The 90,700-nt window shown below is 60.9% G+C and carries 85 protein-coding genes (1 of these 85 cut by a window edge); 33 read left to right on the top strand and 52 right to left on the bottom strand.

Features of this window, described 5'->3' with window-relative positions; genetic code table 11:
• Window positions 1-1,412, bottom strand: a 1,412-nt coding sequence (locus BLS57_RS12415; protein ID WP_093742749.1) for an ABC transporter substrate-binding protein, incomplete at its 3' end; no start/stop codon positions are given.
• A gap of 42 nt (window positions 1,413-1,454) precedes the next feature.
• Window positions 1,455-3,023 carry a phytoene desaturase family protein gene (locus BLS57_RS12410; protein ID WP_093742747.1) on the bottom strand — a complete coding sequence of 523 codons (1,569 nt, stop codon included), beginning with the start codon at window positions 3,021-3,023 and terminating at the stop codon, window positions 1,455-1,457.
• A gap of 103 nt (window positions 3,024-3,126) precedes the next feature.
• Here BLS57_RS12410 and BLS57_RS12405 point away from each other — a divergent pair, with 103 nt between their 5' ends.
• The 4 genes from BLS57_RS12405 to BLS57_RS12390 all read left to right on the top strand — a co-directional run bounded on the left by BLS57_RS12405 (window position 3,127) and on the right by BLS57_RS12390 (window position 6,328).
• A complete protein-coding gene (locus BLS57_RS12405; RefSeq protein ID WP_093742745.1) occupies window positions 3,127-4,686 on the top strand; it encodes a phytoene desaturase family protein in 1,560 nt (519 codons plus the stop codon).
• Between the two features lie 77 nt (window positions 4,687-4,763).
• On the top strand, window positions 4,764-5,735 hold the full coding sequence (locus BLS57_RS12400) for a threonine ammonia-lyase (RefSeq protein ID WP_167356425.1): 972 nt from the start codon (window positions 4,764-4,766) through the stop codon (window positions 5,733-5,735).
• Window positions 5,736-5,787: 52 nt separating this feature from the next.
• Entirely contained in the window at window positions 5,788-6,030 is a 243-nt protein-coding gene (locus BLS57_RS12395; protein WP_093742743.1) for a type II toxin-antitoxin system ParD family antitoxin, read from the top strand.
• Entirely contained in the window at window positions 6,020-6,328 is a 309-nt protein-coding gene (locus BLS57_RS12390; protein ID WP_244153678.1) for a type II toxin-antitoxin system RelE/ParE family toxin, read from the top strand. The genes BLS57_RS12395 and BLS57_RS12390 overlap by 11 nt, the downstream gene beginning before the upstream one ends.
• 27 nt (window positions 6,329-6,355) lie before the next feature.
• Here BLS57_RS12390 and BLS57_RS12385 read toward each other — a convergent pair whose 3' ends face one another.
• The 7 genes from BLS57_RS12385 to rfbC form a co-directional block, all read right to left on the bottom strand.
• Window positions 6,356-8,545, bottom strand: coding sequence for a xanthine dehydrogenase family protein molybdopterin-binding subunit (locus BLS57_RS12385; protein WP_093742741.1), 2,190 nt, complete (start codon window positions 8,543-8,545; stop codon window positions 6,356-6,358).
• A complete protein-coding gene (locus BLS57_RS12380; protein WP_093742739.1) occupies window positions 8,542-9,528 on the bottom strand; it encodes an FAD binding domain-containing protein in 987 nt (328 codons plus the stop codon). The genes BLS57_RS12385 and BLS57_RS12380 overlap by 4 nt, the downstream gene beginning before the upstream one ends.
• Window positions 9,525-10,031 (bottom strand): 2Fe-2S iron-sulfur cluster-binding protein, encoded by a 507-nt coding sequence (locus BLS57_RS12375; RefSeq protein WP_093742737.1) that lies wholly within the window; start codon window positions 10,029-10,031, stop codon window positions 9,525-9,527. Before BLS57_RS12375 ends, BLS57_RS12380 begins: the two co-directional genes overlap by 4 nt.
• A 147-nt stretch (window positions 10,032-10,178) precedes the next feature.
• Entirely contained in the window at window positions 10,179-11,051 is an 873-nt protein-coding gene (rfbA, locus tag BLS57_RS12370) for a glucose-1-phosphate thymidylyltransferase RfbA (protein WP_093742735.1), read from the bottom strand.
• Window positions 11,048-11,890: a dTDP-4-dehydrorhamnose reductase gene (gene rfbD, locus BLS57_RS12365; protein WP_093742733.1), complete on the bottom strand. Its 843-nt coding sequence runs from the start codon at window positions 11,888-11,890 to the stop codon at window positions 11,048-11,050. The genes rfbA and rfbD overlap by 4 nt, the downstream gene beginning before the upstream one ends.
• Window positions 11,887-12,924, bottom strand: a complete 1,038-nt coding sequence (gene rfbB, locus BLS57_RS12360; RefSeq protein ID WP_093742731.1) for a dTDP-glucose 4,6-dehydratase — start codon at window positions 12,922-12,924, stop codon at window positions 11,887-11,889. Before rfbB ends, rfbD begins: the two co-directional genes overlap by 4 nt.
• On the bottom strand, window positions 12,921-13,490 hold the full coding sequence (gene rfbC / locus BLS57_RS12355; RefSeq protein ID WP_093742729.1) for a dTDP-4-dehydrorhamnose 3,5-epimerase: 570 nt from the start codon (window positions 13,488-13,490) through the stop codon (window positions 12,921-12,923). Before rfbC ends, rfbB begins: the two co-directional genes overlap by 4 nt.
• A gap of 131 nt (window positions 13,491-13,621) precedes the next feature.
• Here rfbC and BLS57_RS12350 point away from each other — a divergent pair, with 131 nt between their 5' ends.
• Window positions 13,622-14,629, top strand: coding sequence for a glycosyltransferase (locus BLS57_RS12350; RefSeq protein WP_093742727.1), 1,008 nt, complete (start codon window positions 13,622-13,624; stop codon window positions 14,627-14,629).
• A gap of 77 nt (window positions 14,630-14,706) precedes the next feature.
• Here the strand turns inward: BLS57_RS12350 and BLS57_RS12345 are convergent, their stop codons facing one another.
• Window positions 14,707-15,285, bottom strand: coding sequence for an ASPIC/UnbV domain-containing protein (locus tag BLS57_RS12345; protein WP_093742725.1), 579 nt, complete (start codon window positions 15,283-15,285; stop codon window positions 14,707-14,709).
• 178 nt (window positions 15,286-15,463) lie between these two features.
• Here BLS57_RS12345 and BLS57_RS12340 point away from each other — a divergent pair, with 178 nt between their 5' ends.
• A complete protein-coding gene (locus tag BLS57_RS12340; protein ID WP_167356424.1) occupies window positions 15,464-16,537 on the top strand; it encodes a DUF2793 domain-containing protein in 1,074 nt (357 codons plus the stop codon).
• A 64-nt stretch (window positions 16,538-16,601) separates the two neighbouring features.
• On the opposite strand, the gene BLS57_RS12335 is transcribed toward BLS57_RS12340, so the two are convergent.
• The 11 genes from BLS57_RS12335 to BLS57_RS12285 form a co-directional block, all read right to left on the bottom strand.
• Window positions 16,602-17,669: a C45 family autoproteolytic acyltransferase/hydrolase gene (locus BLS57_RS12335; RefSeq protein WP_093742721.1), complete on the bottom strand. Its 1,068-nt coding sequence runs from the start codon at window positions 17,667-17,669 to the stop codon at window positions 16,602-16,604.
• Window positions 17,670-17,680: 11 nt separating this feature from the next.
• Complete coding sequence (locus BLS57_RS12330) at window positions 17,681-18,772, bottom strand: DmpA family aminopeptidase (RefSeq protein ID WP_093742719.1); 1,092 nt, start codon at window positions 18,770-18,772, stop codon at window positions 17,681-17,683.
• Window positions 18,769-19,698 (bottom strand): MurR/RpiR family transcriptional regulator, encoded by a 930-nt coding sequence (locus BLS57_RS12325; protein ID WP_093742717.1) that lies wholly within the window; start codon window positions 19,696-19,698, stop codon window positions 18,769-18,771. The genes BLS57_RS12330 and BLS57_RS12325 overlap by 4 nt, the downstream gene beginning before the upstream one ends.
• Complete coding sequence (locus BLS57_RS12320) at window positions 19,695-21,299, bottom strand: dipeptide ABC transporter ATP-binding protein (protein WP_093742715.1); 1,605 nt, start codon at window positions 21,297-21,299, stop codon at window positions 19,695-19,697. The genes BLS57_RS12325 and BLS57_RS12320 overlap by 4 nt, the downstream gene beginning before the upstream one ends.
• Window positions 21,296-22,099, bottom strand: coding sequence for an ABC transporter permease (locus tag BLS57_RS12315; protein ID WP_167356423.1), 804 nt, complete (start codon window positions 22,097-22,099; stop codon window positions 21,296-21,298). Before BLS57_RS12315 ends, BLS57_RS12320 begins: the two co-directional genes overlap by 4 nt.
• Window positions 22,096-23,034 (bottom strand): ABC transporter permease, encoded by a 939-nt coding sequence (locus tag BLS57_RS12310; protein WP_093742711.1) that lies wholly within the window; start codon window positions 23,032-23,034, stop codon window positions 22,096-22,098. The genes BLS57_RS12315 and BLS57_RS12310 overlap by 4 nt, the downstream gene beginning before the upstream one ends.
• Before the next feature lie 87 nt (window positions 23,035-23,121).
• Complete coding sequence (locus BLS57_RS12305) at window positions 23,122-24,624, bottom strand: ABC transporter substrate-binding protein (protein ID WP_093742709.1); 1,503 nt, start codon at window positions 24,622-24,624, stop codon at window positions 23,122-23,124.
• Window positions 24,625-24,925: 301 nt separating this feature from the next.
• The gene (locus BLS57_RS12300; RefSeq protein WP_093742706.1) at window positions 24,926-26,101 is read right to left on the bottom strand and encodes a nucleotide sugar dehydrogenase; all 1,176 of its coding nucleotides are present in this window, start codon (window positions 26,099-26,101) and stop codon (window positions 24,926-24,928) included.
• 223 nt (window positions 26,102-26,324) lie between these two features.
• Window positions 26,325-26,483 carry a peptidase M23 gene (locus BLS57_RS12295; protein ID WP_093742704.1) on the bottom strand — a complete coding sequence of 53 codons (159 nt, stop codon included), beginning with the start codon at window positions 26,481-26,483 and terminating at the stop codon, window positions 26,325-26,327.
• A 78-nt stretch (window positions 26,484-26,561) separates the two neighbouring features.
• Entirely contained in the window at window positions 26,562-27,392 is an 831-nt protein-coding gene (locus tag BLS57_RS12290) for a 3-oxoadipate:acetyl-CoA acetyltransferase (RefSeq protein WP_093742702.1), read from the bottom strand.
• 24 nt (window positions 27,393-27,416) lie between these two features.
• Window positions 27,417-28,286, bottom strand: coding sequence for a 3-hydroxyacyl-CoA dehydrogenase NAD-binding domain-containing protein (locus BLS57_RS12285; RefSeq protein ID WP_093742700.1), 870 nt, complete (start codon window positions 28,284-28,286; stop codon window positions 27,417-27,419).
• 119 nt (window positions 28,287-28,405) lie between these two features.
• Here BLS57_RS12285 and BLS57_RS12280 point away from each other — a divergent pair, with 119 nt between their 5' ends.
• Window positions 28,406-29,122 (top strand): SDR family NAD(P)-dependent oxidoreductase, encoded by a 717-nt coding sequence (locus BLS57_RS12280; protein ID WP_093742698.1) that lies wholly within the window; start codon window positions 28,406-28,408, stop codon window positions 29,120-29,122.
• Here BLS57_RS12280 and BLS57_RS12275 read toward each other — a convergent pair whose 3' ends face one another.
• The 4 genes from BLS57_RS12275 to BLS57_RS12260 all read right to left on the bottom strand — a co-directional run bounded on the left by BLS57_RS12275 (window position 29,123) and on the right by BLS57_RS12260 (window position 34,186).
• Entirely contained in the window at window positions 29,123-30,031 is a 909-nt protein-coding gene (locus BLS57_RS12275) for a LysR family transcriptional regulator (protein WP_093742696.1), read from the bottom strand.
• A gap of 82 nt (window positions 30,032-30,113) precedes the next feature.
• Window positions 30,114-31,313 (bottom strand): nickel pincer cofactor biosynthesis protein LarC, encoded by a 1,200-nt coding sequence (gene larC, locus BLS57_RS12270; protein ID WP_244153677.1) that lies wholly within the window; start codon window positions 31,311-31,313, stop codon window positions 30,114-30,116.
• The gene (locus BLS57_RS12265) at window positions 31,295-32,608 is read right to left on the bottom strand and encodes a nickel pincer cofactor-dependent isomerase, group 22 (protein WP_093742692.1); all 1,314 of its coding nucleotides are present in this window, start codon (window positions 32,606-32,608) and stop codon (window positions 31,295-31,297) included. Before BLS57_RS12265 ends, larC begins: the two co-directional genes overlap by 19 nt.
• A 30-nt stretch (window positions 32,609-32,638) precedes the next feature.
• Window positions 32,639-34,186 (bottom strand): UxaA family hydrolase, encoded by a 1,548-nt coding sequence (locus BLS57_RS12260; protein ID WP_244153676.1) that lies wholly within the window; start codon window positions 34,184-34,186, stop codon window positions 32,639-32,641.
• A gap of 89 nt (window positions 34,187-34,275) precedes the next feature.
• Here BLS57_RS12260 and BLS57_RS12255 point away from each other — a divergent pair, with 89 nt between their 5' ends.
• Window positions 34,276-35,052 carry a GntR family transcriptional regulator gene (locus BLS57_RS12255; RefSeq protein ID WP_208597567.1) on the top strand — a complete coding sequence of 259 codons (777 nt, stop codon included), beginning with the start codon at window positions 34,276-34,278 and terminating at the stop codon, window positions 35,050-35,052.
• A gap of 1 nt (window position 35,053) precedes the next feature.
• Here the strand turns inward: BLS57_RS12255 and BLS57_RS12250 are convergent, their stop codons facing one another.
• Genes BLS57_RS12250 through araD form a run of 3 tightly spaced genes read right to left on the bottom strand, consistent with a single transcriptional unit; the run spans window position 35,054 to window position 38,426 of the window.
• Window positions 35,054-35,764 carry a ribonuclease activity regulator RraA gene (locus BLS57_RS12250; protein WP_093742690.1) on the bottom strand — a complete coding sequence of 237 codons (711 nt, stop codon included), beginning with the start codon at window positions 35,762-35,764 and terminating at the stop codon, window positions 35,054-35,056.
• Window positions 35,761-36,672, bottom strand: coding sequence for a dihydrodipicolinate synthase family protein (locus BLS57_RS12245; RefSeq protein ID WP_093742688.1), 912 nt, complete (start codon window positions 36,670-36,672; stop codon window positions 35,761-35,763). The genes BLS57_RS12250 and BLS57_RS12245 overlap by 4 nt, the downstream gene beginning before the upstream one ends.
• Before the next feature lie 11 nt (window positions 36,673-36,683).
• A complete protein-coding gene (araD, locus tag BLS57_RS12240) occupies window positions 36,684-38,426 on the bottom strand; it encodes an L-arabinonate dehydratase (protein WP_093742686.1) in 1,743 nt (580 codons plus the stop codon).
• A 116-nt stretch (window positions 38,427-38,542) separates the two neighbouring features.
• On the opposite strand from araD, the gene BLS57_RS12235 reads away from it, so the two are divergent.
• From BLS57_RS12235 to BLS57_RS12225, 3 genes are read left to right on the top strand one after another with little or no spacing between them, the layout of a single operon-like run.
• Window positions 38,543-39,343 (top strand): HpcH/HpaI aldolase family protein, encoded by an 801-nt coding sequence (locus BLS57_RS12235; RefSeq protein WP_093742684.1) that lies wholly within the window; start codon window positions 38,543-38,545, stop codon window positions 39,341-39,343.
• A 2-nt stretch (window positions 39,344-39,345) separates the two neighbouring features.
• Window positions 39,346-40,887: an aldehyde dehydrogenase (NADP(+)) gene (locus BLS57_RS12230; protein ID WP_093742681.1), complete on the top strand. Its 1,542-nt coding sequence runs from the start codon at window positions 39,346-39,348 to the stop codon at window positions 40,885-40,887.
• Window positions 40,884-41,846 (top strand): 2-hydroxyacid dehydrogenase, encoded by a 963-nt coding sequence (locus tag BLS57_RS12225; RefSeq protein ID WP_093742677.1) that lies wholly within the window; start codon window positions 40,884-40,886, stop codon window positions 41,844-41,846. Before BLS57_RS12230 ends, BLS57_RS12225 begins: the two co-directional genes overlap by 4 nt.
• Window positions 41,847-41,885: 39 nt before the next feature.
• Here BLS57_RS12225 and BLS57_RS12220 read toward each other — a convergent pair whose 3' ends face one another.
• From BLS57_RS12220 to BLS57_RS12200, 5 genes are read right to left on the bottom strand one after another with little or no spacing between them, the layout of a single operon-like run.
• Window positions 41,886-42,200 (bottom strand): NIPSNAP family protein, encoded by a 315-nt coding sequence (locus tag BLS57_RS12220; protein ID WP_093742673.1) that lies wholly within the window; start codon window positions 42,198-42,200, stop codon window positions 41,886-41,888.
• Between the two features lie 24 nt (window positions 42,201-42,224).
• Window positions 42,225-42,941 (bottom strand): FadR/GntR family transcriptional regulator, encoded by a 717-nt coding sequence (locus tag BLS57_RS12215; protein WP_093742671.1) that lies wholly within the window; start codon window positions 42,939-42,941, stop codon window positions 42,225-42,227.
• A gap of 3 nt (window positions 42,942-42,944) precedes the next feature.
• Window positions 42,945-43,652 carry a nickel pincer cofactor biosynthesis protein LarB gene (gene larB / locus BLS57_RS12210; protein WP_244153675.1) on the bottom strand — a complete coding sequence of 236 codons (708 nt, stop codon included), beginning with the start codon at window positions 43,650-43,652 and terminating at the stop codon, window positions 42,945-42,947.
• Window positions 43,633-44,418 carry an ATP-dependent sacrificial sulfur transferase LarE gene (larE, locus tag BLS57_RS12205; protein ID WP_093742669.1) on the bottom strand — a complete coding sequence of 262 codons (786 nt, stop codon included), beginning with the start codon at window positions 44,416-44,418 and terminating at the stop codon, window positions 43,633-43,635. The genes larB and larE overlap by 20 nt, the downstream gene beginning before the upstream one ends.
• Window positions 44,415-45,170 (bottom strand): FadR/GntR family transcriptional regulator, encoded by a 756-nt coding sequence (locus tag BLS57_RS12200; RefSeq protein ID WP_093742668.1) that lies wholly within the window; start codon window positions 45,168-45,170, stop codon window positions 44,415-44,417. Before BLS57_RS12200 ends, larE begins: the two co-directional genes overlap by 4 nt.
• Before the next feature lie 254 nt (window positions 45,171-45,424).
• Here BLS57_RS12200 and BLS57_RS12195 point away from each other — a divergent pair, with 254 nt between their 5' ends.
• The 4 genes from BLS57_RS12195 to BLS57_RS12180 all read left to right on the top strand — a co-directional run bounded on the left by BLS57_RS12195 (window position 45,425) and on the right by BLS57_RS12180 (window position 51,601).
• Complete coding sequence (locus tag BLS57_RS12195) at window positions 45,425-46,384, top strand: TAXI family TRAP transporter solute-binding subunit (protein WP_244153674.1); 960 nt, start codon at window positions 45,425-45,427, stop codon at window positions 46,382-46,384.
• 129 nt (window positions 46,385-46,513) lie between these two features.
• A complete protein-coding gene (locus BLS57_RS12190; protein ID WP_093742665.1) occupies window positions 46,514-48,388 on the top strand; it encodes a TRAP transporter permease in 1,875 nt (624 codons plus the stop codon).
• 33 nt (window positions 48,389-48,421) lie between these two features.
• A complete protein-coding gene (locus BLS57_RS12185) occupies window positions 48,422-50,128 on the top strand; it encodes a thiamine pyrophosphate-binding protein (protein ID WP_093742663.1) in 1,707 nt (568 codons plus the stop codon).
• Window positions 50,129-50,152: 24 nt separating this feature from the next.
• Complete coding sequence (locus tag BLS57_RS12180) at window positions 50,153-51,601, top strand: FAD-binding oxidoreductase (protein ID WP_093742661.1); 1,449 nt, start codon at window positions 50,153-50,155, stop codon at window positions 51,599-51,601.
• A 4-nt stretch (window positions 51,602-51,605) separates the two neighbouring features.
• Here the strand turns inward: BLS57_RS12180 and BLS57_RS12175 are convergent, their stop codons facing one another.
• The gene (locus BLS57_RS12175) at window positions 51,606-52,352 is read right to left on the bottom strand and encodes an SDR family oxidoreductase (protein ID WP_093742659.1); all 747 of its coding nucleotides are present in this window, start codon (window positions 52,350-52,352) and stop codon (window positions 51,606-51,608) included.
• A 249-nt stretch (window positions 52,353-52,601) separates the two neighbouring features.
• On the opposite strand from BLS57_RS12175, the gene BLS57_RS12170 reads away from it, so the two are divergent.
• Both BLS57_RS12170 and BLS57_RS12165 read left to right on the top strand, forming a co-directional pair.
• Window positions 52,602-53,207, top strand: coding sequence for a TetR/AcrR family transcriptional regulator (locus BLS57_RS12170; protein ID WP_093742657.1), 606 nt, complete (start codon window positions 52,602-52,604; stop codon window positions 53,205-53,207).
• Between the two features lie 17 nt (window positions 53,208-53,224).
• Entirely contained in the window at window positions 53,225-54,205 is a 981-nt protein-coding gene (locus BLS57_RS12165) for a zinc-binding dehydrogenase (protein WP_093742655.1), read from the top strand.
• Between the two features lie 59 nt (window positions 54,206-54,264).
• On the opposite strand, the gene BLS57_RS12160 is transcribed toward BLS57_RS12165, so the two are convergent.
• The 4 genes from BLS57_RS12160 to BLS57_RS12145 all read right to left on the bottom strand — a co-directional run bounded on the left by BLS57_RS12160 (window position 54,265) and on the right by BLS57_RS12145 (window position 59,010).
• Window positions 54,265-55,911, bottom strand: coding sequence for a sulfatase-like hydrolase/transferase (locus tag BLS57_RS12160; RefSeq protein ID WP_093742653.1), 1,647 nt, complete (start codon window positions 55,909-55,911; stop codon window positions 54,265-54,267).
• A gap of 98 nt (window positions 55,912-56,009) precedes the next feature.
• Window positions 56,010-57,044 (bottom strand): P1 family peptidase, encoded by a 1,035-nt coding sequence (locus BLS57_RS12155; RefSeq protein ID WP_093742651.1) that lies wholly within the window; start codon window positions 57,042-57,044, stop codon window positions 56,010-56,012.
• 20 nt (window positions 57,045-57,064) lie between these two features.
• A complete protein-coding gene (locus tag BLS57_RS12150; RefSeq protein WP_093742649.1) occupies window positions 57,065-58,033 on the bottom strand; it encodes a threonine ammonia-lyase in 969 nt (322 codons plus the stop codon).
• A gap of 11 nt (window positions 58,034-58,044) precedes the next feature.
• Window positions 58,045-59,010 (bottom strand): Rossmann-fold NAD(P)-binding domain-containing protein, encoded by a 966-nt coding sequence (locus BLS57_RS12145; RefSeq protein ID WP_167356422.1) that lies wholly within the window; start codon window positions 59,008-59,010, stop codon window positions 58,045-58,047.
• 89 nt (window positions 59,011-59,099) lie between these two features.
• On the opposite strand from BLS57_RS12145, the gene BLS57_RS12140 reads away from it, so the two are divergent.
• Window positions 59,100-59,720: a helix-turn-helix transcriptional regulator gene (locus BLS57_RS12140; RefSeq protein ID WP_093742645.1), complete on the top strand. Its 621-nt coding sequence runs from the start codon at window positions 59,100-59,102 to the stop codon at window positions 59,718-59,720.
• On the top strand, window positions 59,717-60,868 hold the full coding sequence (argE, locus tag BLS57_RS12135) for an acetylornithine deacetylase (RefSeq protein ID WP_093742643.1): 1,152 nt from the start codon (window positions 59,717-59,719) through the stop codon (window positions 60,866-60,868). Before BLS57_RS12140 ends, argE begins: the two co-directional genes overlap by 4 nt.
• Here argE and BLS57_RS12130 read toward each other — a convergent pair.
• From BLS57_RS12130 to BLS57_RS12120, 3 genes are all read right to left on the bottom strand, one after another.
• Window positions 60,842-61,993: an aminotransferase gene (locus BLS57_RS12130; RefSeq protein ID WP_093742642.1), complete on the bottom strand. Its 1,152-nt coding sequence runs from the start codon at window positions 61,991-61,993 to the stop codon at window positions 60,842-60,844. The two genes, argE and BLS57_RS12130, sit on opposite strands and share 27 nt — an antisense overlap.
• A gap of 19 nt (window positions 61,994-62,012) precedes the next feature.
• The gene (locus BLS57_RS12125) at window positions 62,013-63,095 is read right to left on the bottom strand and encodes a serine hydrolase domain-containing protein (RefSeq protein WP_208597565.1); all 1,083 of its coding nucleotides are present in this window, start codon (window positions 63,093-63,095) and stop codon (window positions 62,013-62,015) included.
• A 67-nt stretch (window positions 63,096-63,162) separates the two neighbouring features.
• Window positions 63,163-63,642, bottom strand: a complete 480-nt coding sequence (locus BLS57_RS12120; protein ID WP_093742639.1) for an Lrp/AsnC family transcriptional regulator — start codon at window positions 63,640-63,642, stop codon at window positions 63,163-63,165.
• Window positions 63,643-63,737: 95 nt separating this feature from the next.
• Here BLS57_RS12120 and BLS57_RS12115 point away from each other — a divergent pair, with 95 nt between their 5' ends.
• The 3 genes from BLS57_RS12115 (at window position 63,738) to rraA (ending at window position 67,901) form a co-directional block, all read left to right on the top strand.
• Window positions 63,738-64,940: a methionine gamma-lyase gene (locus BLS57_RS12115; RefSeq protein WP_093742637.1), complete on the top strand. Its 1,203-nt coding sequence runs from the start codon at window positions 63,738-63,740 to the stop codon at window positions 64,938-64,940.
• Between the two features lie 67 nt (window positions 64,941-65,007).
• Complete coding sequence (locus BLS57_RS12110) at window positions 65,008-67,392, top strand: transketolase-like TK C-terminal-containing protein (RefSeq protein WP_093742779.1); 2,385 nt, start codon at window positions 65,008-65,010, stop codon at window positions 67,390-67,392.
• Window positions 67,392-67,901, top strand: coding sequence for a ribonuclease E activity regulator RraA (gene rraA / locus BLS57_RS12105; protein ID WP_093742634.1), 510 nt, complete (start codon window positions 67,392-67,394; stop codon window positions 67,899-67,901). Before BLS57_RS12110 ends, rraA begins: the two co-directional genes overlap by 1 nt.
• A gap of 16 nt (window positions 67,902-67,917) precedes the next feature.
• Here rraA and BLS57_RS12100 read toward each other — a convergent pair whose 3' ends face one another.
• The 6 genes from BLS57_RS12100 to BLS57_RS12075 form a co-directional block, all read right to left on the bottom strand.
• On the bottom strand, window positions 67,918-69,414 hold the full coding sequence (locus BLS57_RS12100) for a carboxypeptidase M32 (RefSeq protein ID WP_093742631.1): 1,497 nt from the start codon (window positions 69,412-69,414) through the stop codon (window positions 67,918-67,920).
• Window positions 69,411-70,436: an ABC transporter ATP-binding protein gene (locus tag BLS57_RS12095; RefSeq protein WP_093742628.1), complete on the bottom strand. Its 1,026-nt coding sequence runs from the start codon at window positions 70,434-70,436 to the stop codon at window positions 69,411-69,413. The genes BLS57_RS12100 and BLS57_RS12095 overlap by 4 nt, the downstream gene beginning before the upstream one ends.
• Window positions 70,433-71,398 carry an ABC transporter ATP-binding protein gene (locus BLS57_RS12090; protein ID WP_093742626.1) on the bottom strand — a complete coding sequence of 322 codons (966 nt, stop codon included), beginning with the start codon at window positions 71,396-71,398 and terminating at the stop codon, window positions 70,433-70,435. Before BLS57_RS12090 ends, BLS57_RS12095 begins: the two co-directional genes overlap by 4 nt.
• Window positions 71,395-72,330: an ABC transporter permease gene (locus BLS57_RS12085; RefSeq protein ID WP_208597564.1), complete on the bottom strand. Its 936-nt coding sequence runs from the start codon at window positions 72,328-72,330 to the stop codon at window positions 71,395-71,397. Before BLS57_RS12085 ends, BLS57_RS12090 begins: the two co-directional genes overlap by 4 nt.
• Window positions 72,327-73,301, bottom strand: coding sequence for an ABC transporter permease (locus tag BLS57_RS12080; protein WP_093742621.1), 975 nt, complete (start codon window positions 73,299-73,301; stop codon window positions 72,327-72,329). Before BLS57_RS12080 ends, BLS57_RS12085 begins: the two co-directional genes overlap by 4 nt.
• Window positions 73,302-73,375: 74 nt before the next feature.
• Window positions 73,376-74,947: an ABC transporter substrate-binding protein gene (locus BLS57_RS12075; RefSeq protein WP_093742619.1), complete on the bottom strand. Its 1,572-nt coding sequence runs from the start codon at window positions 74,945-74,947 to the stop codon at window positions 73,376-73,378.
• A 154-nt stretch (window positions 74,948-75,101) separates the two neighbouring features.
• Here BLS57_RS12075 and BLS57_RS12070 point away from each other — a divergent pair, with 154 nt between their 5' ends.
• From BLS57_RS12070 to BLS57_RS12035, 8 genes are all read left to right on the top strand, one after another.
• On the top strand, window positions 75,102-76,103 hold the full coding sequence (locus tag BLS57_RS12070) for a GntR family transcriptional regulator (RefSeq protein WP_093742616.1): 1,002 nt from the start codon (window positions 75,102-75,104) through the stop codon (window positions 76,101-76,103).
• On the top strand, window positions 76,100-76,801 hold the full coding sequence (locus BLS57_RS12065; RefSeq protein ID WP_093742614.1) for a creatininase family protein: 702 nt from the start codon (window positions 76,100-76,102) through the stop codon (window positions 76,799-76,801). Before BLS57_RS12070 ends, BLS57_RS12065 begins: the two co-directional genes overlap by 4 nt.
• The gene (locus BLS57_RS12060; protein ID WP_093742611.1) at window positions 76,798-77,811 is read left to right on the top strand and encodes a ketopantoate reductase family protein; all 1,014 of its coding nucleotides are present in this window, start codon (window positions 76,798-76,800) and stop codon (window positions 77,809-77,811) included. The genes BLS57_RS12065 and BLS57_RS12060 overlap by 4 nt, the downstream gene beginning before the upstream one ends.
• Window positions 77,808-78,560: an SDR family NAD(P)-dependent oxidoreductase gene (locus tag BLS57_RS12055; RefSeq protein WP_093742609.1), complete on the top strand. Its 753-nt coding sequence runs from the start codon at window positions 77,808-77,810 to the stop codon at window positions 78,558-78,560. The genes BLS57_RS12060 and BLS57_RS12055 overlap by 4 nt, the downstream gene beginning before the upstream one ends.
• The gene (locus tag BLS57_RS12050) at window positions 78,557-79,456 is read left to right on the top strand and encodes a polysaccharide deacetylase family protein (RefSeq protein ID WP_093742607.1); all 900 of its coding nucleotides are present in this window, start codon (window positions 78,557-78,559) and stop codon (window positions 79,454-79,456) included. The genes BLS57_RS12055 and BLS57_RS12050 overlap by 4 nt, the downstream gene beginning before the upstream one ends.
• A complete protein-coding gene (locus BLS57_RS12045) occupies window positions 79,453-80,373 on the top strand; it encodes an isoaspartyl peptidase/L-asparaginase family protein (protein WP_093742605.1) in 921 nt (306 codons plus the stop codon). The genes BLS57_RS12050 and BLS57_RS12045 overlap by 4 nt, the downstream gene beginning before the upstream one ends.
• 141 nt (window positions 80,374-80,514) lie before the next feature.
• Entirely contained in the window at window positions 80,515-81,093 is a 579-nt protein-coding gene (locus BLS57_RS12040; protein WP_093742602.1) for a TRAP transporter small permease subunit, read from the top strand.
• Entirely contained in the window at window positions 81,093-82,484 is a 1,392-nt protein-coding gene (locus BLS57_RS12035) for a TRAP transporter large permease (protein ID WP_093742600.1), read from the top strand. The genes BLS57_RS12040 and BLS57_RS12035 overlap by 1 nt, the downstream gene beginning before the upstream one ends.
• 247 nt (window positions 82,485-82,731) lie before the next feature.
• On the opposite strand, the gene BLS57_RS12030 is transcribed toward BLS57_RS12035, so the two are convergent.
• On the bottom strand, window positions 82,732-83,826 hold the full coding sequence (locus tag BLS57_RS12030) for a TRAP transporter substrate-binding protein (protein ID WP_093742777.1): 1,095 nt from the start codon (window positions 83,824-83,826) through the stop codon (window positions 82,732-82,734).
• Window positions 83,827-84,092: 266 nt separating this feature from the next.
• On the opposite strand from BLS57_RS12030, the gene BLS57_RS12025 reads away from it, so the two are divergent.
• The 3 genes from BLS57_RS12025 to dctP are packed head-to-tail and all read left to right on the top strand — an operon-like array spanning window position 84,093 to window position 86,990.
• Window positions 84,093-84,569, top strand: a complete 477-nt coding sequence (locus tag BLS57_RS12025) for a TRAP transporter small permease subunit (RefSeq protein WP_093742774.1) — start codon at window positions 84,093-84,095, stop codon at window positions 84,567-84,569.
• A 16-nt stretch (window positions 84,570-84,585) separates the two neighbouring features.
• The gene (locus BLS57_RS12020) at window positions 84,586-85,881 is read left to right on the top strand and encodes a TRAP transporter large permease (protein WP_093742771.1); all 1,296 of its coding nucleotides are present in this window, start codon (window positions 84,586-84,588) and stop codon (window positions 85,879-85,881) included.
• A gap of 20 nt (window positions 85,882-85,901) precedes the next feature.
• Entirely contained in the window at window positions 85,902-86,990 is a 1,089-nt protein-coding gene (dctP, locus tag BLS57_RS12015; RefSeq protein ID WP_093742597.1) for a TRAP transporter substrate-binding protein DctP, read from the top strand.
• Window positions 86,991-87,127: 137 nt separating this feature from the next.
• Here dctP and BLS57_RS12010 read toward each other — a convergent pair whose 3' ends face one another.
• The 4 genes from BLS57_RS12010 to BLS57_RS11995 all read right to left on the bottom strand — a co-directional run.
• Window positions 87,128-87,862: an amino acid ABC transporter ATP-binding protein gene (locus tag BLS57_RS12010; RefSeq protein ID WP_093742595.1), complete on the bottom strand. Its 735-nt coding sequence runs from the start codon at window positions 87,860-87,862 to the stop codon at window positions 87,128-87,130.
• Window positions 87,859-88,533 carry an amino acid ABC transporter permease gene (locus BLS57_RS12005; RefSeq protein WP_093742594.1) on the bottom strand — a complete coding sequence of 225 codons (675 nt, stop codon included), beginning with the start codon at window positions 88,531-88,533 and terminating at the stop codon, window positions 87,859-87,861. Before BLS57_RS12005 ends, BLS57_RS12010 begins: the two co-directional genes overlap by 4 nt.
• A 6-nt stretch (window positions 88,534-88,539) precedes the next feature.
• Entirely contained in the window at window positions 88,540-89,298 is a 759-nt protein-coding gene (locus BLS57_RS12000) for an amino acid ABC transporter substrate-binding protein (protein ID WP_093742591.1), read from the bottom strand.
• Between the two features lie 244 nt (window positions 89,299-89,542).
• On the bottom strand, window positions 89,543-90,700 hold the 3' portion of the coding sequence (locus BLS57_RS11995; RefSeq protein ID WP_093742589.1) for a sigma-54-dependent transcriptional regulator. 195 nt of this gene lie beyond the right edge of the window; only the last 1,158 of its 1,353 coding nucleotides appear in the window; its start codon lies off the right edge, out of view; it ends in the stop codon at window positions 89,543-89,545.

The following is a 90,700-nucleotide window of genomic DNA, read 5'->3' as shown; positions in this document are numbered from 1 at the left end:
TTCTCGGCGATGTGGCGGTCTACGGCCTTCCAGCCCTCGATGCGCTTGGCCTCGTCCTTCTCGCCCCAAAGCGGCAGGATCATGTTGAAGGTATCTTCGCCGTCCCAGACCGAATGCGGCGAGGGGCCGAACATGGCAAAGCCGGTCGAGGTTGTCGGATCGCCCACCGAGTTGCCCCAGTTGTAGAAGGCCGCAGGCGCCAGCGTGTCAGCCGCGCGCAGCTCATAGTGTTTGGCGATCTCATAGACCTCGATCTCGGCCTCGATCCCCACCTTGCGCCAGAGCCCGACAATGGCCTGCACCATCTCGTAATCCTTGGGCTTGAAACCCTTGGTGGTCTGAATCTTAAACTTCACCGGATTGTCCGTGCTAAAGCCGGACTCGGCCAGCAGTGCCTTGGCCTTCTCCATGTCATGGCCCACGGTGATCGTCTCATCATAGGCGGCGTAATCCGGCGTTTGCAGCGTGTCGATCGGCACGCCGTAGCCCGACAGCAGCCGGTCGATGATCAGCTTTTTGTCGATCGCCAGCGCGGCGGCCTTGCGGACGTTCGGGTCTGTCATCGCCTCAATGTCGTTGAGAAAGATCATGCCGATGTCCGAGATCGGCTCGGCCACACCTTCGATGCCGTCTTTGGCTTTCAGACGGTCGAACTCCTCATAGGGGACTTCGAGCGTGACATGGCTGTTGCCCGATTCAATCTCGGCCACACGACTGGCCGCGTCGGTCACGAATTTGATCGTCACGGATTTGAACGCCGGCGCGCCGCCCCAGTAGTTCTCGTTGGCTTTGAGCCGCACAAAAGCGTTGCGCTCGAATTTTTCAACCATGTAGGGGCCGGTGCCGATAGGCGCGGCCTCAAAGCCGTCTGCGCCGACTTCCTCGTAGTATTTCTTGGGCAAAACATAGCCGGTGAGGAAGGACATCCACTTAAAGAACGTCGGCTCGTATTCCTTGACGTCGGCGGTGACGCGGTTGCCCTCGGCTGTGATGTTCTCGACCTTGCCCCATATGAACTGGATCGGGTTGCCCGTTTCGGCATTGGCGGCGCGCTGCAGGGACCAAGCCACGTCTTCAGCCGTGAAAGGATCGCCGTTGTGCCATGTGACCCCGTCGCGGACCTCCATCCAGATTTGGGTCTCGTCCTCGTTCCAGCCGTAGTCGGTGATCAGGCCTTGGCCGAAAGACAGATCGGGGTTTTGGGGGATGTAGAGGTCAAAGACCGACTGGTAGAACCCTTGGATCGTCGGGTTCACCGCCGAGGGGCCAACGGTCGGGTCCCAGCTGGGCAGGTTGACGTTATAGGCGATGACCAATTCGTCGATCTCTTGGGCAAAGCTGGGCAGGGCCACGGTGGCAAAGGCGGCCGCCGCGGCGCTGGTCTTGAGTAGGCTGCGTCTGGATAGTTTCATTTGTTCTCTCCCTGAGACTTGTTGTTTTTTAGGTTCTTGTTTTTATTTTCCGACAAGTTTTCTGGCGAGCAGGGTGCCGGGCCCTGCGCCAGTACCCCCACCGGGCCAGACGGCGGCACCGGTGTGGTAAAGCCCTTTGATCGGCGTGCTGCCATCGGCATAGCCGCGTGCGGGGCGGTTCATGAAATGTTGGTGCAGATGGTGGCTGCCGCAGACCTGATCGCCGCCGACGAGGTTGGGGTTGTCGGCCTCCAGCATCGCGGGGGTGACCACATGGCGGTCAATGATCCGCGCGCTTGTGCCGGGGGCGTAGCGCTCTAGGATGTCGAGCGCACGTTCGGCCATGGGCGCGGCGGCGGCCTCCCAGTCAGTCGCGGCAATCTCGACCTTGGCATCGCCTTTGATCTGTCCCGGCACCATGCGCACCTGAAGCCAAAGCACATGTTTGCCCGCAGGCGCGCGGCTGGGGTCCACCACCGTGGGCTGGCCGCAAACGATCACCGGCTCATCCGGTAGCATCCCCGCCTTGGCCTGCGCATAGGTCTGCGCCATCTGGTCCATCGAGGGGGCCAAATGCACATAGGCAAAGCGTTTCAGTTCGGTGGCGGGCCAGTTTGGCAGGTCGTCCATCGCCAGATGGATCATCATCGTACCCGGCGCGTGCTGGAACGTCTTCATCGCCTTATCGTGCCGCGCATCCCCGCTGCCTCCGGTCAGGCGCAGCAAGGCAGAGGGCGCGACATTGGCAATGACGGCTTTGTCGGCGCCAATGAAACGCCCGTCCGCCAGCGTGATCCCGGTGGCGCGACCGCCTGCGTTTTCGATGCCCGTAACCTCTGCGTTGCAGGTGACAGAGCCGCCTCGCGCCTCGATCATCGCGACCATGGCACGGGTCATCGCATCCGCGCCTCCTTGGCCCAGCACCATGCCAAAGGCCTGCGCGGCCATGGCTTCGAGATAGGGGAACAGCGCGCCGCCTGCGATGTCGGGGGCGAAGTCCAGATGCATCCCCCAAGCGGCCAAGGTCGCTTTGACGCGGTCGTCTTCAAAGGTCTGATCCAGCCAAGCGCGGGGCGACATCATTAAGAACTGCGCCAGATCTAGGCTGCCGCCCTGCCCGCGTTTGCGCAGGGTGGACCAGCCGAGTTTGGCGAGTGAAGAGGCGCGCATCGGGCTGCCTAGTAGGGCAAAGATCGTTTCGGCCTCGCCCGGGAAATCATCACTCAGTCGGTCCCATGCCTCGGCATCGGTTTGGCTGAACCCCGCGATCCGCGCGCGGTTCAAAGCGCGGTCGTTTGAGATGCCAAGCCAACGCCCATCGGGGAACAGGCTGGCAAAGGGGTTCGACGTAGGCGCAAAGCCTAGCCCATGGCGCGCCAACTCTCCACCATGCTCCGCGTGAAAAGCGGAGCCTGCGAAAAGCGATAGGTTCATCGCCGCCCAGTCGTGGCGGAACCCCGGCTGCGTGTAGTCGCCAGACTTCACCGCCCCGCCCGGTTCAGCCGCTTGCTCGTAGACCGCCACGCTCCAGCCCCGCGCCGCCAAATGGCAAGCGCAAGCGAGGCTATTGTGCCCCGCGCCGATGATGACGGCATCAACATTAGATGTCATTGCCCTAGTCTCCCTGAGCAAGATAATTGCAAACGCATATTTTTTTGTCTAGCTTTGTTTCAAAATATTGAGACCTCTGGAAATAATTGCGGAAGGATTAAGCATGTCGGACGTTGATCATCTCATCATCGGGTCGGGCATAAATGCGCTGGTCGCCGCCGCAATGCTGGCCCGCAAGGGTGACAGCGTGCTGGTGGTCGAGCGCGAAGACCGCATTGGCGGCTGCATGATGACCGAGGAAATCACGCTACCCGGTTTTCATCACGATGTGATGGCTGCGACCTTCGTGTTGTTCCTGACCGGCCCGGCGCATGAAGCCTTGGGCGCGGACTTGGCCGAACATGGGTTAGAGTTCTGTCACAGCCCCCACCCGACTGCGACGCTGCGCCCCAACGGACAGGCGTTGCGGTTGGAGATGGACCGCGCCGCGAATGTCGCGGCTTTCAACAAACGCGCACCGGGGGACGGGGACCAGCACGCGGCTGATGTGGGGGCGATCGAAGCGGACGCTGAATTCCTTTTTGCGCTTTTGGGGCAGCCGCTTTGGTCACGGCAGTCGGCTTGGCTCTTGGCGAAACAGGCGTGGAAGCGCGGGCTCGGGCCGCTCAAGGCTTGGTTTGGCGAGGCATTGGAGCCGGGGCGGGCGTGGCTTGAAACACGTTATGAAAGCGAAGACGTTCAAGCCCTTTGGGCGCCTTGGGTGCTGCATGTTGGGCTGACCCCGGAGGCAAGCTATGGCGGGCAGATGAGCCGTGTCATTGCATTCGCGCTAGAGGCCGCGGGCGCGCCGGTGGTCAAGGGGGGTGCGGCGCAGATGGCCGCGGCGTTCGAGCGGCTGATTACAGCCAAAGGTGGCGAGATCCGCACCGGGGTCGAGGCGCAGCGCGTGCTTGTCGAGAATGGGACCGCGACGGGGATCGAGACTGCCACGGGTGAGACGATCCACGCCAAAAATATCATCGCCTCGGTAGCGCCCGGGCAGCTCTACGAAGGGTTGTTGAAAGAACAGCCACGCCCGCAGACGTCGCGTAAATTCCGGCACGGGCGCGGGAATTTTCAGCTGCATTATGCGCTTGATGCCGCCCCTGAATGGGTGGCCGACGGGTTGGACGACGTGGCGCTGATCCACCTCGCGGACGGGGTCGATGCGGTTTCCCGGTCCTGCAACGAGGCTGAGCGTGGTCTGTTGCCTGCCGTGCCCACCATCTGTGTCGGCCAGCCGCATCGGCTTGATCCCAGCCGTTGTCCCGAGGGTAAAGCTGTGCTCTGGCTGCAAATCCCTGATGCACCGCAGGTGATCAAAGGCGATGCGGCGGGTGAAATTGATACTACGGCCGACTGGACAGAGGCCACACGCGAGGCTTTTGCCGACCGGGTGGAAGACATTCTGCGCCAGAGCATTCGTAACTTTGACGCCATCAAACTTGCACGCCGCGCCTATTCGCCCGCCGATTTGGCGGGGCTGAACGTCAACCTCGTCGGCGGTGATCCCTATGGAGGGGCCTGCACCCTGGACCAGTTCTTCCTTTGGCGTCCCTTTGCAGATCAGAACAACTACGCCACGCCGATCAAAGGCCTGTACCATATCGGGGCCTCGACCCATCCCGGCCCGGGCTTGGGTGGTGGTTCTGGACTTAACCTCGCACGTCAGTTGGGCGGCTGAGGTAACTACCTAAAACTCCCCTTTCAGGTCAGATAGTTGACCGCTAGGTTGCGGACAAAGAACAGGCGGGGGCAGGGATGGCAGAGCTTACTACAGCAGATATTTCCGAGGCACGTGCGGCGATTAATGGCACGTTAATCGAGACACCGACGCTTTCAATGCAGTCCGACCGCTGGAGGGCCATTCTGCCCGATCTGGCCAGTGGGACGATCAAACTGGAGCTATTTCAGCAAGCAGGATCGTTCAAAGCGCGCGGGGCGTACTTGGGCATCAGCAGGCTTTCCGAAGCAGAGAAGACAAACGGCGTCGTCGCGGCGAGCGGCGGCAACCACGCGATGGCGGTGGCTTGGGCGGCGCAGAAGCTGGGCGTTTCGGCCAAGATCACTATACCCAAAGCCGCCGATCCGCTTCGGATCGAAGGTTGCCGGACGAGCGGGGCGGAAGTGGTGCTCTGCGAAGATATCGTCGAAGCTTTTGCAGTGATGGAAGACAGCGCCGCGCACGAGGGGCGTGTAATGATGCACCCGTTTGAGGGCCGTCATATGACACTCGGCAGCGCAACCTGCGGCGCTGAGTTCGTGGCTGCGCATCCTGAGGTCGACCTCTTTGTCGTTCCTGTGGGCGGGGGCGGGTTGATCAGTGGCATGGCCGCCGCAATCAAACTGGCGAAGCCGGACGCAACTGTGATCGGTGTGGAACCTTTCGGGGCGGATAGCATGTACCGCAGCCTCAAGGCTGGCGCTCCGGTGCGGCTGGAGACCATCTCGACCATCGCAGACAGCCTCGCTTCCCCGCTTGCGATGCCCTATTCCTTTGAAGTGGCGCAGCGCTATGTCGATGAGATTGTACGCGTCGAAGATGACGCCCTTCGCGCGGCGATGCGCAGCTATCAAGATATCCTGAGACTTACAGCCGAACCAGCCTGCGCTGCCGCGTTGGCGGCTCTTTGTGGCCCGTTGCGCACCCGCGCGGAGGGGCGTCATGTTGGGATTATCGCTTGCGGGTCCAACGTCAGTTTGGCGCGGTATCACGCATTGTTGGATGGCTAAGCTTGCCCTATGGCAAAGTTTGCCATAGATTATGAGGGATAAGGAGAACCCCATGGGCACCATGAACATTTCCCTCCCGGACCCGATGAAAAACTGGGTTGAGCAGCAATCCCGCACCGGCCGCTATGCGAATACCAGCGACTATATGCGAGACCTGATCCGGCGTGATCGCGCGCGGCAGGAAGCGATTGCCGAGATACAGGCCGCTGTAGATGTGAGTCTGGAAAGCGGTGAGGCCACGCCCGTCGATCCTGCTGCATTCAAGGCTCAGATGCGCGCGGGACATGGTGGCTGAAGCCGGTTGGCAACTTCGCCCCGCTGCCCAGTCTGACCTTGCTGATATTTGGCGCTACGGAGCGACCACTTGGGGCGCGGATCAGGCAGACCGATATGCCGACGGGCTGTTCGCCGTCTTCGACCTGCTTGCCACTTTCCCCGAAATGGCGCGGCTGCGAGACGTCTTTGATCCCCCGGTCCGAATACATGCGACGCGGGCGCATCTGGTGATCTACCGCGAGGCAGCATCGGGACTGGAAATCATCCGCATCCTGCATGCTGCACGGAACTTGACCGACTTCATCGCCGAGACTTAGGCGGCGATCTCCCGTAGGCACGCCTCCTTACATTCCGGCGATGACCTTATCCAAGGTCGCCGGATAGTCGCGCACCCGCACGCCTGTCGCGTTAAATATGGCATTGGTGATTGCTGCCGCCGCACCGCAGATGCCCAACTCGCCAATGCCTTTGGCCTGCATCGGGTTGGCCCAATCGTCGCGTTCCTCCAGCAGTTCCACCGTCAGCTGCGGCACGTCAGCATTCACCGCGATATGGTACTCGGCGAGGTTGTGGTTCGCCACATGCCCGTCGCGCGGATCAAAGGCCAGCTCTTCGGTCAAAGCCATGCCAATGCCAAAAGTCATCCCGCCGAGGCATTGCGACCGCGCTGTCTTGGCGTTCAGGATACGACCCGCGGCAAAGCTGCCGTGCATCCGCCGGACCCGTGTTTCACCAGACGCCGCATGAACCGCAACTTCGGCGAAATAAGCGCCAAAAGTGGCTTGTCGCACCGCGTCGGAGGTGTCGCCCGGTTGTAGATGGGCCAGTTTGACGATCTCATCGCCGTCAAGAATCTCGGCCAAAGGGCGCGTCTGATTGTCGAAGGTTGCGCTTCCGTCTTTGAGCGTCAGATCTGCTTCTTCGCCCCCTAACCGCTCGGCCAATTGTCGGCGGATCGCCTGACAGGCGACGTAAACTGATGTCCCGCTAGAAGACGCGCCCCAAGAGCCGCCGGAACCAGAGGCCGGGGGCAGGGCGGTGTCGCCCAAGACAACATCGACCGCATCGCGCGGCAGGCCCAGCATTTCGCCTGCGATTTGACCAAGGATCGCATAGGTGCCGGTGCCGATATCGGTCATGTCGGTCTCCACGCGAGCACGACCGTCGGGTAGGAGCGTGACGCGCGCTTGAGATTCCATCAGCACATTCACCCGCGCCGCCGAGGCCATGCCGTAGCCGATCAGCCATTCGCCCTCGCGCCGCTCTTTGACGCCCGGCCGGTCTGCCCAGCCGAACGCTTCTGCGCCGCTGTCCAATGCCTCGCGGAACCGACGGGACGAATAGTCTTTTCCGCTCTCGGGGTCTTTCTCGGGGATGTTGCGGCGGCGCAGTTCAACCGGGTCTATGCCGATCTCATGGGCCAGTTCGTCCATGGCGTTTTCCAAGGCAGTAACGCCCACCGCCTCTCCCGGCGCGCGTACAGAACCGGCACAAAGGCGGTGCACCCGCGCCAAATCCATCGACATCCGCCGGTTGGCGCCGGCGTAAAGGAAGTGAGACGCCTGCAAGATCGGCTCGGCGAAAGTTTCGCCCGGCAGGTTAGACACGAGCGCGTCATGGCCTAGCCCGGTCAGCCGCCCCTCGGCGTCAGCCGCCAGTCGAACCCGCTGCGAGGTCTCCGAGCGGCGCATCGTAGCTTCAAACACCTGTGGTCGCTGGAGGGCTACCGAGACCGGCCGACCAACCTGCTTGGCTGCGATTGAGGCGGCAACGGCCTCGGGCGCGAGGCCAAGTTTGGACCCAAAACCCCCGCCGACATAGGGCGATAAAATGCGCACCCGATCAGGGTGGATGCCGAGAGCGTCCGCCAATTCGTTACGGTTGTATTTTAGCATTTGGTAGCTGCCACGCAGGGTCAGGTCGTCACCTTCCCATGTAGCGATAGAGGCATGAGGCTCCATCGGTGTGCTGGAATGGGACGGTGTGGTGTAGATCGCGTCCACACTATGCGCAGCCGTTTCCATAGCGGCATCAAGATCGCCTTGATCAAGATTCTTGCTTTCCTGGGGCTCGACCGCCGCTGTTGTCGGATCAACCGGCATCAGCGTGCCACCCTCCAAGGTGACTTCCAAGCTCTGCGCCGCATGGCGGGCTTGTTCAAAACTTTCAGCGACGACAACAGCGATCAACTGGCCCATATAGGCGGCGTGATGCGGTCCTTGGATTGGTGCCTCGTTTGCCGTGCCCTGCGCCGGGTTTCGCAACAGACGGTCGTCATCGATCACGGCCAGAACACCATCCATCCTCGCCACCGCGTTGCGGTTCGCGAGCACGACACGACCACTATTGCCCGGTGCGCGGACCAAGACGCCATGGGCCAACCCATCGACTTGCCATTCGTCTGCGTAGGTTGCCGTGCCAGAGACCTTGAGCGGCCCTTCAGGTCGGTCGAGTGGCGCCCCAACCAAACCTTGAGCCATGTCATCGAGCCGCCGGTCCGTTGCGGGCGCGTCCATTTTGAAATGTTCGGTCATGCGCTTGCCTCCTGCGACAGTTCCCTGAGCACCGAAACGAGGGTGCGCCGGGCGAGGGGAATTTTGAAATCATTGGCGCCAAAGCCTTGGGCCTCGGCGAGGAGGAGATCAGCGGCTTTGCCAAAAAGCGCGTCAGAGGACGCTTCGCCCGTGAGCAAATCCTCTACCTCAGCGTTGCGCCACGGTTTTGGTGCGAGCCCGCCGAAAGCGAGATTAGCGCGGGTGATGCGGCCCTCACTGACGGCAACGATCCCGGCGACGGAAACCAGCGCAAAGGCATAGGAGGCGCGATCCCGGACTTTGCGGTAGATCTGGCGGCCTTCGACCGGCGCGGGCAGGGTGACTGCGGCGATCAGTTCGCCCTGTTCTAACACCGTTTCGCGATCAGGTCGGTCGCCGGGCAGGAGGTAGAGGTCTCCGAGCGGGATGCGCCGGGTCGACCCGTCCTGTTTCAGCGTTTCAACCTCAGCACCGAGCGCGCGCATGGCCACCGCCATGTCACTGGGGTGGGTGGCGATGCAATGCTCAGAGGTGCCAAGCACCGCCAGAATGCGATTGAACCCGTCACGCGCCGCACAGCCGCTGCCCGGATCGCGTTTGTTGCAGGCCGTGGCGCGGTCATAGAAATAAAGGCAGCGGGTCCGTTGCAGCAAGTTGCCGCCCGTTGTGGCTTTGTTGCGCAACTGCCCGCTGGCCCCTGCCAAGAGTGCGCGGCTAAGGACGGGCCAGTGCTTGCGCACCCGCGTGTCATTCGCCAGATCGCTGTTGGTCACCAAGGCGCCGATGCGCAGGCCGCCGTCGTCCGCCTCTTCAATCTGGTTAAGGTCTAGCCGGTTGATGTCGACCAATGCTGACGGCGCCATAACTTCGAGCTTCATAAGATCGAGTAGATTGGTGCCGCCGGCGATGAATGTTGCCCCTTCGGCGGCTTGCCGGGCGGCGTCTTCGGAAGTGGCGGCGCGGGCGTAGTCAAACGGTCTCATGCGCCACCTCCCGCTGCTTTGCGGATGGCCTCGACGATGTTGGGATAGGCCGAACAACGGCAAAGGTTGCCGCTCATCCGCTCAGAGATTTCCTCGGTTGTCAGTTCTGCTGAAGCGTCCAGTTCACCGGTCACATGGCTTGGCCAGCCGTTGGCGATCTCTTCCAGCATGGCGGTCGCCGAACAGATTTGGCCTGGGGTGCAGTAACCGCATTGAAAGCCATCTTCGCTGACAAAGGCCTGTTGCAGCGGGCTGAGGTTGTCGGGCTGGCCGATCCCTTCAATCGTTGTCACCTCATCGCCGTCGTGCATGCAGGCGAGAGTGAGGCAAGAATTGATGCGCCGTCCGTTCACCATGACAGTGCAGGCCCCGCACTGCCCGTGGTCACATCCCTTTTTGCTGCCGGTGAGGCCAAGATGGTGACGCAGGGCATCCAGAAGCGTGGTTCGCGGATCGAGGTCTAGTTTATGTTGCGTGCCATTGATGGTTAGTTGTGTTTCCACGGGAATCCCTCCGGCCAATGCGATGCAGGCAAGGTGGGGGTCGTCGCCCTGCGCACCTGCCGTTGTCGCAGCACGTAGGACGGGAAGAGGAGGGGGCAAGCTGATAAGGTGGTGCGGGACCGGAGGCAACCAGCCCACCAGCGGAGTCTATTTCAGAAGGCCGAGCAGATAGCTGCCGTAACTGTTCTTCGCAAACCCTTCGGCCCGCCCGCGCAATTCATCTGCGCTGATCCACCCTTTGCCAAAGGCGATTTCCTCGGGGCTACCGACCTGCAGCCCTTGGCGTTCAGATAGGGTGCGCACAAAATTTCCGGCATCAAGAAGACTGCCGTGGGTGCCCGTGTCGAGCCAGGCAAAGCCCCGCCCCATCTGCTGAACCGACAGCGCCTCATCCGCCAAATACATTTCCAGCAGCGAGGTGATTTCCAGCTCCCCACGATCTGAGGGGGTGACGGCGCGGGCCCGGCTTGGGGCGCTGCCGTCCAAGAAATAAAGGCCGGTCACCGCATAGTTCGAAGGCGGCACCGGGGGTTTTTCGACGATGGAACGGACTTTGCCGTCGCCGTCAAAATCGACGACACCGTAGCGTTCCGGGTCTGCCACACGGTAGCCGAAGACTGTGCCGCCATCTTGCTGGACGTCGGCGGCGGCAAGGGCTTCGGGCAGGCCATGACCAAAAAAGATATTGTCACCGAGCACCATCGCCGATGGCGCACCGTCGAGGAAATCTTCTGCCAACAGATAGGCCTGCGCCAAACCATCCGGGCTGGGCTGTTCGATATAGGTCAGGCTGAGCCCCCATTGCGCCCCATCACCCAAACTGCGTTTGAACTGCTCCGCGTCCTGCGGCGTGGTGATCACCGCGATCTCGCGGATACCTGCCAACATCAGAACCGACAGCGGGTAGTAGATCATTGGCTTATCGTAGATTGGCAGGAGCTGTTTAGAGATGCCCATGGTGATGGGATAGAGCCTTGTGCCCGATCCGCCAGCCAGCAGGATGCCCTTGCGTGTGGTCATGTCAGCTCCTTTACAACGTCGTCCAGCGCGGCGCGCCAATCCGGGGGGCGGATGCCAAAATCAGTCTCTAATGCGCTGCAATCGAGGCGAGAGTTCAGAGGCCTTTTCGCGGGCGTCGGATAGTCTTTGGTCGGGATGCCAGTCACCGAAACCTGTCGATCAGCGGCGACAAAAATCGCCTCTGCGAAACCTTTCCAGCTTGTCGCAGGCGCGCCTGCGAAGTGGTAAGTTCCCCCCCCTCGGCCCCGAACCATACTGCCGGCCATCTCTAGCAAGGCTTCGGCAATCGCAAGCGCCGGGGTCGGGCCTCCGATCTGATCCTCGACTATATTCAGGGCGTCACGGCTTTCGCTGAGGCGCAGCATCGTTGTGACAAAATTGCTGCCCGTTGCTGAGAAAACCCAAGAGGTCCGCAGGATGGCATGGCGTCCCCCTGCGGCGCGCACGGCGGCTTCCCCGGCGGCCTTGCTGCGGCCATAAGCGTTCACCGGCGCAGTTGGGTCTGTCGCAGACCAAGGGCGGTCACCGCTGCCGTCAAAGACGTAATCGGTCGAAATATGAAGGAAAGGAATGTCCAGTTCTGCACAAGCGCGCGCCATTTCGCCTGGGGCCTCGCCGTTGATGGTCTGTGCGAGGGCCTCATCTTCTTCGGCGCGGTCTACGGCGGTGTAGGCGGCGGCATTGATCACAACGGAGGGCCGCGCCTCAAGAATGGCTGCTGCGCAGGCCGAAGGGTTTGCTAAATCGGCAGCATCTCGACCTAAAAATCGGGCGCCCTGCGCGAGCTTTGCCAATGCGCTGCCCACTTGCCCGCTGCGGCCAAAAACCAACATGCTCATGCGCGACCAAGCCTTTGGCCCACACCGTCGCGGGCCTGCAATGCTTGCCACCACTTCGGATTGTCGAGATACCACACCACTGTCCGTCGCAACCCCTCGTCCAATGTAACCGATGGTTCCCAACCGAGTTCATCGCGAATACGGCTGGCATCAATGGCATAACGCGCATCATGTCCGGGGCGGTCTTCGACGAAGGTGATAAGTTCGGCATAGGGGCGCTCTGTCGGGCGCAATTCATCCAATAGCCCGCAGATCGTTCGGACCAAATCAATGTTGCGCGCCTCGGCATTGCCGCCGACGTTATAGCAACGACCAAGCGCTCCTTTTTGCAGCACGGTCAAAAGCGCCTTAGCATGGTCTTCTACATAGAGCCAGTCACGCACATTCTCGCCAGCGCCATAGACCGGGATAGGCTTGCCCGCCAAGGCGTTCAGGATCACCACAGGAATAAGTTTTTCCGGGAAGTGATAGGGGCCGTAGTTATTTGAGCAATTCGTCATTACCACCGGCAGGCCGTAGGTCTCACCCCATGCGCGAACCAAATGGTCGGAGGCGGCTTTCGAGGCTGAGTAAGGGCTGTTCGGCGCGTATGGGGTTTCTTCGGTGAAAAGCCCTGTCGGTCCGAGCGATCCGAAAACCTCATCGGTGGAAACATGGTGGAACCGAAAGCCGGCAAACCGCCCCCGGCTTTCCCAATAGTCCCGCGCTGCCTGAAGCAGCGTATAGGTGCCAGTGACGTTGGTCTCGATAAACGCGCCCGGGCCATCGATCGAACGGTCGACGTGGCTTTCTGCAGCTAGGTGCAACACTGCGTCAGGGGCGTGTTCGGTGAAAATCCTATGCAGCGCCGTGGCATCGCGAATATCTGCATGCTCAAACACATAGCCGGGCAGGTCTGTGACGTCTGCGACATTGTCGAGGCAGGCGGCATAGGTTAGCGCATCGAGGTTCACCACCGAATGTCCCTGCGCCATGGCGCGGCGCACGACAGCAGACCCGATAAATCCTGCGCCACCGGTCACGAGGATCTTCATGCCGGACCTTCCCAGCTGAAATGCGGCTGAATTTCCGCGAGCCGTGGGGCCTTGGCGTCCTTCTCTGACAGGATAGGCTCGCGACCTTCGAGCCCCCAGTCGATGCCGATGTCCGCGTCGTCCCACCGCACGGCTGCATCACAGTCCGGAGCGTATGTGTCGCTGCATTTGTAGACGATTTCGGTCATCGGCGCACGTGTGACAAACCCGTGGAGGAACCCTTCAGGGATCAAAAGCTGACGGCCGTTGTCAAAGGTCAGGTCTACGCCCACCCATTGCCCAAACGTGGGGGAGCCATGACGAATATCCACCGCGACATCGAAAAGAGCACCGCGGCCGCAGCGCACCAGTTTGGCTTGGGCATGGGGCGGGGTCTGGAAATGCAGCCCGCGCAAAGTGCCTGCGACTTCGGAAAGGGAGTGGTTGTCCTGCACGAAATTATAGTTCAGCCCCGCGTACGCCATGCGCTGCGCATTCCAGCTTTCGCTAAAAAAGCCGCGCGCATCACCGTGGCGCGCCGGGGTGAGAATGAGCACACCGGGTAGAGCCGTTTCTTCGATCTGCATAAATGCGCCTTAAATGTTGCAGTTGGCCCCTTCTGCCACAACGGAGTGCCCTGCGTCACCCAAGATTGCCTGCTTGGTTTGACAAGAGCGCCCTGTTGTGACCTTTGCGCCCCCAAGGGCAACGTATTGAGATGGCGCGAGTGGTTGACGGTTTGACAGAGCAGCAAAATGGGGCGGGCCGTTTGGTTGCCGTGGTCGTCACATATAACCGTCTAGCGCAACTGCAGGTGACTTTGCCGCGTTTGCTCGAAAGCCAGCCGGAACACTTGCAGGCTGTGATCGTTGTCGACAACGCGTCAACTGATGGCACTGGGCACTGGCTCGGCGAGCAATCTGATCCGCGGCTTGAAGTGTTGCGATGCGACGAGAACCTTGGTGGGGCAGGCGGGTTCGAAGCAGGAATGCGCATGGCTGTTGAGCAGTTCGAACCTGATTGGCTGCTGGTCATGGACGACGATGCGCGACCTGAAAGCGGAGCGCTCGAACTTTTCCATGCCCAGGAACGGGACCAAGCAGAGGCTTGGGCGGCGGCGGTTTACCACCCGGACGGTCGTATCTGCGACATGAACCGCCCGTCGGTCAATCCATTCTGGAACCTCGCCGTTCTGCGCCGCACCGTGACAGGCGGCGGGCGTAACGGGTTCCATATTGGTGCCGCTGAATATGCGGCCTCTGAAACGGCATCAATCGACGGCGCGTCTTTCGTCGGACTTTTTATCTCCCGCGCGGCCATTGCGCGGGTCGGATTTCCCGATGGGCGGTTGTTTATCTACGGCGACGACGTTCTCTACACTCTGGGATTACGACAAGCTGGCGGCGAAATCCGCTTTGATCCGACGCTGCGTTTTGAACATGACTTCAGCACGATCGCCGAAGGTTCCCCCCGTATCGCCCCGCTTTGGAAGGTTTATTATCACACGCGCAATCTGGTTATGGTCTACCGCCTTGCCGCAGGATGGCTGTTCTGGCCGATCTTGCCGCTGATTACGCTGAAATGGCTGCTGAAGGTGCGCTACTATGATGGCGAGCGTGGGCGCTACCTGATGCTACTAGCCCGCGCGCTCCGCGACGGGTTGCTGCGGCGGACGGGGGTCAGCCATCCGGAGGTGAAAGCTTGGGCCCGGGATAGTGGCAGATAGGTTATTTCTTGCTCGGGATCTCTCGGTGGTAACGGCCCATGAGTACGACTCCGAGGAATAAGGTGCCGGAGACAAAATTAGCGTCGGGTAACGCGGTAGCGCTGTCCGGCGGGTAGGGGGCCGGTGATGACGCTCTCTCCTCCGTCCGGCCAGAAAATCTGAAGCTTTGTCGCACTTGTCTGGTTGCCCAACCCGAAATGCACTTGAGGTGCATCAAAGGACATGAAGCCGCCGCCCAACTGAATTTCCCGGCTCTGCACTTCTCCGTTTGCATCGGTCAGCACCAGTCGCGCGCCAATTCCGTCGCGGTTGCCCAGATGATCCTCGAACTCGAAGAGGATAGAATAGCCGGTCTGTGAGCCGTTACGGAACAGTACCAGTGGGCCATTGACCGGGTGGGTCAGCAGATCAAGATCGCCGTCGCCATCCATGTCAAACACGGTGGCAGCGGCCGTCATCAGGTAATCTTCCAAGCCGAAGCTGGCGGACGCCTCAGAAAAGCTGCCTTCTCCATCATTGTGAAAAAACAGGTTGGAGGGAGACACCTCGTTCGGAACCCAGGTGCCATTGACGATATAGACGTCCTGAGCGCCGTCATTGTCAAAGTCTGCGATCTTCGTATCCCAAGACCAGCCTCCAACCTCTAGCCCCCGCATACTGGCGGAACCAGTAAGTCCTGCGAGTGGCGAGAATGCCGATAGTAATGATTATGTAATTTAGAAGCTGACCCCGATACGGTTTTGGAACGGTTAACGTAGGCAGTACGGTGCATATCGGAATTGATAACAAATCCCCCGGAACATGAGCATCGATTGCAATTCCCGGAGATTCCCTATGCCTGACGTCTCAACACGGCTGTCCCTGCCTTATCTGATGCCCTCGCAAGCGCAGAAACATGTTACGCACAACGAAGCCCTACAGAAACTTGACGCGCTGGTGCAGTTGGCCGTTGAAGCTTTCGATAGCAATACCCCTCCGGAATTACCGAGCGGTGGCTCCATTTACGCCCTCGGGGACAACCCAGTGGAAGAATGGGCGGGGCATCCGAATGAATTGGCCGCTTGGATTGACGAAAGCTGGCTGTTCATCCTGCCGCAAGAAGGCTGGTTCGCACTTAACAAAGTCACCGGCGGCCTTATGCGCCGTTTGGGCGCGCAGTGGTTGGAGGTAAGCCCGCCGGATCTTAGCGAACTGGATGGGTTGGGCGTTAATGCGAACTACGACAGCACAAACCGATTGTCAGTTTCGGCCCCCGCGACGTTGCTTAACCACGAGGGTGCCGGGCACCAACTAAAGCTTAACAAAGCCGCAACAACCGATACGGCTAGCCTGCTGTTCCAAACGGGTTTCTCAGGACGCGCTGAGATGGGGACGGCGGGCGAGGACAACTTTGCCATTAAGGTCAGCCCTGACGGCAGCACCTGGGTCGACGCGCTGGTGGTCGATAACGCCAACGGGAATATCGGCGTCCAGAACGCAAACCCAGAGTTTCCCTTGGATGTTGACACCTTGGGTCGTGTCTCACGCACCGGCGGAGGCTGCGCCTTTATCGTCGATCGGAGCGATGGCAGCCTATCGGCTTTACACGCGGGAAAGAACGAGTCGTCATTTCTCTTTTCCGATACGGCGCCAAATGGCTTTCAGATCCGCGCACAGAGCCGGGATAACATTCTGCTTGGGACCGCAGCGGGGTCGACTGAAGTTTTCCGGATCACTGCTGCCGGCGCCCTGACAGTGACAGGGCCTGTCGGCCAGGGTGGTGTGGTATGGACTTCGGGTTCAGGATCACCAGAGGGGGTCGTTATTGCCCCGGTCGGTTCGCTCTATTCCCGAACGGACGGTGCTGCAGGGACTAGCTTATACGTTAAGGAGAGCGGTAGCGGCAACACGGGCTGGGCGGCGAAATAGGGGCTTAGAACGTCGTCTGGAAGCAGGGTGCGCTGCCCTGCCTTTCAGGTTTTGCAGCAACGGGTCAGCTAAACCCGAATTCGGACCAGGCATTCAACCCGGCGACCCCGGCCCGCATCTTTACCGTTAAGGTATCGCCCAACTCATAAAGCACCGAAGCGAAGGTGCTTGATCCGCCGTTGGTCTCCGGGCGCATACAAAGTGGTGCGGCGGTGTCGTCGAAGAGGGCCTGCACATCGGCTCGGCTCTTCAGTTCGGTGCAATGCCGATCCAGCCATGCGAGGCGAAGTTCTGAGCTTTTGGTAAACCCACCATTGCCGAGACGCTTCAATGCGCAAGGATCAATATCGGGGCTGGCAAGCGGGTGGTTGGTGTGTCGAAGCTGCGCTGCGTCTTCCAGCGGAACAATTGTCGTTGATCGCGCCGAACATTCGACTGACAGGATCTGATCGGAACTAACCATTGCATAATGCTGTCCGCTGGCATGGTTCATACTGCTCAAACGCTTCATTGCATCTGCCGGGTTCGAGGCGGCCAAGGCATGGCGCAGAGCAAAAGCCACCGGCAGACCGCTTGCGCTGTGCTGGAGCATCAGCAGTGTGTTCACACCGACCGCCAGCCCGTCCGCATTGGCGCCGGTAAGTCCGAGCAACCCGGCTGCGCTCAATACGATGGTTTCGGGGATATCATCGCCGCCGAGTCTGAGGGCGATCTGCGAGCCATCCATATGGCCGGGCAGGTCCATATTCTGAGCCAGCACATGCCCGCCTGACACTTTTTGCGCGACCAGACTACAGCCCGGCGGGGGCGCCTTGAGGTCAGCGTCGCGCCACCATTGTTCGTCCATAAGATTGTAGACCGCCATACGGGCGAATGGCTGTTTTGCGCCTTCTGCAATGCCGTATAGTTCCGTCACAAGGCCGGGGGTGAGCGCTTGCGCTTGTTGCAGCAGCTTAGTGTCCGACAGAAACTCTTCACAATATTGATCGATGCTGCGCGGTGCCTTTGCGCCGAGGCCGGCCATTGTGGCTGCTTCCCAGCGGTCCAGCGCGTCGCGGATACGGTCTCGCAGGGTTTCGCCATGGATCTCGCCGCGGGCGCTCGGGGTGCCGATGCAATCTATGATCTCCATTATGGGCCCTTTCAGAGTCTGCCAGCGGCGGCCATGACGGCGCAGAGCCGGTCATGATCAATGGCGCAGACGAGCTTGCCCGCAGGTTTAACAGCCACGCGGTCTTGAGCGGCAATCATTGCGTTTAGCACAGCCTCTTCCGTGGCTTGCACCGCGGCGGTGTAGAAATAGTCGAGATGGCTGTCCTTGAGTGCCGAGAGCGTCATCACATCCGGCGTGTGCCAAGGATTGCTCTGCGGATTGGCGGTGCTGAAAGCGAGGAAAATGTCGCCTGAGTTATGTCCACCCGTGGTGCCGTTGCGCCCGATGCCGATGCCGCCCCGTCGCGCCAGACGGTTTAGCTGGTGCGGCAGCAGTGGCGCATCGGTGGCGATTACCACGATGATCGAGCCCATTTCTGAGGGGAATACGAGGTCATCGGTCATCTCGCGACCCACCGGCACCCCGGCGACCTCAAAGGCTGCGCGGGTGCCGTGGTTGGCCTGCACCATCACACCTAGCGTATAGTCTTGCCCCGCCACCGTGATCTGCCGCGACGCCGTACCGGTGCCGCCTTTGAACTCATAGGCGATCATCCCAGCCCCGCCCCCGACGTTCCCTTCAGTCACCGGTCCCGAGGTGGCGCTGTTCAGTGCTTCAAGCGCATGGGCCTCTGTCACGCCGCGGGCGTTGATGTCATTCAGGACGCCGTCGTAGGTTTCACCCACCACCGGCAAGCACCACATATGATCGCGCTCGAAGACTTCGGAGTAGCGTTCGATCATCCAGCCAACCGTGGCATGGCTCACCATCCCGACCGAATGGCTGTTGGTCAGCATCACCGGTCCCATGAACCAGCCTAGATCGGCAATATGATGGCCGCCGGTTAGCTCGCCATTGCCGTTAAAGGAGTGAACCCCGGCCCAAACCGGCTCTATCGCACCGCTGACGCCGCGCGGAATGATGGCGCTGACCCCGGTACAAAGACCCCTATGCTGCCCGGGGACGGCATCTTGGATGACGGTAGAAAACCCGACGGTAACACCGGGCACATCCGTGATCGCGTTATAGGGGCCGGGGGTGCCGTTGAATGGCAGGCCAAGATCGCGTGCGCGGATTGTCATTGGCTTTCCTCTTTGCGGTCGCTGGGCAGGATCGGGCGCATTTGGCTGCCCGGCTCATAGGAGAACGGATCGAAATGCGCCGCGAGTTCACGCATCTGGCGCAAACGGTCCTGCGCAGGAGCACCGACCCGTGCGGTGATGCCGCTCAGAAACAGACCCAGAAGCGCTGCGATCCCCGCCGTACTGTCGAGAAAAGCACGGGTTGATGTAGCGACCGAGAGCACATAGGGCGTGTATTTGCGCGGCCATGCGCTGTATTGATCGGTGATCATAATCAGCGGAATATCCCGGCGCAGACACATATCGGCGACCTTAACCGCCTCATGTGCGTAGGGCACAACTTCGACCATGATGACGCAGGAGGTTTCCGGCTCCTCGATGAAAAGCTCGGACCAATTGCCTGTTCGCCCATCGGCAAATCGCACTCCGGGGCGGGCATATTTGAGACGGGTCGCGAAATCCATCGCAGCACCTTTGACACCCTGAAAACCGGTCACATTCACGTGCCGCACCTCTTGCACCACGTCGAGCGCGGCGGCCCACTGAGGCGTTTGTGCCATGCGGTAGACTTCGACAATGGCGTCGAGTTCCAATTGCAATTGGGCGTCTAGTTCTGACCCCGTCCCTTCCGGGATCGCGATACGGCGCAGTTGCAGGCTGCCGTTGTCATTATCATTCTTGCGGAACTCGGCGTTCACCGCGGCTTTGAAAGCTTTGAAATTCGCGTAGCCCAAGCGCCGCACAAAACGGCTGACGGTCATCTCGCTGACGCCCGCGCCGATAGCCAGATCGGCGGCGGTCTCAAACGGCAGGTTGTCGAAATTGCGCTCGACCCAAAGGGCCACTTCGCTCTCGGCTTTGGAGAGGTTGCGCGCATTGGTGACACGTTCGCGGGCCGGGCCTGTTGGGGTTTTGGATTTCGTCATGCCGCCCCCGCGTGGAGATGAGGGATCGCGTCGATCAATTGGCGGGTATAGGCCTCACGCGGATTGTCGAACACTGCGCCCGTCGGGCCGCTTTCCACGATCTGCCCCTGACGCATCACGATCACCGAATTACACAGCCGCCGGATCACCCCGAGGTCGTGACTGATAAAGATCATCGTGAGGCCCCGATCTTTTTGCAGCTTCAGCAGCAAGTCCATCACCTGAGCTTGCAAGGTGACGTCCAGCGCAGAGGTCACCTCATCAGCAATCAGCACTTTGGGATCAAAGGCCAATGCACGCGCAATGGCGACACGCTGGCATTCCCCGCCCGAAAGCTGCCCCGGATAGCGGTCGGCGAGTTTGGTGGGGATGCCAACCTGTTCCATCAGATCGGCGACCTTGTCCTTGACCTCACGCGGTGGGCAGAGCCGGTGCCGGCGCAGCGGCTCGGCAATGGCACGCGCCACGGTCATACGGGGGCTGAGCGCTTCATAGGGGTGTTGGTAGATCAGCTGCACCTCGCGCAGATAGGCCACCCGACCCTTTCCCGTCGGATCGGCAGGCGTGCCATCAAAGCAGACGGTGCCCCGCTGCGGTTTGACCAAGCCCACCAGCGACCGCGCGAGGGTCGATTTGCCGGAACCGCTCTCACCAACGATACCCACTGTTTCGCCGGGCCGCACCGCTAAGTCGGCATTCTGAACGGCCACAAAACCGCCCTCACGTCCAGCAATGAGATCGGCAAGGCTGCGCCCGCCGTAGCGAATACGCAGCCCCTGCCCCTCGATCAGCGGTGCGCCGGTGCTGGCTTCGGCCACCGGGCGCAGGGTCAGCCTGTCTGGGTGTGAGGCGATGAGCTTGCGGGTGTAATCATGCTGTGGCGCGTCGATAACGCGCGAGACGGGGCCGCTCTCCATCAGTTTTGAGCGGCGCATCACCAGCAGATCGTCACAGACCCGCGCCACAGCGCCGAGGTCGTGGCTGACAAAGATCATCGACAGGTTCTGCTCCCGCCTGAGCTGCGCGAGTAGGTCCAGCACGCTTTTCTGCACGGTCGCATCCAGCGCCGTGGTTGGCTCATCCGCCAAAAGCAGATCGGGCTGGCACGCCAAAGCGCCCGCAATCATCGCCCGTTGTTTCATCCCGCCCGAAAGCTGATGCGGATAGGCCCGCGCCCATCGCGCCGGATCGGGGATGCGCACCACGTCAAGCAGGCGCAGCACCTCGTCGCGAATCTCCTGACCCCGCATCTGCGTATGTTTGCGCAGGGTTTCAGCCACCTGATCGCCAATCCGCATCAGGGGATCGAGATGTGAAGCCGGGCTTTGGAAAATCATCGCGATACGCTTGCCGCGGATTTGGTTCAACTGAGGCAGAGGCATCTGCAACAGATCCGCCCCATCATAGAGCGCACTCCCGCTGATCTTGGCCGCGGGCGGCAGTAGCCGCATCAGCGCCCGACAGGTCACCGACTTGCCCGACCCGCTTTCGCCCACAATTCCGAGCGAGGCGCCCTTTTCAAGATCAAAGGAAATGCCATCGACTGCCGTCGTTTGGCCAAAGCGCACCGAAAGGTCGCGGACTTCTAGCAAAGTACTCATCGTTCGATCCTCAACATCCGGGCCAGCCCGTCCCCGATCAGCGCAAAGCCGACGCCAATCAGCACCATGGCGAGACCGGGGAAAAAGCTGATCCACCAAGCGGTAGAGATATAGGTCTGCCCCTCGGCGATCATCACGCCCCATTCGGCTGCGGGCGGTGACACACCCATGCCGAGAAAGCCGAGCGCCGCCCCAAAGAGGATCACGAGCGTCACATCCGTCATCAAATACACTACGATAGGCGAGAGCGAATTTGGCAGCACATGCCGCAGCAGGATATAGCCGTGGCTGAACCCCATCGTGCGCGCCGCCAGTACGAACTCTGACTGACGCAACACCAGTGCCTCGGCCCGCGCGAGCCGCGCATATCCGACCCAACCGACCAGCGCCAAGGCGATGAAGTAGTTCTCAATCCCGGGCCCCAGCACCGCCACGATCGACAAGACCAGCACGAAGAAGGGGAAAGGCACAGTGATGTCCACCAGCCGCATCGCGACAGTGTCGACCCAACCGCCGAAATAGCCGGCGACCAACCCGATGGTCATCCCGATCACCAAGGGTGCGACCACCCCGAGCAGACCGATATAAAGCGCCAGTCGCGCGCCATAGACCACCCGGCTGTAGGTATCGCGCCCCACATTGTCGGTGCCGAACCAATGCTCCGCGCCGGGCGCTTTCAGGATCGCGGCAAAGTCGATCGCGTAAGGGTCATGGGTGGCCAGCAAGGGAGCCGCAGCAGCAATCAGGCCCCAGATCAAGACCAGCGCAACGCCGATCACAAACATCGGTGAAAGTCTCATGGCGCCACCCGCGGATCGATCAGGGCCGAGAGCAGGTCAACGGCCAGCATCACGAGGATTGTCGTTAGGGCGAAAACCAGTGTCGCGCCCTGCACCACGAAATAGTCCCGCGCCAAGATGCTATCGACCATGAGCTTGCCCATGCCCGGAACGGCATAGACTGTCTCAACGATGACAGAACCGCCAAGCAGATAGGCCACGATCACGGCGAAAAGGTTCAGCGTCGGGAGTACGGAATTGGGGAAGACATGGGTGCGGAAAATCTGCCGCTCGCCCAAGCCTTTGGAATGGCCGGTAAGCACATAGTCGCGGTTCATCTCGTCCAGCAGCGCTGAGCGCAAGGTCCGCACAAGGATCGGCACCACCCATATGGCGGTCGACAGCGCGGGCAGGAAAAGATGCATAAAGTGGTCAGGCACTGTCTCGCCAAAGCCGCTGACCGGGAACCAGCCGAGCGTCACGCCAAAGAACCGCGCGAAGAGCAGGGCCAACCAGAACACCGGCACGGCCAAGCCGAGCACTCCCAGCATCCGGATCACCTGATCCGCGGGGCCGTTCTGACGTTTCGCGGACCAAACCGCCAAGAAAACCACCGGCGGCAGGGTCAGCACGATGGTATAAATCACCAAGAACAAAGTCACCGGATAGTGCTGTGCGATCAGTTGCGACACCGGCACCCTGTAGCGCAGCGACGCCCCCAGATCCCCGACGATCAGGTTTTTCACATAGGTGAAATACTGAAAAAGGATCGGATCATCCAAACCATAGCGGTCGCGGACCAGAGCGATCGTCTCCGGGCTGGCGCGGTCCCCGACCAGCAAGCGCACCGGATCGCCGGGCGTCGCGGCCATTAAGATAAAGGTGATGATACTGACGCCCAGCAGAACGGGGATCGCCTGTAGCAGCCTGAAGGCTATGAAGCGCAGAGTGTTCACGGAACATCCTAAGTGAGAGAGTTGGGGCGCGTTGAAAACACGGCGGCTCAGGCGGCCCGCAATTCGCAGGCCGCCTAGGTGTGCTGCTTACTCAGCAGTCAGTTCCGCGTCTTCCAAAGTCCATTGCAGCGCGGGAGTTAGGGTCAGCCCCTTCACGCGGTCAGCATAGGCGATGGAGAAAGGCGCATAGTACAGCGGGATCTGGGCCAACTCGTCCAGCGTGATCTGCTGGATTTTGCTGTAAAGCTCCGCCCGTTTGGCCTCGTCGCGCTCGCGCAGCGCCTCATCGGTCAACTTGTTCACTTCTTCGTTGTGATAGTTGGTGTAGTAGGACTGGCTGCCGCAAGTGTCGCAAAGCGCCCAACGCACCGCCAGATCAGGGTCCTCGGTCTCGTTGTAGTACCAGTTCACGGTGACCTGATATTCGCCCTTCGCCATGTTCGACCACCACAGCCCGGCATCGACCCGCTCTACGGTAGTTTTAAAACCTACGGCATCCCATTGGGCCTTCAGCAAGGTTGCAAGCTGTTCGAAAGTGGGGGTGATCATCATTGTGATCTCGGTCCCGACCAGCCCCTCATCCTCGAGCAACTTACGCGCTGCAGCAGGATCATAGGCGGGCGGTTGCAAGTTTGCGTCGTGGAAATTCAGCGCGTTAGAGAAGGTGCTATTGGCCACTTCCGCCTTGCCAAGGGTCACCGCGTTGGTGATGGCTTCGCGGTCCAGCGCCATAGCCGCCGCCTTGCGCACGGTCAGGTTATCGAAAGGTGCCTTGTCGTGATTGGGCAGCACCAGATAGAGCATGGTGGAGGGCTCAAGCGCTACAGAAACCCCGTCAGTGTTGTTGACCTCTTCCACCTGCGCCCAAGGCACATAGCGGTTCACATCGATCTCGCCCGCCATTGCCATAGTGGCCCGCGCATTGTCGTCGCTGACTTCGATCAACTCGACGTTCTGGATCTTCGGCAGACCTTCGCGCCAGTAATGCGGGTTTGCAGTCAGTGTGATGCGGTCGTTAGGCTTCCACTCTTTGACCATATAGGGGCCAGAGGTCACCGGATCAGAAGCAAATGCGCCCTCTTCGCCACGCTCGTCCACATCGGCTTTGCTGACGATCCCAGCGTTAAAGATTTCGAGGTTTGACAGCATCGGCGCGCTGGCATGTTCCAAGGTGATCTGCACCGTGTCTTCGTCGACAGCGGAAACTTCCTTGATCGGTGCAAACCCTGCCGGATACGCAGATTTTTCGTCTTTGCTGACGCGCGTGAGGCTAAACGCGGCATCTTCTGCCGTGATCGCGCTGCCATCCGAGAATTTAGCGTCGCGCAGCTCAAACGTATATGTCAGCCCGTCCTCCGACACCTCCCAGCTCTCCGCGAGCCCCGGCTGCAAAGCGCCATCCGGCCCCTTGCGCAGCAGGCGGGCATAAAGCTGGCCATAGGCTTCGATGTTACCGCCAGCGGCGGAGACAATTGGATCAAGCACGGTGACCTTGTTTGGCGATGCAATTCGGATCGTGTCCTGAGCAGACAGGACCGTAGCCGAAAGCATCAACGCCATGGCGGCGGGGATGATCTTATCGGTGGTCATTTGTTCTCTCCTGTTGGATTCCCTGCAGCGTTGGTAGCAAACTATCATAACTGTTGAATAGTGTTATTTTGCTAGCGGTCGCGAAAAGTTTTCGCTGGGAGGGATCGATCCGCAGCGGCATGAGCTGGCTAGACGGTTGAAAATAAATGAAAAGCGCCATCTTTTGGGTTAGCCCGGCAGCAGCCAAACACCAATACAGTCCCGCCAAGCAATCAGCGATCGCCCAAAAATACGGCAGAGCTGCGTTGAGCCGCCCTAATACAACAAGCCAACAAAATGCAGAAATGCGTTGACTTCTTAGTTAGTCAGCGCCGAATAAATCACGGGTAAAGACCTTCTCAGCGACGTCTTCAAGATCGGGGTGGCTGCGGTTCGCCACGATAACGTCAGCCTCGTCTTTGAACCGCTGCAGGTCGCGAACGACCTCTGAGCCAAAGAAGCTGTCTTCTTCCATCACCGGCTCGTAAACGGTGACTTCAATCCCCTTGGCCTTGATCCGCTTCATGATGCCCTGCACCGAACTCTGTCGAAAATTATCGGACCCGGCCTTCATCACCAATCGGTAGATGCCAACCCGGCGCGGAGCCAGAGCGAGGATCTGCTCCGAGACAAAATCTTTGCGGGTGCGGTTGGCCTCAACGATCGCATTGATCAGGTTCTGCGGCACTTCGGAATAATTCGCGAGCAGCTGTTTGGAATCCTTTGGCAAGCAGTAGCCGCCGTAGCCGAAAGACGGGTTATTATACTGATCGCCAATGCGCGGGTCTAAGCAGACGCCGTCAATGATCTGGCGGGTGTCGAGCCCGTTGGTCAGCGCGTAGCTGTCCATCTCGTTGAAATAGGCGACACGCATAGCCAAGAACGTATTGGCGAAAAGCTTGACCGCTTCCGCCTCCGAAGACCCGGTGAAGAGCATCGGGATGTCCCGATCCACCGCCCCTTCGGCGAGCAGGGAAGCAAACCGGCGGGCGCGTGGGCTATCTTCGCCGACGACGATGCGCGAAGGATGCAGGTTGTCATAAAGGGCGCGCCCCTCGCGCAGAAACTCGGGGCTGAAGATCAATTGGTCGGTCTCCAACCGCGCAGCCAAGGCAGCAGTATATCCGACCGGAACAGTGGACTTGATTATGATCGTCGCCGTGGTGGTCAGCGACATGACCTCTTGGACCACTGCCTCGACGCTGGACGTGTCAAAGACGTTGGTGCGCGGATCGTAGTTCGTAGGCGTGGCAATCAGCACATACTCAGCATCACGGTAGGCTTCTGCCGCCTCAGAGGTGGCATGCAGATGAAGATCCTTCTCCGCCAGAAAGCGTTCGATCTCAGGGTCAACGATTGGCGCGCGCTTCGCATTGACCTGCGCCACCCGTTCCGGATTGAGATCGACAGCCGTAACGTCGTTGTGTTGGGCGAGCAGGACGGCATTGGACAGGCCCACATAGCCGATACCAGCTACGGCGATCTTGGTTCGAGACATTACAGGCGCCCTTTTTGCGTTACTCACTATCGTGATAGAGCGCCCCTGCCCCGTTGGAAAGCCACAGTTCGCTGGCCCTAGTCGAATAGGAAATTCTTACAGTCGCAGTCCCTGAGCCGCTGCCCGGCTACCGCTTTACCACGCTAAACATTGATGCCTCGGAGAGACCACAAAGCGAACGCATCGCGACTTAAGTTAAACGTAAAGCCCCAACAAGCGAACGTTACTTCCGCCGCAAGATCATGGCCCCGACGACCACAGCCGCCACAAGAAGAGCCGCGATCGACCAGAAAGGGTCATCGCCATGTGGATGGATATGCGCGCCGGGATCGGCGGCGAGTGGGGCTGCCAGAAGGGTGCATGCGCCAATCAGCTTTTTCATGTCAATTTCCTCAAAATATGTCTGAAGTTAGTTTAGGGGTAAGTCGGTTTGCAGGGCCAGATGCTTACGCAAATAAAATCATGACAGCCTCAAGATCTGTCGCGCTTGTTGTGGGGTCGCAATGGGGCGGCCGGCGGCTTTGCAGATCTCAACTGCGCGGGTCACAAGCGCTGCATTTGACGAGGCGAGGGTGTATCTGTCCATCCGGATGTTATCTTCTAAACCTGTGCGCAGGTGGCCGCCCGCAGCGGCGCACCATTCGTTCAACTCTGCCTGATGCCGCCCGATCCCGGCTGCACACCACGGCAAGTCGTCGCCGAACAGTCGTTTGACTGTTTGGATATAGAAATCAAACACTGCGCGGTCTGCGGGCATGGCGTTTTTCACGCCCATAACAAACTGGATATAGGGCCGCGCCGGGATCTCTCCCGCGTCCGCCATCGCCTTGGCCTTCAGGATGTGGCTCAGGTCAAATACCTCGATCTCGGGCAGAACCTGGTAAGTCTTCATTTCGGATGCAAGCCAATCCACAAGGTCTGGCGGGTTCTCATACACACGGTTCGGAAAATTGTTCGAGCCGACCGATAGTGACGCCATGTCCGGGCGCAGGGGCAGCATGCCGCCGCGGCTCTTTCCGGCCCCCGACCGTCCGCCGGTAGAGAATTGAATGATCATCTCCGGACAATGTTTGCGAAGCCCCTCCTGCAAGCGGGCAAAGCGGTCTGGGTCGGCGGTTGGCGAGCCATCTGCGGTGCGGACATGGGCATGACAGATGGTGGCCCCAGCCTCGAACGCAGCTTGTGTGCTTTCAATCTGCTCGGATACATCAATCGGGACCGAGGGATTGTCTGCTTTGGTCGGGAGCGAACCTGTAATGGCGACACAGATGATTGCGGGTTTTTCGGTCATGGGAATCCTCTGGTATTAGCAGGGTCAGTCGGCTGTGCCCTTGGCGATAGAGATGACCCGACGCAGGCTTTCATCGACAGGCGCAGCCGCTGCTTCGGGGGCGCTTGGCCAATCGTAAAACCCCTTGCCGCTGCGTTTGCCCAAATGACCCTGTGCCACCAGATTGGCCAATGTGGGAGAAGGCGTGTGGCGGTCGGCGAGATCGGGGTAGAGGTATTCGGCGATGCTCAGATGTGTGCCAAGCCCGTTCAGGTCGCGCTGCCGGAAGGGGCCGGACAGCGCCATGCGTACCCCGATGGACCATTGCACGATTTCGTCGATCGCAGCCGGATCGGCCACACCTTCGTCCACGAGATGCAGGCACTCGCGCATGATGGCATGTTGGATGCGGTTGGCCACAAATCCGGGGGGCGCGTGGTCGAGCCTAACGGGGCGTCTGTCGAGGCGGCGCAGCAATGTCATGACCTTGTCGCATAGGCCGGCAGGGGCATTCTTTGCAGCCACTACTTCGACCGCGGGGATGACGTCGCCGGGGTTGAAGAAATGGGTGATAATGGCGCGCTCTGGTCGAGTCATCCGCTCGGACATCTCTTCGAGCGTGAGACCAGAGGTGTTGGACAGGATCGCCGCCCCTTGCGGAACCGTGTCTTCCAGAGCGGCAAGCGTCTCTTGCTTCAAAGCCAGATCTTCCGGCACGCACTCCAACGCTATATCCGCCTGCCCTGCCTCAGCAAGTGTGGCGCTTACTGTCGCGTTAGGCACTGCCGATGAAAACGTAACGCGTGCGGCCTTCGTCGGGTCCACGGCGTGGACCTGCCAGTCATGTGCGGCAAAAAGGCGGCCAATTGATTGACCCATCGTGCCGGCGCCGACGATAATGATACGTTCTGCCATGGCTCCCCTCCAATAACTTATTTACTTATCACTATGCCACAGTGATAAGTAAATAGCGGTTTGATGAAAGGATGCCTGATGACGCGATTTGGCCCACTGTCTTTTAGTGTAACTCTCCAATGAGCAGGCTCGGGAACGCAGTTGTCACTGGGGGCGCGCGTAACATCGGGCTAGGGATCGCGCGGCGGTTGGCGGCGGACGGATGGCGGGTCTTTGTGCTCGACATCGCTGAGCCAGAAGGCGAAGCCTTGCGTCCCGATGCTCAACAGGTCGATCTGTCTGACCCTGAAGCTACAACTGCCGCGCTAGAGTATATCCTCGCGCAAGGGCCGGTCACCTGTCTGGTCAACAACGTCGGCATCGTGAAGCCTGCCCCTTTCGACGCGGTGGATATTGATGACTTGGACAGCATCATGCACCTCAACCTGCGGCCGAGCATCCTTGCGGCCAAGCTTCTGGTGCCCGGCATGCGTCAGGCGGGTGGAGGGCGCATTGTGATGAACACCAGCCGCGTCACGAAGGGCAAGATCGACCGGACGCTCTATTCCGCCAGCAAGGGTGCTATCCAGTCGATGGCGCGAACTTGGGCGCTGGAGTTGGCGACCGACGGGATTACCGTGAACTGCGTCGCCCCCGGCCCTATCGCAACCAGCGCTTTTTGGGAGAACAACCCCAAGGAGGCGCCCGAGACCCGCGCCATTGTCGATGCGGTGCCCATAGGCCGCATGGGAACGCCCGAGGATGTTGCGCAGGCGGTGTCCTTTTTCGCAGACGCGCGCAGCGGGTTTATAACGGGACAAACCGTGTTCGTCTGTGGTGGCACGGCGGTTGGCTAGTCAGCCTTCGGGCGTTGCGGCAGCGAGCAGCCGGCGCAGGGCGGGGTTGCTTGGGTCTTTCAGATAGGCCAATCCAATGCGGCTTTGCACTGACGGGTTGCGGATCGGCAAAAACACGACGCCTGCGTCTTTCATTCGCGCCGCCGAGGCTGGGACGAATGCCACGCCCAATCCGGCGGATACAAAGCTGACAATTGCGGTGAACTGCGGCGCGCGGTGCTCAATGCGCGGGGCGAAACCGGCGTCCGCGCAGAGCTTATACGCGCAGGCAGCGAACCCCATATCAGGGCCGAGGTGGGTAAAGATAAATCCCTCATCGCGCAGTTCGGATATTGTGACCGCATCAGCCTCCGCCAAGCGATGATCCGGCGGCACGGCGAGCATGATGTCTTCACTATGCACAGTCAAAGTTTCCAACACATCAGGGACGCCCGACAGGGGGAGGCGCACAAATCCCGCATCGAGCCTGCCCGCGACGATCTCATTGATCTGAAGGTCCATATTCATCTCGCGCAAAATGAGGTCGACATCTTCCGCGCCCGCGCGAAAGTCACGTAAAAGCCGCCCCAACACCCCGCCGTAGGAGGCGGAGCCGACATAGGCGAGCTCGATCCGCCCGCGCTTTCCGTCGCGGGCCGCTTGGGCTATCGCCTCGACCCGGCGCGCCTGCTGCAACAGCGCACGCGCCTCGGGCAAAAGCGCCGCGCCAAAATCTGTCAACATCACCCGGCGGCGATTACGATCGAACAGAAGCTCACCGCCAAAGGCGTTTTCCAGATGTTTTAGCTGCTGGGTCAATGCGGGTTGCGCCACGCCGAGGTTCGCCGCCGCCTGACCAAAATGCAGCGTGTCAGCGATAGCGACAAAAACCTCGTATTGCCGCAGCGAGGCGGTCAGTTGCTTATCCATGCGGCCCCCAGAAACGACTTTAGGGGTTTTCACACGCGCCTGAGTGATAAGCAAGATAGATCACCCAGGCGCCCGCCTACGCTTAAGTCTCCGCGGCCCGCGCCCGCAAACGCCGTTCGTGCAGCGTTTCGGCGTCGGCCAGATCGTCACTCTCGACCTTGATCGTTTCTTGCCCGCCGGGCCGCGCCGCACGCTTGCGCCGGGGTGCGTTAGAACTGTCGCTTTCGCGGGGCAGGATCATCCGATCCACCGTGGAGCGACGCAGGCCAAGCGTGGATGTCAGATCGAAAACCTGAGCAGCAACTGTGTCCGCGCTATCCGGACGAACCAACAACTCCAGCCGTGTGACGGGGCGGGATTTCTTGCCTTGTCCCACCATCAAAATCAGATCGACCACACCGGGTAGGGCGCGCAGTTTATCAGTGGCAAAGCCAAGTTCTTCGCCCGTCATATCGTCGATGTCGCTGGCCAGTTGGATCAGGCTGTCCTGCTCGATACCCCCTTTGGCCGTATCGAAAACGCTGACCCGCAGGATGTTCGGCAGCCCTTTCATCACGCGCGTACCGGCCCCCGAACCTGTGCAGCGCAGCCTCCCCGGAGGCCGCGTTGCGGTGGGGGTGCCACTGGTCACATGCGCCAAGATTGCGGCCCCGGTGGGGGTTACCCGCTCCCCCGGCACGCCGTCATCATGCCAGTCGTATCCTTTGAGGATCAGCGCCGTGGCAGGCGCCGGCACAGGCAGTTTGCCATGCGCCGTCTCAACCAGCCCCCCGCCGAGCGGCAGAGGAGATAGAGAGAATTGTGCGCCAGTCAGCGCTGCGCAGATGCTCCCCGCGGCGGTAACGTCCATCAATGCATCCCAATCGGCGATCTCGTGAAAATGCACCCGGTCGATGGGAATGCCATGCACCTGCGCTTCGGCCTCGGCAATGCGGTGGAGTATTGCGCAGGCGGCCGCCGCGGTGCCCTCCGACAGCGGCGCCTTTTCCAACAGCTCTCGCATGGCACGGTAAGTCGTCTCGGCCCCATGCCGCGCGCCAGCGCCCTCGGTGGCCGGCACCAGTTCAAACCGTCGCGCCGTGATGCCAGAGGCGACATGTTCGGACAGTTTCGCGTGGCCCACCTCTGCTGGCAGCACCGCTGCAACATCAGCCAGGACGCGCTCTGCCAGATCGGGGAACGCATGCAGCATCGCCGCGATGAACATGTCCCCCGCAGCACCGCCCACCGGGTCTAAGTGCAGATGCAGCCCCTGCCCGCCCATCAGTGCACCTCCGGCCACGGGTTGCGCAAAAAGCCAGCGTCGAACTGCATCTCTTGCAGATCACAAACAACTTCCAGCCCCAGACGTTCGCGCAGTTCCGGCAGCATCGCCTCGGAGGCATAGAGGTATTCCAGCTTGAGCGTATTAGGGATGCGCAGCATCCGCACCCTGGTGATATCCTCCGCCCCGCAGGTCTTGATCGCCGTCTGGATCGCCGTGCGATCACAGGGCATCACCATCGGGATTTTCGCCTGTTTCACCACCTGCGAGGTGATGGCGTTGGCATAGACCGCCTCGCGGTCAAAGTCCTTCTCAAGCCGTTCGGTAATGACATCCGCACGCGCAGCGCCGTTGCCGTTGCCATTGCTCCGAGGCGACAGACCAAGCGCCACCAGCCGCGCGATGTGCAGATGCACCTGCATCTTATCGCTGGTAAACCGATGGGTGATATTCGGGTCCATCCCGGTGCCGGAGAACTCTTTGCCGATCTCATCGACCACCAGCACATCCAGATCGCCCGAAGCCATCGGCGCGTCCTGTGGGCCAAGCGGCAGACGCGGCATATTGCGCATGGCGTCTTGCAGATAGGGCGCTTCGGCCTCCAACATGCCTTCGCTGTCCAGCGCGACGACTTCGGCCAGCCCGTCGTAAGCGTTTTCAATCGTGCCGATACCAAAAAGCACCTTGCAGCGCGCCAGCTTCATCCGGGCCATTTCCGCGACAAATATCCCGACGTTGTCGATCCCGCGGGAATGACACATCTCGGCGCCCGATTGTTTGCCCAGCCCTATCGACAGCATCTTGGCCAAGCCGCTCTCGTTCGGCGCGCGGAAAGAGGTATGTGGCTTGATCCGGTTAAACAAGATGATCCCGTCTGCGGCATTTGCATGACGGTCCATCCGCACGGACATGCCGTTGTCGAGCACGCCGATCTCGTCCGTTTCCATCGAAGAGCGGATCTCGCAGCCAAGGCTCTCTTCGGTCACCCCGAGCTTCGCCAAAAGCGCCGTCTGCCCCTCCGCCGTCGCCCCGCCGTGGCTACCCATGGCCGGCACCACAAAAGGATGCGCCCCGCGGGCCCGCACCTCTGCGACGATGGCCGCGAGCAGTTCTGGCAGATTGGCGAGCCCCCGGCTCCCGGCGGTGATGGCGATGGACATGCCGGGCTGCACCTTGCTGACGCAGGCTGCTTTCATCGCCTCGGCCACAGCGGCGGTCGGATCATCGATCTGGGTGGCGGCAAAGGTCTGACGACACAATGCCATGCGGGGCAGCGGCGTGTTTTCGACCAGTTTCACATAGTTAGGTTTCATCTGCGCTGTCCTCCCAGACGCGTTAACACTTTAGCCCGTAACCCCGATGGGCCAGGGGGCAAATTCCTCTTCACCGACGCCAAGCGCCTCGGATTTGCTTTGCTCGCCGGAAGCGATGGCAAGGATGCGGTCAAAGATCACCTGCCCCAGTTCCTCGAGGGTCGCTTCGCCGTCGATCACGGTGCCACAGTTGATGTCCATGTCGTCCCGCATTTGGGTGAACATCGGCGTATTTGAGGCGAGTTTGATGGTGGGCGATGGGTAAGAGCCAAAGCACGAGCCGCGTCCGGTGGTGAAGCATATCAGGTTCGCACCGCCCGCAATCTGCCCGGTGGCCGAAACGGGATCAAAGCCGGGCGTGTCCATGAAGACCAACCCCTTTTGGGTCACAGGCTCGGCGTAGCGGTAGACTTCCATCAAGCCGGTGCTGCCGCTCTTCTTGGCCCCGCCGAGGGACTTTTCCAACACATTCGCCAAACCACCCGCCTGATTGCCGGGGCTGACAACGCCATTGATCTGGGTGTCACGACCGCGGGTATAGTCCAGCCACCAATCCATCCGTTCCACCAGTTTCCGACCCACAGCTTCGCTACGCGCGCGCCGGGTCAGCAGATGTTCAACACCAAAGATTTCAGGTGTCTCGGACAGGATCGCCGTACCGCCGTTGCGCACAAGGATATCCGCTGCCGCCCCAAGACCCGGGTTGGCCGAGAGGCCCGACAGCCCGTCCGACCCGCCACATTGCATGCCGATGGTGATATGCTCCGCCGAACAGGGCTCGCGCCGCACCGCGTTTGCCTGATCCAACATCTCGCGCACCGCGTCCTTGCCTTCCGCAATCGCGCGGGCCGTGCCCCCGACATGCTGCATGGTGATCGTACGCAGCATTTTGCCCTCGGCCAGTCCTTCTTCTTCGAAGAACTGCGCCAGATTGTTGCGCTCGCAGCCAAGCGACAGAACGATCGCCCCGGCCAAGTTGGGATGCCGGATGTAGCCCGACAGCGTCCGGCGCAGGAGGTCCATCGGCTCCCCCGTCAGTTCCATCCCGCAGCCGGACTCGTGGATAAAGGGGATCACCCCGTCGACGTTTTCCCATGCCTCCATCCGCTCTTCGTCGAAATAGTTGGCGATCTTGCGGGCGACCGTTGCCGAGCAATTTACAGTAACGAAAAGCCCGATGTAATTGCGCGTGGCCACCCGGCCATTCCCGCGCCGGATGCCCATGAACTGCGCGCGCTCTTTGGGGGGCAGCAGCTCAGTCGGGGTGTAGTCGCGGGCGAACGCATAGTCTTTGTCGACCGCGTCGAACTTGATATTGTGGCTGTGCAGCCAATCGCCTGCCGCGATATCTTCGGCGGCATAGCCAATAACCGTGTCGAATTTCAGGATCGGCGCACCTTGTTGGATGGGGCGCACCGCGATCTTGTGACCCTGCGGCGTGTCGTGGTTGGCGCGAATTTCTTGAGCGAGCAATCGCGCTCCCTTCGCTACAGGGCTCGTCGCCACAACGACGTTGTCAGTCGGTGACAACAGCATCACTCTTGCATTCTTGGCCTCTTGCATGGTTTGGCTGTCCATCGGATGCTTCCTGTCGGGGGTCAAAAAAACCGCTTCGGTAAGATGTGATTAACTGATATATTAGATTGAACAGCTATGGAAGAGCCTGCATGATGTCATCGAACAAGCCTGCTGCACCGCGCGCGCAGTCCCTCGCCAAGAGCATTCTAGGCGGCGGCGCTGATCTGGGGCTGTTCGAAGGCGGCCCGACAGGGCGTGGCGTCTATGCCACCCTGCGCGACCAGATCGTAAAGCTGGACCTGCCACCCGGCACGCCCCTCTTGCGCTCGGAACTGGCCGAGACCCACGGCGTCAGCCTGACACCGCTGCGCGATGCGCTGCAGCAGCTCGCCAAGGAAGGGCTGGTCAAAATCTACCCGCAGTCACGCACTCTGGTTACGCCCATCGACATGTCGGCGATCCGCGAAGCACAGTTCATGCGGATCGCGCTGGAGACGGAAGTCGTGCGCCGCCTGGCGAAAGAGATTGCGCCCGAAGCGCTTGCCCGCCTGCGCAGCATCGTCGCCCTGCAGGGCAGTGTCTCTGACCAACCCTCTGACGTGCCAACCTTTCAGGAACTCGATGAAGTGTTCCACCAAACTCTCTTTGTCGCTGCGGGCCATGTGCAAAGCCAACGTATCATGCGCAGCCATGCGGGCCACCTTGAGCGTCTGCGTCGCCTGCATCTGGACGACATTGACGAGGCAGGGCGCATCCTGAACAACAAAGACGTCATCGAAGGCCACAGCCGTATTCTTGACGGAATCGAGGCGGGCGATGCTCCTGCGGCTATGGATGCACTGCGACAGCACCTTCAGCGCACTGTCGACCGTATGACCGATAAGCGGGCAGCTTTCCCGGAGTATTTCACCCAGGAAAAGCCTTAACTCAACGGTTGTTGGCCTTGCGCCACGCCGCGAACTTATCGAGGCTCTCTTGCTTGGTGCCCGGGTACAGGCCGATGATCCCTGCTCCGCCCTTCACCTGCTCGACCACGAAGTCTTCGTAAGCCGTCATCTCGACAGCCTCATCGGCGACCTCTTCTGCGATGTCCGACGGCACGATGATCACACAGTCATCGTCGCCCACGACAATGTCGCCAGGAAAGACCGGCGCATCGCCACAGCCCACCGGGCAGTTGATCTCAATCGCCTCATGCAGCGTCAGGTTTGTCGGGCTCGAAGGGCGCGCATGATAGGCGGGGATATCCAACGCCCCGATGGTTGCGGCGTCACGCAGGCCGCCGTCCGTCACCACCCCTGCCGCGCCGCGCATCATCAGCCGTGTGATCAGGATGTCCCCGGCGCTGGCGGCACGCGCGTCTTTGCGGCTGTCCATGACCAAGACATGACCCTCGGGGCAGGTCTCAATCGCGACCCGCTGCGGATGCTCGGGATTGCGGAACTCGACCAACTGGTTGCGGTCCTCCCGCGCTGGCATGTAGCGCAGGGTAAAGGCCGGTCCGACCATATTCTGCCCTTTAGCGGCCACTGGCCCAACGCCCTGCACCACCTGATTGCGCAGCCCGCGCTTGTAAAGCGCCGTGGCCAATGTCGCGACCGAGACCGCCTTGAATTTCTCACGTAGGTCGGGGTTCATGCCGTCTCTCCCTTAAGTCGGTTCTCTGAAATAAACTGGTCGAGCACCTTCTGCTGATGCTCTGTCAGTGGCCATGCAGAGGGCGGGCGCGTGGCGCCGCAATCCTGTCCGATCGCCATCAGGGCCGCTTTGACCCCGGTGACATTGGTGCCGTTGTGCTCTTCCGCGCGGATGTCTTCGAAGGCGCGCATTCCGGCGATCAGCCGGTTCGCCTCTTCATAGTTACTCGCATAAAGGGCCGCGTGAATTGCGACCGACCGTTCCGGCCAGACGTTGATCAGGCCCGAGGTGAAGCCGCGAGCCCCCACTGCATAGAGCGGGGGGGCCCAGACCTCGGCCAAGCCGCCGACCCAGACGATATCATCGGGTGCGGCCTCAATCGCGCGGGCGAGGTTCAGGGGGTTCGGCGTTGCCCATTTGACGCCCTTGACCCCTTCAATCTCACACAACCGCGCGATGCCTTCCGGCCCCATTGCGTCATTGCGCAGGTAGAGCATCACCGGCAGACCGCCCGAGGCGTCGCGCACCGCACGCACATAGTCGACCGTGCCGCGTGGCGAGACAAATGGGTCTGGCGGCTGGTGGATCATCAGCGCATCGGCTCCCGCCGCAGCACTGGCCTTCGCCAGCGCGCAGGCGTCCCGAATGCCGCGTCCCACTCCCGCCAGCAGCGGCGCGCGCTCGTCGACCATCTGCGCCACTTCGCGCACCATGGTGCAGGCTTCGTCATTGGTCAGCGCGTAATATTCGCCGGTGTTGCCGTTCACTACTGGGATATGCACCCCGGCCCCAAGCGCGCGGTCGATGATCGGGGCCAGCTTACGCGGCGCGATTTCCCCGTCGGCATCGTAGGGCGTCACAAGGATTCCCGAGATACCGGTCAGCGCTTTCGTCAGATCATGTGTCATAGGAAAACCTCTTAGAAAATGTCTGGCTCACCTGCCGCTTGGCCAAAGCCTGCAGTCAGGTAATCAAAGTCACAGCCCTGATCGGCCTGCCCTACATGGCGCTGGAACATATAACCCCAGCCTCGTTCGAACCGGGGTTCCGGCGCCTTCCAAGCAGCACGGCGGGCGGCGAGTTCGTCCTCCTCCACCAGCATGTCAAGGGTCCGCGCTTCAAGGTCCATACGCACGATGTCTCCGGTCTTGAGCAGGGCCAACGGCCCGCCCACGAACGATTCCGGCGCGACATGCAAAATGCAGGCGCCGTAAGACGTGCCCGACATCCGCGCGTCCGAAATCCGCAACATGTCTCGATGGCCCTGCTTCAGCAGCGCCTTTGGCATCGGCAACATGCCCCATTCCGGCATCCCCGGTCCGCCCTGCGGCCCCGCATTGCGCAGCACCAGCACATGATCGGGCGTCACGTCGAGGTTCTCATCGTCAATCGCCGCCTTCATCTCGGGATAGCTGTCAAAGACCAGCGCCGGACCTTCGTGGCGGTGGAACTTCGGATCACAGGCCGCCGGTTTGATCACCGCGCCATTGGGGCAAAGATTGCCCTTCAGCACCGCCAGCGAGCCTTCCTTATAGACCGGGTTCGACAAGGGCCGGATTACATCGCCATTATAGACAGGCGCACCTGCGATCCCTTCTTCAAGCGGCTTGCCGGTGCAGGTAATGGCCGAGCGGTCCAGCTTATCGCCCAACTGGTCCATCAGCGCCCGCAGCCCACCCGCAAAATAGAAATCCTCCATCAGGTATTCGCTGCTGCCAAGCGGGCGAATATTTGCAATCAGCGGGGTGATCCGACCCAGAGCATCAAGATCGTTGAGCTCCAGCGCCACACCCGCACGGCGCGCCATGGCCAAGAGATGCACCACCGCGTTGGTCGAACAACCCGTCGCCATCGCCACCGTCGCCGCGTTCTGCACGGCGGCAGGGGTGATGATCTTATCTGGCGTGAGGTCCTCCCAAACCATGTCCACAATCCGCCGCCCACAAGACGCACTCATCCGCTTGTGCCCCGCGTCTGCTGCCGGGATCGATGTAGCGCCCGGCAAGGTCAGCCCCATGGCCTCGGCAATCGCGGTCATGGTGGAGGCCGTGCCCATGGTCATGCAATGGCCATAAGACCGCGCGATACCACCTTCGACGCCAACCCATTCCTCTGCCGAAATCGTGCCCGCACGGCGCTCGTCCCAGAACTTCCACGCATCCGAGCCCGAGCCAAGCGCACGCCCTGCGTAGTTTCCGCGCAGCATTGGACCAGCGGGCAGGAAAATAAATGGCACCCCCGCGCTGATTGCTCCCATCGTAAGGCCGGGGGTGGATTTATCACATCCGCCCATGAGCACTACACCGTCCAAGGGATGCGAGCGGATCGTCTCCTCTGTCTCCATCGCGATCATATTGCGGTAGAGCATCGACGTCGGCTTAGTGAAGCTCTCGTCAATCGAGATCGTAGGAATCTCCAACCCCAAACCGCCCGCCTGCGCGATGCCCTTTTTCACGTCCTCCGCACGGTCCCGGAAATGCAAATGGCAGGGGTTCATCTCTGACCAGGTGTTCAGGATGCCAATCACCGGACGGCCTTCCCAATCCTCCGGCCCCAATCCCATCTGCATCATCCGAGACCGATGGCCAAAGCTGCGCAGATCGTCGGGGGTAAACCAGCGCGCGCTGCGCAATTGGTCGGCGGTCTTTCGGGTATTGGTCATAGGATCCTCGCCAGCTGAAACTCGATTCCGAAATGGGCAAAATCCCATCTTGCTCCAACTGATATATTACCGTATCACCCTGATTGTCGATACCATTTGAAGGGCGGATTGCGAAAATGTCGGGGAAAACGCTGAAACAATCGCTTTGCCGCGGCAGCCGTCTCTCTGGCTTCTGGCTCTCGCTTTGCGCGCCCATAGCAACGGAAATCGCGGCCGGCAGTGGCATTGATTGGCTCCTGCTCGACATGGAGCATGCGCCCAATGACCTTAGCCAGATCACCGACCATCTGCGTGCGGCAGCTTCGGCCTCGACTACCACTCCCGTCATCGTGCGCATGCCCACCTCTGACCAGACAATGACCAAACGCTTGCTGGATATCGGGGTGCAAAACCTGATGTTCCCGATGATCCAAAATGCCGAAGAGGCAAGGCGCGCGGTATCCTGGACCCGCTATCCCCCAGAGGGGCTGCGCGGCATTTCCGCCACCATCCGCGCGAACAACTATGGCCGTGATACTGGCTACCTTAGCAGCTACGCGGCATCACAATGCGTTATCGTTCAGGTCGAAACGCCGGAGGCGGTCGATAATATTCCGGCCATTTCCGAGGTGCCCGGTGTCGACGCGATCTTCATTGGGCCGGGCGATCTGTCCGCCGCTATGGGCCATGCAGGCAACCCGATGCACCCTGACGTACAAGCCAAGATCCGCGCAGCCGTTTCCGAGATCCACAGAGCAGGACTGCCTGCGGGCATCCTCGGCTACGGCGCTGAACCGGCACAACGCTACTTTGACGACGGGATCGAATTCGTCGCCATCGCGGGCGATGCCTGGCTGCTGGCCCGACAGATGGACGCGTTAGTCCAGACCATGGGCCAGTCGACGACAACATCGAAACACCAAACCGACAAGGATTGATCATGACCTCCGACAGCAAGACATTTCACCCCCACGGCAAGCATCTCATCGCTGGCGAATGGGTCGGCGGCGGAGAGACCTTTGCCAATTCGCCCGCTGCTGGCGAGAGTGACCAGTTCCAACTCGGCACGCCCGCGCATGTGGATGCCGCCTGTGAAGCTGCAGAAGACGCCTTTTGGTCCTACGCCTATTTTAGCCGTGACAGCCGCGCGGATTTCCTCGACGCCATCGCGGATGAAATGGAGGCGCGTGCCGAGATCATCACCGAAGTTGGCGCCCGCGAAAGCGGCTTGCCCACAGCGCGCCTGCAAGGCGAACGCGGTCGCACGATGGGACAACTCCGGCTCTTCGCCGATCACATCCGAAAGGGCGCGCATCTGGACCGTCGCGTCGATGTCGCCTTGCCCGACCGCCAGCCAATGCCGCGGCCTGACATCCGCATGGTGCAACGCCCCATCGGTCCGGTGGCCGTCTTTGGCGCCTCGAACTTCCCGCTCGCCTTCTCAACCGCCGGCGGCGACACCGCAGCCGCACTGGCCGCGGGTTGCCCGGTCGTTGTGAAGGGCCACTCCGCCCACCCCGGCACAGGCGAAATCGTCGCCGAAGCAATCCACGCGGCGATCCAGAAATGCGGCGTTCATCCCGGTGTCTTCTCCCTTATCCACGCCAACAGCCGCGATGTGGGTCAGGCACTGGTCCAGCATCCGTTGATTAAAGCCGTGGGCTTCACCGGCTCACTCGCTGGGGGCCGCGCGCTCTTTGACCTTTGCGCTCAGCGGCCCGAGCCGATCCCGTTCTTTGGCGAACTGGGTTCCGTCAATCCGATGTTCCTGCTTGAAGAGGCAGCCAAGAACCGCGCCGCCGAAGTGGGCGAAGGCTGGGCCGGATCGCTCACCATGGGCGCCGGGCAGTTCTGCACCAACCCCGGCATCGCTGTGGTGCGCAAGGGCGCGGAAGGTGATGCCTTTGTCGCCGCCGCCAAAGAAGCGCTGGAACAGGTCGGTCCACAAGTGATGCTGACAGACGGCATCGCGCAAGCCTACCGTGACGGCAAAGAACGTTTCACCGGGCGCAACGCTGTTCGCGCGCTGGTAAGCAACGAGAGCGAAGGCCGCAGCGCACAGCCAAACCTTTTTGAGACAGATGCGGACACCTACCTCCAAGATCACGCGCTTGGCGAAGAGGTCTTTGGCCCGCTCGGCCTCGTCCTGCGGGTCTCTTCGAGAGAGCAAATGCACGAACTCGCCAAAGGCTTTGAAGGCCAACTCACAGCGACGATCCACATGGACGACGGCGATACCGAAGCCGCGCAGGCACTGATGCCGATCCTTGAACGCAAAGCGGGCCGGGTGCTGGTCAACGGCTTCCCCACCGGGGTCGAAGTCTGCGACGCGATGGTTCACGGCGGCCCCTACCCTGCATCGACCAACTTCGGCGCGACCTCTGTGGGCACATTGGCGATCCGCCGCTTCCTGCGGCCCGTGTCCTACCAGAACCTGCCCGACGCATTGCTGCCCGAAGACCTGCGCGAGGCCACCGCATGAGCGCCGAGCTGATCGGCCCCGTTGCCGTCCTCGACGCCATGCCGCAGGACATGCAGGACAAGGTGCGCGGTTATGCCCAAGGGCTCGACCTGAGGTTCGCAGAGTCGTTTGCGGAAGAGGACTTTGCGAAAGTTGCGAAAGGCGCACCCTATATCGTGCCGCGCGGCCGGGGCCTGCCTGCGCAGGTTTTGCGCAACGCGGATACCGTCAAACTAGTGCATCAATGGGGCACCGGATACGACAAAATCCCGCTCGACATCGCGCGGGAGAAAGGCGTGACCGTGGCGCGCAGCCCAGGTGTCAACGCACCGACAATTGCAGACCTCACCATCGGCATGATGATCGCCGCCCTGCGCCGCATTCCCCTGCACTACAACAACACCCGCGCGGGCAAATGGATCGTGCCCGACATCGTTCCCGGCGCGCGAGACCTCAGCAGCCAGAAGGTCGGCCTGCTGGGCTTTGGCGCGATCGGCCAGTTGGTGGCCAAACGGCTGACCGGCTTTGACTGTGAGGTGCTCTACTACCGCCGCTCAGGAGAAGTTGAAGACACCAGCGCCCGCTATGCAGACCGCGACGAGATCCTGTCCACCTGCGATATCGTAAGCCTGCACATGCCCCTGACAGAGGCTTCGCGCCGCACCATCGGCGCGGCGGAGCTAGATCAGATGAAAGACGAGGCTCTTCTGGTCAACACGGGTCGGGGCGGCTTGATCGACGAAGCCGCATTGATCGACGCGCTGACCCACCGTCGCATTGCAGGGGCCGCGCTGGATGTCTTCACCGAAGAGCCGATCAAGCCGGACAACCCGCTGCTGCGCCTCGATAACGTGCTACCGCTTCCACATATCGGCGGCCATAGCGAGGACAATCTCAAGCGGATGGTCAACCATTGGGCCAGCAACATCCGCGCCTTCCACGAAGGCCGCGGGATTGACGAAAGCTGCATCGTCGCCTGAACAAAGCCCCGGACTGCGCTGACGGTCCGGGGCTATCCTTCAGCCTTCTAGATCCACCGGCATCAAGATTTCGTTGGTTTGGCTGATCAGATACCCTGCCTCAGCGCTTTTCTTCAAATAAGCCTGCCAATCTGGGTCCGCCGCCATTTCAGCACGTCGTGCAGCACGATCTGCAGCGTCTTCATAGGCCCAGATATGCACGAACGAATTCACGTCCCCTGTCTCTACCTGCGCATAGATCACCGGTGCGCCTAGAATGCGTTTCTGTGCGGGGAACCCATATTCGGCATAAAGCGCGAGGTGCTTTTTGATCGTGCCAGGACGGCAACAATAGGTGCGGTGGTCGTAAATCATTAGAAGCCTTTCGGGTGAGTGGTGTCAGGCGATGCCAGCGTGGTCGGTGATCCGCGTCCGCGCTTGCAACAGGTGATAGGCCATAGACACGCCCGCGACCTCAGCGTCGCCCGCGCGGATCGCTTCCAAAATTTGCCGATGCTCGCTGATCACAACATCAATCCGGTTTTGCGTACCTTCGCGCGTGAGCTTCTGCGCGACATCGATACCCTGTTCGATGGCATCCCGCGCGCAGTCCAACATCTGAATAAAGACTTCATTGCCCGAGGCCTCGGCAATGGCCCGGTGAAACTGGTAATCAGCATCGAACGACGGTGTCCGCGCCTGCATCGATTCCTCAAGCACCTGCAATGCCGTCTCGATCCGGGCGATATCCTTCGGGTTGGCACGCAACGCGGCCATGCGGGCCGTCGCCTTCTCCACCGTGATCCGCGCCTCCATCGCGCGCATGAGGCCCGCAACAGAGCCTGCCGTGGTATATTCGATCAGCTTTTCCGAAGGCCGCCGGCGCACAAAGGTGCCGACACCGCGTCGCGCTTCGACAAGTCCGTCCTCCTGCAACTTGCGCAACGCCTCTCGCACAACCGGGCGCGAGACGCCGAAGGCAGTTGCAATCTGGTGTTCAGAGGGCAGCTTTTCCCCCTGTGCCAGCTTGTTGGATACGATTTGCTCAAGCACCTGCCCGTAGAGTTGGTCGGCCAGCGTTTGCCGTTTTTTAATTTTCAGTTTCGGCGCAGTCACCGGTTACTCCCCCGCCGCCGCGCGACGCATCATATTGGCCAGTCGCAACGCCGAAGTCGCCGCGCCATAGCCGTTATCGATATTCACCACTGTCACCCCCGGCGCACAGCTGGCCAAAATCGAATCGAGCGCGACCCTCCCGCCGCGGGCGACACCATAGCCGACAGATGTAGGCACACCAATCACAACGCCCGGCACCAATCCGGCCACAACCGACGGAAGCGCTGCGTCCATTCCGGCAAAGACGATCACCACATCCATCTCGCGCAGCAATTCCTCGCGCGCCAACAGGCGCCAGAGACCAGCCACCCCAACGTCAGAGACTTCGGTGGCATCCATCCCGCCATAGGCCAGCGTACGCTTTGCCTCAGCCATTGGGGCATAATCAGAAGTGCCGGCGCTGACCAAACCAATGCGCGGGGTATCCGACAGCGGGCCGATCTCTCCTAGAACGGCAGTGCGCGATGCGCTGCAATAGTCCACAGCATTGCGAAGTTCGTCGGGTAGCGCATCGAACTGTGCCGCCGTCAATCGGGTCAAAAGCATCCGCCGCTCTTCGGCCACGGCATCGGTCAAAATCCCCGCAATTTGCTCCACGGATTTATGCTCGCAAAGCACGGCTTCTTCGATCCCGATCCGGCGCCCGCGCCCCCGATCAAAGGTCACGTCGGGATGCCCGTCCGGGCCTGATTCATTGATGGACAAAAGCACTTCCTCTCGAATAGGCGCGCAGATTGACGGGCCGGTCATCGCGCGTGATGCGCTCTACCTCCGACCCGATCTCGGCACGCTGTTGCGCCGACAGCGCCGCATATACGGGCGGGTCAATTTCAATCACCCAACCGCCCCGCAACAACCGGCAGCGCAGGGTCACTTGGCCCAGCATCTCCTTCAGCATTACTTCGACCCGATCGATCACCGCCAGATCCGCAGGCTCCACCCGCAGGCCGGTTTCGATCCGGCTCGCCAAACAGGGCGCAGCCGGCAGTTCCGCGAGGTCTCCAAGCCCTAACGTCCGGGCCAACGCCCGCACATCCGCCTTCGACATTTGCGCGGTAACGAAAGGATGCAGCACCCCATGCTCTTTTGCGGCCTGCAGACCGGGGCGGTAATCCGACAGGTCGTCAGTATTGGTTCCTGCTGCAACAAGCGGGCCCATTCGGGCGAGCGTGCCATAGAGGTTGGACTTACAGAAATAGCAGCGGTTCACCGGGTTGGCGCGATAAGCCGGGTCCGCGAACTCTCCCGCGTCCACGAGTTTCAACTGCAAGCCCTGCGCGGCCGCGAATTCCTTAACCCGCGCGGTGGCGGCTGCGGGTACGGCGGCGGATACCGCATGGCAAAGGGTCACACGATCCGCGCCGCGCACCTCGGCTGCTGCGGCGGAAAGGGTCAGACTGTCGATCCCGCCGCTTAGGGCAATGGTCAACGAATGGGGCGCTTCGAGCGCTGAATAGAGAGCAGCAGGTAGGGTCATTCGCCCGAGTCTTCCTCGGTCTTCAACTGCGCTAAGAGACGCGCGCTGGACATCTGCAAATGGTCTCGCATCCGCTGTCGGGCGCATTCGGCGTCGCCTTCGGCAATCGAAGCCGCAATGTCGTAATGCTCCTGCACGGCATCACGGCTTTCGCCCCCGCGCTTGAGCGCCTGCAGCCGCCCCGCCAGCATGGTCTCGCGCAAGCTGGCCACAAGATAGTTAAACAGGCCGAGGTAGTAGTCATTCCCCGTGGCGACGCAAACGGCACGGTGAAACTCCAGATCGGCGCTCACCCCGGTCGCCACGGCTGGTCCGTCGCTCTGGTTGGTTTGGTCATAGGCTTCTGCCGTGCGCTGGATTTCCAACCGCGCCTCCGGCGTCGCGCGCAAGGCAGCAATCGCCGCGGCCTCAATTTCCAACCCCATGCGCAGCTCCAGAATCTGCGCCAGTTTGCGTTGGCTTTCCATATCACATTCGGGGATGGCGAAACCCTGTCGCGGTCGGTTGCTCGCCACAAAGGCCCCCCGCCCCTGTCTGCTGGACAACATGCCTTCCGCCTTCAGGCGCGAGACCGCTTCACGAATGACGGTGCGGCTGACATCGAAATCACTTGCGAGAGCTGTTTCGGACGGCAACAGATCACCCACGCCCCAGACACCGTTTACGACATTGTGCCGCAACACCTCTGTCACCTGGTCGCTCAACGTGGCCCCATCAACGAGTAGCGCTGTCGCCTGAAGATTTCCTGTCATGTTTTCAACATCCTTTTGCTAATTGGTACACCTGTATGACAAGTTGTCAATGTACAGGAGTTAGCGCCCACCCCGCTATTGCAAGCGGGATACAACATGACAACTCCGCCTAAATTTCGGGCAATTTGTATTTTTAATTGACAGGCTAGGGAATTCGCCGCAGTCTGCAAAAACACGGCACCGGGGTGTCAGGGGGGAGCCCAGAACCCGATTATTTACTGCCGGTACACAGTCAAAACTCGGGAGGAGTTTCAATGTCACTGATTTCTAAAACGATTCGCCAGACAACGGCGGCCACCATCCTTTTTGCCGTGACAGGTGTCGCAGCACATGCTGAAAGCTTTGTCATGGCGACAGGCCAGCAGGGCGGCTCATGGTACCCGGTCGGCGGCGCAATCAAAGCGATTGTCGAGCGCGAAAACCCAGATATGGACATCACCGTGACCCCGGGCGCCGGTGTGTCCAATGTGGTGGGCGTTGACGCGGGCCGTTTCGGTATCGCTTTCGCAAACTCGATTTCCACCGTGGACAGCCTCTCGGGCAAAGAGCCTTTCCGTAAGGCCACGACAAATGTCTGCAACCTCGGCATTCTCTACCCGCAGTATTTCCAGATTGTGGCGCTGGAAGATTCCGGCATCAAGACCATCGCCGACATGAAGGGCAAGCGCCTGACGACACAGCAGCTTGGCAACACCGGTGAATTCCTGACCCGCGAATTGCTGTCGACTGCTAACATGACATTCGACGACCTCGATAGCGTGGCGAACACCTCCTACTCGGACTCGGCGTCGCAGATGAAAGACGGTCAAGCTGACTTCTTCACACTGGGTTCCTCCCTGCCTACTGGCTCGGTGATGGATCTCGCCTCCTCGCGCAAAATCCGTCTGGTCGATGTGGATGAAGAAACGTTCAAGTACTTCAAGGACAAGAACGCCGCCTTCCAACGCCGCGAAGTCAAAGCTGGCGCCTATCCGGGCTTCGACGAGACCGTCCACGCGATCAGCTATGACACGCATATGGTTGCCCCCTGCGACTACGACGGTGAAATCGTCAAATCCGTTCTCTCTGCCATTGCGGACAACAACGAAAGCTTTGCCGCGATCAGCAAATCCATGGCGAACCTGACGGTTGAGGAAATGGCCACCGATATCGGCGTGCCCTTCCACCCTGCGGCCAAAGAGTTCTACGCCGAGCGCGGCGTCTCGGGGATGTAATTCCTCCCGCTTAGAAGTCGGGCTGGACGGGGCACATCGCTCCGCCCGGCCCCCACTCACACTTGCCAGAGGCCCGCGCGACTGCGCTGCCGTGCCGATGGCCGCCCCCACATTAGACGCGAGAACCCCATGCAACTGTCGATCCTTCTGGACAAGATGCCCCTGATTACCCGTATAGCAAGGCTGATCCTGGTCGGCATGGCTGCTTGGCATCTCTACGTCGCCTTTGTTGGCCCGCCCAACCCCTACATCATGCGCGGCGTCCACGTCGCATTGGCGCTGCTGCTGATCTTTCTGACCGTGAACCGCAAAGGTCTGCGCAATGATGTACCGAGTTGGTATGATGTTGCGCTCGGCCTCGTGGCCATGAGCGCGGCGCTCTACCCCTCGCTCAACCTTAACTACATCACCCAGCGTTTCCTCTATGTTGATCCGCTGATGCCGATGGACATCGTCGTGGGCATCACCCTCGTCTTACTGTTGCTGGAAGCGACACGCCGGATGCTGGGGCCAATGCTGCCGATCACCGCGATCCTCTTCATGGCCTATGGGCTCGCGTTCACGTCGACCCTTCCCTCGGTCATCCTTGAACAACTCTTTATGACGCCCGAAGGCATCTTCGGCATCCCGATCGCCGTGTCGGCGACCTATATGGTTCTCTTCATCCTCTTTGGCTCGCTGGTCGAGCGGATGGGCGTGGGGCAACTCTTCATGGATTTCGCGGTGGCGTTGACAGGTCGTCAGGTTGGCGGCCCGGCAAAAGTGGCTTGCGTGACCTCTGGCCTTTTCGGTTCCGTTTCCGGCTCGGCCGTGGCCAATGTGATGACCACCGGCACATTCTCCATCCCTTTGATGAAACGCATGGGGTTCAAACCGGCCTTCTCCGGCGCGGTTGAGGCGGTGGCTTCCACCGGCGGCCAGATCATGCCCCCGGTCATGGGCGCTGCGGCCTTTGTCATGGCCGAATACCTCGGCGTCGGCTATCTGACCGTCGCGAAATACGCGCTGGCACCTGCCATTCTCTTCTACGTCGCCCTCTTCGCTGCGGTGCATTTTGAGGCCAAGCGTAAGGGCATCGGCTCGGTCCCTAAAGAGGACCAAGTGCCACTGAAAACCGTATTGATCGACCGTGGCCATCTGTTCCTGCCTCTGGCGATCATCGTCGGCGTGCTGATGATGGGCTATTCGGCTCCTTATGCGGCGCTGTGCGGTATCGTCTCGGTAGTGCCTGTCGCGGCACTTCGTAAGACAACCCGCCATTACGTCACCGTAGACAACATTCTCGAAGCCCTGGAAGGCGGCGCGCGTAACGTGTTGGCGATTGCTGCGGCCTGTGCCTGTGCGGGCATCGTGGTTGGCGTAATCGACATTACCGGGCTTGGCCTCACCTTCTCGAACTTCGTAATCGAAGCGGCACAGGACACGCTGGTTATCGCGCTCTTCCTGTCGATGATTGCAGGCATCATCCTTGGTATGGGGATGCCGACGACACCGGCCTATATCGTGCAGGTTGCTCTGCTGGTGCCGGCGCTGGTAAAGCTCGGCGTACAGGTCGAAGCGGCGCACCTCTTTGTGTTCTACTTCGCGATCCTGTCGGCCATCACCCCACCTGTCGCCATGGCGGTCTATGCGGCCAACACCCTGTCGCATGCCAAAATCGTCGAGGCGAGCTGGGCTGCGGTGAAACTTGGCGCTACGGGCTTCATCGTGCCCTTCATGTTCGTCTATGAACCGGCGATCCTGATGCAAGGCTCGGCAGTACAAGTGACCCTCGTCCTGCTGCAAGCGACCATTGGCGTTATCCTTCTGGCCGCGGCCCTGCAGCGCTACTACTTTGGCAGACTGTCAAACCTGCTGTCGGTGGTTCTCTTTGGCGCGTCGCTGCTGCTGATCTATCCCGATTTGAGGCTCACCGCCTCGGGGCTGGTCATCGCAGGCATTATCCTGGCCATCCAAAAGGCCAGGACGCCAGACCCGCAGAGCCAGCCTGCCACCCACAGCTAATTATCTGAACGAACGAAACGGAGCACATTTCACATGCTGCAAAAAACATCCCTCAAGGCGCGGACCGGCGGACAGGTTCTCGTGGACCAATTGCTGATCCACGGCGCCGACACCGCCTATTGCGTCCCCGGCGAAAGCTACCTTGAGGTGCTCGATGCGCTGCATGACGTGCAAAACAAGTTCACCCTCGTGAACGCACGTCACGAGGCCGGAGCCGCGAATATGGCCGAGACCTATGGCAAACTGACGGGCAAGCCGGGCATCTGCATGGTCACCCGTGGTCCCGGTGCCTGTCATGCCGCCATCGGCGTGCATATCGCGCAGCAAGACAGCACGCCGATGATCCTGCTCGTCGGCCAAATCGCCCGCGACACCACCGACCGCGAAGCCTTTCAGGAAATCGACTACCGCGCCATGTTCGGCCCGATCGCGAAATGGGCCACGCAGATCGATGACCCGGCGCGCGTGCCGGAATATATGGCCCGCGCCTTCCGGGTGGCGACCTCGGGCCGCCCCGGTCCGGTCGTTGTTTCCCTGCCCGAAGACATGCTGACCGAAGTCGTCTCGGTGGCTGATGCACGACCCTATACCGCCACCCATGCGGCGCTTTCCGCCGAACAGCTCGACATGCTCAAAGCCGAGCTCTCGCAGGCCGAACGCCCGCTGATGCTGCTTGGCGGCTCGGGTTGGTCAGACGAAAGTGCTGCTGCGATCACGCGCTTTGCCGAAGCCAACAAGATCCCCGTCACGACCTCCTTCCGCAGGCAGGATATCGTCGACAACCTCTCGCCCGTTTTTGCCGGGGACTTCGGCACGTCCACCGCGCCGAGCCTTTATGCACATCAGCGCGAGGCAGACCTTTTGGTGGTCATCGGCGCGCGTTTGGGCGAAATGACGACCAAGACCTACACCACGATGCAGTCGCCCAACCCCGACACCCGGCTGGTGCACCTTTATCCCGATACGGATGAGATCGGGCGAGTCTATTCGCCTGACCTCGGGATTGCCGCAGCACCGGTCTCCGTTGCGGCTGCTTTGGATGGCCTCGATCTGGGCCGTGCAGAGGCTTGGGGCGCGTGGTGCGAGAAACTCCATTCTGATTACCTGACCGATACCGAAGCCCCGAACGGCGGCGATTGGGACCTCGACATGGGGGTTGCTCTGGCCCAAATCCGTGATGAGCTGCCTGACGATGTGGTCGTGACACTCGACGCCGGCAACCACACCGGCTGGGCGCAACGGTTCCTGCGTTTTGGCCGTCCGGGCCGGATCGTAGGCTCGACCTGCGGCGCAATGGGCTATTCGGTGCCCGCCGCCGTCGCGGCCTCAATCGCCGAGCCAGAACGGCTCACCCTCTCATTCGTCGGTGATGGCGGTTTCATGATGAGCGGCAACGAGTTGGCCACTGCCGCGCAATACGGCGGCTGCCCCATCGTGCTGCTGTTCAACAACGGCATCTACGGCACGATCCGCATGCACCAAGAGCGGGACCACCCCGAGCGCATTTCCGGCACCACCCTCCAGAACCAGGATTTCGTCAAAATGGCGGAGGGTCTTGGCGCCCATGCGGAACGGGTTACCAAAACCGAAGATTTTGCCAGCGCTTTCGCCCGCGCGCGTGAAAGCGGCCGCCCGGCGTTGATCGAATTAGTAACGGACCCTGAGCAAATCTCCACCCGCACCACCATCAGTAAGCTCCGCGATGCCGCTCGCAAAAAGGTTGGCGCGGATCAGCGCTAAAGGCCTGTGTAAAGGATAACCGAGATGACCACCCTCACTGCAGAACGCGGCGCGTCCGGAACGGACAGCCGCGATCACGTCCCCCTGCTCGACGCCCTGCGCGACGCCATCGGTGCGGCCTATGTGCTGACTGATGCGCAGGATCTAGCCACCCGCCTTGTCGAAGACCGCGGCCTGCGCAGCGGCACGGCAATCGCCCTGCTGCGTCCCGGCTCCACCGAAGAGGTCGCCACCTGTCTGCGGCTGTGCCAAACCGCCAAAGTGCCGGTCACCCCGCAGGGCGGCAACACCGGTCTTGCAGGCGGTGGCGTACCGGACGGCGGTATCATCCTGACCACCGACAGACTGAACCGTATCCGCCAGGTCGATCCGACCAATGCCACCATGACCGTCGAAGCAGGCTGCATTCTGGCGAATATCCAGGCCGCCGCTGATGAAGTCGATGCGCTCTTTCCCCTGTCGCTGGCCTCCGAAGGCTCCTGCCAAATCGGCGGCAACCTGTCGACAAACGCGGGCGGCACGGCGGTGCTGCGCTATGGCAATACCCGCGATCTCGTGCTCGGGGTGGAGGTCGTCTTGCCCGATGGCCGCGTATTGAATGACCTCAACGGCTTGCGCAAAAACAACACCGGCTACGACCTTAAAAACCTCTTTATCGGGGCCGAGGGCACGCTGGGGATTATCACTGCTGCCGTCATCAAACTCTTCCCCAAACCCACCGCACGTGCCACAGCACTGGTTGCCTGCACGGGTCCGGACCCGGCCCTCGCGCTCTACGCGCGCATGCGCAGTCAGACCGCCGACACCCTCTCGACCTTCGAGTATATTGACCGGCTCGGCCTGCAGATGGTGGTCGATCACGCCCCCGGCTGTAGTGATCCCATGGTCGAGGTGCACCCGGCCTATTGCCTGATCGAACTCACCGGTAACGGCGCGCAGGCCGATCTCGACGCGCGGCTCGAAGGGGCGCTTGAAGCGGCATTTGAAGCTGAAGAGATCATCGACGCGGTGATCGGGGCATCTGAAGCGCAGAAGGATGCGCTCTGGGCACTGCGGGAGAACTTATCTGAAGCGCAGAAACCCGAAGGCGCCTCGATCAAGCATGACGTCTCGGTCCCCGTTTCCCGCGTGGCGGATTTCATCAAAGTCGCGACCCAAGCCTGTATGGATCACATGCCCGGCCTGCGCCCCTGCCCCTTTGGACATTTTGGGGACGGAAACCTGCACTTTAACCTATCCCGCCCTGTCGACATGGCGGATGCTGACTTCCTCGCCGAATACGGCGCTTTTAACCGGATCGTGCATGATATCGTGCATGAGATGGGTGGTTCATTTTCGGCGGAACACGGCATCGGTACCTTCAAACGCGCGGAACTCCGACGCTACAAAGACCCCGTCGCGCTGGAACTGATGGAACAGCTGAAAGCAGTGCTCGACCCGGGCCAGATGCTGAACCCGGGCAAAGTACTCTGAGCGGCTACCCGCGTCCGGCATAGGGCATTTTGGTCGCCATAACAGTCACGAACATGGCGTTAGAACTGAGCGGCAACCGCGCCATATACGACAGGGTTTCAGCCACGTCGCCCACATCCATCCGCGGTTCCGGCGCGCGGCTGCCATCGGGCTGCAGGACACCGTCCTTCATCCTCTCGGTCATCTCGCTCGCCGCATTGCCGATGTCGATCTGCCCGCAAGCGATGTCATGTTTGCGCCCGTCCAATGACAGGGATCGCGTAAGTCCAGTGATCGCATGTTTGGTGGCGGTATAGGGCGTGGAAAGCGGGCGCGGCACATGCGCGCTGATAGAGCCGTTATTGATGATACGCCCCCCCTTGGGGTCCTGCCGTTTCATCAGGGCAAAGGCGGCGCGGGCGCAGAGGAACGATCCCGTCAGATTGGTTGCAACGATGTCATTCCAGTCGGTAACACTCAGGTCGTCAATCTCTACCGCAGGGCCGTTGCGTCCGGCGTTGTTGAACAACAGATCAAGCCGACCGAACTTTGCTTCGATGCGTCCAAACAGGGCATCCACATCCGCCTCGCTTCCCACATCAGCGGCGAGAGCTAAATGCCCCTGCCCGTCCAAAGTGGCGCAGGCGTCATCTAGGGCTTCCTGGCGCCGACCGGTGAGGACAAGCGTAAACCCATCCCGCGCCAACCGCTGCGCGCAGGCTAGGCCGACACCGCTCCCCCCGCCTGTAATAAGAGCAATCTTGTTGTCCATGGTCGCACCTCAACTGGATCCAAACGTTAAACCCAGACTAATATATCAACCTTTGCAATGATATGATTTTGCGGGACTTTCGGATTACTGATCACAGAAGACCGCTGATCGGCCCCCAACCGCTCTCCCTCTAGTAGCCAGCCTGCGAGATGGCCAAGTTCGCACGCAAGCCGTACGCCCCAAAAGCACCCAACTCACAAAAACGCGAGTGCACTAGACGACCGGTCTAATAATACGTATCTCCCCGGTATGACAGACGCAAAGAAATCAGATCAAACGCGGCAGCGCATTCTCGACAGCGGGCGTGCGCTTGTATTGCAGCACGGGTTTTCGGGCGTAGGTCTTGCGCGCATATTGGCAGAGAGCGGCGTTCCCAAAGGTTCGTTCTACTACTACTTCGCCTCGAAAGAGGCGTTCGGCACAGCGATGCTCGCAGATTACGTCGAAGGCTATCTGAACCGGGTCGACGCATTGATTGCCGGGCCGGGCGATGCAGGTGCAAAGCTTGAGAACTTCTGGGACGCTTGGCTCAGTCACTCTACAGCCCCCGGCATTGCAAGCGCCTGTCTTGTGGTCAAACTCGGCTCAGAAATCGCGGACCTGTCGGACCCGATGCGCGAGACACTTGACCGCGGCGTTGACGCGCTTGTCACGCGTCTTGCGAGCCTGCTGCGCGAAGGGGCAAAGGAGGGTTCAGTTCGTCCCTTCATCGATCCTGATGCCACCGCCCGAATGCTCTATGCAAAATGGCTGGGCGCCGCGGTGCTGGCAAAGCTGGCGCAAAGCGATGCGCCTCTGCGCATGGCCCGCGCTGAAACCACCTCCCAACTTTCCCCGACTGGGGATCAATTCTAAAACTGAAAGGAAACAGCATGTTTGCTGCAATCCACGACACATTTGGCGAACCCGCCGATGTTATCACGACACGCGAAGTCCCCACTCCCGCCCCTGCCGCGGGCGAAGCTTTGGTGCGCATGGTCCTGTCGCCCATCCACAACCACGATCTTTGGACGGTCCGCGGCAATTATGGCTACAAGCCTGAGCTGCCCGGAGCGATCGGCGGTACCGAAGCGCTCGGCATTGTCGAGAGTGTCGGCGAAGGTGTGGACGAAGCGCTGATCGGCACGCGGGTCACTGCAGCAGGTTTCCATGGCGCTTGGGCCGAGTATTTTACCGCCCCCGCCGCTGGTCTCTTGCCCCTGCCCGATGTCATTACCGATGAGGCTGGCGCGCAATTGATCGCCATGCCTTTCAGCGCCCTGTCGCTTTTGGAAACGCTGAAGGTGCAGAAAGGCGACTGGCTGATCCAGACCGCCGCGAATGGTGCAGTTGGCAAAATCATGGTGGGCCTGGCCAAGGCCCGCGGCATCAACCTGCTGAACCTCGTGCGTCGTGAAGAAGCAGCAGATGAACTGCGCGAGGTGGGCGTTGAGAATGTCCTCTCCACGGCAGACGCAGACTGGCAGACAAAGGCTCGCGACCTGATCGGCAAAGGCGGCGCGGTTTCGGCCATCGACTCAGTAGGCGGCGAATTGGGCGGTCAATTGGTCGAACTGCTCGGCAAAGATGGCGAGTTGATCGTCTTCGGCACCGCGACCGGCGCGCCGCTGTCGATGTCCTCGGGCGAACTCATCATGAAGCACATCACCGTTAAAGGTTTCTGGGGCTCGCGTGTCAGCAGCGAAATGGCGCCAGAAACGCGGGGACGGCTGATCGGCGAATTGGTGCAGCTGGCTGCCAAGGGCGAATTGCCCCTCGACACCGGCGGCACCTACGCTTTGGCAGACGCAGCTGAAGCGATGAAAGCGGCATTGTCTACTGGCCGCGGTGGCAAGGTCATGCTGCGCCCGTAAGTGTTGGCAAACTAAGGTTGCAGCGGCTTAAGACACGGGCCGCTGCAGCATTCCTCAGGCTATTTCTCCGGCTTCGTATAGTCGCCTTGAACCTGACCCCGGTATTTCTCAGTAAGTTCAGCAGGCACTTCGCTGCCGTCCTTCAGAAAGGGCAAAATGCCCTTGCGTCCTGACTTGCCGCGCATCTCGTGAATGTCATCGTCAGACCGCGTTACCCGTTGGGACATCCGACGGCTCCACTGGCCCAGCAGCCCATAGAGATGGTCTATTTCGGCCGCATGCGCAGACCCTTTCGCAAGGTCCCGAAACTCCTCGGGATCTGTCTTCAGGTCGAAAAGTATAGGTCGAAACCCGCCTTCAAAGTGGATCAGCTTGAACCGACCATCAAAGACCATGAACATGCGTGCATCGCGCGTCGCAAGCCCCAGTTTTTCGCAAATCGGCGTCGCCGAATAGTCGTATTCGCTGACGACAAATTCACGTGTCTCCTCCGCCGTGCCATGCAAATGCGGGATCAGGCTGCGGCCTTCGAGGATGTGATCCGCAATCTTACCCCCCGCCACCTCGACAAAGGTCGGGGCGAGGTCAATTGCTTCCACCAAGGCGTCGCAGGTGGTGCCGCGGGTTGCATCCGCTTCGACACGCGGATCGAAAACGATCATCGGTACTTTGACCGAAGGATCATGAAACATGTCCTTCTCCCCCAGCCAATGATCGCCCAGATAATCACCGTGATCCGAGGTGAGCACGATCATCGTATCGTCCATCCGACCGCTGCTTTCGAGGTAGTCTAACAGCCGACCCAGTTGGTCATCACACTGTTTGATCAACCCCATATAGGCTGGGATCACCTTGGCCCGCACCTCGGGATCGTCAAAGGCCTGCGCGATCTTATTGCCCATATAGGCGGCATAGACTGGATGGGGATCTTCGCGTTCACCCGCGTCGCGGGTGGGCGGGGCGACATGCTGCGGGCCATACATGTCGTGATAGGGCGCGGGCACAATGTAAGGCCAATGCGGTTTGATATAGCTCACATGGGCGCACCACGGCTCTTTCGCCTGCTCGATGAACCGGATGGTTTCCGAGGTAAGCCATGGCGTTTCGCTGTCTTCCTCCCGGATATTGGCAGGCAGATCGGCGTTCTGGAACATCCAGCCCGACGCGATCTCTCCATCCACAACGCCGGCATTGGCGTGGCTGGCCCAGGGGTTGGAGGCACTATACCCGCGAGACTTCAGATACTCATTATAGGGGGAGCGTTTTTCGTCATAAAACCCGTCCGGCCCCTCACCCCAAAGCCCGTCATCTCGGACCCATACGTCAAAGCCGCATTCGGCTTGCCGCGCCCCGATAACACTTTCTTCGGTCAAGCCGAGCCGCGCCATGCCTTTGGCGTCCACCTTCATATGGGTCTTGCCGATCAGCCAGCAGTCCATCCCTGCCTCGCGCAGATGGTCGCCCATCGTTACCTCACCGACCCGCAAGGGGAAGCCGTTCCACTGAGCGCCATGGCTGGAAGCGTAGCGGCCCGTGTAATAGCACATCCGGCTCGCGCCACAGATCGGCGACTGCACATAGGCATTTGTAAAGCGCACGCCGCGTGCGGCCAGACGGTCAAAATGAGGCGTCTTCAGATGCGGATGGCCAGCGCAGCTTAGGTAGTCAAAGCGCAATTGGTCATACATGACGAACAGAATATTCAAGCCGATTCCTCCATTCCCGAAGTTAGCCACAGGCTGCGCCTGAAAGACCAGCAACGGTTTGCGCCGGACTGGTGTGAGATGTCATAGAGCATTCCCGTCTATTGCGCGAAATACGCAGCAACCCGTTCCCGGAACGAAGGTAAGATCGACCCATCATAGCCACGCTGCGGCACCGCATGCCAAAGCGCGTTCAGAACGGCTTCCTCGACAGCTTCGACCGCAGCGACAAAAAACGTATCCATGCGGCTTTCATTCAGGCGTGTCGCGGCAAAAGTGTCACCGCTGTCACGCGGCACACTATTGGCGGTGGAAAAGGCCAAAGCGATGTCGCCGCTTTGGTGGCCGATATGGCTGCCCAACCGCCCAAGGGCAGCAGCGCTGCGGCGGGCTACGCGCGTCAGCTGCCGCGCGCAGAGCGGTGCATCGGTCGCGAGAAGGATGATAATCGATCCTTTGTCCGGATCGCCGCCGCCCGCACCCTGCGGAGGCGGTATCTGCTGTCCCAAGACCCGAAGCGCCGCTTGCTGGCCGAAGTTCGACAGCACCAAAGCCCCCAGTCCAAAACCCGCACCACCCGGGAGGTCAACCCGGCGAGAGGACGACCCGATCCCGCCCGCATAGCCGAAGGTTTTCATTCCACTGCCCGCGCCGACCGTCCCTTGATCGAACCGCGACGCGGCAGCAGCGATGGCGGCATTTGCGTGGTCTTCCGTCACAGCAAGCGCTTGGATGTCGTTCACCGTCCCGTCGTTACATTCCAGAACCACCGGATTGACCGTGCATTTGCGGCGTCCGATTTCGGGATCAGCGGCAATCGCCCGCCGGATCAGCGCGGTAGAACAGGTGCCGACAGCGAAGGTATTGGTCAAAAGGATGGGTGTCTCGATTTCGCCGAGTTCCTCAACCTGCATTAAGCCCGCGCTTTTGCCGAAACCGTTGAGCACCGCAATACCAGCAGGCACAGGGCGCGCAAAGAGGTCATCTTGATGTGGCAGAACCGCAGTCACACCGCTGCATTCGCCCTCCCCGCGCAGGCTTTCATTGCCAACAGTGATACCGGCAATATCGCAGATCGTATTGGTGGGCCCCGTCGGCAGCGTCCACCATGCGCTACAGTTCAGCAGGTCTCTCATCTAGCACCACTCCGCCCCGGTTACGCCGAGATCACCCTGCGCAACTGCGCCACCTCGTAGTTCCCGCCGCAGAGCAACACGGCAGAGGTCTGGCCTGCATAGGCGTCTTGGTTCGCCAGATAGGCCGCGAGCGCGAGACCCGCGGCGCCTTCGACCAGCATGTTTTCTTCCCAAGCCAGCACCTTCAGGGCAGCGGCAATCTGCTCTTCGTCGCAATGCACGATCTGATCAATGACCTCGCTGGCCATGGGCAGCGTCAGGGAATCCGAGTCCACCCCGCCTGCGACGCCATCGGCGAGCGTATCGAGGTGTTCGGTTTCCACGATCTGCCCCGCCTCGATCGACGCCGCCAGTGCGCAACTGTTGCTGGCACTCACGCCGATCACGCGGGTCTGGGGCGAAAACTCTTTGATCACCGAACCCATGCCAGAGATCAGACCGCCGCCGCCCATAGAGACGAACACGTTGTCGACCTTGCCGATCTGGTCCAGCAGTTCCAGCGCCGCGGTCCCCTGCCCCGCGATTACCTCTGCGTCGTTATAGGGCGAGATATAGGTATAGCCTTCCGCCTCAGCCAACTGCTGCGCGTGCAGTTCCGACAGCGACGCATCCGCGCCGTGGATTACGACCTTGGTGCCGAAGGACTCGATCGTCTGACGCTTTTTGGCGACGACGGTTTCCGGCAGCACCACGATCAACTCATGCCCGGTGGTCTGGGCCGCGAGCGAACAGGCAATGCCGTGGTTGCCGGACGAAGCGGTAATGACAGGCCGGTCAAGCGGCACGGTGGTCAACTTGGCGCTCGCCCCGCGCAGTTTAAAAGAGCCGGTGTGCTGGAAGTTCTCAGCCTTGTAGAGCAATTGCGTTCCTTCCGGCAGCGCCAGGCGCGACGCGATAACCGGGGTGCGGCTGATGGCGCCTGCAATCTTGCGATGCACGGCACAGGAACGGGCGGCGGATTGAGAGATGAGGTCGGAGACAGGAGACATAGTGTTTTCCATCAGTTGGATGAGTGTTCGGTATTTCTGGCCTCGAGCACCGCGAGAGAAATCGCAGCATCTTGAACCGCAAGCCCGGTAAGGTCGGCAATGGTGATCTGCTTGTTATCAGCGCGGCCCGGATGGGCGCCCGAAAGGATGTGACCCAAGGCAATCACCTCGTCGGCACGGCGCCCCTCGGCCTCGGCACGTGCAAATTCACCGTGGTGCAGCGACTGTGCGGCCAAATCGCAGACCAACAGATCGGCGGCGGCGACAAGATCGGTCGCCAGTTCCTGCTTGCCGGGGCTATCGGCACCAACCGCGGTGATATGCGTCCCCGGTGTAACCCATTCGCGCTGGATCAGGGGCATTTTTGCGGGCGTTGTGGTGATGACAACCTGCGCCGCGCGGGTGGCGGCCTCAAGGTCAGTCGCCGTGTTGGCGGAGAGTCCGTCACCTTGCAGTTCCGCGCAGGCCGTTTCCGCCTTAGCCGCATCCCGGCCGCATATGGTAAAGGATAGCTTTCGCTCCGGGATCAGCGCCTGCAAACAGCGCGCTTGAAAACGGCATTGCAGCCCGGTGCCAACAATCAGCACCCCCTTAAACCCGTCGACCCCAAGCGCGCGGCTCGCAATCGCGCCGCCCAATCCGGTGCGCATATCGGTGAGCCAGCCTTCATCCCGCAGGATCGCCAGCGGCGCGCCGGTAGTGGCCGAGAACATCAGGTTTAGGCCGTTCGAACTGGGAAGCCCTTTGGCCGGATTGTCGTAAAAGCCCGTGGCAACTTTGATGACAAAACCTTCCGTGCCCTGCACATGGCCGGTCTTCACATGGCAATCACCATTGGCGTCTTCAAAACCCAGATAGGTCACTGGCGGCGCCTGCACGCGGCCTTCGGCAGAGGCGATGTAGGCGTTTTCGATTGCCCGCGCTGCTGTTTGTAGGTCAAAACAGTCCTGAATTTGACTTTTGTTCAGATCAATCACTTGGCGCCCCCTATCCGGTCGGTTGACCCGATTTCTGGATTGAATTATCTAATTTAAAATTTTGTGTCAATCGACAGGCTGGCCTTTGAATGTCTGATCTCCTCTTCGACAATGCCTGTGCCACGGCGGATGCCATCGCTTGCCTCTTTGGTTCGCGGGTGGAGGTCGTCGTCCATGACCTCGCCGCCGAGCGCATCGCCCATATTGCCAACCCGATGTCACAGCGTAGCGTCGGCGATGCGTCCAATATGCACGAGATCGAGCTCGGCGATGCCCCGGTGATTGGCCCCTATGAGAAGGTGAATTGGGACGGCGCCACCCTGCGCTCGATCAGCATCCAGCAGCGCCGCGCGGACGGGACAGCGGCCTATGTCATCTGCATTAACCACGATCAGGCCGATCTGTTGGCCCTGCGCCGCGTGGCACAAGCGCTTGGTCCGGCCCCACTGGAGACGGAAAAGCCGCAGGAGCTTTTGCGCAATGACTGGCATGACCGTCTGAACAGCTATGCCAGCGCTTGGTGCCGTGACCGGGGGCTCAGGATCGACGCGCTCGGCCGCGACGATAGGCGCGCGCTGGTGGGTGACCTTTCAGCATCCGGCGCTTTGGCCGAACGACACGCCGCTGCCTATGTGGCGCGAATGGTCGGGGTCAGCAGGGCGACGATCTACAACGATCTAAAGGCGCGCAGTGAGGGAGAGGCCGAATGAGCGATATCAGTAACGCGGCAAGACTGCTTGAAACGTTAGTCGCCTTCCCCACCGTATCGCACCAGTCGAACCGCGTGCTGGTCGCCTTCGTGTCGGACTACCTGAGCGAGCTTGGGGTAGAGCATCACATCTTTCCGGATGAAAGCGGAGCAAAGGAAGGGCTGATTGCCCATATCGGGCCGAAAACCGAAGGCGGCGTGATCCTCTCGGGCCATACCGATGTGGTGCCGACCGAGGGGCAATCTTGGCGGCATAATCCTTGGGCACTGACGCTGGAAGACGGGCGCTACTACGGGCGCGGCACCTGCGACATGAAGGGGTTTGTGGCGCTTGTATTGGCAGCAGTCCCGCAGATGTTGGCGCAACCTCTGGCGCGCCCGATACAACTGGCGTTTTCCTATGATGAGGAGCCCGGCTGCCTCGGCACCCTGCCCCTTATCGACGTACTTGCGCAGCATTACCCCCGCGCAGAAAGCGTGATCGTGGGGGAGCCCACGCAGATGAAAGTGGTGACCGGCCATAAGGGCGGGATCGGCATCAAGACCACCCTACGAGGCTTGGCGGCGCATAGCTCGAACCCCGGGCGCGGGGTTTCGGCGATCGCTTACGCTTTGCCGCTGATCGAATGGCATGAACAGCAGATGGCGCTGCAGAAAGCCACGGCATCACACAGTGGTTTCGACCCCGCCTTTACGACGCTTCAGGTTGGAACCATTACCGGAGGCACGGCGCTCAATACCGTGCCGGACGAATGCATCTTTGAAAGCGACATCCGGTATGTCCCGCCCCAGACCGCCGAAGACTGGGTTGCCGCCTACCGCGCCGAGGCTGCTAAAGTTGAAGCCGCAATGCGGGAGAGTCACCCCGAGGCCAGTGTAACGCTTAGCGATATCGACATTGCCCCGGCACTCGCACCCGAACCCGGCAACGCTGCTGAGGAATTGGCGCGTCGGCTGACGGGCGATAACTCCGACAATCTCGTGGCCTATCAAACAGAGGCCGGACATTTCCAAACTGCCGGCTATGCCACGGTGGTCTGTGGCCCCGGCAACATCGCGCAGGCCCATCAGGCGGATGAATATATCACCGCTGATGAGCTGCACCGTGGCGCCGCATTTCTATCAAAGCTGATCGACAGTCTCCACTGACTTCGCATTCTGGCGGGCGAGGAAGGCCGAGACGCGCTTCAGCCCGGCGCGTAAATCTTCGGTCGGATTAGCATATCCGATCCGCAGCCAGCCCTCCATGTCCATCGCACTGCCGGGGGTGAAGAGCACGCCCTCTTCCTCAAGCAACTGCGTACAAAAATCCCGCGATGGCAACGGCAGGTCGTATTTCACCAACGCGGTGGTCCCCGCCTTCGGTTTCACCCAAGAGATCAGTGACTCGCCCTCGACCCACTCCGCCAGAATGGCAAGGTTCTCTCGCGTGATGGCATGTGCGCGGGCGAGGATCTTGTCACGGTTTTCGAGCGCTATGGCAGAGAAATATTCGTCGATCCGGCCCACCGAAATCGTGTTGTAGTCGCGATGGACCATGATCCGCTCCAGCAAGTCGCGCGGCCCGACGACCCAACCGACCCGCAAACCCGCGAGCGAATAGGCTTTTGACATCCCCGCGGTGCTGATGCCCTTGTCGTAAAGATCGCAGATCGAAACTGTATAGCCGTCCCCCGCCTGATCCGTCCCGCGGTAAACCTCGTCGCAAAGCACCCAGGCATCGCTGCCCTTCGCGATCTCGGCGATTTCAGCCAGCATGTCGCGGCCCATCAGTGCGCCGGTGGGGTTGTTGGGGTTGTTGGTCGCGATCATCCGCGTGTCGGGGCGCATCATGGCGCGCAACTCGTCCAGGTCGGGTAGAAAACCGTTCTCCGCCCGCAGGTGCAGCAGCTCTACCTCTGCTCCAATGCTCTCGGGGATGGAGTAGTGCTGCTGATAGGTTGGCACGATTGCGATAACATGGTCACCGCGGCTGATAAGCGTTTGATGGACCAGCGCGTTGGCCCCGATGGTGCCATGTGTCGTCAACACGTTCTCGCGCGTCTGCGCTTCGTAAAGCCCGGCCACCGCGTCGCGCAGCCGGTCCGAGCCTTCAATCGCACCATAGCCCATCCGCATTTCGCGCAGTTCGCCCAGCACGCTGTTGTCGACGCCAGCCATGTCGATCAACTCACCCAAAGTGATCGAATCCACGCAGGTCTCGGCAAGATTGTAGCGGCAGTGGTTCTCGAACTCGTTCATCCACATTTCGACGCCGAAGGTTTTAATATCCATTCTGTGATCCCCTTGATGGTCAGTTGCGGGTGGGACTGTTCAAGGCCGCCACGAGCAATTCCAAAAACTTCGGCGTATGCGGCGGCGCGAGCCAGCGCATCACCGCGACAATCTCCTGATCCGGCGCAATCCAGATCGAATGCCCGCCCGCACCCTGCGCGCTAAAGGCGGTAGCGGGCAGATTTGGGTTCGCGTCCTGCCCCCGGTTCAGCCACCAAAGAAAACCGTATTTATCAAGGGTAGGGGTTGGGGTGCGCGACTGCTGCATCCAATCTTCGGGAAGGATTTGCTCCCCGTTCCACTGGCCATTCTGCAAGATGAACTGACCAAACTTGGCATGGTCATCCGCTCCAATAAACAGCCCGCCGCCCCAGTGTCCGCCGCCTGTGACCGACTGCATAGGCTTGCCGCCCAGTTCAACCCAAGAGGTCGAGTAGCCCTCCCATCGCCAGTCGCCGGACGCGCCAATCGGGTCCATGATCCGCTCCCGCAGCACCTCTGGCAAAGGACGACCAAAACGGCACAGCAGCGCATAGGCCAGCGCATTCACCCGCACGTCGTTGTATTCGTAATAGCTGCCCGGTGCGCCGACTTCGCGCAACTGGCCCTTGCGGCTGTTGTCCGCGCCTACGCCGATCTGGCGGTAGTGGTCGACCTGATCGTCCTTGCCAAAGATCTCGCCCCGCCATTCGCTGTTCATCTGCAGCATATGCCGCCAGGTGATGCGCCCGTTGTGATCGCCTGAAAAATGCTGCCCCGGCACGCTGTCGCCCACCTGCGCGTCGAGGTCCGCGATCAGCCCGTCTTTCACCGCCAGCCCCGCCAGCACCGACAGATAGCTCTTGGCGATGGAGAATGTCATGTCGGGCCGCGTCGTATCGCCCCAACTGGCCACGCGCTCGCCGCGCTGCAAGATCACCCCCGCCGGTCCGCCGCGCGGTTTGACGGGCCCCACGATCTCGGTCCAAGGCCCGCTCTCGTTCCACTCGCGGTTGCCGACATAGCTGCCGTCGGGGTGGTACATGGACCGGGGCCATTCGGTCTCATGGGCAAGCGCGTGGTCGACAACGGATTGCAGCGCGGGCGTGGCGGCAAAGCTCATGGGCATCTCCTGAATTTCAAGGCGAACTCTCCACAGGCTACCCCGGTTGTAAACCGCAAAAGGTGGTTTAGCCGCTAATGTCGGGATAGACCTGACTGCGTTTGACCACGCCGTAGACAAAGCTCGTGTCGATTGAGCCGATACCGCCAATGGGATGCAACCGCGCCCGCACAAAGCGTTCGTAATCTTCCAGATCACCCACAACGACACGCAGCAGATAGTCCGACAATCCCGACATCACAAAGCACTCCAGAACCTCGGGGATCGCTTTGATCTGGCTTTCAAACCGTTGCACCGTCGCCTCATCGTGGCCATCAAGCGAGACCCGCACCATCACCGTGACCGGCAGGCCGTAAGCCTTGGCGTCCACCTCTACGCTATAGCCCTTGATAGCGCCGTTCTTTTCTAAAGCGCGCAGGCGTCGCAGACAGGGTGACGGCGAGAGGTTTACCTCTTGCGCCAAGTCGAGGTTGGTCATCCGACCATTGCGTTGCAGAGCGCGAATGATCTTGCGATCCGTTGCGTCTAATTGGGGTGTTTGGGGCATGATATGCCAAATCCTCGTTAGCTAGCGCATATATTAGCAACCAAATGCCCCCAAGACCATCCGATCATGCCCATAAAATCAGATAGGGGCATGCCATGACCGAGAACCAGAAATCCTTTGCCACACGTGCGATCCACCACGGCTATAACGCCCAAGACGAACAGGGCGCGCTGAACCCGCCGATCTACATGAGCTCGACTTTCACCTTCGAGACCGCCGAGGCCGGGGGTGACATGTTCGCGGGCGAGCGCGAGGGGCATTTCTACACCCGGATCAGCAACCCGACGCTCGACCATCTGGAAAAGCGCATCGCCAATCTTGAGGGCGCCGAAGCGGGCCTTGCGACGGCTTCGGGCATGGGGGCGATCACCTCGACGCTCTGGACCTTCTTGGAGGCGGGCGACGAGATCATCATCGACAAGACGCTTTATGGCTGCACCTTCGCCTTTATGACCCACGGGTTGCCGCGCTTTGGCGTCAAGGTGACGCTGGTCGACATGACCGAGCCTGAAAACCTTGCCGAGGCGATTAGCGATCAGACCAAAGTGGTCTATTTCGAGAGCCCCGCGAACCCCAACAACCGTCTTGTCGACATCGCCGCGATCTCGAAGATCGCCCATGGCGCGGGCGCCAAGGTGGTTGTCGACAACACCTATGCCACGCCGGTGCTGACGCGGCCCATCGAGCATGGCGCCGACATCGTGCTGCATTCGGCGACCAAGTTCCTCTCCGGTCACGGTGACGTGGTGGCGGGCCTGATCGTCGGCAGCGCCGAGGACATGATGCAGGTGCGCCTCGTGGGTCTGAAGGACATGACCGGCGCCGTGATGTCGCCCCTGACCGCCATGCTGCTCTTGCGCGGCATCAAGACGCTGGAACTGCGGATGGAGCGCCACTGCGCCACCGCGCGCAAAGTGGCCGAGGCGTTGGAGCAGCATCCGGCGGTGCTGCATGTCGCCTATCCCGGTCTCGAAAGCTTCCCGCAGGCCGACCTCGCGCGGCGACAAATGGGCGACTTCGGCGGCATGATCCCCTTTGAGGTCAAGGGTGGTAAGGCGGGCGGCATCGCCTTTATGAACCGGCTGAACCTGATCCAGCGCGCGGTGAGCCTTGGCGACGCGGAAAGCCTGATCCAGCACCCCGCCAGCATGACCCATTCGACCTATTCGCCCGAGGAACGCGCCGAGCACGGCATCGCCGAGGGGCTGGTGCGGCTCTCGGTGGGCCTCGAATCTGCAGAAGACATCATTGATGACCTTTACGCCGCGCTTGGGGCGCATAACATGCAGGCGGCCTGATCCGGGCCGCTTTACCGGGCGCGCCCTGTCGCGCGCCCGCGATGCCTTTAATTTTGAAAGACCTGCCATGACCGCTCTCGCACCCGCCCAGCTTAAGACCATCGAACAGCGGTTACTTTGGCTGTCGCATTGGATGATCCACAACGCCAACCACATCCGGCCCAAGGTAGACGGCATCAAAGTGGGCGGGCATCAGGCCTCCTCGGCCTCCATGGTCTCGATCATGACGGCGCTCTATTTCAGCGCCCTGCGGCCCGAGGACCGGGTGGCGGTCAAACCCCATGCCTCGCCGATCTTCCACGCGATGCAATACCTCATGGGCCATCAGACCCGGGAGAAGATGGAGAACTTCCGCGGTTTTCACGGCGTGCAAAGCTACCCGAGCCGCACGAAGGACATCGACGATGTCGATTTCTCCACCGGGTCCGTGGGCCTTGGCGTGGCGGTCACTTCCTTTGCGTCGCTGGTGCAGGACTACATCACCGCGAAATCATGGGGCGCGGAGGTCGATCTGGGCCGCATGGTTGCGCTGGTGGGCGATGCGGAACTGGACGAGGGCAACATCTACGAAGCCCTGCAAGAAGGCTGGAAGAACGATCTGCGCAACACATGGTGGATCATCGATTACAACCGCCAGTCGCTCGATGGCGTGGTGCGCGAGGGCCTGTTCAAACGCATCGAGCAGATTTTCGACGCCTTCGGCTGGGATGTGGTCAAGGTGAAATACGGCGCCCTGCAACGCGCCGCCTTTGACGAGCCGGGTGGTGACAAGCTGCGCGACTGGATCGACAACTGCCCGAACCAGCTTTACTCGGCGCTGACCTTTATGGGCGGCGCGGTCTGGCGCGAGCGTCTGATGGAGGCGCTTGGCGATCAGGGCGATATCACGGCCCTGATCGACGCGCGCAGCGATGAAGAGTTGGCCGAACTGATGGAAAACCTCGGCGGCAACTGCGTGCAGACCATGGCCGAAACCTTCGACGCGATCGACCATGACCGCCCGGTTTGCTTCCTCGCCTATACGATCAAAGGCTGGGGCACGCCGATTGCGGGCCACAAGGACAACCACGGCGGGCTGATGAACAAAAGCCAGATGGCCGAGTGGCAAAAGCACATGGGCGTGGCCGAGGGCGAAGAATGGGAAAAATTCGCCACCGTTGAAGACCCCGACACGCTGCAAGCCGCGCTCGACCGCGTGCCCTTCTTCGCCAAAGGCCGCCGTCGCTATGGTGACGCAGCCTTGCCGGTGCCGCAGATTGATCTCTCCAGCGACCGCGAGATTTCCACGCAGATGGCCTTTGGCAAAATCCTCGACGACCTGTCAAAAGGCGACAGCGATCTGGCCGCGCGCATCGTGACCATGTCCCCGGATGTGACTGGCACCACCAACCTTGGCCCTTGGGTGAACCGCCGCAAGCTGTTCGCGCGCAAGGAACAGGCCGATACTTTCATCAACGAAAAAATCCCCTCGACCGCGAAATGGGAGTTCACGCCCAAAGGCCAGCATATCGAGCTGGGCATCGCCGAGATGAACCTCTTCCTGCTCTTGGGCGCGGCGGGCCTGTCGCATTCGCTCTTTGGCAAACGGGTCATTCCCATCGGCACGGTTTACGATCCCTTCGTCGCGCGGGGCTTGGACGCACTGAACTACGCTTGTTATCAAGACGCGCGGTTTATGATCGTCGGCACCCCCTCGGGTGTGACGCTGGCCCCCGAAGGCGGCGCGCATCAGTCCATCGGCACGCCGCTTATCGGGATGAGCCAGGACGGGCTGGCGAGTTTCGAGCCCGCCTTTGCCGATGAGCTTGCGGTGATCATGCAGTGGGCCTTTGACTATCTGCAACGCGACGGCGAAGGCGATCCGGACGAGCGCACATGGCTGCGCGATGAGACCGGCGGTTCGGTCTATCTGCGGCTCACCACCAACCCCATCGAACAGCCCGGCAAACGCGTCGACGAGGACTTCCGCCAAGGCGCCATCGACGGGGCCTATTGGCTGCGCAAGCCGGGGCCGAACTGCGATGTGGTGATCGCCTATCAAGGCGCCGTGGCGCCCGAGGCGATCAAGGCGGCGGGCAGAATCGCCGAGGGCCGCCGCGACGTGGGCGTGCTGGCGGTGACCTCTGCCGACCGGCTGAACGCGGGCTGGACCGCCGCGCAACGCGCCCGCGCCCGGGGCAATGCGGCGGCGGAAAGCCATATCGAGGCGCTGCTCTCGGAGCTGCCGCGCGACTGCAAACTGGTCACGGTGATTGACGGCCATCCGGCGACGCTGTCGTGGCTCGGGTCGGTTGTGGGGCATCAGACGGTGCCTCTGGGGGTCGAGCATTTTGGCCAGACCGGGACCATCGCGGACCTGTACAAACACTACGGCATCGACGCGCGGTCGATTGTGGAAAAAGTGCAGGCGCTGACGCCGGGACGGCGGATGTTGCACCGGGTGGCCAGTTGATGGCGGCGGCGGCTCCGCAGCCCGCCATCGTCACCGCCGATCTGTTTAACCTGCACCCCGATGTAGTGCAGGTCTGCGATTTGCCGCTGCACCAATTTGGAAAGCCGCTGAGTTGTTTCGGCCCCTGCGAGACCCTCTCTGTCTTTGAAGATCACCGCCCGGTGCTGCGCGTGTTGCAACAGCCCGGCGCAGGTCGGCTGTTGGTGGTTGACGGTGGTGGCGCGCTGCGCGTGGGTGTTCTGGGCGATCGGCTGGCGGCGATTGCGCTGAAGAACGGCTGGCGCGGCGTGGTGATCATTGGCGCGATCCGCGACAGCCGCGGTATTGATGCGTTGGAAATCGGGGTACATGCGCTTGGCACCACGGCGCGGCGGGGCAATCGCGAGACCGAGGGGCGCGCGGGCCTTCCGCTGCGCTTTGGCGGGGTCACCTTCACCCCCGGCGACTGGGTCTATGCCGACGCCGATTGCGTGATCACCGCGCCGCGGGAATTGGCCCTGCCGGACTGACCGGCAGGGCGCAGATTTAGCCCGCGAATTTGCCCTGAAGATAGGCCAGATAAGCCGTCGGGTCATAGGCTTCGGCGCCGATGCTCGCCGAGGTCTCGGCCCGGCTGCGCGAGCGCCCGTGCTGCCAGACCAGGTCCCCAAGCGCACCGTGTAGCGCGCTGTAATCGCCCGCCGCCACACCTGCGCGTACCGCAGGCTGGGTGGTATCCAGATGCGCCATGATCTGCGCGGCGGTGGAATTGCCCACCGTATAGGTCGGAAACGAGCCGATATAGCCATGCGACCAATGCACGTCCTGCAAGCAACCGGCGCCATTGTCCGGCACCTCCAACCCCAGATCGTCGCGCATCGCGGCGTTCCAAGCCTCGGGCACATCCGCCGCTTTCAGCGAGCCATCCATCAGTGCCATCTCAATCTTAACCCGCAGCATGACATGCAGATCATAAGTGAGCTCATCCGCCTCGACGCGGGTCAGGCCCGGCGAGACGCGGTTGATGGCGGCCACGAATTCCGCTTCGCTGACGTCGCCCAACTGCTCGGGGAACGTGTCACGCAGCTTGCCGTAATGCACCGCCCAGAAAGCGGGCGAGCGGCCGATGTGGTTTTCCAGCAACCGCGACTGGCTTTCGTGCATGCCGAAACTGGTGCCCGCCACGGCATAAAGCCCGATCATATCCGTCGCATGCGCGCCGCGCGTCAGTGAGGGGTCAGCCCCCATCTCGTAAAGCGCATGGCCCGCCTCGTGGATCGTGCCAAAGATCGACATGGGCAGGTAATTCGGGTTCCAGCGCGAGGTGATCCGCACGTCATAGCGGGTCATGGAAATCTCAAAAGGATGCACCGCGGTGTCGAGCCGCCCGCGGGTCATGTCATAGCCAAGCGCCTCGGCAATATAGGCGCAGAAGGCTTGCTGGCCCTCGATCGGATAATCGCGGAACAGGAAATCGCTGCGCGGCGCAGGGCGCGCGAGGGCGGCATCCAGAATGGGGCGAATACCGTCGCGCAACTGATCGAAGAAACTGGTGAGTTTCGCCGCCGTCGCACCCGGTTCAAATACATCGGCCATCGGGTCATAGGGATGCCCGTCATAGCCAAGCGCCTGCGCCTTTTCGCGGGCCAGATCGACGATGCTTTGCAGATGCGACTGGAACAGGGTGAAGTCACCTGTCCGGCGCGCTTCGGTCCAAGCGGCACCCGCGGTGATCGACTGTTCGGCCTGTCGGCGCAGCAGCGCGGCGGGGATGCGGGCGTGGTGGGTCCGGGCCTCTTGCACCGCCAGTGCTGCGCGGCGGTCGAGGTCGGGCGCATCGCTCGCCAGCACAGCCTCGGCGGCCTCCCCCATCGCGGGGTCCAAGATCATCTCGCGGGCGATGCCCATGAGCGTGGCGATCTGATGGCCGCGGGTCTCGGCGCCGCCTGCGGGCATCATCACCCGCGCGTCCCAGTTGAGCAGGTTCACCGAGACCAGCACATCGTTCAGACGGGCCACGCGGTCGTTTAGGGAAAGGCTCATGCGGCGGCTCCAGTCTGGGCGCCGGTGCCACCGTCTTGCAGGTGGCAGGCGACGCTGCGGTTGTCGGATGGGGTCACAAGGCGCGGCACTTCGACCTTGCAGCGCGGTCCGGCCAGCGGACAGCGCGGGTGAAAGGCACAGCCCTTGGGCGGGTTGATCGGCGAAGGGATCTCGCCCTTGATCGGATGAAAGCGCGCGCGCCCGGTGCCCAGCGTCGGGACCGAGCCAAACAGCGCCTCGGTATAGGGGTGCAGCGGTTTGGCGTAGAGTTCATCCGCCGGGGCGGTTTCCACCACCCGGCCCAGATACATGATCGCCACCCGGTCACAGACATGGCGCACGACCGAGAGGTCATGGCTGATGAAAAGCGCCGTGAGGTTCAACTCGCGCCGCAGCTTCATAAAGAGGTTCAGCACCTGTGCTTGGATCGAGACGTCGAGCGAAGCCACCGCCTCGTCCAAGACCAGCAGTTCCGGCTGCATCGCCAAGGCCCGCGCAATGGCGACCCGCTGGCGCTGCCCGCCCGAGAACTGATGCGGCAGACGGTTGGCATAGGCGCCTTCCAGCCCCACTTGCTCCAACAAGCTACGCACCCGTTCTTGGACCTCGCGCGCCGGGATCAGCCCATGCACGCGCGGGCCTTCGGCGATGATCTCGCCCACCTTCATGCGCGGGTTGAGGCTGGCAAAGGGGTCTTGGTGGATCATCTGCACGCGGGTCGTGAGCTTGTCGACATTGCCGCGATGGTCGCGCGCCACCGGCTTGCCTTCGAGCGTTACCGTGCCCTCGCTCGGCGCATAAATGCCCGACACGACGCGGCCCAAGGTGGACTTGCCGCAGCCGGATTCCCCAACGATGCCCAGCACTTCGCCACGCGGCACGCTCAAGGTCACATCATTGACCGCATGCACGGTCTGGGTGGAATTGCGGCCCGTGAGCTTGTCCAGCCCGCTGACGATCAGCCCCGGCTTGCGGGTGAACCGCTTGGATACGCCGTCGATTTTCAAAATGGGATCGGTCATGTGGCCTCAAGCGGATGGTGGCACAGAACAGCATGTGCCTCGGTTCCAGTGTTAGGTGGGATCGTGGCGCAGATGTCAGTCGCCCGCGGACAGCGCGGGCGGAACGGGCAGCCCGAGGGCAGGTTCGCGAGCTGTGGGGTCGAGCCGGGGATCTGCGGCAGGTCTTGGCCCGGTTCATGCAGGCCGGGCACCGAGTCGATCAACCCGCGCGTATAGGGATGGCGGGGGTTGGCGATGACCTCCGCCGCCGTGCCGCTTTCGACGATCCGGCCCGCGTACATCACCGCGATGTCATCGGCGAGCGAGGAGACCACGGCGAGATCATGGGTCACCCAGACAATCGCGGTGCCGGTCTCATCGGCCAGACGCCGGACCTCAGCAAGGATTTGACCTTGGATCGAGACATCAAGCGCGGTGGTCGGCTCATCGGCGATGATCACCGCAGGCCGATGCAGCAGCGCCGTGGCAATCGCCACCCGCTGGCGCATACCGCCCGAGAGTTGGTGCGGATAGGCCTGCAGCCGTTCAACCGCCGCCGGAATACCAACGATCTCAAGCGCTTCGCGGGCGCGGTCCCAAGCGGCGGCTTTGCTGACCTTGTCATGCACGCGCACCGCCATGGCCATCTGATCGCCGACGCGCAGCACCGGGTTCAGGGTCATCATCGGGTCCTGAAACACCATCGAGACGGCGCGGCCGCGCATCTTGCGCTGCTCCTCGAGGCTCATCCCGCGCATGTCGGTGCCCTGCACCATGACCTGCCCGGCGGTGATCTTGCCGGGTTCGTCAATCAGCCCCATGATCGAAAAGCCTGTGACGCTTTTGCCCGAGCCGCTTTCGCCGACCAGCCCGAGGATCCGCCCCGGCTGGACCAAAAAGCTTACGTCGTTCACGGCGGTCACCGCGCCCTTGCGGGTGCTGAATTGCGTGGTCAGGCCCCTGACCTCCAGTGCGGCGCTCATCGGCTGTTCCTCGGGTCGAGCACCTTGCGGACCTGATCGCCCACGAGGTTGATTGCAACTACGGTCAACATCAGCGCCAATCCGGGATAGATCGACAGCCAGTAGCGGTCCGAATGGATGTATTTGAAACCGTTGGAGATCAGCGACCCCAGCGACGGCTCGGTCAGTGGCAGGCCGACACCGAGGAAGGACAGCGTCGCCTCCAGCGCGATGGCGCTGGCGACCTGCACGGTGGCCACAACGATCAGCGGCGGCAGCACATTGGGCAGCAAGTGTTTGAACAAGACGCGATGCGTCGGTAGCGGGGTGGAGCGCGCGGCCTCGATATAGTCCTTGCCGCGCTCGACCTTGGCCGCGCCATGGGTGGTGCGGGCGAAATAGGCGTATTGCGCAACCACCAGCGCGAGGATGATCTGCACGATCCCCTGGCCCAGCATCGCCACCAGCACCAGCGCCAGCAGGATCGCGGGCATCGAGAGTTGCAGATCAACGATCCGCATCAAAAGCGCTTCGATCCGGCCGCCGAAGTAAGCCGCCGTCAGGCCCACCGCGATGCCGACCAAAAGCGCCAGCGCCCCGGCGGAGAGGCCGATCACAAAGCTGGTGCGCAGCCCATAAAAGATGGCCGAGAGCATGTCGCGGCCCGCGTTGTCAGTGCCCAGCAGATGGACATAGCCGCCTGAGCCTTCGGTGCCGGGGCGCAGAAAGGCGTCGAGCCAGTCGAGCATCGCCATGTCGTAGGGGTCTTGCGGCGAGACCAGCGGCGCGCCGAAGGACAGAAACAGCAGGACGCCGATGACGATAAGCGCGCCCACGGCCACCCAAGACTCGCGAAAGTCGGACCAGAAGTTGCGCAGCCGCTCGGCGCGCGTCTCGACCGGCGGGGCCGAGGGCACGGCGGCGATGTTTTCAGCGATGATCTCGGGCATCATGCGCCTCCTTTCAAACGGACGCGCGGGTCCAGACGGGCATAGACCAGATCAACCACGAGGTTGATGAGGACAAAGAGGATCACGACCATGATGAGGTAGGATACCATCACCGGGCGGTCGAGTTGCAGGATCGAGTCGATGATCAGCTTGCCGACGCCGGGCCAGTTGAACACGCTTTCGGTCACCACCGCAAAGGCCAGCGTCGAGCCAAGCTCAAGCCCCAGCACCGTCACGATCGGGATCGAGATATTTCGCAGGATGTGGCTGAAAACGATCTGCCGGTCCGGCAGCCCCTGGGCACGGGCGAATTTGACGTAATCGGTGCCCATGGCCTCAACCATGCCCGCGCGGGTCAGGCGGATCATCAGACCCATTTTAAAGAGCGACAGGTTAATCGCGGGCATGATGACATGGCTCCATCCATCGGGGGTAAAGAGTGAGGAGGACACGCCAAGGAAAGTCGCCTCATCGCCGCGCCCGCCCGAGGGCAGCCAGCCGAGTTCTACCGCAAAGCCCATGATCAGCAACATGCCGATCCAGAAGGTCGGGACCGAAAAGCCCAGCACCGAGAGCGCCATGACCAGCTTCGCGCCAATGCTGTCGGGGCGGTAGCCGGCCCAGAGACCGGCAGGAATGCCCACGCCCACGGCGATCAGCACCGAGACGGCGACAAGCTCAAGCGTCGCAGGAAAGCGCGAGAAGACCAGATCGACAACCGGGATGTTATAGACCATCGAGGTGCCCAGATCGCCCGCAAAGACATTGCGCAGGAACGTCCAATATTGCACGACCAAGGGCTGATCGAGGCCATATTGCGCGATCAGCTTTTCGCGGATCGCCTGCGTGGCACCGGGGTCGATCATCACATCGATCGGATTGCCGATGGCAAAGACCCCGACAAAGACAATGACCGACATGGCAAAAACCACGACGATGGCCTGTGCAATTCGGGTGATAAAGTAGCTGAGCATTCGACCTCGCCCATGGGAGCAAAAAGGAAGGCGCCCGCCAGCAAAGCAGCGGGCGCCCGGGTTGGTATCAGGTCTTATTCGACCGGCGTGATCGCGTAGGTACGGGTTTCCTGATCAACACGCGGTGTCATGTCGATCTTGTCCGCATTCGCGGCCCAAACGGTCTGCAAGATCACCGTGGGGATCAAAGCGCGGTCTTCCATCGCGATGAAGGAGGCCTGCTCATAAAGCTTCTTGCGCGCTTCGGGCTCAAGGGTCTGTGAACCTTCGCCGAAGACTTTGTCGAACTCGGGGTTGGAATAGCCCGAGCGGTTGAAGTTGCCAAAGCCCTTCTCGGCGTCCTTGGTATGGGTCAGCGCGCCATAGGTATAGGCCGCCTCACCCGTCAGGGTGCCCCATGCGGACATGGTCATGGTGTATTCTTCGCGCGCCGCGGCGGGGAAGAAGACGGTGCCGTTGAGCGCTTGGGCATTCACTTTCAGCCCCAGACGCGACCACATTTGCGCCAGTGCCTCGCAGACCACGGCATCGCCGGGCACGCGGTTGTTGGTGCAGGTGAAATCAATCTCGAAACCGTCCGGGTAGCCCGCTTCGGCCAGCAATTCCTTGGCCTGCTCGATGTCATATTCGCGCTTGCCAAGTTCCGGGCTGTAGCCAAAGAAACCTTCGGGCATCAGCTGGTTGGCGGGCGTGCCGAGACCTTCGAGCACCACATTGACCAGCACGTCGCGGTTGATCGCCAGATCCAGCGCCTTGCGTACGCGCAGGTCTTGCAGCGGGTTGCCGTCGACCTCTTCGCCGTTGACCTTAATCGGCTGCGGTTCTTCGTCCTTCACCGAGGGTGCGATGTTCAGGATATAGACCGAGTCGGACACAAAGGTGTCGATCTCGCCGTCGTTCTTCATCGCCAGATAGTCCGAGGCAGGCACATAGTTGATCAGGTCAACTTCGCCCGAGCGCAGAGCCGCGACGCGCGAGGTGTCTTCGGGGATCTCGCGGCGCGTGACGTTTTCCCAAGCGGTCTCACCGCCCCAGTAATCGTCATTGCGCTTCAGGACCAAATCGCCTTTGGGCTGCCAAGACACGAAAGTGTAAGGCCCGGTGCCGATGGCTTTTTCGCCGGAGTTGAACTCTTCGTTGCCCGCTTCCATGCCGGTTTCGGAGGGAACGACGAACAGACGGGTAAAGTCATTGGGCAGCGAGGGCGCCATGCCCTTGGTCTTCACGCGCAGGGTGTAGTCATCCACCACTTCGACGCTGTCGACGTACTTAGTATAAAGTGTCATCGGCATCGGACCGGTCACTTCCGGGATGCGGTCAATCGAGAACTTCGCATCTTCGGCGGTGAAGGGCGTGCCATCGTGGAAGGTCACGCCTTCGCGCATCTTGAATTCCCAAGTGGTGTCGTCGATCGCCTCCCAGCTTGTCGCAAGGCCGGGCTTCAACTGCAGCTTTTCATCGACATCCACGAGCGTATCAAAAACGTGACGCAGTGCTTCGGCCTGAGAGCCTAGAGTTGACCAATGCGGGTCAATCGAATCCGGACCGGCGCGCAGGCCGACGACCAGATCGGCCGCCATAACCGCCGGAGCGGCAGCCATCAGCGCCAGCGCCGCTACGGCTGATTTCAGGGTAAGTTTAGTCATTGGTCAAAACCTCCATGTGTTATATCTTACAGTTACACTAGACAGCGTTTATTATGACGGTCAATACAGAAATGTAACAATAATGCGCGCAATACGCGCTTATAGCAGCGATATAACCTTGTCGCGTGCTGGAAATTCGGGCAGTGTTATAGTTATGAGTGACAAACAAGAAATATTCGAACGGGCCATGGCTCGAATCGTACAGGCGATGGACCGCAAGTCCTCCGTCTCGCTTTCGGTGCAATTGAGGGGTGCTCTAGAGTTCGGGATCGCCTCGGGCGAATTGCCTTCTGACGCCCGCCTGCCTTCGGTGCGCGCGCTCGCCGCGCGGCTGAAGATCTCGCCCGTGACGGTCAGCAATGTCTATGCCGCTTTGCAGACCTCAGGGCTGGTCGACGGACGCGTGGGCTCGGGCACATTTGTAAGCGGCAACGGCGACCGCACGAACGACGGACGTTTCCGTCAGTTGGACCAGCAAATCTCTGAACTGCTCTGTCTTGCGAAATCCTGCGGGGTCAGCGCATCGGAACTCGCGGTGCGCATCTCGATGGCCAGCACGGCTCCGCCTCGCCCCGTCCGGATCCTTATGGTGGGCAACTTCACCGACGCCACCCACGCCTACGCGGATGAACTGCGCGAGCATCTGCCGGAAGGGGACGAGATCGACGCAGCCGTCCTCGAAGAAATCGCCGACAACCCACCCAAGAATATCGATTTGGTCATTGCGCCCAAAACGCTCCTCGCCAAAGCCCGGGAGATCCTCCCCGGCGTGGAAGTCATCGGCCTCACACTGATCCCAAATGAAGCCACCCGCGTGGCGCTGGCGTCGATCCCGCCTGACGCCAAAACTTTGGCTTACTCCTACTTCCCCGGTTTCGTCACCATTATGAAAGCAGGCATCCTGCGGTTCGCACCGCATGTGACGCAGCTGACAATGAAGGTACGCGACGAAGACGGCCTTTCCGCGGCCATGCGCGACGCAGATGTCGTTATCTACGCAACTGGGGCGGACTATCTGCGCCGCGCGCTGCGTGCAGAGCAAACCGCATTCGAATACCGCCACACCCCCGACATTCACGCCATTCGCACCGAAATCCTGCCTGCCATCGAACGATGCCGGGCCACCACCAAATCTACAAAGGCCACCGCAGAATGAAGATATCTGAAAGCAACTGGTTCGAGATCGAAGAGTACCTCAAAACCGATGACCGCTGCGTGCTACCGCTCGGCAGCACCGAACAGCATGCTTATCTAAGCCTTTCGGTCGATTCCATTCTGTCCGAGAAAGTCGCCGCCGATGCCGCTGCCCCGCTCGGCGTGCCTGTATTTCCAGCGGTTGCTTACGGCCTCACACCCTATTTCATGGGGTTCCCCGGCTCGGTGTCGCTGAAACTCAGCACCTATGCGGCGCTCCTGCGCGACATCCTCGACAGTCTCTATGCCACCGGCTTCCGCCGCGTGCTGATCGTCAACGGCCATGGCGGTAACAGCCCGGTTCAGCCGGTGACCATGGAGTGGATGGAAGCCAACGAAGGTGCCCGCTGCCGCTTCCACGACTGGTGGCGCGCGCCCGAGACGTGGAACTGTGTGCAGGAGATCGATCCTGTTGCGAGCCATGCTTCCTGGATGGAGAACTTTCCCTGGACCCGCCTGCCCGGCCGTGAACTGCCGGATGAGCAAAAGCCCTTTGTGCCCTTCGACAAACTCCGCGATCGGAATGCCGCAGGTGTGCGCGAACTGATTGGTGATGGCAACTATGGCGGGGTCTATCAAAAGCTAGACGCCGATACGGACCGCCTTTGGGAGATCGCCGTGCGCGAGACCCGCGGACAGTTGGAGGGTGACTGGGCATGAGCGACACACCCATTCTGATCTGGGGCGCCGGGGCCATCGGCGGCATTCTCGGCGCCTACTTCGCACGCGCCGGCCATGCCGTTCATATGGTCGATGTTGTCGAGGAGCACGTTGAGGCCATGCGCACCACCGGTTTGCGTATCGAAGGCCCGGTGGAGGAGTTCACTCAGGTCTTGCCAGCCAGCACACCGGGCGAACTGACCGGACAATACGAGCGAATCTATCTCTGCGTGAAAGCGCATCACACCGCTGCTGCGTTGGAAATGCTCGTCCCGCATCTGGCCCCCGGGGGTTACGTTGTCTCGGCCCAGAATGGGCTGAATGAAAAAGTCATAGCTGCACGGATCGGCGCGGAAAACACGGTGGGCTGTTTCGTCAACTATGGGGCGGATTGGCTTGAGGCGGGGCGCATCCTCTTCGGCAATCGCGCGGCCGTGGCCGTGGGCGAGTTGGACGGCAGCATGAGCGACCGCGTCGCCGAAGTTCACGCACTGCTAAAGCTGGTCGAGCCGGATGCTGTAGCAACCGATAATATCTGGGGCTATCTCTGGGGCAAAATGGGCTATGGCTCCCTGCTCTTCTGCACCGCTCTCACGCCCGACAGCATGTCCGACGCCATGGCCCGCCCTGAACACCGCGCCGCTTATAGGGCACTTGGGCATGAGGTGATGACCCTCGCAGCGCATGAAGGTGTCACACCGCTGGGGTTCAACGGCTTCGATCCCGCAGCCTTCCTCGCGAATGACACCGCCGCGATTGATGTGGCGATGGACAAAATGGTCGCGCATAACCGCGAAACGGCCAAAACCCACTCCGGCATCTGGCGCGATCTTGCAGTGCGCAAACGCAAAACCGAGGTCGATGCGCAGATCGGGGTCATGGTTGATTTGGGCCGCGCGGCGGGTATACCCGTGCCGACCTTGGCCCGGATGGTCGACCTTATTCATGACATCGAAGACGGCAAGCGCGAACAATCTGCCGACCTCGTCAACCTGTTGTTACCCGCATGAAGATTGATCTGACAGGTAAAGTCTTTGCCGTCACCGGTGCCGCTCAAGGCATTGGTGCAGCGATCCTAGCTGAACTGCGCGGCGCAGGTGCTACCGTGGCGGCGATGGACATCGACGCTGCCGGGCTCGCCCCGCTCGAGGCAGAAGGCATCACGCTACATCAGGGCGATTTGGGCGACCGGGCGCAAACTTTGGCCCTTTGTCGCGAGATCACTGAACATCATGGCCGTATTGATGGGTTGGTGACTTCGGCAGGTGGCGTTCGTGGCCAGGTGGGCCACAGGCTGGAAGAGGTTAGTGAAGCCGACTGGCATGCGATCTTTCAGGCCAACGTCGATGCTGCCATGTGGTGCGCCCAAGGTTTCGCTCCGGCGATGAAACAAGCGGGCGGCGGGCGGATCGTGACGATCTCCTCCGGCGCAGGACTGCGGCCCAGCCTTACGGGCATCCAAGCCTATGCAGCCGCGAAACACGCGCTCGTCGGTCTCACCAAACAGCTGGCGCTGGAACTTGGGCCGCAGGGGATTACCGTCAATTCCGTGGCCCCCGGGTTCGTTCTGTCGAACCCTTCGACCGAAAAGCAATGGGACGCCTTTGGCCGCGAGCGACAGAAACAGATCATCGGCGGCATCCACATGCGCCGCCTTGGCCGCGCACAGGACCTTGCGGACGCTGTCACCTTCCTCTGTTCCGACCGCGCGGGCTGGATCACGGGGCAAATTCTATCCGTCGATGGAGGACACGCATGAGCGAGCCGCATGAATGGGACGAAGAGCATTGGCGCGGGTTGGTCGAACAGGTGCGCGCAGGGCAGAACCTGCTGCCCAAAACATGGCCCGGCGGCGCGCGCTGCGCGGTGGCGCTGAGCTTCGACAGTGACCATGAAACCAATGAGTTGCGCGACGGCGGCGAGAGCATCGCTCGCCTCGGCTGGGGTGAATATGGCGCGCGCCGGGGCAATCCGCGCATCCGCAAGGTGCTTGACCGACATGGAGTAAAGGCCAGCTTCTTCGTGCCCGCCGTCTCGGCCCTGCTGCACCCCGAAGAACAGCGCAGTCTGGCCGAAGAAGGCCATGAGATCGGGTTGCACGGCTGGATTCACGAGCGCAACACCCAAGTCGATGGCGCAACCGAGCGCGAGTTGATGCTGCGCGCCTCTGATACGCTGGAAAAGATCACCGGCACCCGCCCCGTTGGCATGCGTACCCCATCTTGGGACTACAGCCCCAGCACCCTGTCGATCGCACGCGAGATGGGCCTTTTATACGACAGTTCGCTCTTCTCGGACGACGACCCTTACGAGATTGTCGAGAAGGGCGAGCCGACCGGGATCGTCGAACTGCCAGTGGAATGGATCCGCGACGACGCGGTCTATTTCATGATGAACCGTTTTGGCGCGCAGCGGCCCTATACGCCGCCCGCCGACGTGCTCGACATTTTCCGCCGCGAGTTCGACGGCGCTTACGACGAAGGCGGGCTGTTTCTGCTAACCATGCACCCGCATGTCACCGGCTACCGCTCGCGCATCTTCATTCTCGATGAGTTGATCGACCACATCAAATCCAAAGGCGACTGCTGGATCGCTACCCATGCCGAAATCGCGGCTTATTGCGCCGAGCACGCCGGACTGAAAGGACCAAAATGACCTATTCCCTTGCTATCCACGGCGGTGCCGGGACCATTTTGAAAGTGAATATGACACCCGAGAAAGAGGCCGCCTATCACGCGGGCCTCGCCCGTGCGCTTGAGGCCGGCGAGGCCGTACTGCGCGACGGGGGCAGCGCCATGGATGCGGTGACTGCATCGGTTTGCGCCTTGGAGGATGAGCCGCTGTTTAACGCGGGGCGTGGCGCAGTCTATACCTCTGAGGGCAAACAAGAAATGGACGCCGCCGTGATGGACGGCAAAGACCGGCGCGCAGGATCGGTTGCGGGTGTTTTCGGCCCCAAGAACCCCGTGAAACTGGCCCGCGCCGTGATGGAGCGCACAGAGCATGTGACGCTCATTGGCCCTAACGCGCTGGAGATCGCACGCCAAGCCAACCTTCCTTTTGGAGACAAAGATTACTTCTTCACCCAATCCCGCTGGGATGCACTTCAGGAAACGCTGGAGATGCGCGCGCGTGGCGAAGTGTCGGACGATCCGGCGCGGCGCCATGGGACTGTGGGCGCAGTTGCGCGCGACAGGGAAGGCAATATCGCCGCTGCGACCTCGACCGGCGGAATGACGGCCAAAGCACCGGGCCGCGTGGGCGACACGCCCATGATCGGCGCTGGCACTTTTGCAGATAATGAAACCTGCGCTGTCTCCGGTACCGGACATGGCGAGATTTTCATCCGCTGGAATGCGGTGGGCGAAATCGCGGCGCGGATGCGCCATGCGGGTGAAGACCTCGGCACCGCTGCCGACCATGTGGTGATGCAAGATTTGGCAAACAACGACGGCTCGGGCGGGATCATTGCGGTGGATGCCGCAGGAAATATTGCGATGCCCTTTAACTCTCAGGGCATGTATCGCGGGATGGTGCACGAAGGCTCGGACCCTGAAACGAGCATTTACTAACCGTATCTCTCGCGCGGCGGCACCCTGTCGCCGCGCGGGCACAGCTGCCGCGCACCGGCGGCGCAGATCATCTAAATCTTGACATTCTGGCCCCTCCCTTCGATTGACGTGCAAACGAGCTTGACGGGAAGAGGGGACAAGGTGCGTTTATTAGCAGCAATTGCCAGAGCGATCTGCGCGGTGAATATCGTCATCGGCAACATATTCGCATGGCTGTCACTCGGCATTGTCCTCGTCTGTTTCACCGTCGTCGTACAGCGCTATGTGTTCGCGATTAGCTTCGTCTGGATGCAGGACCTCTATATCTGGTTGAACGGCGCGATGTTCACCGCCGTTGCCGGGTTCGCACTGTTGCGGGACGACCATGTACGGGTCGACATCTTCTACCGCCCCGCCACCATGGCCCGCCGTGCGTTGGTGGATTTGATCGGCGTTCTGGTCTTCTTGCTGCCGTTCTGCTGGATCGTCTACGCCTATTCGATGCCCTTCGTGCAACGCGCTTGGGGATATAGCGAAGCCTCGGCCAACGTGGGCGGCATGCCGGGGCTCTTTATCCTCAAGGCTTTCATCATCGGCTTTGCTTTCCTGCTGGCCATTCAGGGGATCGCCTGGATCATCCGCTCCATTCTGGTGCTGAGCGGCAACGCCGAGCTTGTGCCCAAATCCATCCAATACAGCCGGGATCAAATCGCCGCTGACCATCCGCAGGGAGCCGTTTGATGGACCCGATTTTCATTGGCGAGATGCTCGCCGCGCTCATGTTCTTTGGCGTGATCGGCTTTTTGCTGCTGGGCTTTCCGGTGGCCTTTACGTTGGCTGGTGTGTCGCTCTTGTTTGCTGCCGTAGGCAGGGGGTTCGGGGTATTTGACCCGTCGAACTTTGGCTCTCTGCCCAACCGCTATATCGGGTTTATGACCAACGAAGTCTTGGTCGCCGTGCCGCTGTTCATTTTCATGGGGGTGATGCTGGAACGCAGCCAGATTGCCGAGCAGTTGTTGCTGACCATGGGCAAACTCTTTGGCAATATGCGCGGCGGTTTGGGCATTTCGGTGGTGCTGGTCGGCGCGATGCTGGCGGCCTCAACGGGTGTGGTGGGCGCGACGGTTGTGACCATGGGTTTGATCTCGCTGCCCGCGATGCTGCGGGCGGGCTATGATCCGAAGCTCGCCACCGGTGTGATCTGTGCGAGCGGCACATTGGGGCAGATCATTCCGCCTTCCACCGTTTTGATTTTCATGGGCGACATGCTCGCGGGGATCAACTCGCAGGTGCAGATGGCCAAGGGCAACTTTGCCCCCTCGCCCGTCTCGGTTGGGGACCTCTTTGCCGGGGCGCTGCTGCCGGGCATCCTGCTGGTCTCGCTCTATCTGGGCTATGTGCTTTTCAAAGCCGCCACCGCGCCTGCCTCTTGCCCCGCCACGCCGGTGCCTGCGGATGAAAAAGGCGCGCTGTTGCGGGACTTCTTTGTCGCGCTGGTGCCGCCGCTTTTGCTGATCCTCGCGGTGCTGGGCTCGATCCTGGGCGGCATTGCCACTCCGACCGAAGCGGCATCGGTTGGTGCCGTGGGCGCGATGGTGCTGGCGACGCTGCGCTGGCGGCTTTCCTTCCGCATTCTGCGCGAGACGATGATTGCGACGGCGACGATCACCAGCATGGTCTTTATCATTCTGCTGGGCGCTTCGGTCTTCTCCATCGTGTTCCGCATGATGGGCGGCGACAATCTGGTGCATGAGTTCCTCAGCAACCTACCCGGCGGCCCCTTGGCGGCGGTGGCGGTGGTGATGATCATCATGTTCTTCCTTGGGTTCATCCTCGACACATTCGAGATCATCTTCATCGTGATCCCGATCACGGCGCCGGTGCTCTTGATGCTGGACATTGATCCGATCTGGCTCGGGGTGCTGGTGGGGGTGAACTTGCAGACCTCGTTCCTCACGCCGCCCTTTGGCTTTGCGCTCTTCTATCTGCGCGGGGTGGCACCAGCGGACCTGCCGACGAGTGCGATCTACAAAGGCATCCTGCCGTTTGTGCTGTTGCAGGTGGTGGCGATTGCGATCTTGTTCGCTTTCCCGCAGATCGTGACCTGGTTGCCTAAGGTGATTTCGGGCTAAGGCCGTTTCAGACGAAGCGCTAAGGGTATTGCCCTCCCTGGGGGGCGATCCGCAGGTTTGAAAGTAGCTGCCCCGGTGCATCAAACGCTGACCGATACGGCTGGTGCGACGTCGCAAAATCGCCCTCCGGGGGGAGGGAGGGCGATGCCCGTGGTGCCCACGGGCGGGACCAGAATTTAGACCCCTGCTCTCATAGAATAAGGCCCGGTGTCTCCACCGGGCCTTTCCACATCACTTACCGCAAAGCTTAGTACTTCAAGAACTTCTGACGCGCCTGAACATAGGGGCTGTCGATGTTCTCGGTCCGCGTGCGGACAAGGTTCAGCGCTTCGACAAAGCTGTCGGCTGTCTTCTTGACCAGTGGATCATCGCTCGCACGCAGCTCCTCAACCACTTCGACCGAGGCCTTGGCACCGGCTTCCATAATATCGTCGGGGAAGTTGCGCACGGTCACGCCATGCTCATCAACCAGCGTCTTCAGCGCGCGCGGGTCGTTGGCATAGAAGTCCGCAGCAACCTGATCGTATTCCGCTTGGCTCACATCGCGGATGATCGCCTGCAGGTTCTCGGGCAGCTCTTGGTACTTCTTCTTATCGACGACAAGCTCGGTCGCCAGACCCGACTCCACGAAGGACGGCATGTAGTAGTTCTTGGCAACCTGATGGAAGCCGAGCGCCAGATCGTTGTAGGGGCCGACAAACTCAGCCGCATCAAGCGTGCCGGACTGCAGCGCTTGGAAGATCTCGCCCGCCGCCATGTTGGTCACGGTCGCGCCAAGCTTCTCCCACACACGGCCACCAAGGCCCGGCGTCCGGAAGCGCACACCTTTGACGTCATCGAGGCTTTTAAGCTCATCGCGGAACCAACCGCCGGTCTGCGTGCCGGTATTGCCCGAGAGGAAACCCTGAACGCCGAACTGGTCGTAAATCTCGTCCCAGATTTCCTGACCGCCCATGTAGCGCATCCAAGCTGTCAGCTCGGGCGTGGTCATGCCGTAAGGCACGCCGGTAAAGAACGACAGCGCCGGCGATTTGTTCTGCCAGTAGTAGGCAGCACCATGGCTCATCTCAGCAGTGCCGTCGATCACGGCGTCCAGCGACTGCAGCGGCGGGACCATTTCGCCTGCCGAGAACACCTGAATCGTCAGCTCGCCACCCGAGGCGGCGGTGATGCGATCAGCCAAACGCTGCGCGCCGACACCGAGGCCGGGGAAGTTCTTGGGCCATGTAGTAACCATGCGCCAAGTGATGTTGCCCTGCGCGATGGCGGGCGCCGCGAGTGTCGTAGCGGCAGCACCTGCCCCCATCACACCAGCTTTGCGAATAAACGAACGACGATCCATGATTTCCTCCCAATCGGAATAATTGATAAGCATCCCCGACCCTTGGCCGGACAGCCCTGTGCAGCAGATAATCGTCGCCCGTTGAAAATGTCCATGCCCCTCGCGCAATCAGCCGTTCTCCGGCTAGACAAGTCCGGCCCGCCCCGCATACGTAGTGCTACGTAAAGCTGTTGTATAACTGGACTTTCGGCTTGTTTCCGACAGAAACGCGAATATGGTGCCAGCTGCCAGGGAGGGCTCTGAACTTGCTAAAACTCATTGACCGGATGAATGAATTCGTCGGGCGCGTGGTGTCGGTTGTGGCCGTCATTTTCGCCGCGATCATCATCTATGACGTGTTCATGCGCTACGCGCTGAATGATCCGACCCGCTGGGCCTTTGATGTGACGAAACAGCTCTACGGCTTCTACTTCGTCATGCTGGGCGGCTACGCCCTGCGCCACCAAGCGCATGTGCGGGTTGACCTGATCACAGAAACGCTGGGCCACCATGCACGCCGCTGGGTCGAAGCCGCAGGCTATGTGATCTTCTTCTTCCCCTTTGCCTGGGTCTTTACCACCCGCTCATACGAATTCGCCATGCGCTCCTATGCTCAGGGCGAGACGACCTACGGCTCCGTCCAACTGCCGGTCTATCCGCTGAAAATGGCGATGGCCCTCGCCGCCGGGCTGCTGCTACTGCAGGGCGTGTCGGAATTTCTGAAACTCGTACTTAACCGTCAGGAAATCCCCCGTGACGCCTGAACTCATAGCTCTCACCATGTTTGGCCTGCTTTTGCTGGGCCTCTTCATGGGCCACCCGCTGGCCTTTGTCCTTGGCGGCACCGCCGTTCTTGGTGCTGTTATCGCCGGCAAACCGATGGTGCTTGGCATCGTCATCAACCGCATCTTTGGCGATGTGCTGGATAACTTCACCCTGATCGCGATCCCGCTCTTCATCCTGATGGCGAGGTTCCTGTCTGATTCGGGCGTAACCGATAAGATGTTCGAATCGCTCCGCCTGTTGATGTCGAACGTGCGCGGCGGTCTGGCGCTGGCGGTGGTGTTCATCTCCATCCTGCTCGCGGCCACCACCGGCATCATCGGCGCTTCGATCACCGTGATGGGCGTTATGGCCCTGCGTCCGATGCTCCAATACGGCTATAGCCCGACCCTGACCACAGGCGTCATCGCGGCGTCTGGTTGTCTCGGCATCCTGATCCCGCCGTCCATCATGCTGATCCTTATGGCCTCCTATTCGCCGCTGTCCGTGGGCGAGCTCTTTGCCGGTGCCATGGTGCCCGGTGTGGTCCTGGGCTTGCTCTATGCCGTCTGGGTTTTCCTTGTCGCAGTCGTGCGCCCAGATATGGCTCCCGCTGTCGAGCCTGACGAGAAGATCAGCAAACCGGCCCTGGTACGTATGCTGTTGATCGAAGCAGTGCCACCGCTGGTCCTGATCCTTGGCATCCTCGGCTCCCTGCTCGCCGGTATCGCGACAGCGACCGAAGCTTCGGCCATTGGTGCGGCGCTGGCGCTAGTAATCGTGGTCATGCGCGGCAAATTCAACTGGGCGAGCTTCTATGGCGCTATGCTCGAAACCGGCCGGACCTCGGCCATGATCCTCTTCATCGTCGTCGGTGCCACCGCCTTTACCGGGGTGTTCAACATCACCGGCGGCTTGCGCGCGACGCAAGAGATTATCCGCAACCTCGATATGGCGCCTTGGCTGTTGATCGCGATGATGATGTTCATCGTGTTTATCCTCGGTGCCTTCCTCGACTGGACCGGCATCGTGCTGCTGTCCTTCCCGATCTTCCTGCCGATCGTGCAGGAGATGGACGTGAGCCTTCTGTGGTTCGTCGTTCTGATGTCGGTGGTTCTGCAGACGTCCTTCTTAACGCCGCCCTTTGGATATGCGCTGTTCTACCTGCGCGCCATTGCGCCGCGCGAGGTCAAGACGTCGCATATCATCGTCGGTGTGCTGCCCTTCATCGGGTTGATCCTGATGATGTGTGTGGCCATCGCCCTGTTCCCACAGCTGGTCACCTGGCTGCCGGAAACGCTCTACACCAAGTAAACCAACGGAGGAGTATAATAATGAAAATGAAATCAACCCTTGCCGGTCTGGCACTCTGCGCGGGCTTTGCCACGCAGGCCGCCGCCCAGGAAAACTGGACCATGACCACTACATGGCCGACCTCGCTGGAACTCATCGAGATGGACAAGCACTTTGTCGATCTGGCCAACAAGCTGACCGGTGACGACCTGACCATCGAATTCTTCGAAGGCGGCTCGCTCGTGCCCGCGGGCGAAGTTTTTGGCGCTGTTGAATCCAACACCGTGCAAGCTGGCGCGGACTGGCCCGGTTACTGGGCTGGCCGCAACTCCGCCTTCTCGCCGCTGGCGACCACGGCGAGCCTTTTCAACGCGGTCGACTACGTCAACTGGATCGAACAGTGGGGCGGCAAAGAGCTCTATAACGAGATCTATGGCAAGTTCGGCATGGTCTATCTGCCCTACGGCGTGACCAACAACGAATCCGGTTTCCGCACCAACGAGCAGATCGTCACGCTGGAAGACCTCAAGGGCAAGCGTCTGCGTTTGTCGGGTCTTGAGCAGGGTCGTCTGCTTGAGAAACTGGGCGGCTCTCAGGTCTCCATGGCCGGTGGTGAAATCTACCAGTCGCTGGAACGTGGCGTCATCGACGGTGCTGAGTTCTCGACCCCCAACGTCGACTTCTCGGGCGGTTTCCAGCAGGTCACCAAATATTGGGCGACACCCGGCTGGCACCAGTCGGCGTCGATCTTCGGTGTGATGATCAACAAAGGCGCATGGGATGCGCTGTCGGATGAGACTCGCGAAGCGCTGGAAATTGCAGCACAGGCCAACTTGGTCTGGTCGCTGTCCTTCACCGAAAAGCGCGCGACCGAAGCCTACCAGCAGTTCATCGACGCGGGTATCGAGATCAACCGCTATGATGACGAGACCCTCGCCAAGGTTCAGGAGATGGCGAACGAAACCATCGAAGAAACCGCTTGCGAGAACCCCGATTCCGCGAAGGTTTACCTGAGCCAGCTGGAGTATCTGGCGGACTACGCCAAATGGCGTGACGCGTCGGCTCCCTTTAACCTGGGCCGCACACCGAACGGTCCGGACATCGAGAAAATCCGCGCCTGCGCGGAGTGATTTAAGCCTTAGGGTTTGAACGGAAAGGCCCGCCATTTGGCGGGCCTTTTTGCGTTTCCATCGTGTGAGAGGGCCATCGCCTACCCGGGGGACGGGCAGGCGATGGCCCGGCGCCTACGGCTTGATTCCGGGCCTGTCTATCCCTCGACCCGTTTAAGAAACTTCTGCAACCGCGCATCCTTCGGCGAACCAAAAATCTCCGACGGTGCCCCGTTTTCCACGATTTTCCCACCATCCATAAAGATCACCCGATCCGCAATCTCGCGCGCGAACTGCATCTCATGGGTCACGATCAACATCGTCTGCTTCCGCTCCGCCACCGCCCGCATCAGGTCGAGCACTTCGCCCACCCATTCCGGGTCCAGCGCCGAGGTTGGCTCATCAAACAGCATCAGTTCCGCCTCGAGCGCCATGGCCCGACCAATCCCAACCCGCTGCTGCTGCCCCCCCGAAAGCGCCGCCGGATAACTATCAGCCTTGTCCGCCAACCCGGTCTCCGCCAGGACCGCCAAAGCCCGCTCCCCTGCCTCGGCCTTCGAGCGCTTCTGCACCGTCACCAGCGCTTCCATGATATTCTGCTTCGCCGTTTTATTGGCAAAGAGCGCATAGTTCTGAAACACCATCGCCGTGCGCCGCCGCAGCGCCAAGACATCCGCCTTGCCCGCCTTCGCAGCGTCCACGGTCACATCTCCAATCGTGATCCGCCCTGCCTGCGGCACATCCAGAAAGTTCAGACAGCGCAGCAACGTCGACTTGCCCGTCCCCGACGGCCCGATCACCACGACCCGCTCGCCATCCGCGATCTGCAGGTCGATATTGTTCAACACCGGGCCGCCGCCGAAATGTTTGGTCAAGCCAGAGATATCAATCATCGCACAAACGCCTTGTTCAAATGGGTCTCAAGCCGCTTCTGGCCCTGGCTCAATACTTCGACAATCACCCAATACATGACGGCCACGACCAAGAAGGCCTCGAAATAAAGAAAGCTCCCCGCCGCCTCTTTCTGCGCCGCGCCCATCATCTCGGTCACGCCGAGGGTAAAGGCTAGCGAGGTGCCTTTGATCATGTCGATAAAATAGTTCACCAGAGTCGGCGCTGCGATACGGGCGGCTTGCGGCAGAATGATTCGCCACATCATCTGGCCTTGGGTCATGCCAATCGACTGCGCGGCCTCCCACTGGCTGCGGTCCACCCCCATGATCGCGGCGCGGATGCTCTCGGCCATATAGGCTGAGAAATGCAGTGTTAGCCCCATGATCGCCGCCGTGACTCCGTCGATCTGGGTGAGGAAAGACAGCACCTGCGGCAGACCGAAGTAGAACAAGAACAGTTGCACCAGCAGCGGCGTGCCGCGGAAAAAGCTGATGAAAAGCACGACAAACCAGTCAAGGACCGGGATCTTGGCAACCCGCTCTACCGCCAAGAGCGAAGCGAGGATCAGCGCAAAGCCCATCCCTGCCACCGCCATGAAAAGCGTCAGTGGCACATAGCCCAAAATCACGGGCACCAGCCCCAGCATATAGTCGAGGTCCAGTGCCCGCATGAAAGCTTACTCCGCAGCCGTGATGTCAGTGCCGAACCATTTGTCCGAAATCTCGGCCAAGGTCCCGTCTTCGCGCAGAGTGGTCAGCGCGGCATCAACCGTGTCACGCAGCGCGCGGCCTTCGTCGGTGTCTTGGAACGGCAGTGCGTTGCGGATTTCCGAGAAGGGCTTGCCCGCGAGTTGCAGCGGCAGCGGGCTTTCCTTGATTAGTTGCGCCGAAGAAACGCGGTCCATCACAAAGGCATCGACCCGGCCAAGCGCGGTATCCTGGGCGATGTTCGACTCGTAAGTCTTGATCTCAATCTCATCGGCATAGTCGAGCTCGTTCAAAAGCTGCTCAAAGTTCGAGCCAAGGTTCACCGCCACGGTCTTGCCGCGCAGGTCTTCGACGCTGCCGACTTCTTCGTTGCCCTGTTTCGTCACCACCTGCGCGCCGTCAAAGACGTAGGGCGCGGTGAAGACAAACTTTGCCTCGCGCTCAGGCGTGATGGTGATCTGGTTGGCGATCGTGTCGATCCGGCCAGCGTCGAGTGCGCCGATGAGGCCGGAAAAGGCCATGGTTTCGAATTCGACTTCAAGACCGGTCTCTTCGCCGACGGCATTCATCACGTCGACTTCAAAGCCCTGCAACTCGTCCTGTTTGACAAAGGTGAACGGGAAATAGCCGCCCGACATGCCGACACGCAGCGTGTCGCTGTCTTGGGCGAAAGCCGCAGTGCCGGAAACTGCGGCGAGGGCGGCGACGGTGACGATCTGTTTTAGCATTGAATTCACTCCTTTACGCTTGAGCTTCAAATGTCACCGGGACGGGGCCGCTTCAACACCAGCTGTAAATGAGGAACGTTTGTCGGGCGCGGAAGGTTCAGATGGAACACCCAGGTATTGGCCACGCATCTAGGTAGAAAACCGTCCTGCCATCAGCCCAGAAGCAGAATACTATTCTCGCCAGCCGGCCTCCAAACCGGCCACGCGGAACGGATATGCGCTTTTTGCATGGCAGGAAGGACGTTCAAACACCTTCGATATCCAGCCCTTCAGCCGCCCAGGCAGCCAGCTTGCGGTCCACCGTCTTGCGCGAAACGCCCAAACGCCGCGCGGCCTCAGCCCGGTTGCCGCTGCACAGATCGAGGATGTGCAGCATGTGGCGTTGCGTGACCAATTCGAGGTCTTCGATCGCCCGCGGTCCATCTACCGCGCCATGGCCTGCAAAGGCTTCGGGCAGACTGCCCAAGATCACCGACCGTTCGATCAGGTTCCGGAGCTCGCGAACATTTCCCGGCCAATCGTAGCGCCGCAGCTTCAGCAAGGTTTCCGCATCCAACCGCAGTGACGGCATGCCAAGCGCGGTGGAAAACTGCTTCATAAACATCGCGGCGAGTTCAACAATATCTTCCGAGCGGTCCTTCAACGGCGGCATCGCCACCTCGACCACATTCATCCGGTGATACAGATCGGCGCGGAACCGGCCTTCTTCCACCGCTTTGGGCAAGTCAGCGTTAGTGGCAAAGAGCAGGCGCAGGTTTAACGGGATCTCCCGCTCTGCCCCCTCGGGCCGGATGCGCTGGTCTTCCAATACACGCAATAGCGCGGCCTGAAGCGCCTCCGGCATCTGCGCGACTTCGTCGAGAAACAGTGTCCCCCCATCCGCGAGCAGGAATAGCCCCGGCTGGAGCGTCTCGTTTCCCTCCACCGCGCCAAAGAGTTCGGGCACGACGCGGTCCGATGTGATCGCCGCGCAGTTTACCGCGACGAATGGTTTGTCCGCCCTGTCTGACATCTGATGCAACTGACGTGCGGCGAGTTCCTTGCCCGTCCCGCTCGGCCCGGTAAAGAGCACCGGCGTCGGCACGGGCGCGAGCCGGTTCAACATGCCACGGACCTTGGCCAATGCTTCGGACTTTCCCAACATCTGCACCGCCGTGCCCGCGTGTAATTCCCTACGCAGGAGTGTATTGTCGCGGCGCAGATTCTTGCGGTCGAGGGTGCGGGAGACGGCTCCGAGAATTTGGTTCGCGCGAAACGGCTTCAGAACAAAATCACTCACCCCGGCGCGCAATGCGGCGATGGCGGTTTCCAAATCGGCATAGGCAGTAATCAGAACGGTATCCGCGTAGAACCCTTTGCGGCGCTGTTCCGCGATCCACTCCAACCCCGTCTTACCCGGCAT

This window comes from Sulfitobacter delicatus (assembly GCF_900102535.1).
Lineage (GTDB): Bacteria > Pseudomonadota > Alphaproteobacteria > Rhodobacterales > Rhodobacteraceae > Sulfitobacter > Sulfitobacter delicatus.
The sequence above is the reverse complement of the archived record's forward strand: the minus strand, read 5'-3'. Positions and strand labels throughout refer to the sequence as shown.

What these genes read in the sequence shown, in the direction of transcription:
- BLS57_RS12235 (WP_093742684.1), top strand. Translation starts at nt 38,543, where the DNA reads ATGTCGGGGAAAACGCTGAAACAATCGCTTTGCCGCGGCAGCCGTCTC.
- BLS57_RS12250 (WP_093742690.1), bottom strand. Translation starts at nt 35,764, where the DNA reads ATGAACCCCGACCTACGTGAGAAATTCAAGGCGGTCTCGGTCGCGACA.
- BLS57_RS12125 (WP_208597565.1), bottom strand. Translation starts at nt 63,095, where the DNA reads ATGAGCTTTGCCGCCACGCCCGCGCTGCAATCCGTTGTCGACCACGCG.
- BLS57_RS12280 (WP_093742698.1), top strand. Translation starts at nt 28,406, where the DNA reads ATGAGCAGGCTCGGGAACGCAGTTGTCACTGGGGGCGCGCGTAACATC.
- BLS57_RS12180 (WP_093742661.1), top strand. Translation starts at nt 50,153, where the DNA reads ATGACCACCCTCACTGCAGAACGCGGCGCGTCCGGAACGGACAGCCGC.
- BLS57_RS12230 (WP_093742681.1), top strand. Translation starts at nt 39,346, where the DNA reads ATGACCTCCGACAGCAAGACATTTCACCCCCACGGCAAGCATCTCATC.
- BLS57_RS12075 (WP_093742619.1), bottom strand. Translation starts at nt 74,947, where the DNA reads ATGACTAAACTTACCCTGAAATCAGCCGTAGCGGCGCTGGCGCTGATG.
- BLS57_RS12410 (WP_093742747.1), bottom strand. Translation starts at nt 3,023, where the DNA reads ATGACATCTAATGTTGATGCCGTCATCATCGGCGCGGGGCACAATAGC.
- BLS57_RS12395 (WP_093742743.1), top strand. Translation starts at nt 5,788, where the DNA reads ATGGGCACCATGAACATTTCCCTCCCGGACCCGATGAAAAACTGGGTT.
- larE (WP_093742669.1), bottom strand. Translation starts at nt 44,418, where the DNA reads ATGACCCTACCTGCTGCTCTCTATTCAGCGCTCGAAGCGCCCCATTCG.
- BLS57_RS12275 (WP_093742696.1), bottom strand. Translation starts at nt 30,031, where the DNA reads ATGGATAAGCAACTGACCGCCTCGCTGCGGCAATACGAGGTTTTTGTC.
- BLS57_RS12405 (WP_093742745.1), top strand. Translation starts at nt 3,127, where the DNA reads ATGTCGGACGTTGATCATCTCATCATCGGGTCGGGCATAAATGCGCTG.
- BLS57_RS12120 (WP_093742639.1), bottom strand. Translation starts at nt 63,642, where the DNA reads ATGCCCCAAACACCCCAATTAGACGCAACGGATCGCAAGATCATTCGC.
- BLS57_RS12400 (WP_167356425.1), top strand. Translation starts at nt 4,764, where the DNA reads ATGGCAGAGCTTACTACAGCAGATATTTCCGAGGCACGTGCGGCGATT.
- rraA (WP_093742634.1), top strand. Translation starts at nt 67,392, where the DNA reads ATGGCGGCGGCGGCTCCGCAGCCCGCCATCGTCACCGCCGATCTGTTT.
- BLS57_RS12060 (WP_093742611.1), top strand. Translation starts at nt 76,798, where the DNA reads ATGAGCGACACACCCATTCTGATCTGGGGCGCCGGGGCCATCGGCGGC.
- BLS57_RS12165 (WP_093742655.1), top strand. Translation starts at nt 53,225, where the DNA reads ATGTTTGCTGCAATCCACGACACATTTGGCGAACCCGCCGATGTTATC.
- BLS57_RS12085 (WP_208597564.1), bottom strand. Translation starts at nt 72,330, where the DNA reads ATGATGCCCGAGATCATCGCTGAAAACATCGCCGCCGTGCCCTCGGCC.
- BLS57_RS12290 (WP_093742702.1), bottom strand. Translation starts at nt 27,392, where the DNA reads ATGACCGAAAAACCCGCAATCATCTGTGTCGCCATTACAGGTTCGCTC.
- BLS57_RS12185 (WP_093742663.1), top strand. Translation starts at nt 48,422, where the DNA reads ATGCTGCAAAAAACATCCCTCAAGGCGCGGACCGGCGGACAGGTTCTC.
- BLS57_RS12020 (WP_093742771.1), top strand. Translation starts at nt 84,586, where the DNA reads ATGTTTGGCCTGCTTTTGCTGGGCCTCTTCATGGGCCACCCGCTGGCC.
- BLS57_RS12385 (WP_093742741.1), bottom strand. Translation starts at nt 8,545, where the DNA reads ATGACCGAACATTTCAAAATGGACGCGCCCGCAACGGACCGGCGGCTC.
- BLS57_RS12285 (WP_093742700.1), bottom strand. Translation starts at nt 28,286, where the DNA reads ATGGCAGAACGTATCATTATCGTCGGCGCCGGCACGATGGGTCAATCA.
- BLS57_RS12070 (WP_093742616.1), top strand. Translation starts at nt 75,102, where the DNA reads ATGAGTGACAAACAAGAAATATTCGAACGGGCCATGGCTCGAATCGTA.
- BLS57_RS12095 (WP_093742628.1), bottom strand. Translation starts at nt 70,436, where the DNA reads ATGACCGATCCCATTTTGAAAATCGACGGCGTATCCAAGCGGTTCACC.
- BLS57_RS12115 (WP_093742637.1), top strand. Translation starts at nt 63,738, where the DNA reads ATGACCGAGAACCAGAAATCCTTTGCCACACGTGCGATCCACCACGGC.
- rfbB (WP_093742731.1), bottom strand. Translation starts at nt 12,924, where the DNA reads ATGAAGATCCTCGTGACCGGTGGCGCAGGATTTATCGGGTCTGCTGTC.
- BLS57_RS12340 (WP_167356424.1), top strand. Translation starts at nt 15,464, where the DNA reads ATGCCTGACGTCTCAACACGGCTGTCCCTGCCTTATCTGATGCCCTCG.
- BLS57_RS12030 (WP_093742777.1), bottom strand. Translation starts at nt 83,826, where the DNA reads ATGGATCGTCGTTCGTTTATTCGCAAAGCTGGTGTGATGGGGGCAGGT.
- BLS57_RS12055 (WP_093742609.1), top strand. Translation starts at nt 77,808, where the DNA reads ATGAAGATTGATCTGACAGGTAAAGTCTTTGCCGTCACCGGTGCCGCT.
- BLS57_RS12345 (WP_093742725.1), bottom strand. Translation starts at nt 15,285, where the DNA reads ATGCGGGGGCTAGAGGTTGGAGGCTGGTCTTGGGATACGAAGATCGCA.
- BLS57_RS12140 (WP_093742645.1), top strand. Translation starts at nt 59,100, where the DNA reads ATGTCTGATCTCCTCTTCGACAATGCCTGTGCCACGGCGGATGCCATC.
- BLS57_RS12350 (WP_093742727.1), top strand. Translation starts at nt 13,622, where the DNA reads ATGGCGCGAGTGGTTGACGGTTTGACAGAGCAGCAAAATGGGGCGGGC.
- BLS57_RS12225 (WP_093742677.1), top strand. Translation starts at nt 40,884, where the DNA reads ATGAGCGCCGAGCTGATCGGCCCCGTTGCCGTCCTCGACGCCATGCCG.
- BLS57_RS12155 (WP_093742651.1), bottom strand. Translation starts at nt 57,044, where the DNA reads ATGAGAGACCTGCTGAACTGTAGCGCATGGTGGACGCTGCCGACGGGG.
- BLS57_RS12080 (WP_093742621.1), bottom strand. Translation starts at nt 73,301, where the DNA reads ATGCTCAGCTACTTTATCACCCGAATTGCACAGGCCATCGTCGTGGTT.
- BLS57_RS12315 (WP_167356423.1), bottom strand. Translation starts at nt 22,099, where the DNA reads ATGAGACTTTCACCGATGTTTGTGATCGGCGTTGCGCTGGTCTTGATC.
- BLS57_RS12260 (WP_244153676.1), bottom strand. Translation starts at nt 34,186, where the DNA reads ATGGACAGCCAAACCATGCAAGAGGCCAAGAATGCAAGAGTGATGCTG.
- BLS57_RS12255 (WP_208597567.1), top strand. Translation starts at nt 34,276, where the DNA reads ATGATGTCATCGAACAAGCCTGCTGCACCGCGCGCGCAGTCCCTCGCC.
- BLS57_RS12390 (WP_244153678.1), top strand. Translation starts at nt 6,020, where the DNA reads ATGGTGGCTGAAGCCGGTTGGCAACTTCGCCCCGCTGCCCAGTCTGAC.
- BLS57_RS12150 (WP_093742649.1), bottom strand. Translation starts at nt 58,033, where the DNA reads ATGTCTCCTGTCTCCGACCTCATCTCTCAATCCGCCGCCCGTTCCTGT.
- araD (WP_093742686.1), bottom strand. Translation starts at nt 38,426, where the DNA reads ATGACCAATACCCGAAAGACCGCCGACCAATTGCGCAGCGCGCGCTGG.
- BLS57_RS12035 (WP_093742600.1), top strand. Translation starts at nt 81,093, where the DNA reads ATGGACCCGATTTTCATTGGCGAGATGCTCGCCGCGCTCATGTTCTTT.
- BLS57_RS12050 (WP_093742607.1), top strand. Translation starts at nt 78,557, where the DNA reads ATGAGCGAGCCGCATGAATGGGACGAAGAGCATTGGCGCGGGTTGGTC.
- BLS57_RS12045 (WP_093742605.1), top strand. Translation starts at nt 79,453, where the DNA reads ATGACCTATTCCCTTGCTATCCACGGCGGTGCCGGGACCATTTTGAAA.
- BLS57_RS12000 (WP_093742591.1), bottom strand. Translation starts at nt 89,298, where the DNA reads ATGCTAAAACAGATCGTCACCGTCGCCGCCCTCGCCGCAGTTTCCGGC.
- BLS57_RS12110 (WP_093742779.1), top strand. Translation starts at nt 65,008, where the DNA reads ATGACCGCTCTCGCACCCGCCCAGCTTAAGACCATCGAACAGCGGTTA.
- BLS57_RS12065 (WP_093742614.1), top strand. Translation starts at nt 76,100, where the DNA reads ATGAAGATATCTGAAAGCAACTGGTTCGAGATCGAAGAGTACCTCAAA.
- rfbD (WP_093742733.1), bottom strand. Translation starts at nt 11,890, where the DNA reads ATGAGCATGTTGGTTTTTGGCCGCAGCGGGCAAGTGGGCAGCGCATTG.
- BLS57_RS12325 (WP_093742717.1), bottom strand. Translation starts at nt 19,698, where the DNA reads ATGACGAAATCCAAAACCCCAACAGGCCCGGCCCGCGAACGTGTCACC.
- BLS57_RS12090 (WP_093742626.1), bottom strand. Translation starts at nt 71,398, where the DNA reads ATGAGCGCCGCACTGGAGGTCAGGGGCCTGACCACGCAATTCAGCACC.
- BLS57_RS12330 (WP_093742719.1), bottom strand. Translation starts at nt 18,772, where the DNA reads ATGACAATCCGCGCACGCGATCTTGGCCTGCCATTCAACGGCACCCCC.
- rfbA (WP_093742735.1), bottom strand. Translation starts at nt 11,051, where the DNA reads ATGACCACACGCAAGGGCATCCTGCTGGCTGGCGGATCGGGCACAAGG.
- BLS57_RS12220 (WP_093742673.1), bottom strand. Translation starts at nt 42,200, where the DNA reads ATGATTTACGACCACCGCACCTATTGTTGCCGTCCTGGCACGATCAAA.
- BLS57_RS12175 (WP_093742659.1), bottom strand. Translation starts at nt 52,352, where the DNA reads ATGGACAACAAGATTGCTCTTATTACAGGCGGGGGGAGCGGTGTCGGC.
- BLS57_RS12295 (WP_093742704.1), bottom strand. Translation starts at nt 26,483, where the DNA reads ATGAAAAAGCTGATTGGCGCATGCACCCTTCTGGCAGCCCCACTCGCC.
- argE (WP_093742643.1), top strand. Translation starts at nt 59,717, where the DNA reads ATGAGCGATATCAGTAACGCGGCAAGACTGCTTGAAACGTTAGTCGCC.
- BLS57_RS12245 (WP_093742688.1), bottom strand. Translation starts at nt 36,672, where the DNA reads ATGACACATGATCTGACGAAAGCGCTGACCGGTATCTCGGGAATCCTT.
- BLS57_RS12170 (WP_093742657.1), top strand. Translation starts at nt 52,602, where the DNA reads ATGACAGACGCAAAGAAATCAGATCAAACGCGGCAGCGCATTCTCGAC.
- BLS57_RS12380 (WP_093742739.1), bottom strand. Translation starts at nt 9,528, where the DNA reads ATGAGACCGTTTGACTACGCCCGCGCCGCCACTTCCGAAGACGCCGCC.
- BLS57_RS12335 (WP_093742721.1), bottom strand. Translation starts at nt 17,669, where the DNA reads ATGGAGATCATAGATTGCATCGGCACCCCGAGCGCCCGCGGCGAGATC.
- BLS57_RS12005 (WP_093742594.1), bottom strand. Translation starts at nt 88,533, where the DNA reads ATGCGGGCACTGGACCTCGACTATATGCTGGGGCTGGTGCCCGTGATT.
- dctP (WP_093742597.1), top strand. Translation starts at nt 85,902, where the DNA reads ATGAAAATGAAATCAACCCTTGCCGGTCTGGCACTCTGCGCGGGCTTT.
- rfbC (WP_093742729.1), bottom strand. Translation starts at nt 13,490, where the DNA reads ATGCAGATCGAAGAAACGGCTCTACCCGGTGTGCTCATTCTCACCCCG.
- BLS57_RS12300 (WP_093742706.1), bottom strand. Translation starts at nt 26,101, where the DNA reads ATGTCTCGAACCAAGATCGCCGTAGCTGGTATCGGCTATGTGGGCCTG.
- BLS57_RS12305 (WP_093742709.1), bottom strand. Translation starts at nt 24,624, where the DNA reads ATGACCACCGATAAGATCATCCCCGCCGCCATGGCGTTGATGCTTTCG.
- BLS57_RS12010 (WP_093742595.1), bottom strand. Translation starts at nt 87,862, where the DNA reads ATGATTGATATCTCTGGCTTGACCAAACATTTCGGCGGCGGCCCGGTG.
- BLS57_RS12195 (WP_244153674.1), top strand. Translation starts at nt 45,425, where the DNA reads ATGTCACTGATTTCTAAAACGATTCGCCAGACAACGGCGGCCACCATC.
- BLS57_RS12200 (WP_093742668.1), bottom strand. Translation starts at nt 45,170, where the DNA reads ATGACAGGAAATCTTCAGGCGACAGCGCTACTCGTTGATGGGGCCACG.
- BLS57_RS12190 (WP_093742665.1), top strand. Translation starts at nt 46,514, where the DNA reads ATGCAACTGTCGATCCTTCTGGACAAGATGCCCCTGATTACCCGTATA.
- BLS57_RS12320 (WP_093742715.1), bottom strand. Translation starts at nt 21,299, where the DNA reads ATGAGTACTTTGCTAGAAGTCCGCGACCTTTCGGTGCGCTTTGGCCAA.
- BLS57_RS12025 (WP_093742774.1), top strand. Translation starts at nt 84,093, where the DNA reads ATGAATGAATTCGTCGGGCGCGTGGTGTCGGTTGTGGCCGTCATTTTC.
- BLS57_RS12100 (WP_093742631.1), bottom strand. Translation starts at nt 69,414, where the DNA reads ATGAGCCTTTCCCTAAACGACCGCGTGGCCCGTCTGAACGATGTGCTG.
- BLS57_RS12265 (WP_093742692.1), bottom strand. Translation starts at nt 32,608, where the DNA reads ATGAAACCTAACTATGTGAAACTGGTCGAAAACACGCCGCTGCCCCGC.
- BLS57_RS12130 (WP_093742642.1), bottom strand. Translation starts at nt 61,993, where the DNA reads ATGGATATTAAAACCTTCGGCGTCGAAATGTGGATGAACGAGTTCGAG.